Source organism: Knoellia sp. B-D-2, assembly GCF_057714695.1.
Genome location: NZ_CM173189.1, coordinates 3,110,825 through 3,223,547, shown reverse-complemented (window position 1 = coordinate 3,223,547; position 112,723 = coordinate 3,110,825). Strand labels below are relative to the sequence as shown.

General features: G+C 72.2%; 111 protein-coding genes, 3 rRNA genes and 1 riboswitch (1 of these 115 only partly in view). Of the genes, 16 read left to right on the top strand and 98 right to left on the bottom strand.

The genetic code is table 11. The annotated features are described in order from the left end of the window. Positions 1–21: 21 nt before the first annotated feature. From AC3EU2_RS15290 to hisI, 3 genes are read right to left on the bottom strand one after another with little or no spacing between them, the layout of a single operon-like run. Positions 22–594 (bottom strand): Trp biosynthesis-associated membrane protein, encoded by a 573-nt coding sequence (locus AC3EU2_RS15290; RefSeq protein WP_488177141.1) that lies wholly within the window; start codon positions 592–594, stop codon positions 22–24. Next, positions 591–2,165 (bottom strand): anthranilate synthase component I, encoded by a 1,575-nt coding sequence (locus tag AC3EU2_RS15285; RefSeq protein ID WP_488177140.1) that lies wholly within the window; start codon positions 2,163–2,165, stop codon positions 591–593. Before AC3EU2_RS15285 ends, AC3EU2_RS15290 begins: the two co-directional genes overlap by 4 nt. Next, a complete protein-coding gene (gene hisI / locus AC3EU2_RS15280) occupies positions 2,162–2,533 on the bottom strand; it encodes a phosphoribosyl-AMP cyclohydrolase (protein ID WP_488177139.1) in 372 nt (123 codons plus the stop codon). Before hisI ends, AC3EU2_RS15285 begins: the two co-directional genes overlap by 4 nt. Before the next feature lie 36 nt (positions 2,534–2,569). Between hisI and AC3EU2_RS15275 the strand changes: the two genes are divergently transcribed. Beyond that, on the top strand, positions 2,570–3,220 hold the full coding sequence (locus AC3EU2_RS15275; RefSeq protein WP_488177138.1) for a TIGR03085 family metal-binding protein: 651 nt from the start codon (positions 2,570–2,572) through the stop codon (positions 3,218–3,220). A gap of 76 nt (positions 3,221–3,296) precedes the next feature. Beyond that, positions 3,297–3,842 (top strand): hypothetical protein, encoded by a 546-nt coding sequence (locus AC3EU2_RS15270; RefSeq protein ID WP_488177137.1) that lies wholly within the window; start codon positions 3,297–3,299, stop codon positions 3,840–3,842. A 1-nt stretch (position 3,843) separates the two neighbouring features. Here the strand turns inward: AC3EU2_RS15270 and hisF are convergent, their stop codons facing one another. Beyond that, on the bottom strand, positions 3,844–4,617 hold the full coding sequence (gene hisF / locus AC3EU2_RS15265) for an imidazole glycerol phosphate synthase subunit HisF (protein ID WP_488177136.1): 774 nt from the start codon (positions 4,615–4,617) through the stop codon (positions 3,844–3,846). A 35-nt stretch (positions 4,618–4,652) separates the two neighbouring features. Between hisF and AC3EU2_RS15260 the strand changes: the two genes are divergently transcribed. Both AC3EU2_RS15260 and AC3EU2_RS15255 read left to right on the top strand, forming a co-directional pair. Next, complete coding sequence (locus AC3EU2_RS15260; RefSeq protein ID WP_488177135.1) at positions 4,653–5,762, top strand: FUSC family protein; 1,110 nt, start codon at positions 4,653–4,655, stop codon at positions 5,760–5,762. A 10-nt stretch (positions 5,763–5,772) separates the two neighbouring features. Next, the gene (locus AC3EU2_RS15255) at positions 5,773–7,671 is read left to right on the top strand and encodes an MFS transporter (protein ID WP_488177134.1); all 1,899 of its coding nucleotides are present in this window, start codon (positions 5,773–5,775) and stop codon (positions 7,669–7,671) included. Between the two features lie 160 nt (positions 7,672–7,831). On the opposite strand, the gene AC3EU2_RS15250 is transcribed toward AC3EU2_RS15255, so the two are convergent. From AC3EU2_RS15250 to pyrR, 27 genes are all read right to left on the bottom strand, one after another. After that, positions 7,832–8,284 carry a PH domain-containing protein gene (locus AC3EU2_RS15250; protein WP_488177133.1) on the bottom strand — a complete coding sequence of 151 codons (453 nt, stop codon included), beginning with the start codon at positions 8,282–8,284 and terminating at the stop codon, positions 7,832–7,834. Next, positions 8,272–9,117 (bottom strand): ATP phosphoribosyltransferase, encoded by an 846-nt coding sequence (hisG, locus tag AC3EU2_RS15245; RefSeq protein ID WP_488177132.1) that lies wholly within the window; start codon positions 9,115–9,117, stop codon positions 8,272–8,274. Before hisG ends, AC3EU2_RS15250 begins: the two co-directional genes overlap by 13 nt. Positions 9,118–9,131: 14 nt before the next feature. Then, positions 9,132–9,395 (bottom strand): phosphoribosyl-ATP diphosphatase, encoded by a 264-nt coding sequence (locus AC3EU2_RS15240; protein WP_488177131.1) that lies wholly within the window; start codon positions 9,393–9,395, stop codon positions 9,132–9,134. Continuing rightward, positions 9,392–9,874: a 6,7-dimethyl-8-ribityllumazine synthase gene (gene ribH / locus AC3EU2_RS15235; protein ID WP_488177130.1), complete on the bottom strand. Its 483-nt coding sequence runs from the start codon at positions 9,872–9,874 to the stop codon at positions 9,392–9,394. Before ribH ends, AC3EU2_RS15240 begins: the two co-directional genes overlap by 4 nt. Continuing rightward, positions 9,871–11,100, bottom strand: a complete 1,230-nt coding sequence (gene ribB / locus AC3EU2_RS15230) for a 3,4-dihydroxy-2-butanone-4-phosphate synthase (protein ID WP_488177129.1) — start codon at positions 11,098–11,100, stop codon at positions 9,871–9,873. The genes ribH and ribB overlap by 4 nt, the downstream gene beginning before the upstream one ends. After that, complete coding sequence (gene pnuC, locus AC3EU2_RS15225) at positions 11,097–11,798, bottom strand: nicotinamide riboside transporter PnuC (RefSeq protein ID WP_488177128.1); 702 nt, start codon at positions 11,796–11,798, stop codon at positions 11,097–11,099. Before pnuC ends, ribB begins: the two co-directional genes overlap by 4 nt. After that, on the bottom strand, positions 11,795–12,412 hold the full coding sequence (locus AC3EU2_RS15220) for a riboflavin synthase (protein WP_488177127.1): 618 nt from the start codon (positions 12,410–12,412) through the stop codon (positions 11,795–11,797). Before AC3EU2_RS15220 ends, pnuC begins: the two co-directional genes overlap by 4 nt. After that, entirely contained in the window at positions 12,412–13,437 is a 1,026-nt protein-coding gene (gene ribD / locus AC3EU2_RS15215; protein WP_488177126.1) for a bifunctional diaminohydroxyphosphoribosylaminopyrimidine deaminase/5-amino-6-(5-phosphoribosylamino)uracil reductase RibD, read from the bottom strand. The genes AC3EU2_RS15220 and ribD overlap by 1 nt, the downstream gene beginning before the upstream one ends. 119 nt (positions 13,438–13,556) lie before the next feature. Continuing rightward, a riboswitch (FMN riboswitch) is annotated at positions 13,557–13,685 on the bottom strand. A 129-nt stretch (positions 13,686–13,814) separates the two neighbouring features. Continuing rightward, positions 13,815–14,378, bottom strand: a complete 564-nt coding sequence (locus AC3EU2_RS15210) for a pentapeptide repeat-containing protein (RefSeq protein WP_488177125.1) — start codon at positions 14,376–14,378, stop codon at positions 13,815–13,817. A 2-nt stretch (positions 14,379–14,380) separates the two neighbouring features. Beyond that, a complete protein-coding gene (rpe, locus tag AC3EU2_RS15205) occupies positions 14,381–15,037 on the bottom strand; it encodes a ribulose-phosphate 3-epimerase (protein ID WP_488177124.1) in 657 nt (218 codons plus the stop codon). A 112-nt stretch (positions 15,038–15,149) separates the two neighbouring features. Next, entirely contained in the window at positions 15,150–16,649 is a 1,500-nt protein-coding gene (locus AC3EU2_RS15200) for an RsmB/NOP family class I SAM-dependent RNA methyltransferase (protein ID WP_488177123.1), read from the bottom strand. Beyond that, entirely contained in the window at positions 16,649–17,617 is a 969-nt protein-coding gene (fmt, locus tag AC3EU2_RS15195; protein ID WP_488177122.1) for a methionyl-tRNA formyltransferase, read from the bottom strand. The genes AC3EU2_RS15200 and fmt overlap by 1 nt, the downstream gene beginning before the upstream one ends. A 163-nt stretch (positions 17,618–17,780) precedes the next feature. Then, positions 17,781–19,829 (bottom strand): primosomal protein N' family DNA-binding protein, encoded by a 2,049-nt coding sequence (locus AC3EU2_RS15190; RefSeq protein ID WP_488177121.1) that lies wholly within the window; start codon positions 19,827–19,829, stop codon positions 17,781–17,783. A 10-nt stretch (positions 19,830–19,839) separates the two neighbouring features. Further along, a complete protein-coding gene (locus AC3EU2_RS15185) occupies positions 19,840–20,616 on the bottom strand; it encodes an alpha/beta fold hydrolase (RefSeq protein WP_488177120.1) in 777 nt (258 codons plus the stop codon). Positions 20,617–20,624: 8 nt separating this feature from the next. Next, positions 20,625–21,845 carry a methionine adenosyltransferase gene (gene metK / locus AC3EU2_RS15180; protein WP_488177119.1) on the bottom strand — a complete coding sequence of 407 codons (1,221 nt, stop codon included), beginning with the start codon at positions 21,843–21,845 and terminating at the stop codon, positions 20,625–20,627. Positions 21,846–21,960: 115 nt separating this feature from the next. Next, positions 21,961–23,250: a bifunctional phosphopantothenoylcysteine decarboxylase/phosphopantothenate synthase gene (locus tag AC3EU2_RS15175; protein WP_488177118.1), complete on the bottom strand. Its 1,290-nt coding sequence runs from the start codon at positions 23,248–23,250 to the stop codon at positions 21,961–21,963. Positions 23,251–23,257: 7 nt separating this feature from the next. After that, a complete protein-coding gene (gene rpoZ, locus AC3EU2_RS15170) occupies positions 23,258–23,521 on the bottom strand; it encodes a DNA-directed RNA polymerase subunit omega (RefSeq protein WP_035932822.1) in 264 nt (87 codons plus the stop codon). Between the two features lie 4 nt (positions 23,522–23,525). After that, positions 23,526–24,119 (bottom strand): guanylate kinase, encoded by a 594-nt coding sequence (gmk, locus tag AC3EU2_RS15165; protein WP_488177117.1) that lies wholly within the window; start codon positions 24,117–24,119, stop codon positions 23,526–23,528. After that, positions 24,116–24,433, bottom strand: a complete 318-nt coding sequence (gene mihF / locus AC3EU2_RS15160; RefSeq protein WP_035932817.1) for an integration host factor, actinobacterial type — start codon at positions 24,431–24,433, stop codon at positions 24,116–24,118. The genes gmk and mihF overlap by 4 nt, the downstream gene beginning before the upstream one ends. Before the next feature lie 120 nt (positions 24,434–24,553). Next, entirely contained in the window at positions 24,554–25,447 is an 894-nt protein-coding gene (gene pyrF, locus AC3EU2_RS15155) for an orotidine-5'-phosphate decarboxylase (protein WP_488177116.1), read from the bottom strand. Beyond that, entirely contained in the window at positions 25,444–26,406 is a 963-nt protein-coding gene (locus AC3EU2_RS15150) for a dihydroorotate dehydrogenase (protein WP_488177115.1), read from the bottom strand. The genes pyrF and AC3EU2_RS15150 overlap by 4 nt, the downstream gene beginning before the upstream one ends. After that, a complete protein-coding gene (locus tag AC3EU2_RS15145) occupies positions 26,406–27,287 on the bottom strand; it encodes a dihydroorotate dehydrogenase electron transfer subunit (RefSeq protein WP_488177114.1) in 882 nt (293 codons plus the stop codon). Before AC3EU2_RS15145 ends, AC3EU2_RS15150 begins: the two co-directional genes overlap by 1 nt. After that, on the bottom strand, positions 27,284–30,601 hold the full coding sequence (carB, locus tag AC3EU2_RS15140) for a carbamoyl-phosphate synthase large subunit (RefSeq protein WP_488177113.1): 3,318 nt from the start codon (positions 30,599–30,601) through the stop codon (positions 27,284–27,286). The genes AC3EU2_RS15145 and carB overlap by 4 nt, the downstream gene beginning before the upstream one ends. Continuing rightward, positions 30,601–31,791, bottom strand: a complete 1,191-nt coding sequence (carA, locus tag AC3EU2_RS15135) for a glutamine-hydrolyzing carbamoyl-phosphate synthase small subunit (RefSeq protein WP_488177112.1) — start codon at positions 31,789–31,791, stop codon at positions 30,601–30,603. The genes carB and carA overlap by 1 nt, the downstream gene beginning before the upstream one ends. Then, positions 31,788–33,080 (bottom strand): dihydroorotase, encoded by a 1,293-nt coding sequence (locus AC3EU2_RS15130; protein WP_488177111.1) that lies wholly within the window; start codon positions 33,078–33,080, stop codon positions 31,788–31,790. The genes carA and AC3EU2_RS15130 overlap by 4 nt, the downstream gene beginning before the upstream one ends. Then, positions 33,077–34,072 (bottom strand): aspartate carbamoyltransferase catalytic subunit, encoded by a 996-nt coding sequence (locus tag AC3EU2_RS15125; protein ID WP_488179498.1) that lies wholly within the window; start codon positions 34,070–34,072, stop codon positions 33,077–33,079. The genes AC3EU2_RS15130 and AC3EU2_RS15125 overlap by 4 nt, the downstream gene beginning before the upstream one ends. Before the next feature lie 11 nt (positions 34,073–34,083). Continuing rightward, the gene (gene pyrR, locus AC3EU2_RS15120) at positions 34,084–34,698 is read right to left on the bottom strand and encodes a bifunctional pyr operon transcriptional regulator/uracil phosphoribosyltransferase PyrR (protein WP_488177110.1); all 615 of its coding nucleotides are present in this window, start codon (positions 34,696–34,698) and stop codon (positions 34,084–34,086) included. 200 nt (positions 34,699–34,898) lie between these two features. Here pyrR and AC3EU2_RS15115 point away from each other — a divergent pair, with 200 nt between their 5' ends. Further along, positions 34,899–35,087 carry a hypothetical protein gene (locus AC3EU2_RS15115; RefSeq protein WP_488177109.1) on the top strand — a complete coding sequence of 63 codons (189 nt, stop codon included), beginning with the start codon at positions 34,899–34,901 and terminating at the stop codon, positions 35,085–35,087. A gap of 25 nt (positions 35,088–35,112) precedes the next feature. Here AC3EU2_RS15115 and AC3EU2_RS15110 read toward each other — a convergent pair whose 3' ends face one another. Both AC3EU2_RS15110 and AC3EU2_RS15105 read right to left on the bottom strand, forming a co-directional pair. After that, the gene (locus tag AC3EU2_RS15110) at positions 35,113–35,583 is read right to left on the bottom strand and encodes a universal stress protein (protein ID WP_488177108.1); all 471 of its coding nucleotides are present in this window, start codon (positions 35,581–35,583) and stop codon (positions 35,113–35,115) included. Between the two features lie 4 nt (positions 35,584–35,587). Beyond that, positions 35,588–37,030 (bottom strand): APC family permease, encoded by a 1,443-nt coding sequence (locus AC3EU2_RS15105; protein WP_488177107.1) that lies wholly within the window; start codon positions 37,028–37,030, stop codon positions 35,588–35,590. A 261-nt stretch (positions 37,031–37,291) separates the two neighbouring features. Here AC3EU2_RS15105 and AC3EU2_RS15100 point away from each other — a divergent pair, with 261 nt between their 5' ends. Continuing rightward, positions 37,292–37,426 (top strand): hypothetical protein, encoded by a 135-nt coding sequence (locus AC3EU2_RS15100; RefSeq protein ID WP_488177106.1) that lies wholly within the window; start codon positions 37,292–37,294, stop codon positions 37,424–37,426. Positions 37,427–37,438: 12 nt separating this feature from the next. Here the strand turns inward: AC3EU2_RS15100 and AC3EU2_RS15095 are convergent, their stop codons facing one another. The 5 genes from AC3EU2_RS15095 to AC3EU2_RS15075 all read right to left on the bottom strand — a co-directional run bounded on the left by AC3EU2_RS15095 (position 37,439) and on the right by AC3EU2_RS15075 (position 40,554). Next, the gene (locus AC3EU2_RS15095; protein WP_488177105.1) at positions 37,439–37,948 is read right to left on the bottom strand and encodes a GNAT family N-acetyltransferase; all 510 of its coding nucleotides are present in this window, start codon (positions 37,946–37,948) and stop codon (positions 37,439–37,441) included. Next, on the bottom strand, positions 37,948–38,358 hold the full coding sequence (gene nusB, locus AC3EU2_RS15090; protein ID WP_488177104.1) for a transcription antitermination factor NusB: 411 nt from the start codon (positions 38,356–38,358) through the stop codon (positions 37,948–37,950). The genes AC3EU2_RS15095 and nusB overlap by 1 nt, the downstream gene beginning before the upstream one ends. Before the next feature lie 3 nt (positions 38,359–38,361). Further along, positions 38,362–38,922: an elongation factor P gene (gene efp / locus AC3EU2_RS15085; protein ID WP_488177103.1), complete on the bottom strand. Its 561-nt coding sequence runs from the start codon at positions 38,920–38,922 to the stop codon at positions 38,362–38,364. A gap of 151 nt (positions 38,923–39,073) precedes the next feature. Then, positions 39,074–39,682, bottom strand: a complete 609-nt coding sequence (locus AC3EU2_RS15080) for an NYN domain-containing protein (RefSeq protein ID WP_488177102.1) — start codon at positions 39,680–39,682, stop codon at positions 39,074–39,076. Between the two features lie 26 nt (positions 39,683–39,708). After that, positions 39,709–40,554, bottom strand: a complete 846-nt coding sequence (locus AC3EU2_RS15075; protein ID WP_488177101.1) for an intradiol ring-cleavage dioxygenase — start codon at positions 40,552–40,554, stop codon at positions 39,709–39,711. Between the two features lie 109 nt (positions 40,555–40,663). Between AC3EU2_RS15075 and AC3EU2_RS15070 the strand changes: the two genes are divergently transcribed. Then, positions 40,664–42,244, top strand: a complete 1,581-nt coding sequence (locus AC3EU2_RS15070) for an FMN-binding glutamate synthase family protein (protein ID WP_488177100.1) — start codon at positions 40,664–40,666, stop codon at positions 42,242–42,244. A 546-nt stretch (positions 42,245–42,790) separates the two neighbouring features. Here the strand turns inward: AC3EU2_RS15070 and AC3EU2_RS15065 are convergent. After that, positions 42,791–43,324 carry a GNAT family N-acetyltransferase gene (locus AC3EU2_RS15065; protein ID WP_488177099.1) on the bottom strand — a complete coding sequence of 178 codons (534 nt, stop codon included), beginning with the start codon at positions 43,322–43,324 and terminating at the stop codon, positions 42,791–42,793. 58 nt (positions 43,325–43,382) lie between these two features. On the opposite strand from AC3EU2_RS15065, the gene AC3EU2_RS15060 reads away from it, so the two are divergent. Both AC3EU2_RS15060 and AC3EU2_RS15055 read left to right on the top strand, forming a co-directional pair. Then, entirely contained in the window at positions 43,383–43,961 is a 579-nt protein-coding gene (locus tag AC3EU2_RS15060; protein ID WP_488177098.1) for a hypothetical protein, read from the top strand. A 59-nt stretch (positions 43,962–44,020) separates the two neighbouring features. Next, complete coding sequence (locus tag AC3EU2_RS15055; RefSeq protein WP_488177097.1) at positions 44,021–44,776, top strand: YqjF family protein; 756 nt, start codon at positions 44,021–44,023, stop codon at positions 44,774–44,776. Positions 44,777–44,831: 55 nt separating this feature from the next. On the opposite strand, the gene AC3EU2_RS15050 is transcribed toward AC3EU2_RS15055, so the two are convergent. Continuing rightward, positions 44,832–45,392 (bottom strand): sugar O-acetyltransferase, encoded by a 561-nt coding sequence (locus AC3EU2_RS15050; RefSeq protein WP_488177095.1) that lies wholly within the window; start codon positions 45,390–45,392, stop codon positions 44,832–44,834. 90 nt (positions 45,393–45,482) lie between these two features. Here AC3EU2_RS15050 and AC3EU2_RS15045 point away from each other — a divergent pair, with 90 nt between their 5' ends. Beyond that, a complete protein-coding gene (locus AC3EU2_RS15045; RefSeq protein ID WP_488177094.1) occupies positions 45,483–45,929 on the top strand; it encodes an ATP-binding protein in 447 nt (148 codons plus the stop codon). Next, entirely contained in the window at positions 45,926–46,381 is a 456-nt protein-coding gene (locus tag AC3EU2_RS15040) for an SRPBCC family protein (protein WP_488177093.1), read from the top strand. The genes AC3EU2_RS15045 and AC3EU2_RS15040 overlap by 4 nt, the downstream gene beginning before the upstream one ends. A gap of 13 nt (positions 46,382–46,394) precedes the next feature. Here AC3EU2_RS15040 and AC3EU2_RS15035 read toward each other — a convergent pair whose 3' ends face one another. Genes AC3EU2_RS15035 through aroC form a run of 4 tightly spaced genes read right to left on the bottom strand, consistent with a single transcriptional unit; the run spans position 46,395 to position 49,657 of the window. Further along, positions 46,395–46,814 carry a nuclear transport factor 2 family protein gene (locus AC3EU2_RS15035; protein ID WP_488177092.1) on the bottom strand — a complete coding sequence of 140 codons (420 nt, stop codon included), beginning with the start codon at positions 46,812–46,814 and terminating at the stop codon, positions 46,395–46,397. Positions 46,815–46,857: 43 nt separating this feature from the next. Continuing rightward, positions 46,858–47,922: a 3-dehydroquinate synthase gene (aroB, locus tag AC3EU2_RS15030; protein WP_488177091.1), complete on the bottom strand. Its 1,065-nt coding sequence runs from the start codon at positions 47,920–47,922 to the stop codon at positions 46,858–46,860. Continuing rightward, complete coding sequence (locus AC3EU2_RS15025) at positions 47,919–48,440, bottom strand: shikimate kinase (RefSeq protein WP_488177090.1); 522 nt, start codon at positions 48,438–48,440, stop codon at positions 47,919–47,921. The genes aroB and AC3EU2_RS15025 overlap by 4 nt, the downstream gene beginning before the upstream one ends. After that, on the bottom strand, positions 48,434–49,657 hold the full coding sequence (gene aroC, locus AC3EU2_RS15020; protein WP_488177089.1) for a chorismate synthase: 1,224 nt from the start codon (positions 49,655–49,657) through the stop codon (positions 48,434–48,436). The genes AC3EU2_RS15025 and aroC overlap by 7 nt, the downstream gene beginning before the upstream one ends. A 119-nt stretch (positions 49,658–49,776) precedes the next feature. Between aroC and AC3EU2_RS15015 the strand changes: the two genes are divergently transcribed. Beyond that, the gene (locus tag AC3EU2_RS15015; protein ID WP_488177088.1) at positions 49,777–50,538 is read left to right on the top strand and encodes an ArsR/SmtB family transcription factor; all 762 of its coding nucleotides are present in this window, start codon (positions 49,777–49,779) and stop codon (positions 50,536–50,538) included. Between the two features lie 38 nt (positions 50,539–50,576). Continuing rightward, entirely contained in the window at positions 50,577–50,891 is a 315-nt protein-coding gene (locus AC3EU2_RS15010; RefSeq protein WP_488177087.1) for a DUF1905 domain-containing protein, read from the top strand. A 53-nt stretch (positions 50,892–50,944) separates the two neighbouring features. Here the strand turns inward: AC3EU2_RS15010 and AC3EU2_RS15005 are convergent, their stop codons facing one another. The 7 genes from AC3EU2_RS15005 to AC3EU2_RS14975 all read right to left on the bottom strand — a co-directional run bounded on the left by AC3EU2_RS15005 (position 50,945) and on the right by AC3EU2_RS14975 (position 59,857). Continuing rightward, complete coding sequence (locus tag AC3EU2_RS15005; protein WP_488177086.1) at positions 50,945–52,417, bottom strand: cryptochrome/photolyase family protein; 1,473 nt, start codon at positions 52,415–52,417, stop codon at positions 50,945–50,947. Positions 52,418–52,433: 16 nt separating this feature from the next. Further along, complete coding sequence (locus tag AC3EU2_RS15000; RefSeq protein ID WP_488177085.1) at positions 52,434–53,132, bottom strand: prepilin peptidase; 699 nt, start codon at positions 53,130–53,132, stop codon at positions 52,434–52,436. Continuing rightward, on the bottom strand, positions 53,132–53,977 hold the full coding sequence (locus AC3EU2_RS14995) for a shikimate dehydrogenase (RefSeq protein ID WP_488177084.1): 846 nt from the start codon (positions 53,975–53,977) through the stop codon (positions 53,132–53,134). Before AC3EU2_RS14995 ends, AC3EU2_RS15000 begins: the two co-directional genes overlap by 1 nt. Further along, the gene (gene mltG, locus AC3EU2_RS14990; RefSeq protein ID WP_488177083.1) at positions 53,971–55,134 is read right to left on the bottom strand and encodes an endolytic transglycosylase MltG; all 1,164 of its coding nucleotides are present in this window, start codon (positions 55,132–55,134) and stop codon (positions 53,971–53,973) included. The genes AC3EU2_RS14995 and mltG overlap by 7 nt, the downstream gene beginning before the upstream one ends. Continuing rightward, a complete protein-coding gene (ruvX, locus tag AC3EU2_RS14985) occupies positions 55,131–55,589 on the bottom strand; it encodes a Holliday junction resolvase RuvX (RefSeq protein ID WP_488177082.1) in 459 nt (152 codons plus the stop codon). Before ruvX ends, mltG begins: the two co-directional genes overlap by 4 nt. Before the next feature lie 53 nt (positions 55,590–55,642). Continuing rightward, a complete protein-coding gene (gene alaS, locus AC3EU2_RS14980) occupies positions 55,643–58,336 on the bottom strand; it encodes an alanine--tRNA ligase (protein WP_488177081.1) in 2,694 nt (897 codons plus the stop codon). Positions 58,337–58,486: 150 nt separating this feature from the next. Beyond that, the gene (locus AC3EU2_RS14975; RefSeq protein WP_488177080.1) at positions 58,487–59,857 is read right to left on the bottom strand and encodes a replication-associated recombination protein A; all 1,371 of its coding nucleotides are present in this window, start codon (positions 59,855–59,857) and stop codon (positions 58,487–58,489) included. Between the two features lie 101 nt (positions 59,858–59,958). Between AC3EU2_RS14975 and AC3EU2_RS14970 the strand changes: the two genes are divergently transcribed. Further along, entirely contained in the window at positions 59,959–60,774 is an 816-nt protein-coding gene (locus tag AC3EU2_RS14970; RefSeq protein ID WP_488177079.1) for an alpha/beta fold hydrolase, read from the top strand. A 31-nt stretch (positions 60,775–60,805) separates the two neighbouring features. On the opposite strand, the gene AC3EU2_RS14965 is transcribed toward AC3EU2_RS14970, so the two are convergent. The 23 genes from AC3EU2_RS14965 to tyrS all read right to left on the bottom strand — a co-directional run bounded on the left by AC3EU2_RS14965 (position 60,806) and on the right by tyrS (position 87,811). Further along, entirely contained in the window at positions 60,806–61,828 is a 1,023-nt protein-coding gene (locus tag AC3EU2_RS14965; protein WP_488177078.1) for a GTP pyrophosphokinase, read from the bottom strand. Next, a complete protein-coding gene (locus AC3EU2_RS14960; RefSeq protein WP_488177077.1) occupies positions 61,825–62,469 on the bottom strand; it encodes an HAD family hydrolase in 645 nt (214 codons plus the stop codon). The genes AC3EU2_RS14965 and AC3EU2_RS14960 overlap by 4 nt, the downstream gene beginning before the upstream one ends. A gap of 1 nt (position 62,470) precedes the next feature. Continuing rightward, on the bottom strand, positions 62,471–64,312 hold the full coding sequence (gene aspS, locus AC3EU2_RS14955) for an aspartate--tRNA ligase (protein ID WP_488177076.1): 1,842 nt from the start codon (positions 64,310–64,312) through the stop codon (positions 62,471–62,473). A gap of 387 nt (positions 64,313–64,699) precedes the next feature. Continuing rightward, positions 64,700–65,245: a LysM peptidoglycan-binding domain-containing protein gene (locus AC3EU2_RS14950; protein WP_488177075.1), complete on the bottom strand. Its 546-nt coding sequence runs from the start codon at positions 65,243–65,245 to the stop codon at positions 64,700–64,702. A 133-nt stretch (positions 65,246–65,378) separates the two neighbouring features. Then, complete coding sequence (locus tag AC3EU2_RS14945) at positions 65,379–65,792, bottom strand: YchJ family protein (RefSeq protein ID WP_488177074.1); 414 nt, start codon at positions 65,790–65,792, stop codon at positions 65,379–65,381. After that, positions 65,789–66,433: an NUDIX domain-containing protein gene (locus AC3EU2_RS14940; RefSeq protein ID WP_488177073.1), complete on the bottom strand. Its 645-nt coding sequence runs from the start codon at positions 66,431–66,433 to the stop codon at positions 65,789–65,791. Before AC3EU2_RS14940 ends, AC3EU2_RS14945 begins: the two co-directional genes overlap by 4 nt. Then, on the bottom strand, positions 66,430–68,139 hold the full coding sequence (gene pyrG, locus AC3EU2_RS14935; RefSeq protein WP_488177072.1) for a CTP synthase: 1,710 nt from the start codon (positions 68,137–68,139) through the stop codon (positions 66,430–66,432). Before pyrG ends, AC3EU2_RS14940 begins: the two co-directional genes overlap by 4 nt. 82 nt (positions 68,140–68,221) lie before the next feature. Next, entirely contained in the window at positions 68,222–69,304 is a 1,083-nt protein-coding gene (locus AC3EU2_RS14930) for a glycosyltransferase family 4 protein (protein ID WP_488177071.1), read from the bottom strand. Then, entirely contained in the window at positions 69,301–70,950 is a 1,650-nt protein-coding gene (gene murJ / locus AC3EU2_RS14925; protein WP_488177070.1) for a murein biosynthesis integral membrane protein MurJ, read from the bottom strand. The genes AC3EU2_RS14930 and murJ overlap by 4 nt, the downstream gene beginning before the upstream one ends. Beyond that, entirely contained in the window at positions 70,947–71,759 is an 813-nt protein-coding gene (locus AC3EU2_RS14920; RefSeq protein WP_488177069.1) for a hypothetical protein, read from the bottom strand. Before AC3EU2_RS14920 ends, murJ begins: the two co-directional genes overlap by 4 nt. Further along, positions 71,756–72,709 (bottom strand): copper transporter, encoded by a 954-nt coding sequence (locus tag AC3EU2_RS14915; protein WP_488177068.1) that lies wholly within the window; start codon positions 72,707–72,709, stop codon positions 71,756–71,758. Before AC3EU2_RS14915 ends, AC3EU2_RS14920 begins: the two co-directional genes overlap by 4 nt. Further along, positions 72,706–73,887, bottom strand: a complete 1,182-nt coding sequence (gene steA / locus AC3EU2_RS14910) for a putative cytokinetic ring protein SteA (protein WP_488177067.1) — start codon at positions 73,885–73,887, stop codon at positions 72,706–72,708. Before steA ends, AC3EU2_RS14915 begins: the two co-directional genes overlap by 4 nt. 51 nt (positions 73,888–73,938) lie before the next feature. Beyond that, entirely contained in the window at positions 73,939–75,642 is a 1,704-nt protein-coding gene (recN, locus tag AC3EU2_RS14905) for a DNA repair protein RecN (protein WP_488177066.1), read from the bottom strand. A 9-nt stretch (positions 75,643–75,651) separates the two neighbouring features. Further along, entirely contained in the window at positions 75,652–76,584 is a 933-nt protein-coding gene (locus tag AC3EU2_RS14900) for an NAD kinase (protein WP_488177065.1), read from the bottom strand. Further along, the gene (locus AC3EU2_RS14895) at positions 76,581–77,441 is read right to left on the bottom strand and encodes a TlyA family RNA methyltransferase (RefSeq protein WP_488177064.1); all 861 of its coding nucleotides are present in this window, start codon (positions 77,439–77,441) and stop codon (positions 76,581–76,583) included. The genes AC3EU2_RS14900 and AC3EU2_RS14895 overlap by 4 nt, the downstream gene beginning before the upstream one ends. Continuing rightward, positions 77,386–77,634: a hypothetical protein gene (locus AC3EU2_RS14890; RefSeq protein WP_488177063.1), complete on the bottom strand. Its 249-nt coding sequence runs from the start codon at positions 77,632–77,634 to the stop codon at positions 77,386–77,388. The genes AC3EU2_RS14895 and AC3EU2_RS14890 overlap by 56 nt, the downstream gene beginning before the upstream one ends. Continuing rightward, the gene (locus AC3EU2_RS14885) at positions 77,631–78,512 is read right to left on the bottom strand and encodes a hypothetical protein (protein ID WP_488177062.1); all 882 of its coding nucleotides are present in this window, start codon (positions 78,510–78,512) and stop codon (positions 77,631–77,633) included. Before AC3EU2_RS14885 ends, AC3EU2_RS14890 begins: the two co-directional genes overlap by 4 nt. 65 nt (positions 78,513–78,577) lie before the next feature. After that, positions 78,578–79,486, bottom strand: a complete 909-nt coding sequence (locus tag AC3EU2_RS14880) for an HAD-IIA family hydrolase (protein WP_488177061.1) — start codon at positions 79,484–79,486, stop codon at positions 78,578–78,580. Further along, a complete protein-coding gene (locus AC3EU2_RS14875) occupies positions 79,483–80,463 on the bottom strand; it encodes a tetratricopeptide repeat protein (protein ID WP_488177060.1) in 981 nt (326 codons plus the stop codon). The genes AC3EU2_RS14880 and AC3EU2_RS14875 overlap by 4 nt, the downstream gene beginning before the upstream one ends. A gap of 163 nt (positions 80,464–80,626) precedes the next feature. Further along, a 5S ribosomal RNA gene (rrf, locus tag AC3EU2_RS14870) occupies positions 80,627–80,743 on the bottom strand. Between the two features lie 98 nt (positions 80,744–80,841). Further along, positions 80,842–83,955: ribosomal RNA gene (locus tag AC3EU2_RS14865) — 23S ribosomal RNA — on the bottom strand. A 331-nt stretch (positions 83,956–84,286) separates the two neighbouring features. After that, a 16S ribosomal RNA gene (locus AC3EU2_RS14860) occupies positions 84,287–85,810 on the bottom strand. The 16S, 23S and 5S rRNA genes sit together here, the layout of an rRNA operon. A gap of 741 nt (positions 85,811–86,551) precedes the next feature. Next, complete coding sequence (tyrS, locus tag AC3EU2_RS14855) at positions 86,552–87,811, bottom strand: tyrosine--tRNA ligase (protein ID WP_488177059.1); 1,260 nt, start codon at positions 87,809–87,811, stop codon at positions 86,552–86,554. Positions 87,812–87,875: 64 nt separating this feature from the next. Here tyrS and AC3EU2_RS14850 point away from each other — a divergent pair, with 64 nt between their 5' ends. After that, positions 87,876–88,775 (top strand): phosphotransferase, encoded by a 900-nt coding sequence (locus tag AC3EU2_RS14850; RefSeq protein WP_488177058.1) that lies wholly within the window; start codon positions 87,876–87,878, stop codon positions 88,773–88,775. Between the two features lie 13 nt (positions 88,776–88,788). Next, positions 88,789–89,850: an adenosine deaminase gene (locus AC3EU2_RS14845; protein ID WP_488177057.1), complete on the top strand. Its 1,062-nt coding sequence runs from the start codon at positions 88,789–88,791 to the stop codon at positions 89,848–89,850. Here AC3EU2_RS14845 and AC3EU2_RS14840 read toward each other — a convergent pair. From AC3EU2_RS14840 to AC3EU2_RS14725, 24 genes are all read right to left on the bottom strand, one after another. Continuing rightward, the gene (locus AC3EU2_RS14840) at positions 89,807–90,424 is read right to left on the bottom strand and encodes a DNA-3-methyladenine glycosylase (RefSeq protein WP_488177056.1); all 618 of its coding nucleotides are present in this window, start codon (positions 90,422–90,424) and stop codon (positions 89,807–89,809) included. The two genes, AC3EU2_RS14845 and AC3EU2_RS14840, sit on opposite strands and share 44 nt — an antisense overlap. After that, entirely contained in the window at positions 90,421–91,872 is a 1,452-nt protein-coding gene (argH, locus tag AC3EU2_RS14835) for an argininosuccinate lyase (RefSeq protein ID WP_488177055.1), read from the bottom strand. Before argH ends, AC3EU2_RS14840 begins: the two co-directional genes overlap by 4 nt. Continuing rightward, positions 91,869–92,372, bottom strand: a complete 504-nt coding sequence (locus tag AC3EU2_RS14830; protein ID WP_488177054.1) for an arginine repressor — start codon at positions 92,370–92,372, stop codon at positions 91,869–91,871. The genes argH and AC3EU2_RS14830 overlap by 4 nt, the downstream gene beginning before the upstream one ends. Then, positions 92,369–93,325, bottom strand: coding sequence for an ornithine carbamoyltransferase (gene argF / locus AC3EU2_RS14825; RefSeq protein WP_488177053.1), 957 nt, complete (start codon positions 93,323–93,325; stop codon positions 92,369–92,371). Before argF ends, AC3EU2_RS14830 begins: the two co-directional genes overlap by 4 nt. Next, positions 93,322–94,536, bottom strand: coding sequence for an acetylornithine transaminase (locus AC3EU2_RS14820; RefSeq protein WP_488177052.1), 1,215 nt, complete (start codon positions 94,534–94,536; stop codon positions 93,322–93,324). Before AC3EU2_RS14820 ends, argF begins: the two co-directional genes overlap by 4 nt. Next, entirely contained in the window at positions 94,533–95,417 is an 885-nt protein-coding gene (gene argB, locus AC3EU2_RS14815; RefSeq protein ID WP_488177051.1) for an acetylglutamate kinase, read from the bottom strand. Before argB ends, AC3EU2_RS14820 begins: the two co-directional genes overlap by 4 nt. Positions 95,418–95,427: 10 nt before the next feature. Next, a complete protein-coding gene (gene argJ, locus AC3EU2_RS14810) occupies positions 95,428–96,579 on the bottom strand; it encodes a bifunctional glutamate N-acetyltransferase/amino-acid acetyltransferase ArgJ (RefSeq protein WP_488177050.1) in 1,152 nt (383 codons plus the stop codon). Continuing rightward, on the bottom strand, positions 96,576–96,983 hold the full coding sequence (locus tag AC3EU2_RS14805) for an ACT domain-containing protein (protein WP_488179497.1): 408 nt from the start codon (positions 96,981–96,983) through the stop codon (positions 96,576–96,578). Before AC3EU2_RS14805 ends, argJ begins: the two co-directional genes overlap by 4 nt. A gap of 5 nt (positions 96,984–96,988) precedes the next feature. Then, complete coding sequence (argC, locus tag AC3EU2_RS14800) at positions 96,989–98,032, bottom strand: N-acetyl-gamma-glutamyl-phosphate reductase (RefSeq protein ID WP_488177049.1); 1,044 nt, start codon at positions 98,030–98,032, stop codon at positions 96,989–96,991. Between the two features lie 467 nt (positions 98,033–98,499). Next, the gene (locus AC3EU2_RS14795; RefSeq protein ID WP_488177048.1) at positions 98,500–99,228 is read right to left on the bottom strand and encodes an SDR family NAD(P)-dependent oxidoreductase; all 729 of its coding nucleotides are present in this window, start codon (positions 99,226–99,228) and stop codon (positions 98,500–98,502) included. Then, positions 99,225–101,774, bottom strand: a complete 2,550-nt coding sequence (pheT, locus tag AC3EU2_RS14790; protein ID WP_488177047.1) for a phenylalanine--tRNA ligase subunit beta — start codon at positions 101,772–101,774, stop codon at positions 99,225–99,227. The genes AC3EU2_RS14795 and pheT overlap by 4 nt, the downstream gene beginning before the upstream one ends. Further along, positions 101,774–102,868, bottom strand: coding sequence for a phenylalanine--tRNA ligase subunit alpha (gene pheS, locus AC3EU2_RS14785; protein ID WP_488177046.1), 1,095 nt, complete (start codon positions 102,866–102,868; stop codon positions 101,774–101,776). The genes pheT and pheS overlap by 1 nt, the downstream gene beginning before the upstream one ends. Before the next feature lie 213 nt (positions 102,869–103,081). Next, on the bottom strand, positions 103,082–104,272 hold the full coding sequence (locus tag AC3EU2_RS14780; protein WP_488177045.1) for an MFS transporter: 1,191 nt from the start codon (positions 104,270–104,272) through the stop codon (positions 103,082–103,084). Between the two features lie 119 nt (positions 104,273–104,391). Further along, a complete protein-coding gene (locus tag AC3EU2_RS14775) occupies positions 104,392–105,480 on the bottom strand; it encodes a PAS domain-containing sensor histidine kinase (RefSeq protein ID WP_488177044.1) in 1,089 nt (362 codons plus the stop codon). 17 nt (positions 105,481–105,497) lie between these two features. Then, on the bottom strand, positions 105,498–106,292 hold the full coding sequence (locus AC3EU2_RS14770) for a TrmH family RNA methyltransferase (protein WP_488177043.1): 795 nt from the start codon (positions 106,290–106,292) through the stop codon (positions 105,498–105,500). Positions 106,293–106,341: 49 nt separating this feature from the next. After that, the gene (rplT, locus tag AC3EU2_RS14765; RefSeq protein ID WP_488177042.1) at positions 106,342–106,728 is read right to left on the bottom strand and encodes a 50S ribosomal protein L20; all 387 of its coding nucleotides are present in this window, start codon (positions 106,726–106,728) and stop codon (positions 106,342–106,344) included. A gap of 41 nt (positions 106,729–106,769) precedes the next feature. After that, entirely contained in the window at positions 106,770–106,964 is a 195-nt protein-coding gene (gene rpmI, locus AC3EU2_RS14760; RefSeq protein ID WP_009775194.1) for a 50S ribosomal protein L35, read from the bottom strand. 74 nt (positions 106,965–107,038) lie between these two features. After that, positions 107,039–107,728, bottom strand: a complete 690-nt coding sequence (gene infC / locus AC3EU2_RS14755; RefSeq protein ID WP_488179496.1) for a translation initiation factor IF-3 — start codon at positions 107,726–107,728, stop codon at positions 107,039–107,041. 846 nt (positions 107,729–108,574) lie between these two features. Next, the gene (locus AC3EU2_RS14750; protein WP_488177041.1) at positions 108,575–109,261 is read right to left on the bottom strand and encodes an SseB family protein; all 687 of its coding nucleotides are present in this window, start codon (positions 109,259–109,261) and stop codon (positions 108,575–108,577) included. Continuing rightward, on the bottom strand, positions 109,258–109,992 hold the full coding sequence (gene priA, locus AC3EU2_RS14745) for a bifunctional 1-(5-phosphoribosyl)-5-((5-phosphoribosylamino)methylideneamino)imidazole-4-carboxamide isomerase/phosphoribosylanthranilate isomerase PriA (protein WP_488177040.1): 735 nt from the start codon (positions 109,990–109,992) through the stop codon (positions 109,258–109,260). The genes AC3EU2_RS14750 and priA overlap by 4 nt, the downstream gene beginning before the upstream one ends. Before the next feature lie 49 nt (positions 109,993–110,041). Next, entirely contained in the window at positions 110,042–110,686 is a 645-nt protein-coding gene (gene hisH / locus AC3EU2_RS14740) for an imidazole glycerol phosphate synthase subunit HisH (protein WP_488177039.1), read from the bottom strand. Beyond that, positions 110,683–111,309: a hypothetical protein gene (locus tag AC3EU2_RS14735; RefSeq protein WP_488177038.1), complete on the bottom strand. Its 627-nt coding sequence runs from the start codon at positions 111,307–111,309 to the stop codon at positions 110,683–110,685. The genes hisH and AC3EU2_RS14735 overlap by 4 nt, the downstream gene beginning before the upstream one ends. A gap of 3 nt (positions 111,310–111,312) precedes the next feature. Further along, positions 111,313–111,918 carry an imidazoleglycerol-phosphate dehydratase HisB gene (hisB, locus tag AC3EU2_RS14730; RefSeq protein ID WP_488177037.1) on the bottom strand — a complete coding sequence of 202 codons (606 nt, stop codon included), beginning with the start codon at positions 111,916–111,918 and terminating at the stop codon, positions 111,313–111,315. Beyond that, positions 111,915–112,723, bottom strand: the 3' portion of a protein-coding gene (locus AC3EU2_RS14725) for a histidinol-phosphate transaminase (RefSeq protein WP_488177036.1). Its footprint extends 322 nt past the window's final position; the window shows 809 of its 1,131 coding nt (coding positions 323–1,131); its start codon lies beyond the right edge, outside the window; its stop codon occupies positions 111,915–111,917. Before AC3EU2_RS14725 ends, hisB begins: the two co-directional genes overlap by 4 nt.

Sequence of the window (112,723 nt, the reverse complement as noted above, 5' to 3'; positions counted from 1 at the left end):
TGTGGTTGCGGCGCCATTGTGTCAGGTCTGCGCGGCCGGACCCACATCGGTGGGGTCCTCCCCGGCGCTCAGCTGGTCCCAGTCGCTCTGCGGTGGGCGCCCGGGCGCGTCGTAGCGGGGCGAGAGGCCACGAGCGGCCCGCCGGGCCGTCGCGAGGCCGACCAGCGCCAGCGCGGCGAGGGCGAACCCGAGGATCGCGACCCACGGCCACCCGCTCACGTGCGAGCTCGTCTCGAGCGACCCGGTGCGCCCGGCGGCCTGCGCTGCGATGGGCCCGAGGACGGAGTCCGGGTCGAGCAGCACCCTGGCCACGCTGGCGATCCCGGCGACGGCCGCGAGGGTGGTGAGGACGAGGGCCGCCACCCGCGCGCGTGGGCCGGCCGCCGCCGACGCGACGGCACCGGCGACCACGACGAGGGCGAGGGCGACCACTCCCGCGGCGGCCTCGGCCCCCGTGGCCGACACCGACGACTGGCCGAGGACGGCGTCGTCGACGGACCCGGTGAGCCAGGTGCGGGAGGCGGTCACGACGACGACGAGGGCGCCGAGCACGACGAGCAGGACGAGGACGCCGCGGCGACGGAGCACGCTCACGTCGCCGCCCTCAGGGCGGAGGCGGTCGCCACGGCCCGCAGCACCGCGGTCGCCTTGGCGACGCACTCGTCGTGCTCGTTGCGCGGCACGGAGTCGGCGACGATCCCGGCGCCCGCCTGCACGTGGGCGGTGCCGCCGTCGATGAGGGCGGTGCGGATGGCGATCGCCATGTCGAGGTCGCCGTGGAAGTCGAGGTAGCCGACGACGCCGCCGTAGACGCCGCGGCGCGACGGCTCGTAGCCCTCGATGAGCGAGAGGGCCCGCGGCTTGGGCGCCCCGGACAGCGTGCCGGCGGGGAACGTGGACACGAGGACGTCGTAGGCGCGGACACCGTCGCGGATCTCCCCGACGACCGTCGACTCGAGGTGCATGACGTGGCTGTAGCGGCGGACGTCCATGAACTCGACGACGTCGACGGTCCCGGGCCGGCACACCCGGCCGAGGTCGTTGCGACCGAGGTCGACGAGCATGACGTGCTCGGAGCGCTCCTTCGGGTCGGCGAGGAGGTCCTCGGCCAGCCGGACGTCGTCCTCGGGGGACTTCCCGCGCGGCCGCGACCCGGCGATGGGGTGGGTGATGGCCTGGCTGCCCGTCACCTTGACGAGCGCCTCCGGGGAGCTGCCGACGACGTCGTATGCCGTCCCGTCCGGTCGCGTGAACCTGAAGAGGTACATGTACGGGCTGGGGTTGCCCGCCCGCAGCGCCCGGTAGACGTCGAGCGCGTCGGCCGGGCACGGCATCGAGAAGCGCTGCGACAGCACGACCTGGAACACCTCGCCGGCGCGGATGTCCTCCTTGGCGCTCTCGACCATGGCCTCGTAGTCGTCGCGGCTGAGGTTGGCGGTGACGGTGCGGAGCGCGTCGTCCACGACGTCGGCGTCGACGACCGCAACGGTGCTCTCGGCGGGGGCGGCCAGGTCGCGGGTCATGGTGTCGAGGCGGGCGACGGCGTCGGACCAGGCCTGCTCGACCCGGTCGTCGGTGGCGTCGTAGTTGAGCGCGTTGGCGATGAGCAGCACGGAGCCGTCGGAGTGGTCGAGGACGGCGAGGTCGGTGGCGAGCATCATCGCGACCTCGGGGAGGTGGAGGACGTCGGGGGTGGTCGAGGGGACCTTCTCCCAGCGGCGCACGGCGTCGTACGAGATCATCCCGACCATGCCGCCGGTGAGGGGCGGCAGACCCGGGATCGGGTCGGTCGCGAGCGCGGCGACGGTGTCGCGCAGCGCCTCGGTGGCCAGCCCGCCGGTGGGCACGCCGACGGGGGGCTGGCCGATCCAGTGCACCTCGCCGTCCTCCTCGGTGAGGGTGGCGCGGCTCGCGGCGCCGATGATCGAGTAGCGCGACCAGACCCCTCCGTGCTCGGCCGACTCGAGGAGGAAGGTCCCGGGCCGGTTGCGGGCGAGCTTGCGGTAGAGCCCGACCGGGGTCTCGGCGTCGGCCATGAGCCGTCGGACGACGGGGACGACCCGGCGGTCCTCGGCGAGCACCGAGAAGAGGTCCAGCGAGGGCCACGTGGCACCGAAGGCGAGGTCGGGCGAGGGCTGGGGCTGGGGCTCCGGCTGGGCGCTCACGCGGGCACGTCCCCCACGACGACGTCGAGGACACCGGCGTCGAAACAGGTGCGGTCGCCCGTGTGGCAGGCCGCACCGACCTGGTGGACCTGCACGAGCAACGCGTCACCGTCGCAGTCGACGGCCACCGACCGCACGTACTGCGCGTGGCCGGAGGTGTCGCCCTTGCGCCAGTACTCCTGGCGGCTGCGGGACCAGAAGGTCACCCGGCCCTCGGTCAGCGTCCGACGGACCGCCTCGGCGTCCATCCAGCCGAGCATGAGGACCTCGTGGCTGTCGTGCTGCTGGACGACAGCGGCGACGAGGCCGGCGTCGTCGAAACGGAGTCGGCGGGAGACGGTGGGGTCGAGGTCGGGCACGGACGCCATTGTGCCGCGCGGCAGGGCAGAGGCGAGGATGGGCCCATGTCGGACACCTCCCCAGCCCTCGCCCGCCAGGAGCGCCTCGCGCTCTGCGACACCTTCGAGGCGGTGGGTCCGGACGCACCGACGCTGTGCACGCCGTGGACGACCCGCGACCTCGCGGCGCACCTCGTCGTCCGCGAGGGTCGTCCCGACCTCTCGTCGGGCATCTGGCTCCCCTTCCTCAGGGAGCGGACCGAGCGCGAGCAGGCGCGGATCGCCGCCCAGCCGTGGCCGGACCTCGTCGAGGCCGTGCGCTCGGGGCCGCCCGCGTGGCACCCGGCCCGCCTGCCCGCGATCGACAACGCGGCGAACCTCGCCGAGATGGTCGTCCACCACGAGGACGTGCTCCGCGGTGACGGCGTCCCGGGCCCGCGCCGGGTGCCCTCGGCCCACCTCGAGGCCGCATCCTGGTCGCTGCTCACCCGGATGGGCCGGCTCCTCTTCCGGCGGGTGCCCGACGGGGTGCTGCTCAGCGCCCCCGGTCGAGACGCGCTGACCGTGAGCAGCGGGGAGTCCATCGTGACGGTGACGGGAGCCCCGCTCGAACTCCTGCTCACGGCATACGGACGTCGTGGGGTCGCGGACGTCGAGGTGACCGGCCCCGAGGAGGCGGTCGCACGCTTCGGGGCCGCCCGCTTCGGCCTCTCGTGACGGCGTCCCCCTCGGGCCCCACGTCCTCACGGCGATCCGCGACGAGTTCTCGCCGTGGCTCCTCGTCCTCACCGCCGTGCTCGCCGTCGCGAGCGCCGTCACCACCTGGCAGTCGATGGGCGACGCCGGGGGGAACGGCCCGGGACTGCTCGTCCCGATCGCGGCCCCGTCGGTCGTGGCCGCGTGGGCCTGCCTCGAGCTCTTCTGGCGGGACACGGTGATGCCGCTGCCCACCCGGCTGTTCCTCGCCTGCGTCAGCGCCCCGCTGCCGGCGGCGCTGGCGAGCGCTCTCGTCGTCGGCGGCCTGAGCGCCCTGCCCGCCGCCGGGCGGACGGTCCGCGCCGCGAGCGACGCCAACGGCGGCTTCCACTACTGGTGGGACGACGGCGTGGGGGCGATCACCGGGGTGTGGACGTTCTTCGGCAGCTGGGGCATCGGCGGCGCGGCCGGGCTCGGCGTGCTGCTCGTCGTCGTGCTGCCGATCCTGTCCTGGATCCGCACCGACGAGGTGCTCGACGGGACGAGGGTCGAGCGGCACCGGCAGGGACGGGTCATCATCACCGGCGTCTACGTCGCCCTCGCGGCGGTCGTCGTCGGGCTGTTTGTGACCCACCTGCTCTGAGCTAGCGGACGGGGAGGCCCTCGGCCCGCAGCGCGTCCTTGACCTGGCCGATCGTCAGGTCGCCGAAGTGGAAGACACTGGCCGCGAGCACGGCGTCGGCACCGGCCCGCACGGCGGGTGCGAAGTGCTCCACCGCGCCGGCACCGCCGCTGGCGATGACGGGGACCGTGACCTCGCGGCGCACCCGGGCGATGAGGTCGAGGTCGAAGCCGGCCCTGGTGCCGTCGGCGTCCATCGAGTTGAGCAGGATCTCGCCGGCGCCGAGCCCGGCCGCGCGGACGCACCACTCCACCGCGTCGAGCCCCGTGCCGGTCCGCCCGCCGTGGGTGGTCACCTCGACGTCGTCGGTGGGCCTGCCGTCGTCGCCCGGACGCCGCCGCACGTCGGCCGACAGGACGAGCACCTGCGACCCGAAGCGGTCCGCGGTCTCCGTGATGAGCTCGGGCCGCGCGATGGCGGCCGTGTTGACACCGACCTTGTCGGCGCCGCTGCGCAGCAGGCGGTCGACGTCGTCGACGGTGCGCACTCCCCCGCCGACGGTGAGCGGGATGAAGACCTGCTCGGCCGTGCGGCGCACGACGTCGTAGGTCGTCGCCCGGTCCCCGCTGCTCGCCGTGACGTCGAGGAAGGTGAGCTCGTCGGCGCCCTGCTCGCCGTAGCTGCGGGCGAGCTCGACGGGATCCCCGGCGTCGCGGAGGTTCTCGAAGTTCACGCCCTTGACCACCCGCCCGGCGTCGACGTCGAGGCAGGGGATGACACGGATGGCGACACTCACGCGGGCAGGCTATCCGGCAGGGGATGATGCCGGGTATGCCGTCCGCCAGCGACCTGCCCGCCCGCGTCGCCGCGCGGTCGCGCTCCGAGGCGCGGGACCGCACCACGAGGGTCGCGGCCCGGATGGCCTTCATCGTCCAGTGCGGCGTCGGGGCGGCGCTGGCGTGGTGGCTCGCGAACGACGTCTTCGACCACACGCTGCCCTTCTTCGCGCCGGTGACCGCGATCATCACGCTGGGCATGTCCTACGGCCAGCGGGTCCGGCGCGCCGCCGACGTCATGGTCGGTGTCGCCATCGGGGTCCTCATCGGCGACCTGTTCGCCCACGTCTTCGGGACCGGGATCCTCCAGCTGCTCGTCGTCGTCGTGCTCGCGATGACGATCGCGTCGCTGTTCGGCGCCGGCCTGCTCATCACCATCCAGGCGGGCGTGCAGTCCGCCATCATCACGACCCTCGTGGCCGCACCCGGGCAGGCCTTCACCCGGTGGCTCGACGCCGTCATCGGGGGCGGGGTCGCCCTCGTCATCAGCGTCCTCGTCCCGGCGACCGGGCTGCAGCGGCCGCGGCAGCGCGCCGCGCTCGTGGTGCAGGAGATCGGGGGCATCCTCGCCGACACCGTGACGGCCCTGAGGACCGAGGACGAGGAGCTCGCCCGGCGCACCCTGGCCCGGGCCCGGGCCTCGGAGTCGATGCTCGCCGACCTCCGCTCGCTCTCGGCCGAGGGCGTCGCCGTCGTCCGGCTCTCACCGTTCCGCCGCCGTCACCTGCCCGGGGTCCAGGCGGTCGCCGACCTGCTCGAGCCGCTCGACCGCGCGATCCGCAACCTGCGGGTGCTCGTGCGCCGGGCCGCCACCGGGGTGCGGCGCGACGAGGTCGTGCCGCCGGCCTACGTCGACCTCGTCGAGGACCTCTCGCGCTCGTGCGACGACATCGCCCGGCAGCTGCACGAGCGGCAGCAGCCGCTCACCGCGCGGGCCGGGCTCGAGCGGCTGGGACAGCGCAGCGTCCTGCCCGACCCCCACGCCGGCCTCTCGGGCGAGGTCATCCGCGGGCAGGTCCGCTCCATGGTCGTCGACCTGCTCGTGCTCACCGGCCTGACCGTCGAGGAGGCGACCACCCACGTCCCGGTGTCGCCCTCACCCTAGGGTTGCCGTCGTGGAGACGGTGCTGCCCCAGGACCTGGTGGACCGGGTGAGGAGCCTCGTCGACGAGCGCGGCCCCCGGTGCGGTCCCGTGGCGGTCGTCGCCGTCGACGGACCCAGCGGCTCCGGCAAGACGACCCTCGCCGCCGGGCTCGCCCGCGACCTGGGAGCCGGGCTCCTCCACGTCGACGACATGCACCAGGGGTGGACCGGACTGGCGAGCACCGTCGCCCTGACGCAGGGCTCTCTCATCGAGGCGTGGCGGGGCGGGTCGGCGCCGAGCCACCCGACGTGGGACTGGGACCGCGACACCCGCGGCCCGGACGTGCCCGTCGACGCACCGGTGCTCGTCGTCCTCGAGGGGGTCGGGGCGTTCGCGATCGCCGGCGACCGGGCGAGCGCCACCGTCTGGGTGGACGCACCGGCGGAGGAACGCCGCAGCCGGGCGATCGCCCGCGACGGCGCGGTGTTCGCCGCGCACTGGGACGAGTGGGCCGATCAGGAGCGCCGGCTGTGGGCCACTTCCCCCGACGCCCCCGCCTCCCCCGACGTCCTCGCTTCCCGCGCGGCGCACTCGGCCCGCGACGCCGACGTCTGGATCGACACGGGTTCGTCGGCGGACGCCGCCATGTCGGTGCCGGTGCCGGTGCCGGTGCTTGTGCCGGTGTCGGCATCGTCATTGTCGGCCGGGCCGGTGCGCGTGCCACCGGCGGCGGTGTCGGCGGCGCCGGCCGGTGGTCCGTCGCTGGGGCTCGTCGTCCTCGGTGTCGTCGCCGTCTCGTTGAGCCTGCGGACGCTCATGACCGCGCTCCCGCCGCTCCTCCCCCGCATCCGCGAGGACCTCGGGCTGAGCTCGGTCTGGCTGGGCGTGCTCACGACCCTCCCGGTGCTCTGCATGGGGCTGCTCGCCCCCGCCGCGGCCCGCGTCGGGCTGCGCATCGGCGCCGCGCGCAGCATCTCCATCGCGATGGTCGCCGTCGCCGCCGGCAACCTCACCCGGGCCTTCTCGGACGAGGTCGCCGCGCTCTACCTCGGGACCCTGTGCGCCGGCGCGGGGATCGCGCTCGCCGGGACGCTGCTGCCGGGGCTCGTCAAGGGCTTCTTCCCGGCCGGGCGCGCCGGCCTCGCCACCGGCCTGCAGATGCTCGCGATGATGGGCGGCGCCGCCGTCGCCGCGGCCGTGTCCGTCCCCCTCGCCGATGCTGCCGGCGGGTGGCCGCTCGCGCTCGGGTTCTGGGGGCTCGTCGCCGTGGGCGGGGTGCTCCTGTGGCTGCCCGTCGACCGGGCCGTGCACCGCGGCGGGGACCACGACCAGCATCCGGCCGACCTCGCCCACGGGCTGCCGTGGCGCAGCAGGACCGCGTGGCTCGTCGCCGCGTTCCTCGCGGTGCAGTCGTGGCAGTTCTACTCGACCCTCGCCTGGTTCTCCCCGACCTACGTCGACCACGGCTGGGACGCGCGCGACGCCGGCTTGCTGCTCTCGGTCTTCACCGGCGCCCAGTTCGTGTCCGGGCTCGTCGGACCCTCGATCACCGACCGGGTCGGCGACTGGCGCATCCCGCTCGTCGGGGCCGGGGTGTGCGGCCTCGCCGGCCAGACCGGCGTGTGGGCCGCGCCCGACGCGGCACCGTGGCTGTGGGCGGTCCTGCTCGGGACCGCCCAGGGCGCCTCGTTCGCGATCGGGATGGTCCTGCTCGTCCGGTACGCCGTGTCACCGGCCGCCGCCGCCCAGTTCACCGCGATGGCGTTCCTCTTCTCCTACACCGTCGCCTCGCTGGGGCCGACGACGATGGGTGCGGTCCGCGACCTGTCCGGCGGGTACTCGGCGATCTGGCTCGTGCTCGCGGTGCTCATGCTCGTGCAGATCGGTGCGGCCCTCCTGCTCCACCCGGCCCGCGCCCCCGTCCGCTGACCCGTCCCCAACTCGCCAATTCCCCCGTTCGGGACACCGCGGGAGCCGCTGACGGGCTCGGGAGCCGGGTGTGGCGTCGCGAGCCGCATCGATCCGGCTCGCGACGCGACGGACGGCTCGGGAGCCGGGTCTCGGCGCGGTCAGGAGCGGTCAGGTGCGGTCAGGCGCGGCGGGAGGCGGCGATGAGCTCGGCGAGTCGCTGTGCCTCGCCGCGTGACGAGGCGCCGTCGGCCCGCTGGATGGCCATGACGGCCACGGTCTCGGTGTCACGCAGGTGGAGGGTGGCCCACGGGTCACCCTCGTCGAAGGTCACGTCCCGGATCTCGTCCCAGGCGACGTGGCGGCGCCCGACGAGGTTGCGCACGGTGAGGCCCGACTCGTCCGGGACGGCGCTGATGCTCGCCCACTGCCACAGGGCACCCGCGAGCGCGACCCCGATGACGACCATCATGACCCGGTCGGCCACGACCCAGCCGCCCTCGGCGACCCCGGAGACGAGGAGCGCGAGGACGACGAAGAGCACGAGCGAGACGACCGCCATGACGATCGCCATCAGCCGGCCGCGCCGGGACCGGAACGGCTCGGACGACACCGGCTGGGTCACAACCGGCACGCGGCGATGTCGGTGACGAGGATGGCGCGGGCGCCCATCTCGTAGAGGCGGTCCATCACCTGGTTGGTGCCCGAGCGCGGGACCATGGCGCGCACGGCCTTCCACTCGGGGTTCTGCAGGCTCGAGACCGTGGGCGACTCCAGTCCGGGCGTGATGGCGCACGCCTCGTCGACGAGCGCGGCCGGGACGTCGTAGTCGAGCATGACGTAGTGGCGGGCGGTGACGACACCGAGCAGCCGACGACGGAGCACCTCGATGGCGGCGACCTGGTCGCTGCCCTCGCGGCGGATGAGGACCGCCTCGCTGCGCAGGATCGGGTCACCGAAGACCTCGAGCCCCTGGCTGCGCAGGGTCCCGCCGGTCTCGACGACGTCGGCGATGACGTCGGCCACGCCGAGGGTGATCGCCGTCTCCACGGCACCGTCGAGGCGGACGACCTCGGCCTGGACCCCGTGCTCGGCGAGGTGCTTCTCGACGAGTCCCTGGTAGCTCGTGGCGACGCGGCGACCGGCGATGTCGGCGAGGGCGGCGACGGAACCGGGGCGGCCGGCATACCGGAAGGTCGACTGGCCGAAGCCGAGCGCCATGACCTCGGACGCGGCGCTGCCGGAGTCGAGCAGGAGGTCACGACCGGTGATGCCGCAGTCGACGGTGCCGGAGCCGACGTAGACGGCGATGTCGCGCGGGCGCAGGTAGAACAGCTCGACGCCGTTGGCCTCGTCGGTGACGACGAGCTCCTTGGCGTCGCGGCGGATCCGGTAGCCCGACTCGCGCAGCATCTCGGCGGCGGCGTCGGAGAGGGAGCCCTTGTTGGGCACGGCAATTCGCAGCATGGTGTGTCTCGGTCTCAGAGGTGGGTGTAGACGTCGTCGAGGGTCAGGCCCTTGGCGACCATGAGGACCTGCAGGTGGTAGAGCAGCTGCGAGATCTCCTCGGCGGCGCGCTCGTCGCTCTCGTGCTCGGCGGCCATCCAGACCTCCGCGGCCTCCTCGACGATCTTCTTGCCGATGGCGTGCACGCCGGCGTCGAGCTGCGCGACGGTGCCGGAGCCCTCGGGACGCGTCGCGGCCTTGTCGGTCAGCTCGGCGAACAGGGTGTCGAAGGTCTTCACGCGTCAATCGTACGAGGGGCGAGCTCGCGCAACGTCACGGCCGTGGCGACGGCGGCCATCGCCGCCTCGGCGCCCTTGTCCTCGCTCGACCCCGGCAGGCCGGCCCGGGCCAGCGCCTGCTCGGCCGTGTCGCAGGTCAGGACGCCGAAGCCGATGGGGACGCCGGTGCGGGTGCTGACGTCGGTGAGCCCGTGCGTCACGCCCGAGCAGACGTAGTCGAAGTGCGGCGTGCCACCGCGGATGACGACGCCGAGCGCGACGAGCGCGTCGTGGGTGGGCGCCAGCCGCGCGCACGCGACCGAGAGCTCGACGGTGCCGGGCACCCGGACGACCGGGACGTCGGTGAGGCCCACCTCGGCGAGCGCCGCGACGGCGCCGTCGACGAGACCGTCCATCACCGCCTTGTGCCAGCTCGCCGCGACGATGGCGACCCGGAGGCCGGCGCCGTCGGTCTCCACCAGGGGTGCTCCTGCCTTCATGCGGTCGCCTCCGTGGCGTCGTGGGTGTCGAGGACGAGGTCGTGACCGAGGCGGTCGCGCTTGGTGCGCAGGTAGGCCGCGTTCGTCGCCACCGGGGCGACCTGGAGCCGCTCGACCGTGGCGACCTCGATGCCGGCGCCGCGGACGGCGTCCACCTTGTCCGGGTTGTTGGTGAGGAGCCGGACCGTGCCGACCCCGAGGTCGTGCAGGATCGCGGTCGCCGCGGCGTAGTCGCGGGCGTCGACGGGCAGCCCCAGCTCGACCTGGGCCGCGACCGTGTCGGCCCCACCGTCCTGGACGGCATACGCGGCGATCTTGTCGGCGAGACCGACGCCACGGCCCTCGTGACCCCGCACGTAGACGACGACGCCACCCTCGCGGGCCACGCGGGCCCGGGCGCGACGCAGCTGGGGGCCGCAGTCGCACCGGGCCGAGCCGAACACGTCGCCGGTGAGGCACTCGCTGTGCAGGCGCGTGAGCACCGGCCCGGTCCCCAGGCCGCGCGGGCTGACGAGGGCGAGGTGCTCGTCCCCGGTGAGGGCGTCACGGTAGGCGTGGGCGGTGAACGTCCCGTCCTCGGTCGGCAGGGTGGTCGTCGCGTGGCGGGTCACGCGGTCGTGCCGCTGGCGGTGGCTCACGAGCTGCTCGATGGTGATGACCGGCAGGTCGTGCTCCGCGCCGAGGTCGAGGACCGCCGGGAGCCGCATCATCGTGCCGTCGTCGTGGGTCAGCTCGGCGATGGCGCCGACCGGGGCCAGGCCGGCCAGCCGGCAGAGGTCGACGGCGGCCTCGGTGTGACCGGGCCGCACGAGCACGCCGCCCTCGCGGGCCCGCAGCGGCACGACGTGGCCGGGGCGCACGAAGTCGCCGGTGCCGGCCGCCGGGTCGGCGAGGAGGCGCACGGTGAGGGCACGGTCGGCCGCGCTGATGCCCGTCGTCACGCCCTGCGCCGCGTCGACGGTGACGGTGTATGCCGTCCGCAACCGGTCCGCGTTGTCCCGCACCATGAGCGGGAGGTCGAGCCGGTCGGCCCGCGCGTCCGTCATCGGCGCGCAGACGTAGCCCGACGAGTGCCGGATGGTCCACGCCATCCACGCGTCGGTGAGCGTCTCCGCGGCGAGCACGACGTCGCCCTCGTTCTCACGGTCCTCGTCGTCGGTGACGAGGACCGGCCGCCCGGCGCGCAGTGCGACGAGGGCCTCTTCGATGCTCGAGAGGGCGCTCATGACATCGCCTCGGTCAGCTCGCGGTCGGGGTCGCGCTCCTCGCGGGAGGCCTTGAGCCACACGGTGAAGCCGTAGAGCACCAGGGCGCCGTACACGGCATACAGGACGGCGGACGGGTAGAACTTCGAGTGCCACAGCAGCGGGACGCCGACGAGGTCGACGGCGATCCACATGAGCCAGAAGTCGTTCCAGCCGCGGGCCATGGCGTACGTCGCGAGCATCGACCCGACGAAGATCCACGCGTCGCACCAGAAGTACCAGCGCGGCGCGGGCCAGGCCGCGCCGATCGTCGCGAACACCCACTGGCCGATGAGGACACCGCCGACCCAGACCCCGACGTAGCCCGCGCGCTCGCGCACGCTCGCCCAGCGGGGCGTGATGGCGGGGGCGTCGGCGCCGCGCGCCTTGCGGTGCTCCTGCCACCGCCACCAGCCGTAGACGCTGGTGAGGATGAAGAAGACCTGGCGCCCGGCCTGCCCGTAGAGGGTCTGCTGCTGGGGGTTGGCGAAGGCGACCCCGAAGAAGACGGTGAAGAGCAGGAGGTTGCCGATGATGCCGACCGGCCACGCCCAGATGCGGCGACGCATCCCACCGATCGCCGAGGCGAACCCGAAGACGTTGCCGACGACCTCGCGCCACAGGATGTGCGACGAGCCGATGGTCAGCTGGGCCTCGAAGAGACGCTCGAGCCAGTTCATGCGATGACCTCCGTGGGGGGGCGGGTGGTGAGGAGCCGCTCGACGTACTTCGCGAGCACGTCGACCTCGAGGTTGACGGCGTCACCGACCGCCCGCGACCCGAGTGTCGTGAGATCGAGGGTGGTGGGGATGAGGGAGACGCTGAACGTCGTGTCGGTCACGGCCGAGACGGTGAGGCTGACGCCGTCGACGGTGATCGAGCCCTTCTCGACGACGTAGCGGGCGAGGGTGGCGGGCAGCGTGAAGGTCACGACCTCCCAGCGGTCGCCGGGGAGGCGTTCGAGCACCGTCGCGGTGCCGTCGACGTGCCCCTGGACGATGTGGCCGCCGAAGCGGCTGGAGGCGGCCATCGCGCGCTCGAGGTTGACCGGGTCGCCGGGGCTCAGTGCACCGAGGCTGCTCCGGGACAGCGTCTCGGCCATGACGTCGACGGTGAACCACCCCGCGTCGGTGTCGTGCTCGACGACGGTGAGGCAGACGCCGTTGACGGAGATCGAGGCCCCGTGGACGGCGTCGCTCGTCACGAGCGGACCGGTGAGGGTCAGGCGGGCCGACGCCTCGCCCGGTGTCACGTCGCGGACTAGCCCGAGCTCTTCGACGATGCCGGTGAACATCAGAGGGTCTCCTGGAGGGTGGCGGTGATGCGGATGTCGTGGCCGACGACGCGGGTGTCGGTGGGTTCGAGCCGGAGGGCGTCGGCCATGGTCGTGATGCCGAGGTCGCTGACCGACGGCCGTCCGCGCCCGAGGAGGACGGGCGCGACGTAGGCGACGATCTCGTCGACGAGGCCGTCGGCCATGAACGCGGCGGCGACGGTCGGGCCGCCCTCGAGCCAGACGTGGTGGATCTCGCGGCCGGCGAGCGCGGTGAGCACCTCCCGCGGGTTGCGGGTGCGCAGGTGCAGCGTCTCGGCGGAATCGTCGAACAGCCGTGCGTCGGTCGGGAGGTCACGCTGGCCCATGACGACGCGCAGCGGCTGGCGCTCGTGCAGCGAGCCGTCGGGGAGGCGGACGGTCAGCCGGGGGTTGTCGTTGAGCGCGGTGCCGGTGCCGATGAGGATCGCCCCGCACCCGGCCCGTTGCTCGTGCACGTCGGCGCGGGCCTCCGGGCCGGTGATCCACTGGCTGGTGCCGTCGGCGGCGGCGCTGCGGCCGTCGAGGGTCGTCGCGAGCTTCCACGTGACCCACGGGCGGCCGGTCCTCTTGAGGTGCAGCCAGGTGCGGTTGAGCGCCTCCGCCTCCTGCTGGAGGACACCGACCTCGGTGGCGACGCCCTGCTCCGCCAGCCACCGCGCACCCCCGGCGGCCGACGCGTTCGGGTCGGGGACGGCATACACGACGCGGGTGATGCCGGCGGCAGCGAGCGCGCGCGAGCACGGCTCGGTGCGGCCGGTGTGGTGGCACGGCTCGAGGGTGACGTGGGCGGTGCAGCCGTCGACCCGCTCGCCGGCCGCGGCCAGTGCGGCGGCCTCCGCGTGCGGGGTGCCGGCGCCGCGGTGCCATCCCTCGGCGACGAGCGTGCCGTCCGGGGAGACGATGACGCACCCGACGCGCGGGTTGGGGTCGGCCTCGGGGCCGTTCGCGGCGAGCTCGAGGGCGCGCAGCATCCACTGTGCGTCGGTCGTGCTCGGCTGCTGCATCGTCCTGCCCTCGTGCTCGAGACCTGTGGGTCGAGCTCCGGGGGACGTGCGTGCGGGCGGGCACCGCCGCCGCCACGGAAGGTGACGTCGGACGGCGCGACCCCGAAGGGTCCCGCTGTCGCGTGCTGCCTACCATCCGGACTCTCACCGTCGGTCTGGGAGTTCCACCCAGTCAACCGGCCGCTGGCTGCGGTCGGGTCGCGGACTGTCACCGCCGGTTCGGAATTGCACCGACCCCGGAGCACGTCGTCTCTCAGTATGCCGCAGCCGCACCCGCGCGCGAATCGGTGTCCATCGTGACGTCCCCCACGCCCCCGCCGCCTCGTGTGCCTCAGCGCGGGTCCTGGCTCGCGCTCAGGCACACGAGGCCGGGGGTATCAGGTGATGGTGACGCCGAACGGGGCCAGCAGGCCGGGGGTCGCGTCGAGGTCGAGGCGCGCGCCCTTGAGGCGGTTCTCGCGCGGGTCGAGCGCGAGGCCGCGGGTGCCGCGCAGGTCCGCGTCGCGCAGGTCGCTCGCCGCGAACCTCGCGCCGGACAGCTCCGACCCGGTGAGGACGGCCCGACGCAGGTCGGCCTCGCTGAAGTCGACGTCGGTGAGGACGCAGTCCGCAAAGGTGAAGCCGGTGAGGTCGAGCCCGGCGAAGGTTGACCCGTCGAGGCGGCACCGCTCGAAGCGCAGCGGCTGGGCCAGCATCGACCCGGCCCCCGTCACGGTCCAGTTGACGGCGAGCATCTTGCAGCCGACGAAGGCGCAGTCGACGAAGCGGGTGTCGGTGAGACGCGTCATCGACAGGTTGCAGCCCGTGAAGGTGCAGTCCTCGAAGACCGAGTCGACGACCGCGGCGCTCTCCCAGCTCAGCCCGGCCAGCTCCTGCCCGAGCACGTCTCGGCCGCGCAGGACCTCGCCGGCCGCGAGGGAGGTGACGTCGTCGGTGGCCACGCTCAGTGGCGGTGCTTGGCGGCGAGCGCGCGTAGCTCGTCGACGGCGGCTGCGGCGGACTCGGCCCCGTAGACCGCCGACCCGGCGACGAAGACGTCGGCGCCCGCCTCGGCGCACTGCTCGATCGTCGAGGCCGACACCCCACCGTCGACCTGGATCCAGACCTGGCCGCCGTGCTTGTCGACGGCGGCGCGCACCTCGGCGACCTTGGGCATCTGGTCGGCCATGAACGACTGCCCACCGAACCCGGGCTCGACCGTCATGACGAGCACCATGTCGAGCTCCGGCAGCAGCTCGGCCCAGGGCGCCCACGGGGTGCCCGGCTTGATCGCCATGCCGGCCCGCGCCCCGGCGGCACGCAGCGTGCGTGCGAGGGTCCGGGGGTCACGGGCGGCCTCGGCGTGGAACGTCACCGACTGGGCGCCGGCCTCCGCGTACGCCGGGGCCCACCGGTCGGGGTCCTCGATCATGAGGTGGCAGTCGATCGGGATCGGCGAGACCTTGAGCAGCGCCTCGACGACGGGGAGCCCCAGCGTGAGGTTGGGGACGAAGTGGTTGTCCATGACGTCGACGTGGGCCCAGTCGGCGTTCGAGATCGCGTCGAGCTCGGAGCGGAGGTCGGCGAAGTCGGCGGAGAGGATCGACGGTGAGATCTGCACGGCGCTCACCCTAGCGACGCGACCGCCCCGCCCCCCACCCCCGGGTGCAGCGTCTGCGTCGATGGTCGAGAACCTCACCATCCGCGCAGACGCAAGCGGGGGTGGTGCGGGGTCAGGACGTCTTGCGCAGCAGGGTGAAGTACATCGCGTCGGTGCCGTGGACGTGCGGCCACAGCTGGACGGCGGGCCCGTCGCCGAGGTCGTGCAGCACCTCGCCCGAGGCGTCCCGGAAGAGGTCCCGCGCATCGACGACCTCGACGTCGTCGCGCTTCTTGAGCACGTCGCGGACGACGAAGGTCGTCTCCGCCGGGTGCGGGCTGCACGTCGCGTAGCCGACGAGCCCGCCGGGCGCGACGGCGTCGAGGGCGCTGCGCAGCAGGTCGCGCTGGAGCGGTCCGAGCTGGGCGAGGTCACCGGGCTGGCGGCGCCAGCGCGCCTCGGGGCGGCGGCGGAGCGCACCGAGTCCGGTGCACGGGGCGTCGACGAGGACCTTGCCGTATGCCGCGGGCTCGGCCTCCCCGACCGCGCGGCCGTCCGTGGTGCGCACCTCCACCCGCCGGCCCGCGTGGGCGGCGCGGGCGATGAGCGGCTCGAGGGTGCCGCGGACGAGGTCGGCCCGGTGCTCGCTGATCTCGACCGCGACGAGGTCGGCGCCGGCGTCGAGCGCGAGCGCGCCGAGCACGCCGGCCTTGCCCCCCGGTCCGGCGCAGAGGTCGAGCCAGCGGTTCGGGACGTCGGGGCCGACCGGGGCCGAGGCGAGGGCGACGGCCAGCAGCTGGGACCCCTCGTCCTGGACGGCCGCCCGTCGCTCGCGCACGGCCCGGATCGCGCCGGGGTCACCGCCCTCGAGGACTGCGCCGAACGGCGACGTGGGGCTGGCGGTGGCACCGGCCCGCACGAGCTCGTCGACCGTCGCGAGGCCGGGACGCGCGACGAGGCTCACCTTGGCCGGGGTGTTGTCGCTCTCGAGGAGCTCGCGCAGCTCCGCGTCTACCGTCGCGCCGGTCGCCCGGCCGTGCCCGACGAGGGCGCCGCGCAGGGCGCTGACCACCCACTCCGGGTGCGAGTACTCGATGGCGAGCGCCGCGGTGGACCCGTCGGTGGGCACCACCTCGACGACCCACTCCTCACGCGTCCGCTCGCTGATCCGGCGCATCACGGCGTTGACAAAGCCGCTGGCCCCCGCGCCGCTCACGGTGCGCGCGAGCCCCACGGTCTGGTCGGCCGCCGCGTGGGACGGCACCCGCATCCCGAGGAGCTGGTGGGCGCCGAGCCGCAGGACGTCGAGCACCCCGCTGTCGATCTTCGCGGTGGGGCGGTCGGCCGCGCGCTCGACGACGGCGTCGTAGAAACCCTGCATCCGCAGCGTGCCGAACGCGAGCTCGGTGGCGAACGCCGCGTCGCGCGAGTCGAGGCGGTGCCGCCGGATGATGGCGGGGAGCTCGAGGTTGGCGTAGGCGCCCTCGTCGACGGCGCGCAGGAGCGTGTATGCCGTCAGCCGCGCCGGTTCCGCGTGCTTGGACCGCTCGCTCGGCTTCTGCCGCGACCGTTGGCTGCCCCGGGGGCCGCCGTTCGGTCGGCGGTCCGGGCGGGGTCGGTCGGGTGCGGGCATCAGGTCAGCGTAGTGGCGAGGCCGAGGACCTCACCGCCGGTGATCCGGACCCCTCGGGCCCAGTCGGCGGCCGCCATCGGCTTCTTGCCGGGCGGGCGGACCCGGCCCAGCGTGACGACCCCGGACGCCGTCCCCACGTGGACGGCCTGCTTCGTCGCGTGCAGCTCCCCGGGCGCGAGGTCCGGCGACCCGTCGGGACCGGCGGGGTCCGCAGGCCCCGCGAGGGCGACCGGCTCGACCCCGAGCCGTTCGCCGCGGAACGTCGTCCACGCCCCGGGTGCGGGCGTGCACCCGCGGACGTGACGGCTGACGGCATACGCCGGGACGCCCCAGGGGATCTCGGCGTCGGCGGTCGTGAGCTTCGCGGCGTGCGAGACGCCCTCGGCCGGCTGCGGCAGCGGGGTGAGGTCACCGCTGGCGAGCCCGTCCATCGTCGCGACGAGCAGCCCGGCGCCGGCGTGGGCGAGCCGGTCGAGGAGGCTGCCGGAGGTGTCGTCGGGGCGGATCGTCTCGGTCATGAGACCGAGGACCGGACCGGTGTCGAGGCCCTGCTCGATGACGAAGGTCGTCGCCCCGGTCGTCTCGTCGCCGGCCATGATCGCGCGCTGCACGGGCGCCGCCCCCCGCCAGGCCGGGAGGACCGAGAAGTGCAGGTTGACCCAGCCGTGGGTCGGGATGTCGAGGACCTCGGGCGGCAGCAGGGCGCCGTAGGCGACCACGGGGCAGGCGTCGGGCGCGATCTCGCGCAGCCGGGCCTGGAAGTCCGGGTCGCGGGGCGACGCGGGGGTGAGGACCTCGATGCCCCGCTCCAGCGCGAGCGCCTTGACCGGGGACGGGTGCAGGGTGCGACCCCGCCCGGCGCGGGCGTCCGGTCGGGTGAGGACCGCGACGACGTCGTGCTCGGAGGCGATGAGGGCCTCGAGCGCGGGGACGGCGGTCTCGGGGGTGCCGGCAAAGACCAGCCTCATCGGGTGCACCGGTCCTGGTTCGTCACGGGCGCCAGTGTAGGAGCCCGCCCGATCCGGTTCGCGAACCGTGTGGTGCGTCGCGAACCGGATCGAACCGGTTGACGAGCGCCGGCGCGGTTCGCGAACCGTCCTGGTCGCGGGCGTCGGCGGGGGTCACCGGGCGTCAGCGCGCGGGGTCGCGCGGGTCGAGGCGGGCCGTCACCTGCTGGGTCTCCTTGCGGGCCGACCGGCGGGCGCGCATGGCGGCCACCTCGGCGGCCAGGGCCGGACCGTCGGCCAGTGGCGCGGTGAGGACCATCCGCTCGGTCTCGACGTCGAGCGGCAGCGGGCCGAGGACCCGCACCGACACCCCCAGCCGCATCTCGGACACCGCCGACTGGAGCGCCGCACGTGCCCCGGTCAACGTCGCGACGCGGGCCGCGGGAGGCAGGCCGAGCTCGACCCGCTCGACGAGCTCGCGCTCGGCGAACCAGGCCGGGTCCCAGCGGACGAGGGCCTCGAGGGCCGGCACGGTCGTGTGCGTCGGCGTCCCGGCGAGGACGGCCACTCCCCCGTCGGCGGCTCCCCGCGTGAGCCCCACCGCACCCATCCACCGGCGCAGCGACTCCTCGGCGGCGTCGAGCGACGGGCGGTCGAGCAGCGCCCAGGCGTCGAGGAGGAGGCACGCGGCGTACCCGCCCTCGGCGACCGGCTCGGCCCCGGGCGTCGAGATGACGAGCCGGGGTCGGGCGTCGATCCGGTCGACGACGGCACCGGAGCCCGAGGTGGCCAGCGGCACCCCGGGGAAGGCCCGGCCGAGCTCCTCGGCCGTGCGCCGGGCCCCGACGACGGAGGAGCGCAGCCGCGGCGAGCCGCAGTGGGAGCACTCGAAGCGGGTCTCCACGGCGCCGCACCAGCGACACGTCGGGGGCTGACCGGGGCCGCGCAGCCCGAGCGGTCCGGCGCAGACCCGGCACCGGGCCGGGCGCCGGCAGTCCTGGCACGACAGCGACGGGAGGTAGCCGCGGCGCGGGACCTGGACGAGCACGGGCCCGCGGGTCAGCGCCTCCTTGGCGACCTGCCACGCGGCCGAGGGGAGGTGGGCCCGCGCTGCCGCCGGGTCCCGGGCGAGGTCGGACCCCTCACCCGCGACGCGGACCCGGGCGACGACCTTGCGCAGCACCGGCCGCTCCACCTCGAGCGGGACGACGACGCCCTCCGCGGCCCACTGGGCGACGGCGGTGGTCCGGGTGAAGCCGGCACCGAGCAGCGCCGCGCCCTCGAGGCCGGCCCGCAACCGGGCCACCTCCCGCACCGTCGGGTAGGGCGAACGCGGCTCGTCGTGCAGGTCGTCGCCGTCGTCCCACCACGCGACGAGCCCGAGGTCGTGCACCGGCGCGAAGGCGGCTGCGCGGGTCCCCACGACGACGCGCACGTGACCGCGCAGGACCTTGAGGTATGCCGTGTAGCGCGCCTGCGGTCCCTGGTCGGCCGTGAGGCGCACGTGGTGGCCCTTGCCGAGGCGCTCGGTGAGGGCCTCCTCGACCCGGGCGACGTCGCGCCCGTCGGGGACGACGAGCACGGCGCCACGTCCGCCGGCGAGCGCCGCGGCTGCGGCGTCGGCGAGCAGGCGCGGCCAGTCCGTGGCGGGGTCGACCGACGGCGCGGCGAGCAGCGACGCGGCGGGGTCCCCACCCGAGGTGAGGCGGGCGAGGAAGGCGGGCCCGCCGGCATACCTCCCCCAGGCCGGCGACGCGTGGGCCGGGACGTCGTCGGCCTCCGCGGCCTCGGCCGGCAGCGCCTTCTCGGCGGCCGCGTGCCGGGGCGGCACGGCGAGCCGGAGCACGTCACCGACGGCTCCGCCGTAGCGCTCGGCGACGGCCCGCGCGAGGGCGAGGACCGCGGGCGTGAGGACGGGCTCGGGCGACACGACGCGGCGGATCGTCGCGAGGTGCCCGTCGTGGTCGGCGAAGGCGGCCCGCGCGACGACGAACCCGTCGAGGTCCTGCCCGGCGAAGCGCACCTTGACGCGCGCACCCGCGACGACCTCCGCGGTGGCGTCGGCGGGCACGAGGTACTCGAACGGGCGGTCGAGGTGGGCCAGGCCGGTGTCGACGAGGACCGAGGCCACCGGGTCGGTCTCGGCGACGGCCACGCCCTCGCGCCGCGTGGGTCGGGTGCGGGCCGCCGGCTGGATCAGCGCCAGCTGCGTCCCCTCACCGACCTCGCCCATGCGGCCGAAACTAGTCGACGGTGGAGACAGGCACTCGACCCAGGCGGTCGAGGAGGAGGTCCGCCATCGCGTCCGGGCGCTCGAGCGCCGGCAGGTGCCCGGCCCACGCCAGCTCGACCAGCTCGGCGCCCGGGATCTCGCGGGCGAGCAGGGTCGCGACGTCGCGGTGGTGAGCCACGTCGTGTGCGCCGGAGACGACGAGGGTCGGCACACCGAGCGTGGTCGGGTCCACCTCGACGCGTTCGGGCCGGGGGCCCGGATCGAGCAGGTCCGCCGCGAGCTGCACCTCGAAGGCCCGCCGCTGCATCCGGGCGAGGTCGGCCCGGACGTCGGACGACGCCTCGGGGCCCAGCCAGAACTCGACGTTGAGCTCGACGGCCGCCTCGACGTCACCGGCCTCGAGCAGCTCGTCCTCGCGGGCACCGAAGGCGAGGACGTGAGGGTCGGTGACCTCGAGCCCGCGGTACGCCGGACACACGAGGACGAGCGAGTGGACCCGCTCGGGGTGACGTGCCGCCAGCTCCAGCGCGACGCGGCCGCCGAACGAGGCCCCGACGACGGTCGCCGACGCGATGCCGAGGGCGTCGAGGAGGTGCACGACGTCGTCGGCGTCCGCGTAGGCCTCGCCCGGGAGGGGCGTGTCCCCGAACCCGCGCAGGTCCGGGCGCACCACCCGGTGCGTCGCCTCCAGCCCGGCGCCGACGGCGGCCCACATCCCGCGGTCGGCGACGCCGGCGTGGAGGAGCACGACGGCGGGACCGAACCCAACGTCGTCGTGGGCGAGCACGAGGAGGCTCAGCCCTTCACCGCGCGCTGGAGCTCCTCGACGCGGTCGGTGCGCTCCCACGTGAACGCGTTCATGACGCCGTGCGCGGCGGTGCGCCCGAAGTGGCCGTAGGCCGCGGTGGGCTTGTAGATCGGGCGGAGCAGGTCGAGTGCCTCGAGGATCGCCGCGGGGCGCAGGTCGAACACCGAGAGGATCGCGTCCTGGATCTTGTCGGCCGGCGCGGTCTCGGTGCCGAAGGTCTCGACGTAGATGCCGACGGGCTGCGCCTTGCCGATGGCGTAGGCGACCTGGACCTCGCAGCGGCGGGCGAGCCCGGCGGCGACGACGTTCTTGGCGACCCAGCGGGTGGCGTAGGCGGCGGACCGGTCGACCTTGCTCGGGTCCTTGCCGGAGAAGGCGCCACCACCGTGGCGGGCCATGCCGCCGTAGGTGTCGACGATGATCTTGCGGCCGGTGAGCCCGGCATCGCCCATGGGCCCGCCGATGACGAACGTGCCGGTCGGGTTGATGAGCGAGCGGTAGCTCGACGTGTCGAGGTCGGTCCCCTCCTCGGCGAGCTCGGCGAGGACCGGGCCGATGACGCTCTTCTCGATGTCGGGGCTGAGCAGCCCGTCGAGCGAGATGCCCTCGGCGTGCTGGGTCGAGAGGACGACGGTGTCGAGCCGGACGGCCTTGTCGCCGTCGTAGCTGATCGTCACCTGGGTCTTGCCGTCCGGGCGGAGGTAGGCGAGCTCCTCGCTCTTGCGGACCGCGGTGAGCCGCTCCGCGAGCCGGTGCGCGAGGTGGATCGGCAGCGGCATGAGCTCGGCGGTGTCGTCGCACGCGTAGCCGAACATCAGGCCCTGGTCGCCGGCCCCCTGCTTGTCCAGCGGGTCGACGCCCCCGGTGCGGTTCTCGTATGCCGTGTCGACACCCTGCGCGATGTCCGGGCTCTGCTGGCCGATCGAGACCTCGACGCCGCACGAGGTCCCGTCGAAGCCCTTGGTCGAGGAGTCGTAGCCGATGCCGAGGACCGTGTCGCGCACGATCTTGGGGATCTCGACGTAGGCCTCGGTGGTCACCTCACCGGCGACGTGCACGAGGCCGGTGGTGACCATCGTCTCCACGGCGACCCGCGCCCGCGGGTCCTGTTCGAGCATCGCGTCGAGGATCGAGTCGGAGATCTGGTCGCAGATCTTGTCCGGGTGCCCCTCGGTGACGGACTCGGACGTGAACAGGCGTGCAGCCACCAAGGCTCTCCTTCAACAGCTGGGACTTCGCGCCACCGTGGCGCGGATCGGCCAAATCCTACGGGTCGAAACGGCCATCGGGGCCGGTGCCCACGCACTGGCGGCGTGGGAGTGCTCAGAGGAGGCCGGCGACGACGTCCCAGACCGCGTCGGACACGGCGGCCTTGCTCGCCGGGCCGACCTCGACGCCCTCGTCGCTGCCGCGCCGCAGGATCGTCACGGTGTTGTCGTCGGCCCCGAAGGTCTTGTCCTCCCCGACCTCGTTGACGACGAGGACGTCGCAGCCCTTGCGCGCGAGCTTGGCGCGGCCGTGGTCGAGGACGGTGCCGTCCCCGTCGCCGGTCTCGGCGGCGAACCCGACGATGACCGGGCTGTCGGCTCCCCTGCGACGCTCGACGAGCTCGGCGAGGATGTCGGGGTTGCGCACGAGCTCGATGACGGGCGCCGAGTCGTCGGGCGCACCGTCGGCGTGGGCGTCGTGGGTCTTCTTGATCTTGGCCGGCGCGTAGCTGGCCGGGCGGAAGTCGGCGACGGCGGCGGCCATGACGACGACGTCGCAGTCGGCCGCGGCGGCGTGGACGGCCTCGCGGAGCTCGAGGGCGGTCTCGATGGGGACGACGTCGATGCCGGGGAGGTCGGCCGGTGCCGACGTCACGAGGGTGACCCGGGCGCCGCGCTCGGCGGCCGCGACGGCGAGGGCGTGGCCCTGCTTGCCCGAGCTGCGGTTGCCGAGGAACCGCACCGGGTCGAGGGGCTCGCGGGTGCCGCCGGCGCTGACGACGACGCGCCGGCCGACGAGGTCCCCCCTGCCTGCGTCCGCAACCTTGGTCGGGTTCCCGACCACCTTTGCGGACGCTGCGGTCGCGGCGGCGCGGGCGGAGCGGGCGAGCTCGCGCTCGCACACGGCATACAGCTCCTCCGGCTCGGGGAGCCGGCCGGGACCGGTGTCCTTGCCGGTGAGGCGGCCGCTGGCCGGGGGAACGACGTGCACGCCCCGCTCGGAGAGCGTGGCGACGTTGGCCTGGGTGGCGGGGTGGTCCCACATCTCGGTGTGCATCGCCGGCGCCATGACGACGGGGCAGCGGGCGGTGAGGAGGACGTTGGTGAGCAGGTCGTCGGCCTGGCCGGTGGCGGCCCGCGCGAGCAGGTCGGCGGTGGCGGGGGCGACGACGACGAGGTCGGTCTCCTGCCCCAGGCGCACGTGCGGGACGTCGTGGACGTCGGACCACACGTCGGTGCTCACGGGCCTGCCGGAGAGCGCCGCCCACGTCGGGGCGCCGACGAACCTCAGGGCCGAGGCGGTCGGGACGACGGTGACGTCGTGGCCGGCCTCGGCGAGCAGGCGCAGGAGAGAGCAGGCCTTGTATGCCGCGATGCCGCCCGCCACACCGAGGACGACGCGCACGGGTGGCTCAGTCCTCGATCTTCTCTGCGGTGAGCTTGTTCTCGTTGATCTCGCGCAGGGCGATCGACAGCGGCTTGTCGTAGACCTCGGAGTCGACGAGCGGGCCGACGTGCTCGAGGAGGCCTTCCTGGAGCTGCGCGTAGTAGGCGTTGATCTGGCGCGCGCGCTTGGCCGAGTAGAGCACGAGGGAGTACTTGGAGTCGGCGTGCGTGAGGAGCTCGTCGATCGGCGGGTTGGTGATGCCGATGGGGTTGGCCTTGGTGCCTGACACGGAATCAGTCTCTTTTCGGGTTGGGGGTGCGCATCAATGATACGAGTTCGTCGGCGGCCCGCCGAACGTCGTCGTTGACGATGGCCACGTCGAACTCCTCCGCGGCCGCCAGCTCGGCGCGGGCGGTGGTCAGCCGGACCTCGCGCTCCTCCTCGGACTCGGTGCCCCGGCCGACGAGCCGGCGGACCAGCTCGTCCCAGCTGGGCGGCGCCAGGAAGACGAACAGCGCGTCCGGCATCGTCTCGCGGACCTGCCGCGCACCCTGGAGGTCGATCTCCAGCAGCGCGGGCCGTCCCTCGGCGAGCGCGGCCTCGACCGGCAGGCGGGGCGTGCCGTACTGGGCCCGACCGTGGACGGTGGCCCACTCGAGGAACTCGCCGCGGTCGACCATCCGACCGAAGTCGTCGTTGGTCATGAAGTGGTAGTGGAAGCCGTCGACCTCGTCGGGCCGGGGGCGACGGGTCGTCGCCGAGACCGACAGCCAGACGTCGGGGTGGTGCTCGCGCACGAAGGCCGCGACGGTGCCCTTGCCGACAGCGGTCGGGCCGGCGAGGACGGTGAGCCGGGAGGGGCCGGTGAGCCGGGAGGGGCCGGTCACGCCTTGTCGAAGCGGGCGAGGAGCGCCGAGATCTGGTTCTGCCCGAGGCCGCGCACGCGGCGGCTCTCGCTGATGCCGATCTCCTCCATGAGGGCCTTGGCCTTGACCCGGCCGACGCCGGGCATCGACTCGAGGAGCGCGGACACGCGCATCTTGCCGATCACGTCGTTGGTCTTCCCTTCGATGATGACCTCCTTGAGGTCACCCTGGGCGTACTTGAGGCGGTTCTTGACAGTAGCCCGCTCGCGTCGTGCCGCTGCCGCCTTCTCCAGTGCGGCAGAGCGTTGCTCCGATGTCAGTGGCGGCAGTGCCATGGCGGACTTCCTCCGTGTGGATCCGGGCCGGGCGCTGCTTCTCAACGCCTTCCGATCGATTTAACCACGGAGGCGACCTGCCCACAGGACCCCCCGCTGCAGCGGGGCGGGACGGGCGCGTCAGGAGAGGAGGGTGGCCAGGTGGTCACTGGTGGCCCGGGCCCGGTCGCGCAGCCCCGTCACGTCCGGACCGGCCGAAAGGACGTCGCGGCTGCTCGCCGGCAGGACGTTCGGGAGGGCGTCGCCGAAGACCCGCTTGAGGTCCTCGGCGGTACCCCCCTGGGCGCCCACGCCCGGCGCGAGCAACGGACCGCCGACAGCGGCGAGATCGAGCCCGAGCTCCTGGACCGCGGTGCCGACGGTGGCGCCGACGACCAGGCCCGTGCTGCCGAGCTCACCGGCAGCGCGCGCCTCGTCGTTCTCCGCGGCGGCGCCGAGGACCATGGTCTCGGCGACGCTCAGCCCGCCCAGCCGGGCGTGCTGGACGTCCTTGCCCTCGGGGTTCGAGGTGAGGGCCAGGACGAAGACGCCGCGGCCGTGCGCGGCGGCGGTGTCGAGCGCGGGCCGGAGCGACTCGAACCCGAGGTAGGGGCTCACCGTGAGCGCGTCGGCGGGTTCGGGCGCGGAGCCGCCGAGGTAGGCCTCGGCGTAGGCCGCCATCGTCGAGCCGATGTCGCCGCGCTTGGCGTCGAGCAGCACGAGGGTGCCGGCGGCGCGCAGGTCGCCGATCGCCCCTTCGAGCACCGCGACACCCCGGGAGCCGAAGGCCTCGAAGAACGCCGACTGGGGCTTGACCACCCCGACGTGCCCGGCGAAGGCCTCGACGCAGGCGGCCGTGAAGGCGCGCAGGCCGTCGAGGTCGTAGGTCAGCCCCCACGACTCGACGAGCGCCCGGTGCGGGTCGATGCCGGCGCACAGCGGGCCGTGCTCCTGCGTCGCGGCCCGCAGCCGCTGGCCGAAGGTGGGCCGGGGCCGGGATTCGGGCTGGGGCTGGGGTTCGGGTTGACCGGTCACGGGACCACCATCCTGTCGTGGGCGACACCGACGAGCTCGGTGATGCGGTCGACACCGTGGGACGCCGCGAGCGCGGTGAGCTCGGTGAGCACCCGCTGCGGGGCGGTCGGGTCGTTGAACGTCGCGGTCCCCACCTGGACGCACGTCGCGCCGGCGGCGATGAGCTCGAGTGCGTCCCTGCCGGTGCGTACCCCGCCGACCCCGATGAGCGGGACCCGCTGGACCCGGCCCTCCCGCATCGCGGCGGTGACCTGCCACAGCGCCCGGACGGCGACCGGGCGGATCGACGGCCCGGACAGCCCGCCGGTGATCCCGCCGAGCTGCGGACGCAGCCGGTCGGTGTCGATGACCATCCCGAGGAGGGTGTTGATCATCGTCAGCCCCGTGGCGCCGGACTTCACCGCCGCGTCGGCGATGGAGACGATGTCGGTGACGTCGGGCGTCAGCTTGGCGAAGATCGGGACGTCGCGCGGCAGCTGCTCGCGCACCAGGGCCACGACCTTGCCCGACGCGAGCGGGTCGCAGGCGAAGACGAGTCCGCGGTTGGCCACGTTGGGGCACGAGATGTTGACCTCGACGCCGACCACGCAGTCGAACGCGTCGCTGTCGGCGAGGACGCGGGCGACGTCGGCGAACTCCCCCGCCGTGTTGCCGGCGATCGAGACGAGCACGCGGGCGCCCACGGACTTCAGCCACGGCAGGTCCTTGCGGACGAACGCGTGGATGCCGGGACCCTGGAGGCCGATCGAGTTGAGCATCCCCGACGCGGTCTCGGCCATGCGGGGCGTGCCCCGGCCCGAGCGGGCGTCCATCATCACCGTCTTGGTGACGAAGGCCCCGAGCGTCGAGACGTCGAAGAAACGGTGCAGCTCGCGCCCGTTCGCGGCGCAGCCCGACGCCGTCATCACGGGGTTGGGCAGGGTGCGTCCGGTGAAGGTCACCGACATGTCGACCGCCATCAGTGGCCTCCCGTCCTCGGCGCGCCGACCGTGTCCTCGGGCACCCTGCAGACACCGTCGTGGAACGCCTCCCAACGGATCCGGTCCCCACGGAAGACCGGGCCCTCGACGCACGAGCGCACCATCGAGGTCACGCCGTCCCTGCCGCGGACCGGCATGACGCAGGTCATGCAGATGCCCACGCCGCAGGCCATCGACTCCTCGACGGCCACCTGGGCGACGGCACCGTGCTCCGCGGCGACCCGCGTCACCGACTGCAGCATGCCCATCGGGCCGCAGGCGTAGGCGACCGGTGCGCCGGTGCGCCGGAAGACCTCGGGCAGCACGTCGCTGACCCACCCGCGCTGACCGGCGGAGCCGTCGTCGGTCGTCACGGTGACGCGGTCGGCGGCCCGACGCGCCTCCACGACACCGAACAGCCGGTCCTCGGACGCGGCGCCGAGCACCATCTCCACGGTGCACCCCCGCTCGCGCAGGACCTCGGCGAGCCAGAAGAGCGGAGCGGAGCCGTAGCCCCCGCCGACGAGCACGCACGGCACCGGCTCGGTCGGCAGCGGGAACGCACGGCCGAGCGGCGCCACGACGTCGACGGCGTCGTGCGCCCGCAGCTCGGTGAGCCACTGCGTGCCGGCGCCCTTTGCGGCGACGACGAGGTCGAGGGTTCCGCCGTAGGTGCCGGACGGGCTGACCTTGTGGATCGAGAACGAGCGGCGCAGCAGCGTCCCGCTCGTCGGTCCGCCGACCGCGAGCGCCGCGAACTGGCCCGGACGGGCGAGCTCGGCCACACCGGGCGCCACGATCGTGAGGTGGTGGTAGGCGCCGACCCGCCGGGTCGCGATGACCTCGCCGTCGACCTTGACGACCCCGGACCCACGGCTCACTTGTCCCCCACCTGCATGAGGTCGAGGTGCCGGGCGTGCTCCTGCAGCGACGTCACCGTGAGGTCGCCCCGGCGCAGCGCCTCGATGGCCTGGACGGCGGCGGCGAACTCCTGCACCGTCGTGATGAGCGGGACGTCGGCTGCGTTCGCCGCGGCTCGGATGGCGTAGCCGTCCGCGCGGGCGCTCTGCCCGGTGGGGGTGTTGATGACCATCGCGATCTCGCCGTCGAGGATGAGCTCGGCGATCGTGCGCGCCTCGCTCGGCACGTGGTCGGTGGCCCGCTCGGTGATCTTGCGGATGACCTTGGCGGGAATCCCGTTGCGCCGCAGCACGTCCGCCGTGCCCGACGTCGCCACGACGTCGAACCCGAGGTCGACGAGACGGCTGACCGGGAAGAGCATCGCCCGCTTGTCGCGGTTGGCGACCGACACGAAGACCGTGCCGTCGGCCGGGAGTCCCCCGTATGCCGCGAGCTGGCTCTTGCCGAACGCGCGGCCGAACGTCGTGTCGATGCCCATGACCTCGCCGGTCGAGCGCATCTCCGGTCCGAGGAGGCTGTCGACCATCCGGCCGTCGGCCTGCCGGAACCGGTGGAAGGGCAGGACGGCCTCCTTGACCGAGATCGGCGCGTGCGGCGGGAGGGTCCCCCCGTCACCGCTCGGCGGGAGCACGCCCTCCTCGCGCAGCTGGCGGATGCTGGCCCCGAGCATGATGCGGGCGGCCGCGTTGGCCAGCGCCACCCCGGTCGCCTTGGCGACGAAGGGCACGGTGCGCGACGCCCGAGGGTTGGCCTCGAGGACGTAGAGGATGTCCTGGGCCAGGGCGAACTGGACGTTCATCAGCCCGACGACCCCGATCCCCCGGGCCAGCTTGAGGGCGCTCTCGCGGACCAGCTCGATCTCGGCGTTGCCGAGGGTCGCGGGCGGGAGCGCGCAGGCGCTGTCGCCGGAGTGGATGCCGGCCTCCTCGATGTGCTCCATGACGCCACCGAGGTACATCTCGGTGCCGTCGTAGAGGACGTCGACGTCGATCTCGATCGCGTCGTCGAGGAAGCGGTCGACGAGCACGGGGTGACCGGACGACGCGGCGGTGGCGCGGTCGACGTACGTCGTCAGGGTCTCGTCGTCGTAGACGATCTCCATTCCTCGGCCACCGAGGACGTAGGACGGCCGCACGAGCACCGGGTAGCCGATGTCCCGCGCCACCGCGAGCGCCTCCTCGGCGTTGTATGCCGTCCCGTGCTTGGGCGCGGGCAGCTTCGCCTCCGCGAGCACCCGCCCGAAAGCACCCCGGTCCTCCGCGAGGTCGATCGCCTCGGGAGAGGTGCCGACGATGGGGACCCCGGCAGCCTTGAGGGCGTGGGCGAGGCCGAGCGGGGTCTGCCCGCCGAGCTGGACGATGACGCCGGCGATCGGGCCCGCCTGCTTCTCCGCGTGGTAGACCTCGAGCACGTCCTCGAGGGTCAGCGGCTCGAAGTAGAGGCGCGAGCTCGTGTCGTAGTCGGTCGAGACCGTCTCGGGGTTGCAGTTGACCATGACCGTGTCGTAGCCGGCGTCGCGCAGCGCGAAGCTCGCGTGGACGCAGGAGTAGTCGAACTCGACGCCCTGGCCGATCCGGTTGGGGCCCGAGCCGAGGATGATGACCGCCTCGCGCTCCCGAGGGGCGACCTCGCTCTCCTCGTCGTACGAGCTGTAGTGGTACGGCGTCTGAGCCGCGAACTCGGCGGCGCAGGTGTCGACCGTCTTGAAGACCGGCCGCACGCCGAGGGCGTGCCGGACGCCGCGCACGACCGCCTCCGGCATGCCCCGGATCTCGCTGAGCTGCTGGTCGGAGAAGCCGTGGCGCTTGGCCAGGCGGAGCAGGTCGGGCGTGAGCTCGGGCGCCCGGCCGACGGCGTCCGCGACCTCGTTGATGAGCTCGATCTGGTCGAGGAACCACGGGTCGATCCCGGTGGCGTCGTGCGTCTCCTCGACGCTGGCTCCACCGCGCATCGCCTGCTGGACGGTGACGATGCGGCCGTCTGTGGGGCGGGCCGCGACGGTGAGGAGCTCGACCGCCTCGTCCCGCGTCGGCGCGGCGTCGCGCCAGTGGAACGAGGAGCCCTTCTGCTCCACGGAACGCAGCGCCTTCTGCATCGCCTCGGTGAAGTTGCGGCCGATGGCCATCGCCTCTCCGACCGACTTCATCGTCGTCGTGAGGGTGTCGTCGGCGGACGGGAACTTCTCGAACGCGAACCGGGGCACCTTGACGACGACGTAGTCGAGGCTGGGCTCGAAGCTGGCCGGCGTCTCGCGGGTGATGTCGTTGGGCACCTCGTCGAGGGTGTAGCCGATCGCCATCTTGGCGGCGATCTTGGCGATCGGGAACCCGGTGGCCTTGGACGCCAGCGCCGAGGAGCGTGAGACGCGCGGGTTCATCTCGATGACGATGATCCGGCCGTCCGCCGGATTCACGGCGAACTGGATGTTGCAGCCGCCGGTGTCGACGCCGACCTCGCGGATGATCGCGATGCCGACGTCACGCAGCCGCTGGTACTCGCGGTCGGTGAGGGTGAGCGCCGGGGCGACGGTGATCGAGTCGCCGGTGTGCACGCCCATGGGGTCGAGGTTCTCGATCGAGCAGACGACCACGACGTTGTCCTCGTGGTCGCGCATCACCTCGAGCTCGTACTCCTTCCACCCCGCGATCGACTCCTCGAGAAGCACCTCGGTGGTGGGGCTGGCCTGCAGCCCGGCGCCCGCCATCCGGCGCAGCTCGGTCTCGTCATGGGCGAAGCCCGAGCCGAGCCCGCCCATGGTGAACGACGGCCGCACGACCATCGGGTAGCCGAGCTCGTCGGCTGCGGCGAGGCACTCGTCCATCGTGTGCGCGATGACCGAGCGGGCGCTCTCGGCGCCGCAGCGTTCGACGACGCCCTTGAAGAGCTGACGGTCCTCCCCGAGCTGGATCGCCTCGACGTTGGCGCCAATGAGCGGGCAGCCGTACTTCTCGAGGACACCGTTCTCGTGCAACGCGATCGCGACGTTGAGGGCCGTCTGTCCACCGAGGGTCGCGAGCACCGCGTCGGGCCGCTCCTTGTCGATGATCTTCTCGACGACCTCGGGCGTGATCGGCTCGATGTAGGTCGCGTCCGCGAACTCCGGGTCGGTCATGATCGTCGCCGGGTTGGAGTTCACGAGGATGACGCGCACCCCCTCCTCGCGGAGCACGCGGCACGCCTGGGTGCCGGAGTAGTCGAACTCGCAGGCCTGCCCGATGACGATCGGGCCGGACCCGATGACGAGGACGCTCGTGATGTCGTCGCGCTTCGGCATCAGGCATCCACCTTCTTGGTTGCGTTGAGGAGATCGACAAACCGGTCGAACAGGTATGCCGCATCGTGCGGACCCGCTGCCGCCTCCGGGTGGTACTGGACCGAGAAGGCTTTGAGATCGCCTGTGGCAGAACGCAGCTCGAGCCCCTCGACGACGTCGTCGTTGAGGCAGACGTGCGAGACGCGTGCGGTGCCGAACGCGGTGTAGGTGTCCCGGTCGCGAGGGGCGTCGACCGCGAAACCGTGGTTGTGCGCGGTGACCTCGACCTTGCCGGTCGTGCGGTCCATGACGGGCTGGTTGACGCCGCGGTGACCGTACTTGAGCTTGTAGGTGCCGAAGCCGAGCGCGCGCCCGAGGAGCTGGTTGCCGAAGCAGATCCCGAAGAAGGGGACCCCCGCACCGAGGACCTCGCGCAGCACGCCGACCTCGTGATCGGCCGTCGCCGGGTCGCCCGGGCCGTTGCTGAAGAATACGCCGTCGGGCTCGACGGCGCGGATGTCGTCCGCCGTCGCACTGGCGGGCAGGACGTGCACCTCGATGCCGCGCTCGGCCATCTGGTGCGGCGTCATCGACTTGATGCCGAGGTCGACCGCGGCGACCGTGAACCGCCTCTCCCCCACCGCTTCCACGACGTATGCCGTGTCGGTGCTCACCTCGCGGGCCAGGGCCGAGCCCTCCATGAGGGGCGCCGAGGTGACGCGCTCGAGGAGGTGGGCGCGGGTCCCCCGCTCTGCGTGGGCCGGCATACGGGCGTCGTCGCCGGAGAAGATGCCGACCCGCATCGCGCCGCGTTCCCGCAGGTGGCGGGTGAGCGCTCGGGTGTCAATGTCGCAGATCCCGACGACGCCCTGCGCGACGAGCTCGTCCTCGAGGGAGCGCTGCGAGCGCCAGTTCGAGGGGCGGAGGGAGGGGTCGCGCACGACGTAGCCGGACACCCAGATGCGCGAGGACTCGTCGTCCTCGTCGTTCCAGCCGGTGTTGCCGACGTGCGGGGCCGTCATGACGACGACCTGGCGGTGGTAGCTGGGGTCGGTGAGCGTCTCCTGGTAGCCGGTCATCGCGGTGCAGAACACGGCCTCGCCGAGGGTCTCGCCCCGGCTGCCGTACGCGCGTCCGGCGAAGGTGCGTCCGTCCTCGAGGACGAGCACGGCGGGTTCGCGGGTCTGCAGGGTGTTCTTCCTGCCGCTCATGCTGACTCCTCTGGCGAGGCCGTGACCCGGCCGCGCAGGATGGTCGTGTGGACGGCACCGGTGAAGCTCATGCCGTGCCATGGATTGTTGCGGGACAACGACTTCGACGCGGCGGCGTCCACCGTGTGACCGGCGTCGGTGTCGACGAGGACGAGGTTGGCGGGGGCGCCGACCTCGATCGCCCGCCCGTGGTCCGACAGGCCGGCGATGCGTGCCGGTGCGGCGGACATGCGGTCGGCGAGACCGGCGAGGTCGAGGGCCCCGGAGCGGACCATCGTGTCGTGGACGACGGCGAAGGCCGTCTCCAGCCCGACCATGCCGAAGGCGGCGTCGACGAACGCGTGCTCCTTGTCGTGGCGGGCGTGCGGTGCGTGGTCGGTCGCGACCGCGTCGATGGTGCCGTCGGCCAGGGCGGCCCGGAGGACCTCGACGTCCTCGTGGGGGCGCAGTGGCGGGTTGACCTTGAACGTCGGGTCGTAGGCGCTGAGCCGGTCCTGGGTGAGCAGGAGGTGGTGGGGCGTCACCTCGGCGGTGAGGTGGATGCCGGCGGACTTGGCCCAGCGGACGACCTCGACCCCCTCGGCGGTGCTGACGTGCGCGACGTGCACCCGGGACCCCGTGTGGCGGGCGAGCTGCGCGTCCCGGGCGATGATGCTCGCCTCGGCGACGGCCGGCCAGCCCGGGAGGCCGAGGCGCCCGGAGAGCTCGCCCTCGTGGCAGCACGCGGCCGGGCCCGCGAGCGTGGGGTCCTGGCTGTGCTGGCTGACGACGCCCCCGAAGGCGCGGACGTACTCGAGGGCCCGCCGCATCACCCGGGCGTCGTGGACGCAGCGTCCGTCGTCGGAGAACACGGAGACGCGGGCGCGGGAGCGGTGCATGAGGGCGAGCTCGGCCAGCTCCTCCCCCGCCAGCGCCTTGGTGACGGCGCCGACCGGCTGGACGTCGACGAGGCCGGTCGACCGCCCGAGGTCGAGGACCCGCTCGGCGGCCTCGGCGGTGTCGGTGACCGGGCTCGTGTTGGCCATGGCGAGGACGGCGGTGAACCCGCCCGCCGCGGCGGCCGCGGAGCCGGTGGCGATCGTCTCGGCGTCCTCGCGGCCGGGCTCGCGCAGGTGGGTGTGGAGGTCGACGAAGCCGGGGAGGAGGGCCAGGCCGTCGGCGGCGAGGCGCTCGACGTCCGAGGGTGCGTCGAGGCCGGAACCGATCTCGGCGACCACGCCGTCGCGGACGAGGACGTCGACGGCGTCGCCACCCAGCGGGCGGGCGCCGGTGATGAGGAGCGAGCTCATGCCGCGCTCCCCCCTGCCGCGGCAGCACCCGCGTCGGCACCGACGTCCTTGCCGGCCAGCAGGTGGTAGAGCACGCTCATCCGGACGGCGACACCGGCGCTCACCTGGTCGAGGACGAGGCTCTGGGCGGCGTCGGCGGCGTCGGCGCTGATCTCGAGGCCGCGGTTCATGGGGCCGGGGTGGCAGATGACGATCTCCGGGTTGAGGTCGGTGAGGCGGGCGAGGCGGTCGCGGGTGAGGCCGTAGCCGACGGTGTACTCGCGGGCCGTGGGGAAGTAGCCGCCGCTCATCCGCTCCTTCTGGACGCGCAGCATCATCAGCGCGTCGACGGGGCGGGCGCCCTCGCCGGCGAGGACGGCGTCGAGGTCGTGGCCGACGGCGAAGCCGTCCCGCTGGGCCCAGGACGTGATCCCGCTCGGCATGAGGGTGGGGGGTGCCACGAGCGTGACGTCGGCGCCGAGCCGGCGCAGCGAGATGAGGTTGGAGCGCAGGACGCGGGAGTGGGTGAGGTCGCCGACGATGGCGACGTGCCGGCCCTCGAGGGAGCCGAGTCGACGCTCCATCGTGTAGGCGTCGAGCAGGGCCTGGGTGGGGTGCTCGTGGGTGCCGTCCCCGGCGTTGATGACGTGGGCGTCGACCCACCCGGCGACCTGGTGGCAGGCGCCGGACGCCCCGTGCCGGATGACGAACGCGTCGACCCCCATGGCGTCGATGGTCCGCACGGTGTCGCGCAGCGACTCGCCCTTGGAGGTCGCCGAGCCCTTGCCCGTGATGTTGATGGTGTCCGCGGACATCCACTTGCCGGCGATCTCGAACGAGCTGCGGGTGCGGGTCGAGTCCTCGAAGAAGAGGTTGATGATCGTGCGGCCCCGCAGGGTGGGGATCTTCTTGACCTCGCGGTGCTGGACCTCGTGCATCTGGGTCGCGGTGTCGAGGATCGTCCGGATCGCGGCGGCGTCGAGGTCGGCCATCGAGAGGAGGTGGCGCGGCATGCGCGTGCTCGTCATCGCACGCCCCCCGTGATCGTCACGCTGTCGGCGTCGTCGAAGTCCGCGAGCCGGACCCGCACCGTCTCGCTCTGCGACGTCGGGAGGTTCTTGCCGACGTGGTCGGCCCGGATCGGGAGCTCGCGGTGGCCGCGGTCGACGAGGACGGCGAGCCGGACCGCGGCGGGTCGGCCGTGGTCGGCGAGGGCGTCGAGCGCCGCACGGACCGTGCGGCCGCTGTAGAGGACGTCGTCGACGAGGACGACGGTCCGGCCGTCGACGCCGGAGTCGGGGATCTCGGTGGGCATCGGCGCCCGGGTCGGCTGGCGGCGCAGGTCGTCGCGGTACATCGTGATGTCGAGGCTGCCGACGGGGATCGCGCTCCCCTCGACCTCGGCGATGATCGCCGCGAGCCGGCGGGCGAGCGGCACGCCACGGGAGGGGATCCCGAGCAGGACGAGGCCCTCGGCGCCCTTGTTGGCCTCGAGGATCTCGTGGGCGATGCGGCGCAGGGCCCGGGAGATGTCGCCGGCTCCGAGGACCGTCCTCCCCTCGCCGGTCGCGGGGGTGGACTCACTCGAGGAGCTCTGGGTCTGATCTGAGGGCGGTGGCACAGCGGTGTCAGGACACATGAGTGTCGTGACCTCCTTCCCTGCCTCACGGGACAGGTCGTTAAAGGATGTCGGTCGGGGTCACTGTAGCCACTGCGCGCCCGCCCGTCGCAACCGGACCCGGAGCGCGTCCACGACGTGGGACACATAACGCGGTGCTATGCCAGACCAAACGTTTTGTGATGTAATGGCGGCACGCCCACACCGACGAAGGAGGCACCGTGCATCCGCAGACGCTCACGACACCCCAGGCCGCGGCGGCGTGCCCCTCCCCCGTGACGGAGGCGGCGCTGTTCCCGCCCCGGGACGCGGACGCCGAGACCTTCCGGGCCTGGCTGGCCGGGGCGGCGTGGCCCGAGGTCGTCTTCGGCGCCCGCCTCCCCACCACCGAGACGGCTCGCCGAGCCTGACGACCGGGGGCCGCGAGGGGCGGTGTCAGCCCTTCTTGCGCGCCGGCTTGCGGGCCGGGCGGACGACGAGCACGGGGCATGGCGCGTACTGCTGGACGCGCTGGGCCGTGCTCCCGAGCAGGATCGTGTCCGTGATCCCACGCGAGCCGCTCGCCACGACGACGAGCCCGGCACCGAGCTGCCCGGCCGCCTTGATGATCTCGTTGGCCGGAGAACCGCTGCGCACGCGCGAGGTCACCTTCGGGCCCCACCCGTCGAACACCGCGGCGATCGCCTCGGTGGCGGCGACGGCCTCGGCCCGGAACGACGCGTGCTCGAGCGAGCTCATCGTGGAGGCGCCCCCTCCCAGCTCGTTGGAGAACGACACCGCGGCCAGGGGCCGGACCACCGCGATGACCGACACCGCACTGATCTTGTCGGGGTCGAGGACCGTGGTGGCGTAGCGGGCGGCGGTCAGCGACTGCTTGGAGCCGTCGGTGGCGATGATGACGTGCATGTCCTCACACTCCGGTCGTGGTGTCTGACGTGGACAGGTCGGTGTCGGTCAGGTCCGGGTCGGCGTCGCGGTGACCGAAGACCTTCTCGGCGACGAACAGGGCGGCGCCGAGAACGAGCAGTCCGGCGCACCACCAGAGGGAGCCCGGGTCGTCGACGACGACGTAGGCGAGGAGCAACACGTTCCCGACGATGCCGATCCACAGCAAGGGTGTCGGGGCGTGGTAGACGTCCTCGCGCTCCTCCTGTCCGCGCAGCTTGAGCGCCGAGATGATGACGAGGGCGTAGATGAAGAGCGTGAAGACCACCGTGACCAGCGCGAGCCGCTCGACGACGTCGACGCCGACGCCGACCCGGTTGAGCAGGGCCCCGACGAGCAGCAGCCCACAGACGACGGCGGCGGCGAAGATCAGCGCCACCCACGGGCTGCGCCGGGTCGCGTGGATCCTGCCGAACGCCCCGGGGACGACGTCCTCGCGGGACATCCCGTAGAGGATGCGCGACTGGGTGACGACCGCGACGAGGGTCGTGTTGGTGATCGCGGTCATCGCGATGACGGCGAAGAGCATGGTCATGATGCCGACGGGCACCGGGAGCACCCCGGCCTTGACGACCTCGAGCAGAGCGGCGTCCGACTCCGCGAGGGTGCCGACCGGGACGACGAGCGCTGCGGTGACGGCGACGACGACGTAGATGATGCCGGCGGCGAGCATGCCTCCCACCAGGGCCCTCGGGAAGGTCCGGGACGGCTCGACCGTCTCCTCGGCGACGTTCGCGGCGTTCTCGAACCCGGTCATGGCGAAGAAGGCCAGCGCCACACCGGCGATCACGGCGAACACCGGGCTCTGGTCGCCGGTGTCGAACTGGGTCAGCGTCCCGAAGTCCGCCTTGCCCTGCGCGACGTAGACGATGCCGATGATGACGACGATGACGAGGCCGGCGATCTCGACGAAGGTCATCACCATGTTGGCGACGACCGACTCGGTGATCCCGATGAAGTTGACGACGGCGAGGATGAGGATGAAGACGATCGTCACGAGCAGCGCCGGGGGCATGTCCCACACCTGGGCGAAGTAGCTCGAGAAGCCGGTCGCGAGCGACCCGGCCGCGGCGAAGCTCGCCGAGAGCATGCAGACGGTGATGAGGAAGGTCAGCGGGCGGTTGCCGAACGCCTTGTTGACGTACAGCGCGGCGCCGGCGGCCTTGGGGTACTTCGTGACCAGCTCGGCGTACGCGAGGCCGGTGATCGTCGCGATGGTGATGCCGACGGCGAAGGCGATCCAGAACGCTCCCCCGACGGCCGCGGCGACGAGGCCGATGAGGACGTAGATCCCCGATCCGAGCACGTCACCGAGGACGTAGAAGAAGAGCAGGCGTCCGGTGATGGACCGCTTCAGCCCGTCGTCGTCTGCCTGGGCGACAGGTCGTGCGTCTGTCTCGTCGATCACGAGGGCCCCCGTTCGTGCCCGCCCTTCCGGCGGACTGCGTTCCGTCGAACCTAGGGGAGGAAGGGGGCCTGCGCGCGGGCAAGAGGCGGCCTTTTTTGGCCCGTGGGCCCTCAGACCGGCCGGGACATGGCGACGCGACGACCGTGCCGCACCGACCACGACGTCGTATGCCGTCCCGCTCACGAGCGGTGATCGCCGCCGGTCACGTCGTGTCCGCCGATGGTGTCCACCACCGGTCGAGGCCGTGCTCCAGGAGACCGGGTGGCACACCGGGTTCTGGGGCACGCTCCCCGCCGAGGCAAGGGCGCCGTGGTCGTCGGGGCGATCGGTGGGGGTGGAGCCCTGGTCACGCTCGTCGTGCTCGGCGTGGCCGCGATCCTGGGGAAGTTCGCCTGACCATCCCGATGCTCACCGCCGTCGGGACGCCGTCCCTGCGTCGCGCTGCATCGCGATCCGGCGGCCGTGCCGCATGAGGCCGATCCTCTCCTCCTCCTCGCGCAGTGGCGCCATCCACGAGGGCTCTGGAACGAGCTCGACGAAGCCGTGGCGCGCGTAGAACGGGGCGTTCCACGGCACGTCGGCGTCGGTGCGCAGGGTGAGCTGGAGGCCGCCGCGAGAGGCGACCTCACGGCATACGGCATCGAGCAGGGCCGTGCCCCACCCGCGGCGGCCGTGGGCCGGGTCGACGACGAGCTGCTCGAGGTGCCAGCGGCCCGCGAGGTCGACGACGTGGGCGAAGCCGACCACGGGCTCCCCCACCACCAGGAGGAAGCCCGGCTCAGCGGCGCGTTCCTCGCCCGACGGAGGCGGCGGCCAGTCCACGTCACCGAAGACGGTGTCGAACAACCGGTCCCCGGACGCCTCGACGGCCGCCAACCTCGGAAGGTCGGCGGCCGTCGCGGTGCGGACGTGGGGCATCAGGCCAGGGTGGGCTTGACCTCGGCCAGGCGCGCGAGCAGCCCGTTGACGAACTTCGGCGAGTCGTCGGTCGAGAGCTCGGTCGCGAGCGCGACCGCCTCGCTGATCGCGACACCCTCCGGCACGTCGGCGAAGAGCACCTCGTACGCGCCGAGGCGCAGGATGGCGCGGTCCACGGCGGGCATCCGCTCGAGGGTCCAGCCCTGCGAGTAGGTCGTGAGCAGGTCGTTGATCTGCGTCCAGTTGTCGACGACGCCGACGACGAGGTCGGCGGTGAACTCCGTGAGCGGCGCCTCCGTCACCGGGGCGGCGAGACGCTCCTTGAGGAGGTCACGGGCGTTGACCTGACGCTGCTCGGCCTCGAAGAGGAGGTCGATCGCGCGCTTGCGCGCCTTGCTCCGTGCCGCCACAGGTCAGTTGACCCGACCGAGGTAGGACCCGTCGCGGGTGTCCACCTTGACCTTGTCACCGGTGTTGAGGAAGAGCGGGACGCCGATCTCGGCGCCCGTCTCGAGGGTGGCGGGCTTGGTGCCCCCGGTGGAGCGGTCGCCCTGCAGGCCCGGCTCGGTGTACTGGATCTCGAGGACGACCGACGCCGGCAGCTCGATGAAGAGCACGTTGCCCTCGTGCCGGGCGACGATCGCGTCCTGGTTCTCGAGCATGAACTTCGCGGCGTCCCCGACGATCGCCGGCGTCACCGTGATCTGGTCGAAGGTGTCGCCGTCCATGAAGACGTAGTCGGTTCCGTCGTTGTAGAGGTACTGCATGTTGCGCTTGTCGACGCTGGCCGTCTCGACCTTGGTGCCGGCGTTGAACGTCTTGTCGACGACCTTGCCCGAGAGCACGTGCTTGAGCTTGGTCCGCACGAAGGCCGGGCCCTTGCCGGGCTTGACGTGCTGGAACTCCACCACGGTCCACAGCTGGCCCTCGAGGTTGAGGACGAGGCCGTTCTTGAGCTCGTTGGTCGATGCCACGTGTGTGTCGCTTTCGCTGGAGGTCGAGGATCCCGTATGCCGTCGCGCCGGGCGCGCACGAGCGTCCCGGAGGACTGGGGTGCTGGAGTCGCGGGCGAGTCTAACGGTCGCGGACACGCCTCCCCGAATCGCCGACGCGGGGACCTGCGGCTCAGAGGAACTGTGCGGGGTCGAACTCCTCGATGGGGATGACCCGGATCCGCGGCAGCGGTGACGTGAACGCCTTGACGTCGAACTCGAGGTCGAAGCTCTCCAGGCCCTCGGCCTGCAGCGCCGTGAACCCGCTGTTGCGGAACTCGCGGAACGCCATCACCCCGACCCGTCGCTCGTCCTCGAGCAGCCCCTCGAGCTCCTCGAGGAAGTCACCGTCGTGGCTGACGAGCATGACGTCGGCGTCGCGGTCGCGGATGGCGCGCAGGGTGCGCTGGATCGCGACGTCGACCACCTTGACGTCGGAGTCACCGGAGAGCGGGACCGGCTGGAACCCCAGCGCCTTGAGTGCCTGGATGAAGGACATCGGCATGCCGGAGCTGGCGTTGAGGAAGAACAGCCCCCGCACCTCCTGGCCCCAGGTGTCCTTGGCGAAGGTGAGGAGGCGGTCCCAGCGGGGCCGCTCGTCGGGCTGTGGGCGCCGGCCGAGGATCGACGTGCCGAGGGTGGCGTCGATGTTCTCGCCGTCGACGAGGAGGTAGGTCAGGACGTCGCTGCCGCCGTCGTCGGTCGAGGACGCGGACGGGGGCGGGGACTGCGCGGCTGCCATGCCCGGAGTCTAGGCGGCTGCCGGCCTCAGACGCCGATGGTCAGGTTGGCGACGTAGCCCGACGACGCGTCACCGGTGACGGTCGCGAGCTGGTGGATGCCGCCGTCGTCGCCGAAGACGTTGTCGGAGGTGAGCGAGGTCCGCTGCATGTGGCGGACGCTGTCCTCGTAGCCCGCGGTGGCGTAGACGGCGGCGCAGACCGCCTCCGGCAGGGCCAGCTGCGACGTCTTGACGATCTGGCCGGCGCTCGTCGCCTCCGACGTGGAGCGGTAGACCTCGAAGTGGATGTGCGGCCAGCGACCGCTGTAGGCCGCGGGGAAGATGCTCGTGAACGTCGCCGTGCCGCTGCTGTCGGTCGGCTGCACCCCGCGCAGGTAGTTCTCGTCCTCGACTCCGTCCGAGTACATCGAGTAGCGCCCCTCGCGGTCGCAGTGCCAGAGGTACACGGCCACACCCTCCATCGCGGCATACCCGTTCGCGCTGTCGGTGACCGTGAGGTTGACGGTGAGCGGCACGCCCTCGGCCGTGGTGGTCGACGTCCCGAAGGAGCTGCTGATGTCGGAGCGGACGATGCCGGCGTCGTCGAGGACGTTGACCCCGTTGCTGCCGTCGCCCGGGTAGGGGCCGCCGGTCTCGTCCGGGACCTCGGTGGCGGTGGACGTCCCGCCACCGGTCGTGGCGCCGGTCGTGGCGCCGGTCGTGGCGCCGGACGTGGCGCCGGTCGTGGCGTCGGCGCAACCGGCGAGGGCGAGCAGTCCCGCGCCGCCGAGGACCCGGAGCGCACGGCGGCGGTCGAGGAGGGTGGCGACGTCGAACTCGAGGCCACGGTCGTGGTTCGGGTGAGGCTGCCGCGGGAGGTGTCGTTCACTCATGGGCGCCACCCTCCCGCGGGAGACCGTCAGCGAGGTGTGCCGTTCCTGTGCGCGCTCTGTGAGCGCGTTACCCGGGCACCGCACGCCCGCCGGGGGCAGACTGCGGGACATGAAAGCCACGTCGCTCATCGGTGTCGCCGTCGTCGGTCTCGCCGGGGTCGCGGTCCGTGACCTGACCCAGAAGAAGCACGCCCTCAAACGGAACTTCCCGGTGATCGCGCACGCGAGGTACGCGCTGGAGCGGGTCGGGCCCGAGCTGAGGCAGTACATCGTCACGAGCAACGACGAGGAACGCCCCTTCTCGCGCGACCAGCGCACTTGGGTCTACGCGAGCAGCAAGAAGGAGAACAACTACGTCGGGTTCGGGACCGACAACGACGTCGAGCACCTCGGCAACTACCCCATCGTCAAGCACCGGACCTTCTCGCCGTCGGCGCCCTCGACCGCTGTCGCCCACGGCCACCACGACGACGAGATGGCCCTGCCCTCCGCCAAGGTCCTCGGCGGGCCCCGTGGGCGCACGCACGCGTTCCGCCCGAGCTCGGTCGTCAACGTCTCCGCGATGAGCTTCGGCGCACTGTCCGGACCGGCCATCGAAGCGCTCAACCGTGGGGTGGCGCTCGCCGGAGCGATGCACAACACCGGTGAGGGCGGCCTGTCCGACCACCACCGCAAGGGTGGCGACCTCATCTTCCAGATCGGCACGGCCTACTTCGGGTGTCGCGACGAGCAGGGCCGGTTCGACCTCGCCAGGCTCGTCGACCTCGTCCAGTCGGCCCCGGTGCGAGCGATCGAGGTCAAGCTCAGCCAGGGGGCCAAGCCCGGCCTGGGCGGGCTGCTCCCGGCAGCGAAGATCACCGAGGAGATCAGCCGGATCCGCGGCATACCGATGGGCCAGGACTGCGCCAGCCCGTCGCGGCACGCCGAGTTCGACAGCGTCGACTCGATGCTCGACTGGGTCGAGCGGGTCGCCGACGCGACCGGGCTCCCCGTCGGGATCAAGTCGGCTGTCGGCGAGCTCGACTTCTGGCAGCAGCTCGCCCGACAGATGTCGGGCAGGACCCGCGGCGTCGACTTCGTCACGGTGGACGGCGGGGAGGGCGGCACCGGCGCGGCGCCGCTCGTCTTCACCGACTCCGTGGCCCTCCCCTACCGCGTCGGGTTCGCCCGGGTCTACGCCGAGTTCGCCAGGGCGGGCCTCACCGACGACGTCACCTTCATCGGCAGCGGCAAGCTCGGGCTGCCCGACAACGCCCTCGTCGCGTTCGCCCTGGGCGCCGACATGGTCAACGTCGCCCGCGAGGCCATGCTCGCGCTCGGCTGCATCCAGTCGCAGAAGTGCCACACCGACCACTGCCCGACCGGCGTGGCGACGCAGAACCCCTGGCTCGTGCGCGGCCTCGACCCGACGCTGAAGTCGGTTCGGCTCGCCAACTACCTCCAGACCCTGCGGCGGGACCTGCTCAAGGTCTCGGAGGCGTGCGGCGTCGCCCACCCGGGGCTCATCGACGCGGACTCGGTCGAGATCCTCGACGGCAACCGCACCGGCACCGCGCTGCGCGAGATCTACGGCTACGAGCCGGGCTGGGGTTCGCTGGGCCCGGCGCTCGCCGACGAGATCACCTCGATCATGTGGCCACGGCGAGACCACGACGTCGAGGCCCCCGAGTCCGCCACCGCCACCACCTGACCCACTGCCTCGTGCGGACGCCATGACTGCGGTCGGGGCCAGCCCGAAGATGGGGTCATCGGGTCCTGGTCCCGGCCGGCCCCCGGGTGGGGCATGAGTTCCGCGACGCGGCCCGAGACCGCCGGGGCTCGCGGTGCGCGCAGGCCGGAGGCCGACGCCGAGGTGCGGCGGCGGAGTTGAGACGACATGAGAGCCACGCGCAAGCTGGGGACCCTGGTCGGGGCGCTCGCCCTCGGACTGCCTCACCGGCCTCAGCTGCGGTGGCTTCGGCGCGTGGGAGTACCTCGAGAAGAACGGTGACGCGCAGGTGGCCGCAGCCGTCCCCATGGCTGCCGATGGTCGTCCCGCCCGGGGAGCCGCCGGCTGCGGGCTTGGCCCGGTACCGATCTGGGCCTTCCACGGCGCCACGACGACATCGTGGACCCGGACGGCGCCATCGTCCCCATGCCGGGCCTGCGGAACCAGTGCGGGGTGCGGACGAGGAGGCGAGTCGGACCCTGACTGCTCGGGCACACCTCACCCTGAGGGGGAGGCGGCGAGCCCACCTCACGCCGGCGTGGTGTCCGCTCCGTCGCCGGCGCCGAACGCGTCGGCCCTGAGCTCGTAGAGCTCGTCGTCGACCTTGCGCACCCCGGGAGCCTTCGCCAGCGCCCGCAGCGACTTGTCGTTCCCCGGATCGACGCCGGCGTAGACGCGGTCGAGCCCGACGCGCTCGAAGAGGTCACGGGCGGCAGCCAGCCCGGCCTCGAGCGCGACGCCCCGGCCCCAGTGGTCGGGATGCACGACGACGCCGAGCTCGATCGCCTCCGGGTCGACGCCGCTGCCCTCCCCGATGGGCGCGACCTCGACGTAGGCGACGGGCTCATCCTCGAGCAGCACCAGCCACGAACCGATCGCGTGCTCGCGCCAGCTCTCCACTCGCCGGCCGAGCTGCCCGGCCATGCGCTCTCGCGGCAGCGAGTCGCCCGTGTTCGTCGTCGCCACGACGCCGGGCGCGTTGCGGATCGCGAGCAGCACGTCGAGATCGTCCGCCACGACGGGACGCAGCAGGAGACGAGGGGTGCGGAGCTCCGGCGTCACACGGCAACTCTACGAGGGCCCGTCCCTTGACGGCCGGGACCGGGACGGGTCCGACGCCGTGACCCGTTGGTCGAGGCGCGCAGCGACCCTCGTCGCCCTCGTGCTTCCGGTGTTCCTCGGACCTCTCCCGGCGGCGCGCGCCCGCGCCGGGGGGATCCAGCTCACGCCGATCGGCAGCCCGTCGTGGGGGCCGGTCGACTGTCACCTCTCCTCGGCTCCCGTCGGCACCGCAGCGTCGGGCTACGCCGAAGCCTCCGAGACGCTCGGCCGGCTGTTGCCGCCTCCCGACCATGTGCCACGGCCCCGGTTGCTGGCCATCGGGCCCGGGGCCGCGCACACGCCCCCCTACGACACCGAGATGAGGGACGGCATCCGGGCCCTGGACTTCCGTCGGGGTCACCAGTTCACCACCTCGGAGTGCTCCGAGGGCACGGGCGTCTTCCTCGTGTGCTTGGTCGTTCCCGACCCCGGCGTCGTCGGGTCGTCACCGGACTTCGCCTCGGGCCCGATCATCCCCAACTCGACGTTCCCGATCCACGTCGAGGGTGTGGCCACCCGCCCCCGATCGTCGTCGCCACGAACGCGGACTTCGGCCCCCCGCACAGCGACCTTCAAGGTCGGTACGTCTACCGCTTGACGATGGCCGACGCGTCGGGCGCGGACTGGACGGTTCGGGCGCTCGGCCTAGGGTGAAGCGTGAGCTTCACAGGCGTCGAGCCCGTCTCCCCGACCGCACCACACCTGTCGGGTCCGGTGATGATGAACCAGAGCTGGCGGGACCTGACGTTCCTGCACTGGGCGGTCGACCCTGCCTCCGTCGCTCACCGGATGCCGCCCGGCGTTCGCCCGGACACCCTCGGTGGTGTCACGTACGTCGGGCTGATCCCATTCCGGATGGTCGGCGCAGGGATCGGCCGAGGCCGCGGGGTCCCGTGGCTCGGGTCGTTCCTCGAGACGAACGTGCGGCTCTACTCGGTCGACGACACCGGCCGCCGCGGCATCGTGTTCCTCAGCCTCGACGCCGACCGCGCGGCGGTGGTGGCCGGCGCCAGGGCGGCTTTCGGGTTGCCCTACCGCTGGGCACGGATGCGCCACGGAGTGAGCGGTGACGTGCACACGTACGCCGCACGACTGCACCGTCCCGGCAGGTCACCCGAGAGCCACGTGGTCGTCCGCGCGGGTGCACGGCGTGAGAGCACCGAGCTGGACGACTTCCTCAGCGCTCGCTGGGGGCTGCACGTGCGCGCGTGGGGCCGAACCTTGTACGTCCCCAACCACCACGAGCCCTGGCCGGTGCACGGCGCGGAGGTGCTCTCCCTGCACGACGAGCTGATGGCATCCGTGGGGCTGGCGAACCTCGCCGGACGTCCTCCCGACCACGTGGCGTTCAGCCCCGGGGTGCGGACCGACTTCGGCTTCCCCGGGGACGCGAGCCGTCCCCGGCGCGCCTGACCGCTCCTGCCTCCGCGGAGCAGCCCCGGCTTCGCCGGGGCTGGCCGAGCCGTCGTCAGAGTGCGCGGACGACCCTTGCAGGCGAGCCGACGGCCACCACTCCGGCCGGGAGGTCCCGGGTCACGACGGACCCCGCTCCGACGACCGTGTCGGCCCCGATGGTCACGCCGGGGCAGACGATGACGCCTCCGCCGAGCCAGACGTTGTCGCCGATGACGATGGGCTCCGCGGCCTCCCACTTGTCCCGACGGGGTTGTGGGTCGAGGGGGTGGGTGGCCGTGAGCAGCTGCACGTTCGGGCCGATCTGCACGTCGTCGCCGATGGTCACCGTGGCGACGTCAAGAAGGATCGCACCCCAGTTGACGAAGGAGCGGGCCCCGATCGTCGTCTGGTAGCCGTAGTCGCACTGCAACGGCGGACGGATCTCACTGCCCTCACCGAATGCTCCGAACAGCTCCACCAGCAGTCGCCGGCGCGCGTGAGCGTCATTCGGGTCCATTGTGTTGAGCTGGTGGGTCAACCGCTGAGCGCGCTGCGACTCCTCCGCCAGCTCAGGGTCGTCGGCGATGTACGGCTCGCCGTCCAGCATCCGTTCACGCATGCTCTTCTCGGTCATCCGGTCAACGTACCCAGCCCCCAGCCCCGGTCACGGGCACCGGCCGGCGTGCGGGCGCGTGAAGTGCCCGGCACTGGGTATGGAGTCCACGTGGTGACGACCCCGGCCGACGCGAGCGTGGCGACCGCTCAGCTGTGGTTCCTCCCCTCCGAGCCAGAATCTGCTGGGCTGGTTCGCCAGCGCCTCTGCACCTTCCTCGAGACCTCACGGCCGGACTGGGCGGATGACGCCGTACTCGTGGCGAGCGAAGTCGTGGCCAACGCCGTGCTCCATGGTGAAGGACCAGTGATGGTGCGGGCGCGGCGGAGTCCGGGCGTGCTGCGCGTCGAGATCACCGACGTCGGCGCGGCGCTTCCGCACCCGCACCTGGCCGCCGAGGACGCGGAGGGAGGCAGGGGGCTGCTCATCGTCGAGGCGCTGGCAGCGCGATGGGGCGTGGATGCGGCGTATCCGGAACCCGGGAAGACGGTGTGGTTCGAGATGGGCAACACGCCCGGCGGCTCCGTCAGGCCGTCCGAAAGCGTGCCACGGGGATGAGGTTCGACCTGGTCACGCGGGCGTCACCCGAGCAGGTGCTCGAGGCCATGACGGACTTCACGGATCGCCGGCTCACGACCTGGAGCACGCTCGACCCCAAGATCTACGAGGCCACGGAGGTGGGTGACACCTGGGCGGTGGCCCGGGAGGGATCGACGCACTCGCCGTACTGGGTCGTCGTCCGCTACGACTGGTCCGACCCCCGAGTGGTCCGGTGGACGGAGCTGGAGACCAACCACGGAGACCCCGGAGAGGGATTCATGCAGATTGAACCGCGTGGAGAGGGCGGAAGCCGGCTGCACGTCGAGTGGAGCACGCATCCCGTGCGCCTCCGGGACAGACTGGTCATCACCCTGCTGCACCACACGATGAACCGGGTCATCGCCCGGATGTGGCGCAAGGACCTGGATCGGTTCGCCCTCGCGTCAACCGGCGGGACGCAGGCGCCTTGACGCAGCAGGGAAGTCAGCGGGTCGGGCCCGGTTCGGGGGCTCCACCGGTCATCCGCTGGACTGCCTCGTCGATGGTCTCCTCCGGAGCCTCCACGGGCTCGACGTAGAGACGGCCCCAGGTGATCCGGCCATCCCGGACACCGACGACGATGACGCCGGCCATGTCGAAGTTGGCCCCGTCCCGACGCGTGCCGGTCCACCGCCACTCCGACCATTCCTCGCCCTCGTCCTGGCAGTGACGCACGAGGTCGGCCGCGAAGTCGGGCACGCCGGCAAAGATGGCCGACCAGTTCGTCCGGACCTGGTCACGACCACCGAAGCCGCGACCCGGATGCACGGGTTGTTCACTTCGGTAGTCCTCGTGGAAGCACTCCACGAAGGCCTCGACGTCGTGACGGTTCATCGCATCCCGAAGCCGCGTCAGCACTGCCATCGTCGGTCCTCCTCCTCGGACCCATGGTGGCCCCTGACGCGGATCAGTGCGACAGGGCGGCGTATGCCGCGTGCAGCTGTTCCGTGGTCGGACCCTCCAGCCGGGTCGGCCGGGCCACGTCCTCGAGGACGACGAAACGGAGCAGCGCTCCCCGCGTCTTCTTGTCGCGGCGCATCGCCGCCTCGAGCTCGTCCCAGCGGCCCGGACCGTAGGACGTCGGCAACCCCACCGAGGTGAGCACCTCACGGTGGCGGTCGACGACGGCTCGAGCCAACACCCCTGCGGCACAAGCCAGCTCGGCGGCGAAGACCATGCCGATCGCGACGGCCTCGCCGTGGCGCCGGCGGTAGTGCTCGACGTGCTCGATGGCGTGGCCGAAGGTGTGCCCGTAGTTGAGGATCTCGCGCAGCGAGGACTCCTTGAGGTCGACGCTCACGACGTCGGCCTTGACCCGGATGGCGCGCTCGATGAGCTCGAGCGTGTGCGGGCCGTCGGGCCGGGTCGCCGCCTCGGGGTCGGCGGCCACGAGGTCGAGGATCACCGGGTCGACGATGAAGCCCGCCTTGACGACCTCGGCCAGGCCGGCGACGTGGTCCACCCTCGGCAGCGTCGCGAGGACGTCGGGGTCGCAGAGGACGGCCCGGGGCGGGTGGAAGGACCCCACGAGGTTCTTGCCCTCGGCCGTGTTGATCCCCGTCTTGCCACCGACGGCGGCGTCGACCATGCCGAGCAGCGTCGTCGGCACGTGCACCACCGGGACACCGCGCAGCCACGTGGCGGCGACGAAGCCGGCGAGGTCGGTGACGGTCCCTCCCCCGACGCCGACGACGACGTCGGTCCGGGTGAAGCCGTGCTGGCCGAGCACCGCCCACAGTTCGGCGGCGACCGCAGCGGTCTTGGCGTCCTCGGCGTCCGGCACGGGTGCGGCATACGCCTCCACGCCGTTCGCGCGCAGCGCGGTGGTGACCTGCTCGCCCAGGGCGCGCATCGAGTGTGGGTGGACGACGAGGGCGCGCCGCACGTCCTCGCCGATGACGTCGGCGACCCGCCGCGAGCAGCCCCCCTCGATGACGACGTCGTAGGCGTCGCCGACGGGGATCACGCTCACCGGGCCGCTCCGAGGTGCTCGACGATCTCGGCGACGACGTCGGCGACGACCCGTCCGGCAGTGTCGACCCGCACGGTCGCCACGCCCTCGTACGTCGGCCGCCGCTCGTTCATCATCTTGGTCCACGTCGCGCGCGGGTTGATGGCGAGCAGCGGTCGGCTGCCGTCGAAGCCCACCCGCTTGGCAGCGTCGGCGATCCCGACGTCGAGGAAGACGACGACGTGGCCGGCGAGGACCTCACGGGTGTCGGCGTCCATCGGGGCGCCGCCACCGAGCGCGACGACGCCCGACTCGGACGCGACGGCGCGGGCGACCTCGGCCCGCTCCAGCGCGCGGAAGGCCGGCTCACCGTCGAGGACGAAGATGTCGGAGATCGAGCAGCCCTGCTCGGTCTCGATGGCGGTGTCGGTGTCGTGGAAGGCCACCCCGAGGGCGTCCGCGAGCGCCTGCCCGATCGTGGACTTCCCCGCGCCGGGCGGGCCGACGAGGACGACGACCGGACGGCTCGCGCTCACCACGAGCGCATCGTCTCGGGGATGGCGGCGAGGTATGCCGCGTGGTTGCGTCGCGTCTCGCCGACCGAGTCGCCGCCGAACTTCTCGAGGCAGGCCTCCGCGAGGACGAGGGCGACCATGGCCTCGGCGACGACGCCGGCGGCGGGGACGGCCGACACGTCGGAGCGCTGGTGGATCGCCTTCGCCTCGCCCTCCCCCGTCGTGTCGATGGTGTCGAGGGCGCGGGGCACCGTCGAGATCGGCTTCATCGCGGCCCGGACGCGGAGCACGTCACCGGTGGACATCCCGCCCTCGGTGCCGCCGGCGCGACCCGTGCGCCGACGGATCGTGCCGGACTCGTCGCGCTCCATCTCGTCGTGGGCGGCCGAGCCCCGGCGGGCTGCGGTGCGGAACCCGTCGCCGACCTCCACCCCCTTGATCGCCTGGATCCCCATGAGGGCGCCGGCGAGCCGGGAGTCGAGCCGCCGGTCCCAGTGCACGTGCGACCCCAGCCCCGGGGGCAGCCCGTAGGCGAGGACCTCGACGACCCCGCCCAGGGTGTCGCCGGCCTTCTTGGCCGCGTCGACCTCGGCGACCATCGCCTCCGACCCGGGGCCGTCGAGCGTGCGGACCGGGTTGGCGTCGATCTCGTCGACCTGGTCGGGCGTGGGCAGCGCGGCGTCGTCGGCCACCCCGGCCGGCCCCATGGAGACGGTGTGCGAGACGAGGCGGATGCCGTAGGCCTGCTCAAGGAAGCGGGCGGCGACCTCGCCGAGGGCGACCCGGGCCGCGGTCTCCCGCGCCGAGGCCCGTTCGAGCACCGGGCGGGCGTCGTCGAAGGCGTACTTCTGCATGCCGACGAGGTCGGCGTGCCCGGGGCGCGGGCGGGTGAGCGCCCGGTTGCGGGCCACCTCCTTCTCGGCGTTGACGTCGTTCGACGCGGCGTACGCGTCGTCGGAGACGGGGTCGGCCGACATGACGGTCTGCCACTTGGGCCACTCGGTGTTGCCGATGCGGATCGCCACCGGCGAGCCCATCGTCACCCCGTGCCGGACGCCCCCGAGGAACTCGACCTCGTCCTGCTCGAAGGCCATCCGCGCCCCCCGCCCGTAGCCGAGCCGGCGTCTGGCGAGCGCCCCGGCGAGGTCGTCACGGGTCACCTCGACCCCGGCCGGGAGTCCGTCGATCGTCGCGAGGAGCGCGGGGCCGTGTGACTCGCCTGCGGTCAGCCATCGAAGCATGCCGTGATCCTCCCACGGGGCCCGCGCGCAGAGTCGGCCGCGGTCGGAGCCTGATCGTCGCCCACGCCGTCCCGGCCCGCCCCTTGACAGGAAACCGCATGGTTTCCTATCGTGGTCCTGTGGACCTCATCTTCCGGGCGCTGGCCGACCCGACCCGACGGGCGCTGCTCGACGCGCTCTTCGTCGCCGACGGCCAGTCGCTGGTCGCCCTCGCGGGCGGCTTCGACATGACCCGCATCGGCGTCGCCAAGCACCTCGGCCTCCTCGAGGAGGCCGGTCTGGTCGTGTCCCGTCGCAGCGGTCGGGAGAAGCTGCACTTCCTCAACCCGGTCGGCATCCGGCAGGTCCACGACCGTTGGGTCAGCAAGTACACCGAGCCCTGGGCCGCCGGCCTCGTCGGGCTGCGCACCGAGCTGGAGGACGAGCACATGACGACGACGAAGGTCTTCGAGATCTACATCCGGACCACGCCCGAGCGGCTGTGGCACGCCATCACCGACCCGGAGGTCCGCCGTCGGTTCCACTTCGGCAGCTCGCTCACGTCGGACTGGACCCCGGGCTCGCCCTACGCCCTCACCCACGCCGGGGTCGAGGGCGCGCTCGTCGACGGCGAGAACCTCGTCGTGGACCCGCCGCACCGGCTCGTCCAGAGCTTCCACGCCCACTGGGACGACGACGCGGAGTCCGCGGGCACGTCACGGGTGACGTGGGAGATCGAGCCGGTGGGCGACTCGTGCCGCCTCACCCTCGTGCACGACCAGCTGCCCGAAGGCGTCAGCGAGGCCCTCCACGGCGGCTGGCCGATGGTGCTCTCCGGCCTCAAGACGTGGCTCGAGACCGGCACCGAGCTCACCACCCCCGGCTCCCTGATGTACGGCTGAGCCGGGACCGACGACCTCCACCACGGAAGGCGCGGATGATGACCGCACTCGACAGGACCTTCAGCGGCACGCTCGTCACGAGCGAGGCCGACGGCGGCTGGACCTACCTCGTCACGGACTGGAGCGCCGACTTCTTCGGCACCCGCGGCCTCGTCAAGGTCGCGGGGACCGTGGACGGCCACCGCTTCCGCGGTGCCTTCATGGCCCTCGGGGACGGGAGGCACAAGCTCGCCGTGACGAGAGCGACCCGCGCCCTGATCCACAAGGGGACCGGTGACGAGGTGACGGTCCACCTCACCGAACGCCTCGACGGGCGGGTGACGTCCGCACCGTCGGCCGCCGCTCCCGCCTGAACCGACGCGCACGGGCCCACGCGCCCCACGGGCCGCGTCGCACGCGACCCCGTTCAGGGCGCGCGGTTGCCCCGCTCCCGCTCCTGCTCGACGAGGGGACCGAGGTCCGTGAGCCGGTCGAGCCCTTGCACGGCGCGCGCCATCCGCGGGTTGCCCGCCAGCGCCTCCCGGTTGCGGTCGAGGAACCACCAGTAGCCCGCGGTGAACGGACAGGCGTTCTCACCGACCCGCACCCGCGGGTTGAACCGGCACGAGCCGCAGTGGTCACTCATCGTGTTGATGTAGGCCCCGCCCGAGGTGTAGGGCTTCGTCGCCATCACTCCGCCGTCCGCGTGCTGTGACATGCCGACGACGTTGGGGACCATGACCCAGTCGTAGCCGTCGACGAACGCGCGGTGGAACCAGTCGGTCACCTGCGTGGGCGCCCACCCCCGTTGCAGGGCGTACGAGCCGAGCACCATGAGCCGGGGGATGTGGTGCACCCACCCGTGGGTCGCGACCTGGTCGAGGGTGTGCGACAGGCACCGGGCGTCGGTGACAGCGGAGTCCAGCTCGGCGAACCACTGCGGCATCCGCTCGGTCGCCCGCAGCGCGTTGCGGCGCCGGTAGCCCTCGCCCTGGTGCCAGTACAGGTGCCAGACGTAGTCCCGCCAGCCGATGACCTGGCGGACGAAGCCCTCGACGGCGGCCACGGGCGCGTCCCCGGCGAGGTGGGCCGCCTCGGCCCGCGCGACGACCTCGAGCGGGTCGAGCAGCCCGAGGTTGAGGGGCACGCTGAGGAGGCTGTGCGCCATCCACGGGTCCCCCTCGAGGATCGCGTCCTCGTGTGCACCGAAGTCCGCCAGCCGGTGCTCGACGAAGTGCTCCAACGCCTCCAGCGCCTCGGCCCGGGTGGCGGCGAACCGTCGCGGACCGTCCCGGCCGATGAAGCCCACGTCACCGTCCTGCTCCCAGCGGTCGAGGTCCTCGCGGACCTGCGCGTCGACGTCGTCCTCGCTCGGCCACCACGGTTCGGCGACGCCGAGCGAGCTCGCACCCTTCGGTGGGGGCTCCCGGTTGTCGTGGTCGAAGTTCCACCTCCCGCCCGCCGGCTCGGTCCCGTCCATGAGCACGCCGTGCCGGCGGCGCGCGTCGCGGTAGAAGTCCTCCATGAGCAGCCGCCGCCCACCCCGACCCTGCGCCCACCGGGTGAAGTCCACACGACTGGTCGCGAACCCGCGCGGGTCGAGCACGTCGACGCCGAGGCGGCGCACCAGGCCGAGCGCGGCATACGAAGTGGGGTGCACGACCTCGACGTCCTCGAGCGTCCCGATGACCTCCGCGTACGTGTCCGCGCGGTGGTAGGTCGCGCGACCCTCCAGCTCGGCGGCGCGGTGCCGCATCGCGGACAGCACGAGGTGCGCCTTGGCGCGGTGGAAACGGGTCCGGGTGAAAACCGCCCGTGACTCGACCATGACGACCGGCCCGTCGTGGTCGTCGAGGAAGTGCGGCCCGAGCTGGTCACCGAACAGCCAGCGCGTCGTCATGAGGGCACGCTAGCCGTCAGCGGCCGAGGAACCCGTCGTAGAACGGCTCGGTGAACGCGAGCGCGACGAACAGGCCGGCGCACATGAACGGGCCGAAGGCCATCGCGGTCTTGCGTCCGGCTCGCCCGGTGACGAGCAGCACCGCGGCCCCGACGCCCCCGAGGAAGAACGCGGCCATGGTCCCCACGACGACGTGCCCGACGGAGAACCAGCCGAGCAGCAGCCCGATGGTCGGCGCGAGCTGGATGTCGCCGCCACCGAACCCCCCGCCGGGCAGGAACGCGACGACGAGGTAGCCGGCCATGAGCACCGCGCCGCAGACGACGGCGGTCAGCAGCCGGCCCCAGTCCCCCGTCGCGATCGTCGGGGGCAGCAGGAGCAGCGCGAACGCCGGCAGCGCCGGCCGGGTGAGCCCGACCGGGAGCCGGTGCACGTCGATGTCGATCCAGACCAGGCACACCGTGAGCCAACCGAAGAGCAGGTATGCCGGCAGCGCGGCATACGCCGCCGTGTCACCGACCGAGAACGCGGCGACGAGGACGAGGGCGGCGAGCAGGGGGGCGACCCACCACGACGGCGGCGTCGCGTGGGACGCCTCGTCCTCGGGGATGCGGTAGCCGCCGGTGGACAGCTCACGGGCCGTGAGTCGGCCGACGACGACGGCGCCGACCACGAGGGCGACGAGCAGCAACGACGTCACGAGCCGTGAGTCCATCAGGCACCCGCCTCGCGGCGCGCGGCCTCGACCATCGCCTCGAGCGGGGCCGGGCGGCCGGTGAAGAGCTCGACCTGGAGCGCCGCCTGGCGCACGAGCATCTCCATCCCGGAGACGACGTCGGCGCCGTGGGCCCGCGCGGCCCGCGCCAACGGCGTCGGCCACCCGGCGTAGACGACGTCGAGCAGGGTCACGCCGCCGAGGTCGGTGCCGTTGCGGTCGGTGCCGTCGCGGTCGAGCAGCGCACCGGCGGCGGTGCTGGCCGACGGCGGGAGGGTCGAGACGACGAGGTGTCCCGGCTCGCGCACCCAGTGCTCCAGCGGGACGTGACCGGCCGGGACACCGTGCGACTCGAGCAGGGCGACGACGGCGGCCGCGGCCTCGGTGTTGCGTGCCGCGACGCGGACCTCGCGCACCCCCAGGTCGACGAGCGCCAGGGCGGCAGATCGGCTCGTGGCGCCCGAGCCCAGCAGGGTGGCACGGTCGCCGTGACCGGCTCCGTCGGACGCTCGGGCGAGCGCTCCGGCGAGGCCGGCGACGTCGGTGTTGTGCCCGTCCCACCCGCCGTCCTCCCGGCGCACGAGGGTGTTGACCGCGCCCGCGTCGCGGGCGACGTCGGACACGGTCGCGGCGACGTCGAGCGCGGCCTCCTTGAGCGGCATCGTCAGGCTGAGTCCCCGCCACGACTCGTCGAGCCCGGCCACGACCCCGGCCAGCTCGCCCGCACCGACCTCACGACGCGTGTAGGTCCAGTCGGTGAGTCCGAGCGCGGCATACGCCGTCGTGTGCAGGAGAGGTGAGAGCGAGTGCGCGACCGGCGACCCGAGGACGGCCGCCCTCAGCACTTGTCCTTGTTCTGCGAGCACCAGGTGTTGAACTCCTGGACGTTGCGGTCGTGCTCGGCCTGGGTCGCGGCGAACTTCGTCTCACCCGTGTCGGGGTTGACGGCGACGAAGAAGAACCACGGCCCGTCGGCGGGCTTGGCCGCGGCCTCGATGGAGGCGGCGCCCGGGTTGTTGATGGGCCCGGGAGGGAGCCCCTTGACCCGGTAGGTGTTGTACGGGCTCTTCGACGCACGCGCGGCGTCGGAGGTCCCGGCGCGGCCGCGCTTCTGCTCGATGTAGTGGACGGTCGAGTCCATCTGGAGCAGCCCCACGGTCGGGCCGTTGGGGTCGGCGAGCCGGTTCTCGATGACCCGGGCGACCTTGGCGCGGTCGGCGTCACCGTTGACCTCGCCCTCGATGATCGAGGCGACGGTGAGGATCCGGGTGTAGTCCTTGGGCTGGACGCCGGCCTTCTTGAGCTCGGCGAGGGTCAGCGCCACCATCTGCTTGAGCTGGGCCGCTGCCGGGGTGTTCTTGTCGAACTCGTAGCTCGACGGGAAGAGGTAGCCCTCTGCGCGGCCGCCGGCCTCCGCGGGCAGGCCGAGGGCTGCGGGGTCCTTGAGCGCGGCCTGGTAGTCCGCGGCGGGCACTCCGGTCGCCTCGCTGAGGCGCGCGATGATCTCGCTGGCCCACAGGCCCTCGGGGATGGTCTGGCGCGCGACGCTGCGGTTGGCGGGGTCGGTCAGCGCGGTGAACGCGTCGATCGCCTTCATGCCCTTCCTCAGCGTGTACGTGCCGGGCTGGATCTGTGCGCTGCCCTGCGGGTCCGCTGCGGAGGCGTCGAGGTAGGCCGTCCGCGTCTTGACGACGCCGGCGGTCTTGAGGGCGGTGGCGATCGACTCACCCGTGTCGCCTTGTTTCACGGTGACGGGCACCTCGCCCTCGCCGGGGCCCGGGAAGTCCTCGGCCTCGGTGTCGCCGCTGCCGAAGACCGAGGAGACGACTGGCTTGAGAAGGACGAACGCCGTGGCGGCAGCGCCCCCGACGAGCACGACCGCGACGAGGAGCACCAACAGGTTCCGGCCCTTGGTGCGCTTGTGGCGCTGCCGACGGCCACGGCGCGGCTCGTGCGGCGCCGGCTCCCCGAAGAGAGTCGTGTCGAGGTGTTCGTGGCTCACCGTGGCCCGTCCTTCGTCTTCGGCCTGCGCCGTTTGTGGATCACCGGCTCGCCCGGTGGGCGACCCGCACTGCGTTCCTCGTCCAACGCCGCCTGGAGGATCAGCACCGCTGCCGCCTGGTCGACCACGGCCCGCTGCCGGCGTCCGGACACTCCACTCTCGCGCAGTGTCCTGTGAGCGTCCACACTCGTGAGGCGTTCGTCGACCAGACGCACGCCCACGGGTGCTATCCGGCGAGCCAGTTCCGCAGCATACGTGCGTGCGGCCCGTGCGGCGGGACCCTCGCTGCCGTCGAGTGAACGCGGCAGGCCGAGGACGACCTCGACGGCGTCCCGCTCACCGATGAGGGCGACGATCTCGCTGATGTCGTCGGTGGCCGGTTCGTCGTCCGGCCAGCGACGGGCGAGCGTCGCGTGCGGCGTCGCGAGCATGCCCGAGGGGTCACTGACGGCCACGCCGACACGCACCGTGCCGACATCGACCCCCACCCGAACCCCGGGGCGGACGCTCAACCGGCCAGCTCTCCCACGCGCCACTCGACGGCGTTGATCGCCTCGGCGGTCCGGGCGAGGTCCTGGCCGCCGCCCTGGGCGATGTCGTCCTTGCCGCCGCCGCCACCACCGAGGGTCTGGGCGGCGATGCGGACGAGCTCCCCGGCCCTGATCCCCTTGTCGCGCGCCGCCTGGTTGGTCGCGATGACGACCACGGGCCGGCCCTTGGCGCCACCCGTGACGGCGACGACGGAGGGAGTGGCCTCGCCGAGGCGGTGGCGGGCGTCGAGCACCATGGCGCGCACGTCGTCCGCGCCGGCGTCGCCGCCGGCGTCGTGGCCGACGAAGCGCACCCCGCCGACGTCCTTGGCCGAGTCGGTGAGCGAGCCGGCCGCGGCGAGCACGGCCTGCTTGCGGGTCTTCTCGAGCTCGCGCTCGGCGTCCTTGAGCCGGGTGACCATGGCCGCGACGCGGTCGGTGAGCTCACCGGGCTGGGCACCGACGATGCCGGACAGCTCGGCGACGATCGCCCGCTCCCGCGCGAGGTGGCGCAGGGCGTCCATGCCGACGAACGCCTCGAGGCGGCGGACGCCGGAGCCGACGGAGAACTCGCCGGTCATCGTGATCGCGCCGACCTGGCTGGAGTGCCCGACGTGGGTGCCACCGCAGAGCTCGCGCGACCAGGGGCCGCCGATCTCGACGACGCGCACGTCCTCGCCGTAGGTCTCACCGAAGAGCGCGAGCGCCCCTGCCTCGCGGGCCTGCTCGAGCGACATCCACTGTGCCGACACCGGGAGGTCCCGGCGCACGGCGAGGTTGGCGACCTCCTCGATCTCGCTGCGGGTCTCGGGCGACAGCGCCTGTCCCCACGCGAAGTCGAGACGGAGGTAGCCGGGCTTGTTGTAGGAGCCGGACTGCAGCGCCGACGGGCCGAGCACCTGCCGGAGCGCCGCGTGCACGACGTGCGTGCCGGAGTGCGCCTGGCACGCCGACAGCCGCCACTCGGGGTCGACCTCGGCGAGGACCGGCGCGCCGGAGCGCAGGGGACCGTGGACGACCTCGACGGTGTGCGCGATGAGGCCCTTGACCGGACGCTGGACGTCGACGACCTTGAGGTGCACGCCGTCGGCGGTGATGATGCCCTCGTCGGCGATCTGGCCACCGGACTCGGCGTAGAACGGGGTGCGGTCGAGGACGACCTGGCCGCGCTGGCCCGGCTCGATCTCCTCGACGCGCTGGCCGTCGATGACGAGGCCGATGACCTTCGCCTCGCTCGTCAGCTCCTGCCACGCGCGGAAGTCGGTCTCGCCGGCGGCGCGCATCGCCTTCCACACCTCGGTGTTGGCGTGACCGGACTTCTTCGACTTGGCGTCGGCCTTGGCCCGGTTGCGCTGCTCCTGCATGAGCCGGGTGAAGCCCTCGCGGTCGACGGAGAGGCCCTGCTCCTCCGCCATCTCGAGGGTGAGGTCGATCGGGAAGCCGTAGGTGTCGTGGAGCTGGAACGCCTGGTCGCCAGCCAGGGTCGTGCCACCGGACTCCTTGGTCCTCGACACGGCGGTGTCGAGGATGGTCGTGCCAGAGGCGAGCGTGCGTCGGAAGGCCTCCTCCTCGGCATACGCGATCGTGCTGATCCGGTCGAAGCCGGTCTCGAGCTCGGGGTAGGACTGCTTCATCCGCTCCATCGAGATCGGCAGCAGGTGCGGCAGCGCCGGGTCGTCGTAGCCGAGGAGCCGCATCGAGCGCACCGCGCGGCGCAGCATGCGACGCAGGACGTAGCCGCGACCCTCGTTGCCGGGCGTGACCCCGTCACCGATGAGCATGAGCGAGGACCGGACGTGGTCGGCGACGACGCGGAGCCGGACGTCGTCCGGGTGGGACTCCTCGGCGGAGTGGCCGGAGTGCGCGCCGTAGGACTTGCCGGTCATCTCGGCCGCCCGGGCGAGGACGGGGTAGACCTCGTCGATCTCGTAGAGGTTGTCGACGCCCTGGAGGACCGAGGCGATGCGCTCCAGACCCATGCCGGTGTCGATGCTCTTCGCCGGCAACGGGCCGGAGATGACGAAGTCGTCCTTGGCGCGCACCTCCGACAGCTCCTCCTGCATGAAGACGAGGTTCCAGATCTCCATATAGCGGTCCTCGTCGACGGCCGGGCCGCCCTCGCGGCCGTACTCGGCGCCGCGGTCGTAGAAGATCTCGCTGCAGGGGCCGCCGGGACCGGGAACGCCCATGTGCCAGTAGTTGTCGAGCTTGCCGCGGCGCACGATGCGCTCGAGCGGGATGCTCGTGTACTCGGCCCAGAGGCGCTCGGCCTCGTCGTCGTCCTCGTAGACGGTCGCCCAGAGGCGGTCGGGGTCGAGGCCGTAGCCGCCGTCGTCCTGCGAGCGGGTGAGCAGCGCCCAGGCGAACTTGATGGCGTCCTTCTTGAAGTAGTCGCCGAAGGAGAAGTTGCCGTTCATCTGGAAGAACGTGCCGTGGCGCGAGGTCTTGCCGACCTCCTCGATGTCACCGGTGCGGACACACTTCTGCACGCTCGTGGCGCGCTCCCACTGCGGGGTCTCCTGGCCGGAGAAGTACGGCTTGAACGGCACCATGCCCGCGTTGACGAACAGCAGGTTGGGGTCGTCGTGGATGAGGGGCGCGGAGGGCACCACCGTGTGGCCGTTCTCCTCGAAGAAGGCGAGCCAGCGGCGCCGGATCTCAGCGGTTTCCATGTCGTCAGTCCTGAGGTTGAAAAGGCATCGGGTCGAGTGCGTCGGGCCCGGGTGGGGGCACCGGTGAATCCTACGTGGCGCACGTCCACCGGCGCCGCCGCGTTCCTCGGGGCCTGCCGGCCGAGGGAACCGTGGGGAGCGAAGACTGGGTCAGCCGCGCCCGAGGCGGTCCTTCAGCCAGGTCCACCGCTCCTGCAGCCGGGCCTCGAAGCCGCGATCGGTCGGCTGGTAGTAGTCGGTGCTGCCGTGCAGGTCGTCCGGCAGGTACTGCTGCCGGGCCACGCCGTCCGCCTCGTCGTGGGCGTAGACGTAGCCCTTGCCGTGCCCGAGACGGGTGGCACCGGCATACCCGCTGCCGCGCAGGTGGGGTGGCACCGCTCCCCCACGCCCGGCACGGATGTCGGCGATCGCGGCGTTGATCCCGGTATACGCCGCGTTGCTCTTGGGTGCGAGCGCGTTGTGGACGACGGCCTGCGCGAGGATGATCCGAGCCTCCGGCATGCCGATCTGCGCGACGGCGTGCAGCGCCGCGACCGCCGTCTGCAGCGCCGTGGGGTCACCCATGCCGACGTCCTCGCTCGCGGCGATGACGATCCGGCGGGCGATGAACCGCGGGTCCTCGCCGGCCTCGAGCTGGCGGGCGAGGTAGTGCAGCGCGGCGTCGACGTCGGAGCCGCGCATCGACTTGATGAACGCGGACGCCACGTCGTAGTGCTGGTCCCCGGTCTTGTCGTAGCGGACCATCGCCTGCGCCACCGCCTGCTCGGCGTGGGCGAGGGTGATGCTGAGCGGCACGCCGTCGTCGCGTCCCGCGGGGGCGTCGTCGAGCGCCACCCCGGCGGCGGCCTCGAGCGAGGTGAGCGCACGGCGGGCGTCACCGCCGGCGATGCGGACGAGGTGCTCGCGTGCCTCGTCGGACAGCGCGTATGCCGCGTCGAGACCGCGCGGGTCGCTCACCGCGGAGTCGAGGACGTCGGCGACCTGGGCGTCGTCGAGGGAGGTGAGCGTGATGAGCATCGAGCGGGAGAGCAGCGGGGCGATGACGGCGAACGACGGGTTCTCGGTCGTCGCGGCGACGAGGATGACCTGGCGGGTCTCGACCCCCGGCAGCAGCGCGTCCTGCTGGGCCTTGGTGAAGCGGTGGATCTCGTCGAGGAAGAGGACCGTCTGGCGGTCGTAGAGGTCGCGGTTGCGCGCTGCCCCCTCCATGACCGCCCGGACGTCCTTGACACCCGCGGTGACGGCGGAGAGCTCGACGAACTCGCGGTGGGCCGCGGTGGCGACCAGGTGGGCGAGGGTGGTCTTGCCGGTGCCCGGTGGGCCCCAGAGGATCGCGCTCAGCGGGCCGGCCGTGCCACCCGAGCCCTCGATGAGGCGCCGCAGCGGGCTGCCGGGCCGGAGGATGTCGCCCTGGCCGCGCACCTCGTCGATCGAGGCCGGGCGCATGCGGACGGCCAGCGGCGGGAGCAGGGAGCCCCCGCCCCCGTCCGTGGACGCGAAGAGGTCGTCACCGGCTGGCACCGAAGCAGCCTAACCGTCGCCGCCGGTCAGCCTTCCCGCCCGTCGCGCGGCGCCGCTGCGTAGGGTGAAGGACGACCACAGGATCGTCGAAGGGTGAACCCATGTCCGACATCTCGACCGTCGCCGTGCACCGCGAGGACACCGGCGGCGACGGGCGCCCCGTCGTCCTCGTCCACGGCTGGCCGCTGAGCGGCGCTTCGTGGGCCGACACCGTGCCCGCGCTCACTGCCGCCGGCCTGCGCGTCATCACCTACGACCGTCGCGGCTTCGGCGACTCGGCCCCGGCTCCCGACGGGCGCTACGACTACGACGCCCTCACCGCCGACCTGGCGGCGCTCATCGAGGAGCTCGACCTGCGGGACGTCTCGCTCGTCGGCTTCTCGATGGGTGGCGGCGAGGTCGCGCGCTACCTCGGCACCCAGGGGCAGGACCGGGTGAGCAGTGCCGTCTTCGCCTCCGCCATCCCCCCGTGGCTCCTCCAGAGCGACGACAACCCCGACGGAGGCCTGCCGCGCTCCGACGCCGAAGGGATGCAGCAGGGCCTGCGGGCGGACCGCGAGGCGTTCCTCGACGAGTTCATGACGAACTTCTTCAGCGCCGCCGGCGAGCTCAAGGTGACGCAGGAGCAGCGGCAGTCCGCACTGCGCCTCGCCGCGCAGGCCGACCTCGATGCCGCCGTGGCGTGCATCGGGTCCTGGCTCGAGGACTTCACCGAGGACGTCGCGTCGATCACCGTGCCGACCCTGGTCATCCACGGGGACAGCGACGCCATCGTGCCCGTGGAGGTGTCGGGCCAGCGCACCCACGACGCCATCCCGGGGTGCGAGCTCGTCGTCGTGGAGTCGGGACCGCACGGCATCAACGTCAGCCACGCACAGGAGTTCAACGACGCCCTCGTGGCCTTCCTCACCCGCTGAGGAGCGCAGGCCAGCCCGGGAAGCCCCGGTTTCAGGCCTGGGAGGGGCGCACCTTCTCGAGGCGCGCCGTGAGCGACTCGATGCGGTGGCTGTTGCCGTGCAGCCCGATGTAGCGGGGGCCGAACACCGCGAGCAGCACGTCGTCGAGACGTCGCACGGCGCCCGCGGGATAGCGGTAGCCCATGCGTTCGTCGATCCCCTCGACGTCGATGGACCCGAGCAGGCCGGCCAGCTCGTCGAGCGAGGTGATGCCGAGCTCGAGCAGCAGGCCGGAGATCCACGAGTAGTGGTCGGTGCGCGACCAGCCGGCGTCCTGGAAGTGGGCGGAGAGGAAGGCGGCGAGGTCCGGACCGCTGATCCGCGGGTCGTCGCCGACGGTCTCGAGGTCCTGCTCCGAGACGCCGGCCTGGAGCCGGTCGCGGATGGCCGTGAACTCGCGGTCGGCGAGCTCGAGCAGGCCGGCCGCGAGGGTGAACCGGCGGTCGAGGTCGGAGACGTCGGCTGCCGGAACCGAGCCCTTGTAGCGCACGTCGTGCTCGAACTCGGCCCAGGCGTGCTGGAGGATCGTGCGCACCTGCACCGAGGCCGACCGTCCTCGGAGGTGGGCGTAGGCCGCGTCGACGTCCTCGTCGGCCAGGGTGACGAGGAGGTGCCGGCTCGCGTAGCCGAAGCGACCCTCGAGGGCCGTCTCCTGCCCGAGGTCGCGGTCGTCGAGCACGCTGAGCTCCCCCGCCAGCAGCTCGGCCACGGCGGCGACGTCGCCCTGGAGGTAGGTGACGACGCGCACGCCGATCTGGTCGGTGATCTCGTCGAGCGGGTCGGTGTAGATCGGCACGCCGTCGACGGCCCGGGCGGCCTTGCCCGCGAACGAGGCCACGCTCTTGGCGCGCCCCGTGACGCTGACGTAGTTGATGCCGGCGTCGTCGAGCATCCCGGTGACCATGGCCACGAACTCGTCGGCCACCTGGCGGATCTCGGGATGCAGCTCGGCGTAGCGCTGCACGGCATGGTGCACCGCGTCCGAGGTCGGGTTCGGGGTGAGGTCGTCGCTCATGCCGGCCACCCCAGCGCCGAGCGGAGCCCGGAAACTCCCGACTCCGGGTCGTGGTGGACCGCGCGGATGCCGAGCTCCCGGGCCGTGACGACGTTGTCCAACCGGTCGTCGACGAACCCGACGTCGGCCGCGTCGACGTCCAGCGCATCGAGCACCCGCGCGAAGTAGGCCGTCTCGGGCTTCATCGCACCGAGGTCGCACGAGTAGAAGGACCGCTCGAAGACGTCGTCGTAGCCGAAGCGTCGACGCAGGTAGGCCTTGCGGTGGTCCTGCTGGTTGGTCGCGAGGACGCAGCGGACTCCGGAGGCGGCGACCTCGGCCACGAGGCCGACGGCCTCGGGGTCGGGGTCGACCTGCTCCCACAGGGTGAGGAGGTCGTCGACCCCCGCGGTGACGTCGGGCCACGCGGTGAGCAGGTCGGCCAGGGCCTCGCGGAACGGCACCTCACCCCGCAGGGCCGGCACCTCCGCGGCGAACAGGGCCGCGGCGAAGCCGTCCCCGCCCCACGCGGCCAACCTCGGCGCCCACTCGTGGCGCGGGTGCTGGAGCACGCCGTCGGCGTCCCACAACAGCACCCGGACCGGCCGTGCCGCGAGCAGAGGCCGGTCGTCGGCGGTGTCGAGGAGGGCCGCGCGGGTCATCTCAGGCCCGCTGTGCGGCGGGCGGCTCGGGCTGCCCCGACTGCCCCGGCTGCTCCGCCTGCCCGGGCTGCTCCGGGGTGGCGTCGACGCCGGCTTCCTTGCGCTGCTCCGGCGTGATCGGCGCCGGCGCCGCGGTGAGCGGGTCGTAGCCGCCACCGGACTTGGGGAAGGCGATGACGTCGCGGATCGACTCGGTCCCGGCGAGGAGCGAGACGATGCGGTCCCAGCCGAAGGCGACGCCGCCGTGAGGGGGCGCGCCGAACTGGAAGGCGTCGAGGAGGAAGCCGAACTTCTCCTGCGCCTCCTCCTCGGACAGGCCCATGACGGCGAAGACGCGCTCCTGCACGTCGCGCCGGTGGATACGGATCGAGCCGCCGCCGATCTCGTTGCCGTTGCAGACCATGTCGTAGGCGTAGGCCAGCGCCGGACCCGGGTCGGTGTCGAAGCTGTCCATGAACTCGGCCTTGGGCGATGTGAACGCGTGGTGCACTGCCGTCCACGCTCCCGCACCGACGGCGACGTCACCGGCGGCGACCGCCTCCGACGTGGGCTCGAACAGCGGCGCGTCGAGGACCCAGAGGAAGGACCAGGCGTCCTCGTCGATGAGCTCGCAGCGCTTGCCGATCTCGAGACGCGCCGCACCGAGCAGCGCCCGCGACGACTTGGTGGGGCCGGCGGCGAAGAAGACGCAGTCGCCGGGCTGTGCACCGACGTGAGCGGCGAGTCCGGCCTTCTCCTCGTCGGAGAGGTTCTTGGCGACGGGGCCGCCGAGCTCCCCGTCGTCGCCGACGAGGACGTAGGCCAGGCCCTTGGCGCCCCGGCTCCTGGCCCAGTCCTGCCACGCGTCGAGCTGCTTGCGCGGCTGGCTCGCGCCGCCGGGCATGACGACGGCACCGACGTAGTCGGCCTGGAACACCCGGAACGGCGTGTTCGCGAAGTACGCGGTGCACTCGACGAGCTCGTTGCCGAAGCGCAGGTCGGGCTTGTCGGAGCCGAAGCGCTTCATCGCGTCGGCGTAGGTCATCTGCTCGAACGGCGTCGTGAGGTCGACCCCGATGAGCTTCCAGACCTCGGCGACGATCGCCTCGCCGAGCTCGAGCACGTCCGCCTGCTCGACGAACGACATCTCGACGTCGAGCTGCGTGAACTCGGGCTGGCGGTCCGCGCGGAAGTCCTCGTCGCGGTAGCAGCGGGCGATCTGGTAGTAGCGCTCCATGCCGGCCACCATGAGCAGCTGCTTGAACAGCTGCGGGCTCTGCGGGAGCGCGTACCAGGAGCCGGGCGCCAGACGGGCCGGCACGAGGAAGTCGCGTGCGCCCTCAGGGGTGGACCGGGTGAGCGTCGGGGTCTCGATCTCGACGAAGTCGCGGTCGCCGAGGACCCGACGGGCCGCCGCGTTGACCTTGGAGCGCAGCCGCAACGCGGCGCCCGCCGAGGACGCGCCGGGACGGCGCAGGTCGAGGTAGCGGTGCTTGAGACGCGCCTCCTCGCCGACCGTGACGCGCTCGTCGATCTGGAACGGCAGCGGTGCGCTCGGCGCGAGGACGTCGATGGCCGTCGCGACGACCTCGACCTCGCCGGTCGGCAGGTCGGCGTTGACGTTGGACGCGGTCCGGGCGACGACGGCGCCGGTCACCTTGATGCAGAACTCGGCACGCAGGTCGTGCGCGGCACCGGTGAGGACCTCGTCGCGGGCGACGACCTGGACGACGCCGCTGGCGTCCCGCAGGTCGATGAAGGCCACTCCCCCGTGATCGCGACGCCTGGCCACCCAGCCGGTGAGCGTGACGGTGTCTTCGGTGTGGTCGGCGCGCAGGGTGCCGGCCTCATGGGTGCGGAGCACAGGTGGTCCTTCGGGACGGGGGTTGGATGAACCCCGTCATCCTACGGAGTCGCCTCCCCGCGGCACGAACCGCAGTTGCCGCCCTGCGTCCGCAAAGGTGGTCGAGTTCCCGACCAGGGTTGCGGACGCTGCCATGACCCGCGACCCCTGCGTCCGCAAAGGTGGTCGAGTTCCCGACCAGGGTTGCGGACGCTGCGGTGACCCGCGACGCCTGCGTCCGCAAAGGTGGTCGAGTTCCCGACCAAGGTTGCGGACGCTGCCGCGAGCCGCGACGCCTGCGCCCGCAAAGGTGGTCGAGTTCCCGACCAGGGTTGCGGACGCAGGGAAGCGGGGCCGCACCACGTCGTCCTGGTGCGGCCCCGCGGGCTGGCTGTCCGAGCCGGTCGGTCAGTCGGGGATGACGAACTTCTGGCCGGGGAAGATGAGGTCGGGGTTGTCGATGTCGTTGGCCTTCGCGATCTTCTTCCAGCTCACGCCGTACTTCTCGCCGATCTCGGAGAGCGTGTCGCCCCTCTTCACGGTGTACGTGCGCTGCGCCGCCTTCGGTGCCGGGGCGGGCGCCTTCGGTGCCGGGGCGGGGGCCTTCGGTGCCGGGGCGGGGGCCTTGGGTGCCGGGGCGGGGGCCTTCTGTGCCGGGGCGGGGGCCTTCGGTGCCGGGGCAGGTGCCGTGGGGACGGGAGCCGGGGTGCCGGCACGCTCGGCCGCCTCCTTCGCGGCACGGTCGGCCTCGGCCCGCTTCCTCGTGGCCTCGGCCGCGGCCTCGTCGGCCTCCCTGCGGGCCTCCTCGGCCTTCTCGCCGCTCTCCGTGCGGGCCTTCTCGGCAGCGTCGTCGGCCTTCTTCTTGGCCTCGTCCGCCTGCTTCGTGGCCTCGGTGACGGCGTCGTTGTCGTCGTCGAAGCCGAGGCCCTTCTTGAGGTCGTCCAGGAAACCCATGGGGCTGGTCCTTCCGGTGGCGTGGCCCCGGGCCGCGTGACCGCGGGGCACTCCCGACCGAGGTCGGGAGCCACTTGACGCTACCTGCGCGATCCCCGCGGACACGGGGGGTCGGCAGGGCAATCGGCGCCGCTCAGGCCAAGGGGTCCCGACCGTCGCGGTACATCCAGCGTCCGGCCCGTCGGGTGAACGTGCTGCGTTCGCGGACCGCACCGCGCTGCCGGAGGCGGCCCTCTCCGGAGGTCCAGTGCGCCGCGAACTCCACGGTGCCCTCCACCTCGTCACCGTCGGCCGAGAGGACGTCGAGGCCGGTCCAGACGAGCGACCCCTCCACCTCGACGTCCCGGGGTCGGGTGGCGGGGTGCCACGTGCGGAAGAGGTGGTCGCGGTCCCCCAGGGCGTATGCCGTGTAGCGCGACCGCATCACCGCCTCCGGTGTCGGGGGCCAGGCCTCACCGGCGAGGAACGGGCCGCAGCAGGCCGCGAGCGCCGCCCCGTCCGGCATGCCGCCGCACGGGCAGGGGGCGGCGTCGGGCGCGCCGGTCACGCCCGCTGCGCGCCGTCGGGGCCCTGGGGCCACGGAGCGTCGTGCGGCCGCAGGGTGCTCCAGCCCCGCTCCTGCGCGACGTGGGCGGCGAGGACGGACGCGGCGACGATGCCGTTCTGGACGCGGCCCTCGAGCACCGCGGCCACCGCCTCGTCGAGCGCGACCCAGACACACGGCATACCGTGCTCCTCCGCCTCGCGGACGTGCCGGTGCTCGTCGGCGACCGAGGTGAGGTCGCGGGCGAGGTAGACGCGGATCGCCTCGTCGAGGCCTCCGGGCGAGGGTCGGAGGTCGAGCAGGACGTCGTACCGCCCCGCGACGAGGTCGGCCTCCTCGTGCAGCTCGCGCGCCGCCGCCTCCCAGGGCGGCTCGCCGGGCACGTCGAGGAGCCCGGCCGGCGCCTCCCAGTCGCGGGTGCGGATGGGGTGGCGGTACTGCTGGATGAGGCAGATGCGGCGGTCGTCGTCGATGGCGAGGACGGCGACGGCGCCGGGGTGGCGCACGTACTCGCGCACGTGGCTCCCGGCGTCACCGAGGTCCACCTCGTCGCGCACGACGTCCCACACGCGGCCCTGATGGACGACCTCGGTGCTTCGCACGGGCTGCGGGTCGAACTCGTCGGCCAGCCGCCCGGCGGTCACGGGGCGTCGACCTCGACGGCCACCTTGGGACGCTCCACCTCGACGAGCCGGGCCGCGCGCTGCTCCTCGATCGCCGCACCGACGAGGCCGGCGAAGAGGGGGTGCGCCCGCGTCGGGCGCGACTTGAACTCCGGGTGCGCCTGCGTCGCCACGTAGTACGGGTGGTCCTCGGGCGCGAGCTCGACGAACTCGACGAGGCCCAGCTCGGGATGCGTGCCCGAGATCCGCAGACCGGCGTCGACGAGCTGCTGGCGGTACGCGTCGTTGACCTCGTAGCGGTGGCGGTGGCGCTCGTCGGCACTCGTCGCGCCGTAGACGGTCGCCACGACCGAGCCGGCGACGAGGTCGGCGCGCTGCGAGCCCAGGCGCATCGTGCCGCCGAGGTCGCCCGCACCGTCGACGAACGCCTTCTGCTCCTCCATCGTCGCGACGACGGGAGCCGGTGTCTCCGGGTCGAACTCGGTCGAGCTCGCGCCCTCGATGCCGGCGACGTTGCGCGCGTACTCGATGACCATGCACTGCAGACCGAGGCAGATGCCCAGGGTCGGCACGCGGTGCTCACGCGCCCACGTGAGGGCCCCGAGCTTGCCCTCGATGCCGCGGACCCCGAAGCCGCCGGGCACGAGCACGGCGTCGACCCCGCCCAGGGCCTTCTGGGCCCCGGAAGGGGTCTGGCACTCGTCGCTGGCGACCCAGCGGATCGCCACCTTGGCGTCGTGGTGGAAGCCGCCGGCGCGCAGCGCCTCCGTCACGGACAGGTAGGCGTCGGGCAGGTCGACGTACTTGCCGACGAGCGCGACCTCGACCCGGTGCTCGGGGTTGTGGACCCGGTCGAGCAGCCGGTCCCAGTCGCTCCAGTCGACGTCGCGGAACGTCAGGCCGAGCCGCCGGATGACGTACGCGTCGAGACCTTCCCGGTGCAGGACCTTGGGGATGTCGTAGATGCTCGGCGCGTCGACGCAGGCGGCCACGCCCTCGGTGTCGACGTCGCACATGAGCGAGATCTTGCGCTTGATCCCGTCGGGGATCTCGCGGTCCGCCCGCAGCACGAGGGCGTCGGGCTGGATGCCGACCTGGCGCAGGGCCGCGACGGAGTGCTGGGTCGGCTTGGTCTTCAGCTCGCCGCTCGGCGCGAGGTACGGCACGAGCGAGACGTGGAGGAAGAAGACGTTGTCGCGGCCGAGGTCGTGACGCACCTGGCGAGCGGCCTCGAGGAAGGGCAGGCTCTCGATGTCGCCGACGGTCCCCCCGATCTCGGTGATGATGACGTCGGGCGCCTCGCGGTCGTCGACGTCGGGGGCGCCGGCCGCCTGGGCCCGCATCCGATCCTTGATCTCGTTGGTGATGTGCGGGATGACCTGGACGGTGTCGCCGAGGTACTCACCGCGCCGCTCCTTGGCGATGACCTTGTTGTAGACCTGACCGGTCGTGACGTTGGCCTTGCCGATGAGGTTCCGGTCGAGGAAGCGCTCGTAGTGCCCCACGTCGAGGTCGGTCTCGGACCCGTCGTCGGTGACGAACACCTCCCCGTGCTGGAACGGGTTCATCGTCCCGGGGTCCACGTTGAGGTAGGGGTCGAGCTTCTGCATCGTCACTCGCAGGCCGCGCGAGCGGAGCAGGAATCCGAGGCTGGATGCCGTGAGGCCCTTGCCGAGCGAAGAGGCAACGCCTCCGGTCACGAAGATCTGTTTCGTCTGGGCCACCACGGGCTTCAACGATACGTCATCGACGGGGCCGCCCCTGCGGCGACCCACCGGAATCCGCCCGGTCGCGGAGTGTCCCGGCGGGTCACAGGACGGACGCGTATGCCGTGAGCGCGGCGGCGAGCGCGTCCGCACTCGTCGGGAGCTCACCTCCGCGCGAGATGGCGCGAGAGCGCAGGTCGTCGCGCACCGCGCCGTGGAGCAGCACGTCGGCGAGCGCGCGGGCCATCGACGCGACGTCACCGACCGGGACGAGGATCGCGGCGTCACCGACGACGGCACCGGTGCCGCCCGCGTCGGTGGCGACGATGGCGGCCCCTGCGTGCAGGGCCTCTTGGAGCCCGACCGGCTGGCCCTCCCACCGCGCGGTCGACACCACCGCGTCGGCCGCGGCGATGAGGTCGGCCACGTCGGTGCGGTGGCCGAGGAGGCGCACCGGCACCGCGGCCGCGTCGATGCGCTGCTGCAGCCGGTCCCGGTCGGGCCCGTCTCCGGCGACGGCGGCGAGGACGTCGATATCGTGTCGGCCGAGCATCTCCGCGACGGCGTCGACGAGGAGGTCGAGGTCCTTCTGGGGGGCGAGTCGGGCGACGGAGACGAGCAGCATGGTGCGACCGCCGATCCCGAGGGACTGGCGCACGGCGAAGCGGTCGCGGGTCGCCGGTGCGGGCGGCGAGGCAGCGATCACCGCGAGCTCCGCGCGGTTCGCACCCAGCCCGCGTTGCACGTCGACGATGTCGGCGGACACGCCGAGCACGAGGTCGGAACCCCGGGCGACGACGCGCTCGAGGACCGCGTGGATGCGGCCGGCGAGACCTCGGCCGGGTGACGCGTTGTGGAGGGTGACGACGAGCGGCGTGCTGTTGCCGAGGACGGCCGCCGCGGAGAGCGCACCGACGCGCGCGCCGTGCGCGTGCACGACGTCCGCGCCGCGGAGCACGTCGCGCAGGGTCGCGAGGGCTCGGGCGTCCCGGGTCGGGTGAGGACGGTCGGAGACGGTGAGCTCGACCGTGCCGGCGCCGGTCGCGCCGAAGGCGAACTGGTCGAGCTCGCCGGCGGGTGCGAGCACGACGACGTCGTGGCCCGAGCCGACGAGGCCGGAGGCGAGGTCGTGGACGTGACGCCCGGTGCCCCCGGCGCTCGTCCCCATGACGAGGGCGACTCTCACGACGTGGGCTCCTTCCGGCGGCGGCGACCGCGTTCGCGCAGCTCCTGCACCAGCGAGCGGTCGGCGAGGGACATGACGAGGACGTGGACGACCATGGTGAGACCGCCGACGACGACGCCGGTGAACAGCGCCCCGAGCACGCCCGACGTGTCGATGACCCGGGCGACCGAGTCACCCACGGCGATCGCCACGGCGGCGGCGACGACGGCGGCACCGATCGTGCGGCCGCTGCCCGCGAGGGCCCCGGAGCCCCACTCCCGGCGCACGAGGACGCCCAGCACCACCGCCGACGTCGTCATGCCGAAGGTCGACGAGATGCCGAGGACACCCAGGGTCGTCCCGGCGTCGGACCCGTCGGGGATCCACGCCAGGGGAAGGAGGCCGGCCAGCAGCCAGCCGAGGGCGACGGCGACCGCCCCGTGCAGGGGTCGGCCGCGGACGTAGAGCGCCCGGGTCAGGAGCGCGGCGACGCTGAACCCGACGAGTCCCGGCGCGTAGGCCGCCAGGCCACCCGGGAGCGCGCCGAGCGCCTCGCGGCCGGCGCCGGCGCTCCCCCGGTCCCAGGCGAGGAAGAAGTCCCCGACCGGCCGGGCCACGGTGATGAGCGCCGCGGCCGCGCCGGACGTGAGCAGGATGATCGCGCGCAGGCTGCGCGCCAGCGTCGCGGGCGCGCCGGACTCCGCCGGGGCGTCCTCGCTCGCACCCTCCGCGTGGGCGAGCGCCGGGAAGGCCGCGGTCGCCACGGGCACCGCGAGGACGGCATACGGGAGCAGGTAGACGGCCTGGATGTAGGCGTAGGTGTTGACGACGCCGATGTCGATCGTGCGGGGCGCGTGGGTGAGCCACAACGTCAGGGCGACGGTGACCTGCTGCGCCGCGAGGGCGAGGACACCGGCGCCGGCGAGCTGGGCGGCGCGGCTGCCCAGCCCTCCCGGGAACGTCAGCGTGGGGCGCAGCCGGATCCCCGTGCGCAGCGCCGGCACGAGCAGCGGCAGGCTGAGGACGACGACGCCGAGCGTGGTGCCGCCGGCGAGGACCCAGACGGCTGCGTCGCCGACGTCGTCGGCACCGACCGAACCGTCGACCAGCCGCCCGTAGGCGACGTAGGCGCCCATGACGACGAGGCTCGAGAGCAGGGGTGCCAGGGCCGCGGCGAGGAAGCGCCGGTGCGCCTGCAGGACACCGGCGAGCACGACACCGATGCCGTAGAGGGCCACCTGGGGCGCGAAGATCCGCAGCATCCTCGTGCCGAGGTCGACGCTGCCGGGGCGGACCGTGTCGTCGAGCAGGAGCTCGCTGAGCCACGGCGCCGCGACGAAGACGACGCCGGCAAGGGGGACGAGGATGACCACGGCCCACGTGAGCAGCGCGGAGGCGCTGCGGGCGGAGTCCTCTCGGTGACCCGCACCGAGCCGGCCCGCGACCAGCGGCACCGCGATCGCGGCCAGGGCACCGCCGGCGGCGACCTCGTAGACGACGTTGGGCAGCGTGTTGACGGTCTGGTAGGCGTCACCGACCGGGCTGGTGCCCACGCTGTTCGAGAAGACGAGGGTCCGCAGGAACCCCGCGAGGCGGGCGAGGAGGGTGGCGACCGCGACGACGACGGCGGCGCGCGCCACGGACTGCCCGACGGCGCGGCCGGTCACGGGCGACCCCAGCGGTCGAGACGGCGCAGCGGCGGGGTGTCCTCGATGACCGCGCTGAACGACACCCGCTCCGAGAAGACGGTGAGGACGGCGCTGACGCCGAGCACGACGAGCCGTCCTCGCACGCCGAGGCGTTCGACGAGGGCGAGCCCGACGAGGGCTCCGGCGGTGTTGGCCCCGGTGTCGCCGAGCATCGAGTCCCCACGCAGGTCTCCCCGGGCGGTGCCCGCGGCGGCCCCGAGGGCTGCCGCCGCGGTCGCGGCTCCACTCGCAGACGGGGGCACGAGCAGGGGCACGGCGGCGAGGGTGACGGCCTTGAGGGTGCGCCCGGGGCGCAGGTCGAGGAGGTTGGCGACGTTGGCCGCGCCCGCGATCGCGGCGCCGGCGACGAGGGTGGCGACCGGGTCCCGGCCGGTCACGCGGTCGGCCAGCGCGGCCCCGACGAGGCCGGTCGCGCCGAGACCGATGATCTTGACGGCCCCGGTGGTGACCTCGCCGCGCGACAGTGCGCCGAGGTGTCCCTTGAGACCCTTGCTCGTCGAGTCGCCGGCCAGGTCGTCGAGGGCACCGAAGGCACCGACCCCCAGGCTCACGGTGAGCACGGGGAGGACCGGTCGGCCGCCGGCGACCCCGCCGAGGGCGGACGCGAGGGCGTACACGGGCCCTTCGAGCAGCGTCACGGTCGAGCCGGCGTGGTTGGTGCGGTCCCACCGGGCGAGCGTCGCGGCCGGGAGCCGGTGCCGCAGCTTCATCCCGCCGGCGGCGACAGCTCCGGCGACGAGAGCGGCCGCGAGCGGGCGCCGGCTCACGGCGCCGGGATCGGCGGGTAGCCGGCGGACACGCCGTCACCGAGGCCGTACTGTCCGACGCCTCCGCCGAGCTGCTGGACGAGGGCGTACACGACGCTGACCTGTCCCAGCGGCAGGCTCACGTCGTCGACGGTGGAGAGCGCACGCGACGTGCCCGCGTCGCCGCGAGCGGCCCGCACGACCGAGGACGTCCCCTGGAACCCGGAGACACCGACGTCGGACGCGAGGACCGCTCCGCGGCCGCTGGCGTCGAGGGCCAGGGCGAGGGAGGCGAGCCGGGTGGCGGCAAGGTCGCGGTCGGCGACGACGTCGCCCCGGACCGTCCCGCCGATGACGACGGCCGTGGTGGCCCGCGCGAGGTCGGCCGTCTCGACGTCGATGAGCTTCTCGCTCGCGAGCGAGTCGAGCGCGGCCTTGGCCGCGTCGCTGACCTCGGCGGCCTCCCTGTCGACGAGGGCGCCGGCGAGCACCTCGTCCAACGGGGTGGAGTCGGACTCCGCCGCCGGGGGCAGGCCGAGCGAGCGGCGCAGGTCGGTCGCGAGCGTGCTCTGCTTCGTCGTCGCGTCCGAGCCCTGCGGCACCCACGACTCCTCGACGGTCGTGCGCGACACGACCTGGGCTCCCGCCGTCGCGAGGAGCTCCTCGACCTCGCTGACGTGGTCGGCGTCCGCGCGCGGCAGGACGACGACGGCGACCTTGGTGCCGGTGAGCGTGCCCCCGACGAGCCGGGTCGCGGCGTCGCGGGTGAGGTCGTCGCGGGCCGTCGAGCCCTTGCGGGCTGCGTCGAGCTCGGTGCGCAGGGCGGCCCGGTCCTCGCGCAGCTGGGTGACCTCGGTCGCGAGGGTGTCCCCGATCGTGCCCTTGAGCGGGCCGGCGCCGAGGACGATCCCCACGGCCAGGGCCATGAAGATCGAGACGATCGAGACGAGGTGGTAGCGGAAGTCGATCACGTGAAGATTCCTCCGAGGGCGGACCAGAGATCGTCGAGGCGGGCGCCGATCACCTGGAGGAGGACCTTGCCCCCGGGAGTGGCCCAGAGGGCAGCGGCCAGGGCGAGGAGGCCGACGAGGACCATGAGAGCCAGCCACGAGCCGGAGATCCGCGAGCGGTAGAGCCGGCTCACGCCCTTGGCGTCGACGAGCTTGCCGCCGACCCGGAGCCGGGTGAGGAAGGTGCTCGCCATGCCGGAACGTCCCTTGTCGAGGAACTCCACGAGGGTGGCGTGGGTGCCGACCGCGACGATGAGGGTGGCCCCCTTGTCGTCGGCGAGCAGCATCGCGACGTCCTCGCTCGTCCCCGTCGCGGGGAAGACGACCGGCTCGACGCCGAGCGCGCGCACCCGTTCGAGCCCGGGCGCGCGACCGTCGCGGTAGGCGTGGACGACCACCTCGGCTCCGCAGCGCAGGGTCGCGTCGGACACGGAGTCCATGTCCCCGACGATGAGGTCCGGCTTGTGCCGGGCGTCGACGATGGCGTCTGCTCCCCCGTCGACCCCGATGAGGATCGGCTTGAACTCGCGGATGTAGGACCGCAGCATCTGCAGATCCTCCTTGTAGTGGTAGCCACGCACGACGATGAGGACGTGTCGCCCGTCGAGGTCGGTCCTGATGTCGGGGACGCCGACCCCGTCGAGGAGCAGCGCGCGCTCCTGCTTGAGGTACTCCATCGTGTTCGCCGCGAACGCCTCGAGCTGGTCGTTGAGCCCGGCCCGGGCCTCACTCATCGAGTCCGTCACCGACGAGGCGTCCAGGGCGGCGCCGCTGGCCACGACCGTGTCGCCGGCGAGGAGGTCGTCGCCCTCGAGCCGAACCACGGTGCCCTCGGCCACGGACATGACGCCCTCGCCCACGGAGTCGAGGAGGGGGATGCCGGCGGCGAGGATGATCTCGGGGCCAAGGTTGGGGTAGCGCCCGGAGATGGAGGCGGCCGCGTTGACGACCGCGGAGGGGCGGCAGGCCACGAGGGCCTCGGCGCTGACCTTGTCGATGTCGATGTGGTTGATCACCGCGATGTCGCCCGGTTTGAGACGCTTGGTGAGGTCCTTGGTGCGCGGGTCGACGCGTGCGGGTCCGTGGACACCGGCAGGGCCGGGGTCACGTTCGCGGCGCATGCGGGTCGTGAAGGGCATCCCGCACATCGTGCCACGCTCCCCTGCTGGGCTCGCGCACGGCGCGGCCGCTCAGGCGTCGATGCTGCGACCGAGGTCCGACAGCAGGTCCCGCGCGTGCTCGAGGGCGGCCTCGCTCACCGACCCGGCCATCATCCGGGCGAGCTCCGTGACGCGGTCCTCGCCGGTCACCCGGCGCACGCCGCTGCGGGTCACGTGGCCGTCGTCGGACTTCGAGACGACGAGGTGGTGGTCGGCGTGCGCGGCCACCTGGGCGAGGTGGGTGACGACGATGACCTGCGCGGACGACGCCAAGGCCGCCAGCCGCGCCCCGACGTCGAGCGCGGCCCGGCCGCCGACCCCGGAGTCGACCTCGTCGAAGACGAAGGTCGGCACCGACCCGGTGGCCTGAGCGGTGGCGACCTCGATGGCGAGCATCACCCGCGACAGCTCACCGCCGGAGGCGACCTTGCTCACGCTGCGCGGCGCGCTGCCGACGTTGGCGGCCAGCCCGATCTCCACGTCGTCGCCCCCGTGCGGACCGAGCCGCGCGGCCGCCGTCACGGCGACGACGACGCGCGCCGAGCCCATTGCGAGGTGCGCGAGCTCGTCGCCGATGCGCTCCCCCAGCCTGGCGGCGGCGGCTCGCCTGGCGTCGCCGAGGTCCCCCGCCAGCCGGGTGCGCTCCTCGTCGAGCCTGGCAACGTCCCGCTCGAGGTCGGCGATGCGGCCGTCGTCGCCCTCGAGCTCGAGGACGCGTCGGGACGCGGTGAGTCCCCACGCGATGACGTCGTCGACGGTGTCGCCGTAGCTGCGGGTCAGCTCGCTCAGCTCCGCGCGGCGCTGCTGGACCCAGGTGAGCCGGCCGGGGTCGAGGTCGACGTCGGCGACATAGCCCGAGAGGTCCGAGGCGAGGTCGTTGACGAGGTGGGCCACCTCGGTGAGGCGTCGCTCGAGGTCGGCCAGGGCGGGGTCGTTCGCGCTCACCTGGCCGAGCGCCGCCCGAGCCCGCGCCAAGGCGCCGATGACACCGTCGTCGACGTCGCCGTAGGTGTCGTCACCGCCGGCGAGCAGCACCTGCGCCTCGGACGAGCCCTGGCGCAGCTCCTCGGCGTGGGCGAGTCGCTCGTCCTCCACGCGCAGCGCGGCGTCCTCGCCGGACTGCGGCTCGGCGGCCTCGATGCGCTCGAGGCCGCGGTGGAGCAGGTCGAGCTCCTGGGCCCGCTCGCGGGCCGCGGCACGCAGGGTCTCGAGCGTCGTCACGGCGGTCGCGTGGGCGGCATACGCATTGGCGTATGCCGTCCGCGCCGCCGACACGGGCTCGGCACCGAAGGCGTCCAGCAGCTCCCGGTGCTCGTCGGGGCGGCGCAGCCGCCACTGGTCGGCCTGCCCGTGGACCGCGACGAGGTGCTCCCCGAGCTCGCCGAGGACACCCACCGGGGCGCTGCGGCCGCCGACGTGCGCCCGGGAGCGACCCTCGCCGCTGACGGTACGGACGAGCACGAGGGCACCGTCGACGTCACCCCCGGCCTCGGTGGCCCGCACGGTCGCCGGGTGGTCGACGGGGACGTCGAAGACGCCCTCGACGACGGCCCGGTCGGCGCCCTCGCGGACGAGCCCGGAGTCGGACCGCGCCCCGAGCAGCAGGCCGAGACTCGTCACGACCATGGTCTTGCCGGCACCGGTCTCGCCGGTGAGCACGGTCAGGCCCGGGCCAAACTCGATGAGCGACTCGTCGATGATCCCGAGGTCCTGGATCCTGATCTCCTGGAGCACGGCGGGCTGTCAGCCCCGGTCCGCGTCGGCCTCGGCAGCACGGCGAGCCGTGCCGCGCCAGCCGTGGACCGACAGGTCGAACTTCTCGACCAGTCGGTCGGTGAAGGGTGAGCCGGCGAAGCGCGCGAGCCGCACGGGGTCCTCGCTGCGGTGCACCTGGATCCGCGCGCCGGGCGGGAGGTCGACCGCACGGCGCCCGTCGCACCAGACGACGCCGGAGCCCTGGGTCCGGGGCACCACCTCGACGGCGAGCTGGCTGTCGGGGCCGACGACGAGGGGGCGGGCGAACAGGGCGTGCGCACTGATGGGGACGAGCAGCAGGGCGTCGACGTCGGGCCACACCACCGGTCCCCCGGCCGAGAACGCGTAGGCGGTGGAGCCGGTCGGGGTCGCCATGACGACCCCGTCGCAGCCCCACGTGGACAGGGGACGCCCGTCGATCTCGACGGTGAGCTCGATCATCCGCTCTCGCGAGGCCTTCTCGACGGTGACCTCGTTGAGAGCCCAGCTCTCGAACACCGTCTCGCCGTCGTGGAAGGCCGTGACCTCGAGGGTCATGCGTTCCTCGATGGTGTAGTCGCGGGAGACGATGCGCTCCACGGTGACGTCGAGGTCGTCGCGTTCCACCTCGGCGAGGAAGCCGACGTGGCCGAAGTTCACGCCGAGGAGCGGCACCCCCGACCCGCGGGACAGCTCGGCGGCGCGCAGGATCGACCCGTCCCCGCCGAGGATGCAGACGAGCTCACACCCGTGGGTGGGGTCGTCGGGGTGCGCGGCGAGGAGGTCGGGTTGTCCCTCGAGCGGGGTGCCCCGCATCTCGTGGCCGATGACGGCGACGTGGACGCCGGCGGAGTTGAGCCGGCGGACGACGCCGAGCGCGTGGTCGTGGACCTCCGGGCGCGCGGGGTGGACGACGAGCAGGATGCGTCGCGGCTCACTCATGCGCGTCCTTCCTTGGCGAGGTCCCGGACGGCGGCGTGCACCGCGTCCGGGTCCATCGTGCCCGAGAGCCCGGACCTCCCCCACAACAGGTACTCGGTGTTGCCCTCACCACCGGTGATGGGGCTGCGGATGAGTCCGTGGAGGCCCAGACCCGCCTCGCCAGCCGCCGTGACGACGTCGGTGAGGGCGCGGCGGCGGTGCCTGGGGTCGGTGACGAGGCCGTTCTTGCTGAGCCGGCCCCGCCCGACCTCGAACTGGGGCTTGACGAGGACGACGACGTCGCCGCCGTCGCGGGTCAGCCCGGCGATCGCCGCGAGGACGAGCGTCAGTGAGATGAAGGACAGGTCGGCGACCACGAGGTCGAAGGTGCCGAGATCGTCGGCGCTCGTGTCGCGGATCGAGGTGCCGCTGCGCTCGGTCACCCGTGGGTCCTCCCGCAGCCCCGCGTCGAGCTGGTCGCGCCCGACGTCCAGCGCGACGACGTGCTCCGCGCCGCGGTGCAGCAGGACCTGGGTGAACCCGCCCGTCGAGGCTCCGACGTCGAGGCAGCGCCGTCCGGTCGCGGTCAGACCGTCGGGCTCCCACTGCGCGAAGGCGTGGTCGAGCTTGTGCGCGGCCCGGCCGACCCACCGGGGACCGTCGTCCGCGACGACGAGGTCCGTGTCGGGCTCGACCGGTGCCGCCGCCTTGCGCACCACCCGTCCCTGCACCGTGACCTGGCCGGCCTCGACCAGCTCCCGCGCCTCACCGCGCGAGCGAGCCAGGCCGCGCCGGACGAGCTCGGCGTCGAGCCGAGCGATGTCAGCCGCCCAGGTCGCCGAGACGGCCCTGCAGGGTGCGCTGGACCTGCTCGCCACGCTCGATCTGTGCGTCGAGGTCGTCCTCGGGCGTTGCCGCGAGGTCACGCAGGGCGGCGTCGATGACGAGGTCGCCCGTCTCGGGAGCGTCCGAACCGGCTCCCGAGGGGCCGGCGGAGTCCCCGGGTGCGGGGGTCGGCGTCGGCTCCGCGCCGGCGTCGCCCTCCGGCCCGGCGTGGGGGTGCTCGCTCACGCGCTGCCCGCCGAGGCCGAGCTCGTCGACGGCGTCCCCGTCGAGGTCTTCTTCGCGGTCGACGTCTTCTTCGCGGTCGACGTCTTCTTCGCGGTCGGGGCCTTCCTGGCGGGGGACGTGCTGGAGGTCGACGTGGTGGCCGGCGACGTCTTCTTCGCGGTGGACGTCTTCGCGTTCGAGGCCGTCTTCTTCGCCGAGGAGGGGGCGCCGGTGGAGCTCTTCGCCGCCGACGTCGTGCCCGTCGCCTTCTTCGCCGTGGACTTCTTCGCCGTGGACTTCTTGGCCGTGGACTTCTTCGCGGTGGCCTTCTTCGCGGTGGCCGTCGACGTCGTGGACGCAGCCTTCCGAGGCGAGGACGTCGCCGTCTTCGCGGCCGTCGATGCCGTCTTCTTCAGGGACGACCGGGCCGGGCGGCGGGTGGGCGTCGCGGAGACCGGTGTAGTGGTCGCGGCAGCGGCGTCGGACACCGCGTCACCGGCGGCGTCGGCCACCGTGGCCACTCCGGTGGCGGCGGTGCCGGCGGTCGCGACCGAGCGACCCGAGAGCGTGCTGGCCAGGTCCTCGACCTGTCCGCGAAGGGAGTGCACGGTCGCGGACACCTGGGACAGCTCCTGCTGCAGGGTGGCGACGTCGAGGCGGCCGACGGCCTTGTCGACCTCTGCGCGCACGAGGGCGACGAGGTTGCGGCGGTTGGTGTTGGCGGCGGCGACGAGCTCGTCGGCGAGCTTGCCCGCCTGCTTGGTGACCTTCTTCGGCGAGAGGTCGTTGTTGGTCAGGGCGACGAGCTCGGCTGCTGCGTCCCGGGCAGCGCTCTTGGTCATCTCGCCCAGCCCGGAGGCGAGCTCGACATATCCCTGGATCATCGACCGCTTGGCCATGGTTCCTCCTGTGGTTCGGGGTGGTTGTCGCACACGCTACTCGGCCACCCCCGTCCTCGGCCGGCTCAGCCGGAGAGGGACGCCAGCGCAGGTGGCATCGCGCGACTGATGTCGGCGCCCGCCGGGGCCTCGTCACGGACGGCCCACTCCTCGCGCAGCGCCTTCGCGGCCGGTTCGAGATCCCGCTCGTCGGCCGAGAGTGCGCGCAGGTCGGCGGCGATCCACGTCGGTCGCGCCGCGCGCCGTGCCGTCAGGGCGTCGCGCACGCCGTGCACGCCGGTGAGGACGAGCAACGAGTCCATCCCCGCCGCGGTGGCCCCCTCGATGTCGGTCTCGAGGCGGTCGCCGATGGCGAGGATGCGGCTGGGGTCCACCCCGAGCCGCTCGGCGCACAGGAGGTACAACGGCTCGTCCGGCTTGCCGGCGACGAGCTCCGGTCCGCGCCCGACGGCGGCACCGACCGCGAGGACGAGCGCCCCGTTGCCCGGCGCGAAGCCGGCTGCGGTGGGAAGCGTGTGGTCGGTGTTGGTGGCCAGCCACAGGGCACCGGCCTGCACGGCGTAAGCCGCCTGCGCCAGGTCGTCCGCGGTCACCGCGGGGCCGTAGCCCTGCACGACCGCCACCGGGTGGTCCGCCGCCGAGGTCACCGGCACGAAGCCCTGCTCCCGCAAGGCGTCCGAGACCCCGGGTCCTCCGATCGCGAGGACCCGGGCGCCGACGGCCACGTGCCGGGTGAGGACCCACGCCGCCGCCTGGCTGCTCGTGGCCACGGACGTGTCGTCGATGGCCAGCCCGAGACGGCGGAGGTGGTCACCCACCGCCGCCGGCGGTCGGGAGGCGTTGTTCGTCGCGAACTGGACGGGGAGGCCGGCCGTCGACAGCTCCTCGACCGCATACGGGACGGCTGGGTCCCCGCGGTAGACGACCCCGTCGAGGTCGACGATGAGCGCGTCGTACCGGTCGACGAGCCTCACTCGTCGACCTCGTCCTCCTCGGCACCCCCGAGCAGGTCGGTCGGGCTCACGCCGTCGAGCTCCTCGAGCCGCTCCACGGCATCCGTCTCGTACTCCACGTCGGCGTCGGCCGCCCGCTGGAACCACTCGCGCGCCTCGTCGGTCCGGCCGAGCCCGAGCAACGTGTCGGCGTACGCATACGCCAGCCGCGGCTGGTTGTGCTTCTTCAGCTCCGGGATCTGCAGGGCGACCAGGGCCGCGTCTGTCTGGCCGAGGTCTCGCCGGATGCCGCTGATGACGATGGTGAGTTCGACCCGCTCCTCCTTGGGCAACCGCCTCGCCTCCGGCGACTGCGCGAGATCGAGAGCCCGCTCGTGGCGGCCCAGTCCCCGCTCGCAGTCGACCATGAGCGGGAGGAGGTGGTCCGATCCGCTGATCCGGCGCACGGTGCGGAACTCTCCGAGGGCCCGGGCGAAGTCACCGGAGCGGTAGGCCACCATGCCCAGGGCCTCCCGCGCTGCCGGCACGCGGCCGGCGCGACGGACCGCGGTCTCCGCGTGGGCCATGGCGTTCTCGAGCTCGTCGGCCTCGAGCAGGGCGGCGACCATGACGAGGTGCTTGGCCACCCCGTCGGCGTTCTCCTTGCTCAGGGTCCTCAGCTGCTGGTGGACCGACCGGTCCAGCTCCTTGCCGGTGACCCCGTCCGGGATGCTCGGCTCGGGTCGGCGCCCCGTCTTGGGTACCAGTCGGGGGCCGCCCCTGTCGTCGCGCTCGGCTCCCCCACGCGGGGGACGGCCAGCGTCGCGCCCGCGATCGTCGCGGGCGTCGCCGCGCCGGTCGTCTCGGCCGCCGGCCCGACCTCGGTCGGGGGCAGCGGAGCTACGCGGGGGGCGCCCACTGGCGTCGCGACCGCGGGAGCCGCCCTCACGACCGGGGCCACCGCGACGGGAGTCGTCCCGTGCGCCCTCACGTCGTGGTCCGCGATTCTCATCAGTCATCGGAAGCCTCCAGGGGCGGTCGGGCGGCGCCGCAGCACCGCAGGAGCAGACACAGTCTAGGACGAGCGCGATCGTGCGCGTCCGTCGTGCGAATTCCGACCAAAGAAAGGGCCGAGAAATGAGAAATGGCCCGCCGAATCGGCGGGCCATTTCTGGAAAGTATGTCCGGCTGCGTCCTACTCTCCCACACCGTCACCAGTGCAGTACCATCGGCGCTGAAGGGCTTAGCTTCCGGGTTCGGAATGGAGCCGGGCGTTTCCCCTTCGCTATGACAGCCGAAACTCTATGGAGATGTCAATCGGGTTCACCACCTGGAGGTGGGAACAGCCGACCGTATCTCGGGAACTGCACAGTGGACGCGAGCAAAACTTTTTAGTGTGTATCAAGTTATCGGCTTATTAGTACCAGTCAGCTACATGCATTGCTGCACTTCCACGTCTGGCCTATCAACCCAGTAGTCTAGCTGGGAGCCTCTCGGGGTAAACCCCATGGAAATCTCATCTTGAAGCGTGCTTCCCGCTTAGATGCTTTCAGCGGTTATCACTTCCGAACGTAGCTAATCAGCGGTGCTCTTGGCAGAACAACTGACACACCAGAGGTTCGTCCATCCCGGTCCTCTCGTACTAGGGACAGCCCTTCTCAAATTTCCTACGCGCACAGCGGATAGGGACCGAACTGTCTCACGACGTTCTAAACCCAGCTCGCGTACCGCTTTAATGGGCGAACAGCCCAACCCTTGGGAGAGACTCCACCCCCAGGATGCGACGAGCCGACATCGAGGTGCCAAACCATGCCGTCGATATGGACTCTTGGGCAAGATCAGCCTGTTATCCCCGGGGTACCTTTTATCCGTTGAGCGACGCCGCTTCCACAAGCCAGCGCCGGGTCACTAGTTCCGACTTTCGTCCCTGCTCGACATGCCTGTCTCGCAGTCAAGCTCCCTTGTGCACTTACACTCAAAACCTGATTACCAACCAGGCTGAGGGAACCTTTGAGCGCCTCCGTTACCTTTTAGGAGGCAACCGCCCCAGTTAAACTACCCACCAGGCAATGTCCCTGATCCGGATCACGGACCTAGGTTAGATATCCAGAACGACCAGAGTGGTATTTCAACGTTGACTCCACACACACTGGCGTGCATGCTTCACAGTCTCCCACCTATCCTACACAAGCCGTACCGAACACCAATACCAAGCTATAGTAAAGGTCCCGGGGTCTTTCCGTCCTGCTGCGCGTAACGAGCATCTTTACTCGTAGTGCAATTTCGCCGAGTTCATGGTTGAGACAGTGGAGAAGTCGTTACGCCATTCGTGCAGGTCGGAACTTACCCGACAAGGAATTTCGCTACCTTAGGATGGTTATAGTTACCACCGCCGTTTACTGGGGCTTAAATTCTGAGCTTCGACCCTAAGATCTAACCCGTCCTCTTAACCTTCCAGCACCGGGCAGGCGTCAGTCCGTATACATCGTCTTGCGACTTAGCACGGACCTGTGTTTTTAGTAAACAGTCGCTTCTCCCTGGTCTCTGCGGCCGTTCTCCCTAGTGAGCTAGTCACTTCAGGATCCGGGCCCCCCTTCTCCCGAAGTTACGGGGGTATTTTGCCGAGTTCCTTAACCATGATTCACTCGATCGCCTTGGTATTCTCTACCTAACCACCTGAGTCGGTTTGGGGTACGGGCGGCTCGAACCTCGCTAGAAGATTTTCTTGGCAGCATAGGATCACCCTGCTTCCCGCATTCGCGGTCACTATCAGGTCTCAGGATATGTGTGAGACGGATTTGCCTATCTCACTCCCTACACCCTTGGACGTGGACTACCATCGCCACGCGGAGGCTACCTTCCTGCGTCTCTCCATCGCTTGACTACTACCAAATCGGGTCGTGCGCTCCGCTCGAATCTGTCCGAAGACGTCATCAAGTTTCAGGCACTTAGCATCAAAAGGTTCGTCATGGGCGGTTCTTCGCCGGTTCCGGAATATCAACCGGATGTCCATCGACTACGCCTGTCGGCCTCGCCTTAGGTCCCGACTTACCCAGGGCAGATTAGCTTGACCCTGGAACCCTTGGTTATTCGGCGGACGGGTTTCTCGCCCGTCATTCGCTACTCATGCCTGCATTCTCACTCGTGTGGCCTCCACGGCTGGATCACTCCGCCGCTTCCCTGGCCACACGACGCTCCCCTACCCATCAACACGCTTGGATCGTGAACCCTCAGGTATCACAACCGGGCAATGTGTCAATGCCACAGCTTCGGTGGTGTGCTTGAGCCCCGCTACATTGTCGGCGCGGAATCACTTGACCAGTGAGCTATTACGCACTCTTTAAAGGGTGGCTGCTTCTAAGCCAACCTCCTGGTTGTCAATGCAACTCCACATCCTTTTCCACTTAGCACACGCTTTGGGACCTTAGATGGTGGTCTGGGCTGTTTCCCTCTCGACTACGGAGCTTATCCCCCGCAGTCTCACTGCCACGCTCTCACTTACCGGCATTCGGAGTTTGGCTAACGTCAGTAACCTGGTGAGGCCCATTAGCTATCCAGTAGCTCTACCTCCGGTAAGAAACACGTGACGCTGCACCTAAATGCATTTCGGGGAGAACCAGCTATCACGGAGTTTGATTGGCCTTTCACCCCTACCCACAGCTCATCCCCTCAGTTTTCAACCTAAGTGGGTTCGGTCCTCCACGACGTCTTACCGTCGCTTCAACCTGGCCATGGGTAGATCACTCCGCTTCGGGTCTAGACCCAGCGACTCATTCGCCCTATTCGGACTCGCTTTCGCTACGGCTTCCCCACACGGGTTAACCTCGCCACTGAGCACTAACTCGCAGGCTCATTCTTCAAAAGGCACGCTGTCACCCCACAAGGAGGCTCCAACGGATTGTAGGCACACGGTTTCAGGATCTATTTCACTCCCCTCCCGGGGTACTTTTCACCTTTCCCTCACGGTACTTGTCCGCTATCGGTCACCAGGGAATATTTAGGCTTAGCGGGTGGTCCCGCCAGATTCATACGGGATTTCTCGGGCCCCGTATTACTTGGGATAACTCTCTGGAGTTCGCGTCATTTCGTCTACGGGGGTCGCACCCTCTGTGCCGGGCCTTTCAATGCCCTTCGACTATAACGCGAATTTTTGACTCCATGCCAGGATGTCAGTCCTGACTGAGAGGTCCCACGACCCCGACCATGCAACGCCTGACAGCTATCACACATGATCGGTTTAGCCTCATCCGCTTTCTCTCGCCAATACTCACGGAATCGCGGTTGCTTTCTCTTCCTGTGGGTACTGAGATGTTTCACTTCCCCACGTTCCCTCTACCTGCCCTATATATTCAGGCAGGAGTGACTGGACTTGCCTCCAGCCGGGTTTCCCCATTCGGAAATCCACGGATCATAGTCTGGTTATCGACTCCCCGTGGCTTATCGCAGATTCCTACGTCCTTCTTCGGTTCCTGGTGCCAAGGCATCCACCGTGCGCCCTTAAAAACTTGAGCCACAAAGATGCTCGCGTCCACTGTGTAGTTCTCAACATACGGGCGGCCCTTCACCAGTCTTGGCGCCTCCCGAGATGACTCGGTGGTTCGCCATGGTGAAGGTCCTGACCGGATACCGGCCTTCAGGTCGAGCTTTCGCCCGAGCCCTCAGGACCCAACAACGTGTCAGGCGCCGGCTCCCTCACGAACGCTTTCCGTCCTCCGAAGAGGTGTACTTGCGTGTTGCGAGAGTTCGCGGCGCCAAATAATCGATGTTCCACCCTTGAGCACCTGCTGTCGAACGTACGCCGACAGACCAGGCTCTGGACGCTTGCGCGCCAGTGCTCCTTAGAAAGGAGGTGATCCAGCCGCACCTTCCGGTACGGCTACCTTGTTACGACTTAGTCCCAATCGCCAGTCCCACCTTCGACGGCTCCCTCCACAAGGGTTGGGCCACCGGCTTCGGGTGTTACCGACTTTCGTGACTTGACGGGCGGTGTGTACAAGGCCCGGGAACGTATTCACCGCAGCGTTGCTGATCTGCGATTACTAGCGACTCCAACTTCATGGGGTCGAGTTGCAGACCCCAATCCGAACTGAGACCGGTTTTTTGGGATTCGCTCCACCTTGCGGTTTCGCAGCCCTTTGTACCGGCCATTGTAGCATGTGTGAAGCCCAAGACATAAGGGGCATGATGATTTGACCTCATCCCCACCTTCCTCCGAGTTGACCCCGGCAGTCTCCTATGAGTCCCCGCCATTACGCGCTGGCAACATAGAACGAGGGTTGCGCTCGTTGCGGGACTTAACCCAACATCTCACGACACGAGCTGACGACAACCATGCACCACCTGTATACCGACCTTGCGGGGCACCTGTCTCCAGATGTTTCCGGTATATGTCAAGCCTTGGTAAGGTTCTTCGCGTTGCATCGAATTAATCCACATGCTCCGCCGCTTGTGCGGGCCCCCGTCAATTCCTTTGAGTTTTAGCCTTGCGGCCGTACTCCCCAGGCGGGGAACTTAATGCGTTAGCTGCGGCACGGATCTCGTGGAATGAGACCCACACCTAGTTCCCAACGTTTACGGCATGGACTACCAGGGTATCTAATCCTGTTCGCTCCCCATGCTTTCGCTTCTCAGCGTCAGTAATGGCCCAGAGACCTGCCTTCGCCATCGGTGTTCCTCCTGATATCTGCGCATTTCACCGCTACACCAGGAATTCCAGTCTCCCCTACCACACTCTAGTCTGCCCGTACCCACTGCAAGTCCGGGGTTGAGCCCCGGATTTTCACAGCAGACGCGACAAACCGCCTACAAGCTCTTTACGCCCAATAATTCCGGACAACGCTCGCACCCTACGTATTACCGCGGCTGCTGGCACGTAGTTAGCCGGTGCTTCTTCTGCAGGTACCGTCACTTTCGCTTCTTCCCTGCTGAAAGAGGTTTACAACCCGAAGGCCGTCATCCCTCACGCGGCGTCGCTGCATCAGGCTTTCGCCCATTGTGCAATATTCCCCACTGCTGCCTCCCGTAGGAGTCTGGGCCGTGTCTCAGTCCCAGTGTGGCCGATCGCCCTCTCAGGCCGGCTACCCGTCATTGCCTTGGTGAGCCGTTACCTCACCAACAAGCTGATAGGCCGCGAGTCCATCCCAGACCGAAAAACTTTCCAAACGGTAGTCATGCGACTCCGTCTCATATCCGGTATTAGACGCCGTTTCCAGCGCTTATTCCAGAGTCTGGGGCAGGTTACTCACGTGTTACTCACCCGTTCGCCACTGCTCACTCGAGAGCAAGCTCTCGAGATCACCGTTCGACTTGCATGTGTTAAGCACGCCGCCAGCGTTCGTCCTGAGCCAGGATCAAACTCTCCGTTGATGTTCAGCGCCCGACCCCGAAGGACCGGACAAAACTAAACCCGATGAAGGGTTGTCACACTGGCTGAGCAAGAACAACTAGCTATTGCTAGATGATCATTGTCAACCAAAGGATTTTCGTTCGAGAGTGATTGCTCCCCGACCTGAGGCCGGCTCGCCATCACCTCGAGACGAGGTTATTGGCATCGATTTTTGACACGCTGTTGAGTTCTCAAGGTTCGGACGCGCACCATCACCCGACTCGGTGAGTCGTGATCCGGGGCAACTGTTCAAACTTACCCGCGTCCATGCTTGGGCGTCAAATCCGTGATCCGCTCGCTGAGCGGGCCGGTCATGATCGCGCTTGGATCTTGGCGGGCTCCCACCGTAGCAGCCTCTCGGCGGCCGTTCCACACCCGCGTCTCGCGCTGATGCGGCCTGGTGGGCGGTGCCACTGTAACTGCCTTTCGGCGCTACTCCAACTTCGCGTTTCCGCAGCTGTCGGTGTGGACTTTCCCAACCGTAACACCCTCTGGGCGTTGCTCCGTCCGCGGCGTTTCCGCCGTGTCTGGCTGTTGGGGTCTGCCCCGGGACCGGCCTACTTCGTGCGAGGCGCTGGGCCTCACGCGGTGGTGTCCGTTCCTCCCTGTCGGGCTGACGTCGAGAACATTAGAGGACGTTCTCCGCAGAACACAAATCGGCACTGCCCTCGGGTGGCTCCGTACGGCCTCGGCGTTCGCGATTCCGTTGTGGCACAACGGATCTAGACTTTGAAACCCGCTGCCATGGACTTGCGTCCACGCCTGAGGATGGCCACGGAGCCGTGCAGGAAGTGCTCGTCACCGAGCGTGAGCTCGGGATCGGTGACCTTCTCGCCGTTCACCGAGGCCCCACCGTCACCGATCGCGCGGCGTGCGGCGTTGCGGGAGTCCACGAGTCCCACGGCCACGAGCGCATCGGTCACCGTCATCCCCGCGGACACCTCGCCCCCGGGCAGCTCGGCGGTCGCGTCACGCAGCGTCGCCGCGTCGAGGGCGGCGAGGTCGCCCTTGCCGAACAGGGCCTCGGAGGCCGCCTGGACCGACGCGGTCGCCGCGGCTCCGTGCACCAGGGTCGTGACGTCGGCGGCGAGGGCGCGCTGGGCCGCCCTGCGGAAGGGCTCCTCCGTCACCTGTCGCTCGAGCTCGGCGACCTGCTCCCGCGTCCGGTCGGTGAAGATCTTCAGGAGCTTGACCACGGAGGCGTCCTCGACGTTGACCCAGTACTGGTAGAAGGCGTACGGGCTCGTCATGTCGGCGGAGAGCCAGACGGCGTTGCCCTCGCTCTTGCCGAACTTGTTGCCCGCGGCGTCGGTGACCAGGGGGGTCGTGAGCAGGTGCACCGACTCGCCCTCGACCTTGTGGATGAGGTCCGAGCCGGCGGTGAGGTTCCCCCACTGGTCCTGCCCGCCGGTCTGGAGCGTGCAGCCGTGCGAGCGGTAGAGCTCGAGGAAGTCCAGGCCCTGGAGGATCTGGTAGCTGAACTCCGTGTACGAGATCCCCTCGTCCGACGCGAGCCGGGCCGCCACCGCCTCCTTCCTCACCATCTGGTTGACCCGGAAGTGCTTGCCGATGTCGCGCAGGAAGTCCAGCGCCGACATCGGCGCGGTCCAGTCGAGGTTGTTGACCATCACCGCCGCGTTGTCCCCCTCGAACTCGAGGAAGGGCTGCACCTGCTCCTGGATGCGCCCCACCCACTCGGCCGTCTGCTCCTTGGTCTTGAGCACCCGCTCCGAGCTCGGCCGCGGGTCGCCGATGAGACCGGTGGACCCCCCGACCAGGCAGATGACCCGGTGGCCGGCGCGCTGCAGGTGCCGCAGGACCACGAGCTGGACGAGGTTGCCGAAGTGCAGCGACGGTGCCGTCGGGTCGAAGCCGCAGTAGGCGGTGACCTGCCCCCCGGTCAGGGCGTCCCGCAGGGCGCTCTCGTCCGTGGTCTGCGCCACGAGGCCGCGCCACTGCAGTTCCGCGAGGATGTCGTTCACGGGCGCCAGCCTGCCACGGGCGTCCCGGTGGACGACCACGCGCGTCGCGGTGTGGGATGGGACGGTGCCGACGCTCTTCGAGGGACAGACACCCGTGGACCTCGACGTCGCGCGGTCGCTCGTGGCCGAGCAGTGTCCCCAGTGGTGCGACCTCCCCCTGCGGGCCATGGCCACGTCGGGGACGGAGCACACGACCTACCGGCTCGGCGCAGAGCTCCTCGTGCGGCTGCCCCGCGACGCGTCGGCGGAGCAGGGTCTGCACCGGGAGGTCGAGTGGCTCCCCCGCCTCCGGGGGCTCCTCCCGCTCGAGCTGCCGGTCGTCGAGCACGTCGGAGCCCCCACCGAGCACTTCCCCCACGCCTGGGCCGTCAACCGCTGGGTCGCCGGGGAGGACGCGTCCGCCCGGGTCCTCGCGGGAGACGTGCCCTCCTCGTGGGCCGGGGACCTCGCCGGGACGGTCACGCGGCTGCGCGCCGTGGACCTCACGGCGGTCCCCGACGACCTCCTGCCGCGGGGTTCTCGCGGTGGGCACCTCCGTGACCGCGTGGCCGGGCTGGGGCGCCAGGTCGACCCGGTCGCCGGACCCTTCGACCCCGGCCCGGTGCGGGACGTCGTCGCGCGGGCTCTCGCCGCGGGCGAGCCCCCGGCGGAACCGGTGCTCCTGCACGCCGACCTCATCCCGGGGAACCTCGTCGTCCGGGACGGGCGGCTCGTGGGGCTGATCGACTTCGGCACGCTCACGACGGGCTGCGCCGCGTGGGACCTCACACCCGCCTGGTGGGTCCTCGACCCGCCGGGGCGCGACCGCTTCCGGGACCTGCTCGACGTCGACGACGTCTCGTGGGCGTGGGGGCGGGCCCTCGCCGCCGTGCAGGGCGCCCTCGCCGAGTGGGTGTACGCACCGCGTCGGCACCCGCTTGCGCCGCTGGGTGCGCGGGCGCTCACCGAGGCGCTCTCCGGCTGAAAGACTGGCGACCATGACCGAACAGGCAGCAGGCACGCAAGGCGGGCACACGGCATACGCGGGGTTCATCGCCGGGTTGCCCAAGGCAGAGCTGCACGTGCACCACGTGGGGTCGGCGCGGCCCGAGACGGTGGCGCGGCTGGCCGAGCGCCACCCGGACTCCGGTGTGCCGCAGGGGATCGAGGCGCTCCGCAACTTCTACACGTTCTCCGACTTCGCCCACTTCATCGACGTCTACCTCGCCGTCGTCTCGCTCCTCCGCACCCCGGAGGACCTCCACCTGCTCACCTACGAGGTGGCGGAAGGCCTTGCGGCGCAACAGGTCCGCTATGCCGAGCTGACCATGACACCGTTCACCAGCGTGCGGGCCGGCATCCCGATCGAGGCCTACACCGAGGCGATCGAGGACGCCCGGCGCCTGGCCGAGAGGGACCACGGCATCGTGCTCCGCTGGATCTACGACATCCCCGGTGAGGCAGGTCTCGAGTCGGCCGACGCGACGCTCGGCTACGCGCTCGAGCACGGACCGAGCGCGCTCGTCGGCTTCGGCCTCGGGGGTCCCGAGGTGCCGCGCCGGCAGTTCGCCCCGTACTTCGACCGCGCCCGGGCGGCCGGCCTGCGCTCGCTGCCGCACGCGGGCGAGTCGACCGACGCCCAGTCGGTGTGGGACGCCCTCGACGCCCTGGGCGCCGAGCGCATCGGGCACGGGATCCGGGCCGTGGACGACCCCGCCCTCGTCGAACGACTCGTCGCCGAGCGCATCCCGCTCGAGGTGTGCCCGACGTCGAACATCGCCACCCGCTGCGTCGCGGAGCTGGCCGAGCACCCGATCCGGGCGCTGCGTGACGCCGGTGTCGTCGTCACGGTCAACAGCGACGACCCCCCGATGTTCGGCACCACCCTGGGGCGGGAGTACGCCATCGCCGCCGACCTGCTCGACCTGGACGAGCACGGGCTGGCCGACCTCGCCCGCACCGCGGTCGACGTGAGCTGTGCGCCGGACGACGTGAAGCGGCGCGTGCGCGACGAGATCAGGACGTACGTCGACGGGCGACCGCCGGCCGGTAGGCGCTGACCGTCGGCTCCGCGTCGAGCCAGAACCGGAAGGGGTATGCCGTCCCGTCACCACCGGGGCCGCTCACGCCGACCCGCGGACCGGTGCGGACTGCCCCCGGAGGGACCGGCTCCACGGGAGCAGCGAAGGTCACCGCGGCCCCCGGAGCGCAGACGTCCGCCCCGTCGTGGGACCGGTCGACCCCGAGCGTGCTGGTGAGGCGCGCGGGACCACGGGCCCAGTCGCGTTCGCGAACCCCGGCCCGCCGCGTGGCGGCCACGTCGCGGCCGCCGACGACCTCACCGGCCCGGAGCAGCACGGCCTGCGCCTCGCCCTCGTCGCCGCAGACGACGTTGGCGCACCAGTGCATGCCGTAGCTGAAGTAGACGTAGAGGTGCCCGGCCTCACCGAACATCACCTCGGTCCGCGGGGTCCGGCCACGGAAGGCGTGCGACCCCGGGTCGGTCCCCTCGCCGGTGTAGGCCTCCACCTCGGTCAGCCGGACGGTCACGCCGGCATGGGTGAGCAGGCACCCGAGCAGCTCCGGCGCCACGACCGGCGCCGGCCGCGCGAAGAACGACCGCGGCAGGGTCACCGGGTGACGGGAGGCGCCGCGGTCCAGGACCGGGCGTCCGACGCGGCATCGGCAGCCCGCTGCCGCTGCTCCGCGACCCGCACCGGCGCGGTGCCGCCCTTGGCGTCCCGGGACGCGAGGGACCCCTCGACCGTGAGCACCTCACGCACCGCGGGGGTCAGGTGCTCCGAGACGGCCGCGAGGTCGTCGTCGGAGAGGTCCCACAGCTCGATGCCGCGGGACTCGCACACCCGCACGCACTCCCCCGCCACCTCGTGCGCGACCCGGAACGGCACCCCCTCGCGGACGAGCCACTCGGCGATGTCGGTGGCGAGCGAGAAGCCCTGGGGCGCGAGCGCCGAGAGGCGGTCGGTGTCGAACACCAGCGTCTCCACCATGCCGCTGAACGCCGGCAGCAGGACCTCGAGCGTGTCGATCGAGTCGAACACCGGCTCCTTGTCCTCCTGGAGGTCGCGGTTGTAGGCGAGCGGGAGGCCCTTGAGGGTCGTGAGGAGCCCGGTGAGGTTGCCGACGAGCCGGCCGGCCTTGCCACGCGCGAGCTCGGCGACGTCGGGGTTCTTCTTCTGCGGCATGATGCTCGACCCGGTCGAGTACGAGTCGTCGAGCGTGACGAAGCCGAACTCCTTGGTCGCCCAGAGGATGACCTCCTCGGCGAGGCGCGACAGGTCGACCGCGACCATGGCGGTGACGAACGCGAACTCGGCGACGACGTCGCGGGCCGCGGTGCCGTCGATGGAGTTCTCGACCGAGCCCGCGAAGCCGAGGTCCGCGGCCACGGCCTCGGGGTCGAGGCCGAGCGAGCTGCCGGCCAGGGCGCCGGACCCGTAGGGACTGAGGGCGGCGCGCCGGTCCCAGTCGCGGAGCCGGTCGACGTCGCGCAGGAGCGGCCACGCGTGGGCGAGCAGGTGGTGGGCGAGCAGGACGGGCTGGGCGTGCTGGAGGTGCGTGCGTCCGGGCATCGCCACCGCCGGGTGCCGCTGCGCCTGCGACATGAGGGCGTCGACGACGTCGAGCACCAGCCCGCCGACGGTGCGTGCGTGCTCGCGGAGGTACATCCGGACGAGGGTGGCGACCTGGTCGTTGCGGGACCGCCCGGCGCGGAGCCGGCCGCCGACGTCGGACCCGGCCCGCTCGATGAGGCCGCGCTCGAGCGCGGTGTGCACGTCCTCGTCGTCCGGTGCCGGGACGAACGCGCCGGACTCCACGTCGCCCGCCAGCGCCTGCAGGCCGGCGAGCATCGCGGCCAGGTCGTCGTCACCGAGCAGTCCGGCCGCGTGGAGGACCCGCGCGTGGGCACGGGAACCGGCGACGTCGTGCAGGGCCAGCCGCCAGTCGAAGTGCGTCGACCGGGACAGCTCGGCCAACGCGTCGGCGGGGCCCCCGGAGAAGCGCCCGCCCCACAGGCTGAGGCGCCCCTGGTCCGGGGTGGTCGAACCCGAGTCGCTCACACGTTCTCCTTGCGGGTGTAGGCCATGAGGCGCCCGGCCACCGTGCGGGAGGTGGAGGCACTCGTCGTGATCACCATGATCGTGTCATCCCCGGCGATCGTGCCGACGACGCCTCGCACGCTCGTGTGGTCGATGGCCGAGGCGAGGAAGTTCGCGGCCCCCGGCGGTGTCCGGAGGACGACGAGGTTGGCGGACACGTCGGCCGACACGAGGAGCTCGTGGCACCGCTGGGCGAGCCGGCTCGTCGTCTCCTGCCCGTCGGGCGCGACGCGCACGGTGCGGTCACCGCCCTCGCCCGGCACGGCATACACGAGGCTCTTGCCGACCCGCACCTTCTCCGCGCCGACGTCGACGAGGTCACGGGACAGGGTCGCCTGGGTGACGTCGATGCCGTCGGCCGCGAGGATCCCGAGGAGCTCGGTCTGCGACCGGACGGCGCGGCTGGACAGGATCGAGACGATGCGCTGCTGCCGCGCGGTGCGGCTGGAGGAGATCGTCATCGGCGGTCACCGCCGGACTTCTCGACGAGCCACGACAGCACGGCCTTCTGGGCGTGCAGGCGGTTCTCGGACTCGTCCCAGACGACCGACTGGGGCCCGTCGATGACCGAGGCGTCGACCTCGAAGCCGCGGTACGCCGGCAGGCAGTGCAGGAAGATCGCGTCCGGCGCGGCCCGGGCCATCAGTTCGGCGCTCACCGCGTAGCGGGCGAAGGGGCTGGTCGACCCCTGCCGCGAGTCCTTCTCCTTCTCGAACCCCATGGAGACCCAGGTGTCGGTCGCGACCACGTCCACGCCCGCCACGGCCTCGGCCGGGTCCTCGACGATCGTCACCGATCCCCCGGTCTCGGAGGCGATGGCCCGGGCCCGGGCGAGCACCGACGGGTGCGGCTGGTAGGTCGCCGGCGTCCCGATGCGCACGTGCAGGCCCGACATGGCCATGCCGAGCAGGTAGCTGTGGCTCATGTTGTTGGCCCCGTCACCGACGTAGGCGAAGGTCAGCCCGGCGAGCCGCCCCTTGTGCTCCTTGATGGTGAGCAGGTCGGCGAGGATCTGGCACGGGTGGAACTCGTCGGTGAGGGCGTTGACGACCGGGACGCTGGAGTGCGCGGCCATCTCCTCGATGCGCTCCTGGCCGTAGGTGCGCCACACGATCGCCGTGGCCTCGCGGGTCAGCACGCGCGCGACGTCGGCGATCGACTCGCGCACCCCGACCTGGGCGAGCTTGCCGTCGATGACGAGGGGGAAGCCGCCGAGGTGGGCGATGGCCGCGGCGAACGAGACCTGCGTGCGCAGGGTCTGCTTGTCGAAGAGGACGGCGACGACCTGCGGACCCTCCAGGGTCCGGTCGCTGAACGGCCGCGACTTGATGGCGGTGGCGCGTTCGAGGATCTCGGCCTGCTCCTGCGGCGAGACGTCGTCGTCCCGGAGGAAGTGACGGACGGTCGTGGTCATGGTGCCGACTCCTTGGCGATGGCGATGAGCGAGGGCAGGGCGGTGACGAAGAGGTCGAGCTCGTCACGCGTGATGGTGAGCGGGGGGACGAGCCGCAGGGCGTCGGGGGCCACGGGGTTGACGAGGAAGCCGGCGTCGCGTGCCGCGGCGGTGATGCCGGCGGAGAGGTCGGAGCGCAGCACGATGGCGCGCAGCAGGCCGCGTCCGCGGACGCCGACCACGTCGGGGTGCTCGAGGGCGGTCACCGCGTCGGCGAGGTGCTCGCCGGTGCGCGCCACGTGGTCCAGCAGGCCGTCGGCCTCGATGGTGTCCAGCACGCTCAGCGCCGCCGCGGACACGAGCGGGTTGCCGCCGAAGGTCGAGCCGTGCTGCCCGGCGGTGAGGAGCCCGGTGACGTCCGGGCCGAAGGTCACGAGCGCCCCGATGGGGAGCCCGCCGCCTAGGCCCTTGGCGAGGGTGATCGCGTCGGGGACGATGCCGCTCGCCGTGTGCCCGAACCAGTCGCCGGTGCGGCCGATGCCGGACTGGACCTCGTCGATGACGAGCAACGCGCCCGCGGCCGTGGTGATCTCGCGGGCGGCACGGAGGTATGCCGGGTCCGCGACGACCGCTCCCGCCTCACCCTGGACCGGCTCGAGGACGACGGCGGCGGTCGAGCGCGTCACGGCGGAGCGCAGGGCGTCGACGTCGTTGAAGGGGACGTGGCTCACCTGCTCGATGAGCGGGGCGAAGGGCGTGCGGTAGGCGGGCTTGTGCGTGAGGGCCAGGGCCCCCGTGGTGCGCCCGTGGAAGGCGCCCTCGGCGGCGACGATGCCGGTGCGACCGGTCCGCCGCGACAGCTTGATCGCAGCCTCGATGGCCTCGGCTCCCGAGTTCGCGAAGAACACCCCGGAGCCGGCCGGCGCCCCGGCGATCGCGAGGACTCGCTCGGCGAGCTCGACCTGCACCCGGGAGGTGAAGAAGTTGGAGATGTGCGCCATCTCGCCGACCTGCTTCGACACCGCGGCGACGAGCGCCGGGTGGTTGTGGCCGAGGGCGTTGACGGCGATGCCGCCGACGAGGTCGAGGTAGCGCTTGCCGTCGACGTCCCAGACCCAGGCGCCGTCGCCGCGCTCGAGCACGAGCTGCGGGGTCCCGAAGACCGTGATGAGGGAGTGCTCGTACCGGTCGAGCAGGTCCTGCGACCGGGACGTGGGGGCCGTGGTGCTCATGCGTCCTCCTCGATCATCGTGCCGATGCCCTCGGAGGTGAAGACCTCGAGGAGCAGGGCGTGGGGTTCGCGGCCGTCGATGACGTGCGCCTGCGGCACGCCGTTCTCGACGGCCCGGATGCAGGCCTCGAGCTTGGGGATCATGCCGCTGTCCACCGTGCGGAGCAGCTCGCGCGCGCGGCTGAGCGGCAGGGTCGAGAGGAGCGATGTCCGGTCCGGCCAGTCGGCGTACACGCCCTCGACGTCGGTGAGGACGACGAGCTTGCGGGCCCCGAGCGCCGCCGCGAGGGCGGCCGCCGCCGTGTCGGCGTTGACGTTGAGGACCTGGCCCTCGTGGTCGAGGTCGGGGGCCACCGTGGACACGACGGGGATCCGGCCGGCGTCGAGGAGGTCGACAACCGACTGCGTGTTGACGGTGACGACGTCGCCCACCAGTCCGAGGTCCTCCTCCACGCCCTCGACGACGACGCCGCGACGACGGGCGCCGAACAGCGCGCCGTCCTCGCCCGACAGGCCCACGGCGATCGGGCCGTGCTGGTTGAGCAGGCCGACGAGCTCGCGACCGACCTGCCCCGTGAGCACCATCCGCACGACGTCCATGACCTCGGGCGTCGTGACGCGCAGGCCGCCCTTGAACTCGCTGGCGAGACCGAGCCGGTCGAGCATCGCCTGGATCTGCGGACCGCCGCCGTGCACGACGACGGGTCGCAGGCCGGCATACCGGAGGAAGGCGATGTCCTGCGCGAAGGCGAGCTTGAGGTCGTCGTCGACCATGGCGTTCCCGCCGTACTTGACGACGACGAGCGCGCCGCGGAACCGCTCCAGCCACGGCAGGGCCTCGACGAGGGTCCTCGCCCTGGCCCGGTGGCCGTCGTGGGTCATCGCTGCTCCTTCACGAGCTGTACGCGGAGTTCTCGTGGACGTAGTCGTGGGTGAGGTCGTTGGTCCACACCGTCGCCGTGGCGAGCCCGGCGTGGAGGTCGACGACGACGCGGACCTCGCGCGGGGTGAGGTCGACGAGCGAGCGGTCGTCGCCGACCGTCGCTGCGCGACAGACCTGGACGCCGTTGATCTCGACGTCGAGCCGGGCCGGGTCGAACGCCGCGCCCGTGGTGCCGACCGCGGCGAGCACGCGACCCCAGTTGGGGTCGGCACCGAAGATGGCCGCCTTGAACAGGTTGCTGCGGGTGACCGACCGGGCCACCTCGACGGCGTCCGCCTCGGTCGCGGCCGACCGCACCTCGACGGCAATCTCGTGGCTCGCGCCCTCGGCGTCGGCCACGAGCTGCCGCGAGAGGTCACCGCACACCCGGGTGAGCGCTGCCGTGAGGGCGCCGGGACCCACCCGCACTCCCGACGCCCCGGAGGCCAGCAGGACCACGGTGTCGTTCGTCGACATGCAGCCGTCCGAGTCGACGCGGTCGAAGGTCGTCGCCGTGGCCGCACGCAGCGCGGCGTCGAGGTCGGCGGCGTCGGCGACCGCGTCGGTCGTGAGGACGCAGAGCATCGTCGCCAGCCCGGGAGCGAGCATGCCCGCGCCCTTGGCCATGCCGCCCACGGTCCACCCGTCGCCCGTGACGACGGCCTCCTTGGGCACGGAGTCGGTCGTCATGATGGCGCGGGCGGCGGTCGGGCCGCCGTCAGCCGACAGCCCCCCGGCCGTGAGCAGGACGCCCGTCTCGATGCGGTCCATCGGCAAGAACTCCCCGATGAGCCCGGTGGAGCACACGACCACGTCCGAGGCGCTCACGCCCAGGGCGTCGGCCACGAGCTCGGCGGTGCGGTGGGTGTCCTGGAACCCGCGCGCGCCGGTGCACGCGTTGGCGCCGCCGGAGTTGAGGAAGACGGCGTCGGCCCGCCCGTCCGAGACGACCTGGCGCGACCAGGTGACCGGGGCCGCCTCGACCCGGTTGGTCGTGAACACGGCGGCGACGTGGTGGTCGGGTCCGTCGTTGGCCACCAGGGCGACGTCGCTCGCGCCCGACGCCTTGAGGCCTGCCGTAGCGCCGGCTGCCCGAAAGCCCTGCGCTGCAGTGACGCTCACGACCCGCTCCGCCCGGTGAGGACGGTCGGGGTGACGATGAGGCCCGCCTTGCGCCACACGGCCTCCGCGACGGTGATCCCGCCCTGCGGCACGAGGATCCAGTCGGTGTCGTAGGTCGAGAGCGCGAGGACGCTGATGCCGGCAGGGACGAGCGGGGCGAGGATCTCGGACATGACACCGACGGCGTCGAAGGCGAGGGGACCGGCGACCTCGACGGCGCGGAACGGGCCCTCGGTGAGGACACCCGCGGGCACGACGTCCTCGAGGCACACGACGGAGGTCTCCCGGGGTGACCTGCTCAGGGAGGCGAAGGGGCCCGGCGTCCAGTCCCAGTCGGGCTCGGCGCCGGCGTCGAGACGCGCGACGACGAGCGCCTCCGGGTGGGTCATGAGGTGCAGTGGCATGGCGCTCACGGCGCCACCCCCGATCCGAGGAGGCCCGTCGACTCGGGGAGTCCGACGGCGAGGTTGAGGCACTGCACGGCCGCGCCCGCGGTGCCCTTGGCGAGGTTGTCGACAGCGGCGACGGCGACGACGCGGCCGGCGCGCTCGTCGAGGGCGACCTGGACGACGACGTGGTTGCTGCCGACGACATGTGCGGTGGCCGGCCACGTGCCGGGCTCGAGCAGGTGGACGAACGTCTCGTCGGCGTATGCCGTCCGCCACGCCTCGCGCACGTCCGCGGCCGACGTGCCCGGCACGACCCTGGCGGTGCACGTCGCGAGGATGCCGCGGGGCATCGGAGCCAGCGTCGGCGTGAACGAGACCCGGACCGGAGCGCCGGCCGCCGCCTCGAGGTTCTGCTCGATCTCGGGGGTGTGCCGGTGCGTCCCACCGACGCCGTAGGGCGACATCGAGCCCATGACCTCGGAGGCGAGCAGGTGCGGCTTGAGCGCCTTGCCCGCGCCGGAGGTGCCGGAGGCGGCGACGACGACGACGTCGTCACCCTCGACGACGCCGGCGGCGAGGCCCGGTGCGAGGGCCAGGCTCACCGCCGTCGGGTAGCAGCCGGGGACCGCGATGCGCTGCGTGCCGGCGAGGTCGTCCCGCCCGCGACCCCCGCCGGACAGGGGCAGCTCGGGCAGTCCGTAGGCCCACGAGCCGGCATACGCGGTGTCGTAGAAGGTCGTCCACGCGGACTCGCTGCTCAACCGGAAGTCCGCGCCGCAGTCGATGACGACCGTGTCGGCGGCGAGCGCGGACGACACCGAAGCCGAGTGGCCGTGCGGCAGGGCGAGGATGACGACGTCGTGCCCGGACAGCGTGTCGGGGGTGGTCTCCAGCAGCACCCGGTCCGCGAGAGACCGCAGGTGGGGGTGGATCGCGCCGAGCGTCGTCCCCGCGTTGCCACCGGCCGTCACCGCGCCGATCTCCACCGCGGGGTGCTCGAGCAGCCAACGGAGGGCCTCGCCCCCGGCGTAGCCGCTGGCACCGGCGACTGCGACCTTCAGCATGTGCATAGTCTTGCACGCAGCGACAACTCTATGCAATTCCGTCCACGGGGTATCAGGTGTTCGGCTGGATCGAGATCCGCTTCCGGCGGAGCTCTGACGTGGGACCGCAAGAGCTCGCCGCCCTCGTCGCGCGCAAGGCCGAGGTCGTCATGCGCCCCAGCGGTGTCGCGCGCGGCCTGCCGTGGGAGCCGGCCGAGGCCCCCGTGTCCGACCTCCGGGACCTCGTCGGGAGGCTGTCCGTCTCGGCGCTGCGCGGCGTCGGTCCGCGATGGGCCGCCCGGCTGGCGCAGCGGGGGATGCTTACTTTCGGCGACCTCGCCTCGCTGTCTCCGACGACCGTGGCCTCGTGGGCGGGCGCGGAGGACGGCGGGTATGCCGTCCAGCTCGTCGCGAGGGCACGCACCTGCCGTCGACGACGATGTGCTGGCGCAGGTCCGCGTCAACGCCGGCTGAGCCCTCCGAGAGGGTCAGGTCAGCGGGTCGTCGTCCCCCCACGGGACGAGCCCGAGGGTGCGGTCGAGCTCGCCGAGGCCCGCGCTCGCCCGGGCGGACAGGGAGGCAGGCGTGTCGAGCCCGGCGCGCACGAGCCGGCCGCTCCAGGCATCGAGGTCACCCGCGGCGATCGCGAGCAGCAGCTCGGTCACCTCCCCGGGCGAGGTCCACTCCGTGCGGCCCCGGTGCATGACCATCGGCTCGGTCATGTCGGTGCGGACGACGCCCGGCGCGAGGTCGAAGACGAGGGCCGCGCGGTCCTCCCCCAGCCCGAGCTGCGACGTGAGCCGGGCCAGGGCGCCCTTGCTGACGTTGTATGCCGTCGCGACGCCGGCGTTGCGGTAGGCGGCCCCCGAGTTGATGTTGACGATCCGACCCGTGCCGGGCGTGAGGTGGGGCAGCACCGCCCGCGTCATGAGGTAGGGGCCGCGCACGTTGACCTCGACGGTCTCCCACCACTGGTCGGGGTCGCTGTCGGCCAGGGGCACCTCGGCGTCGATGACGCCCGCGTTGTTGACGAGCAGGTCCACGTGACCGTGGCGCCCGACCACCTCGGCCACCCAGGCGTCGACGGCGGAGCGGTCGGTCACCGGGGCCGTGGAGCGCGACCCGCACTCGACGGCATACCCGGCGTGCTCCAGCGCGTCGGCGACGTGCGCGCCGATGCCCCGGGACGCCCCGGTGACGATGGCGACCGGGCTCATCGCTGCACCGCACCGGTGCGTCGAGCCGCCGAGGCCACCGCGGAGTCGCGCAGTCCCGACACCTCCTCGGTGGTGAGGGTGCGGTCGGCGGCTCGGAAGGTCAGCCGGTAGGCGAGCGACTTCCGGCCCGGCTCCAGCTGGTCGCCGCGGTAGACGTCGAAGAGGGAGACCGTCTCGAGCGTCTCGCCCGCGCCCTCGCGCAGGGCGGCCTCGACCTCGGCCACGGTGACCGCGTCGTCGACCACGAGCGCGACGTCGCTCTGCGCCATCGGGAAGGTCACGAGCGTGGACGCCTGCACGGTCGGCTCGGCCGCGGTGACGAGGACGTCGAGGTCGAGCTCACCGGCCACCGACCGGGCGGGGAGGCCCAGCGCGGCGACGACCTTCGGGTGGAGCTCGCCCACGTGGCCGACGAGCGTGCCGTCGGCGAGCTCGACGCGGGCGCACCGGCCCGGGTGGTAGGGCGCGACGCCGTCGGCGACGGTGGCGACGGGCACACCGAGGGCGACGCCGAGCACCCGGACGAGGTCGACGACGTCGGTGACGTCCGCGGCCCGACCGGGCCCCCACCAGCCGCCACGGTCGCGCTCGCCCGCGAGGACGAAGGCGAGGTGTCGCGGCTGGGCGGGGACGGCTGCCCGGATGGCGGCCAGCGTCTCCGCGGAGGGGCGCACACCGACGTCCTCGGTCGGGGCCGAGCGCTGCTCGCCCTCGAGGTCGACGACCAGCCCGATCTCGAAGAGACCGACGTCGCGCGACCCGCGGGCGACGTTGCGGCGCAAGGCATCCACCATCGTCGCGAGCAGGCGGGTCCGCATGAGGGGCTGCTCGTCGGACAGCGGGTTGGCCAGGCGCACCGACCGGGCGAGCTCGGCGTCGACGTCGAGCCCCAGGGCCGCGTAGCGGTCCGCGCTGACGAAGGGGGCGCCCCACACCTCGAAGAGGCCCTGTCCCGCGAGCACGTCGGCGACGATGCGGCGCACCCGCTGGGCATGGGTGAGCCCGGCCCCGCCGGGCGGCGTCGGCAGCACCGACGGGATGCGGTCGTAGCCGTGGATCCGGGCGACCTCCTCGACGAGGTCCGCGGCCGTGGTGAGGTCCGGGCGCCACGTGGGCGGGACGACCGTGACGTCGTCCGCGTCTCGTGTCACGGTGCAGCCGATGGCCTCGAGGATCGACGTGACCTCCTCGGCGGCGTACTCGACGCCCACGATGCGTGAGGGGAAGTCGACCGGCATGGTCACCGCCGCAGGAGCGGCCGGCGTCCCGACGTCGGTGACGCCGGCGTCGGCGACCCCGCCGCCGTGCTCGACGAGCAGGTCCACCGCGAGCTGCGCCGCCGCGGCCGCGAGGGCCGGGTCGACACCCCGCTCGAAACGCCGGGACGCCTCCGACGGGAGCCGGTGGCGCCGGGCCGACCGGGCGATCGACACCGGCTCGAAGTGGGCGGCCTCGACGAGGACGTCGTGGGTGCCCTTGCCGACCTCGGTCTGCGCGCCACCCATGACACCGGCGATCGCGACGGGGCGCTCACCGCGGCGGTCGGTGATGAGCAGGTCCCCGGTGTCGAGGGCGCGGTCGACACCGTCGAGGGTCGTGAGGCGCTCCCCCGCCCGGGCGCGCCGGACGACGACCGGCTCCTCGAGCGTGGACAGGTCGAACGCGTGGAGGGGCTGGCCGAGCCCGAGCATCACGTAGTTGGTGACGTCCACAGGCAGCGAGATCGGGCGCATGCCGGCCTCGGTGAGACGAGCGGCCAGCCAGGCCGGGGTCGGCGCGGCCACGTCGATGCCTCGCACGACGCGGGCGACGTAGCGGTCGCACCCCGGCCTGCCCCGCACCGGGTCCTCGTCGGCGAGCCGGACGGCGAAGCCCGCCTCGTTCGCGGGGGGCGCCGCCGCGGCGAGCGCCAGCGCGGGGTCGGTGAACTTCGCGCCGGTGGCGTGGGCGTACTCGCGGGCGACGCCGCGCACGGAGAAGCAGTACCCGCGGTCGGGCGTGACGTTGACCTCGACGGTCTCGCGGTCGAGGCCGAGGAGCGGGATCGCGTCGCTGCCGGGCGTCAGTCCCGCGAGCAGGTCGTCCTGTCCCGCGAAGCGGCGGCCGAGGACCATGATCCCGTCGTGGTCGTCGCCGATCCTGAGCTCGCGCTCCGAGCAGATCATCCCGGCGGAGACGTGCCCATAGGTCTTGCGGGCGCCGACCTCGAGCCGTCCCTGCGGGGTCGTGAGCACGCCTCCGGGCAGGATGACGGCGACGAGGTCCCCGGGGGCGAAGTTGTGGGCGCCGCACACGATGCCCTGCGGCTCACCGGTCCCGTTGGCGTCACCGACGTCCACGGTGCACCAGTTGATCGTCTTGCCGTTCTTCTGCGGCTCGGGCTCCATGGTGAGGACCCGGCCCACGACGAGTGGTCCGGTGACGCCACCGGTGTGCAGCCCCTCCTCCTCCAGCCCGATGCGGACGAGGTCGGCGGCGATCCGCTCTCCCGTGGCGTCGTGCGGCACCGCGACGTACTCGCGCAGCCAGTCGATGGGAACCCGCATCAGATCTCCATCCCGAACTGTGCGGCGAAGCGCACGTCTCCCTCGATCATGTCCCGCATGTCGCTGACGCCCGTCCGGAACATCAGCGCCCGGTCGATGCCCATCCCGAACGCGAACCCCGTGTACCGCTCGGGGTCCACGCCGCACGCGGTGAGCACGTTGCGGTTGACCATCCCGCAGCCACCCCACTCGATCCACCCGGTGCCCTTGCAGGTCCGGCAGTCCGGGTCGGATCCGCCGCAGACGAAGCAGCGCAGGTCGACCTCGGCGCTGGGCTCGGTGAAGGGGAAGAACGAGGGCCGCAGGCGGGTGGTGATGCCCTCGCCGAAGAGCTCGGCCGCGAGCCGGTCGAGGGTGCCCTTGAGGTGGGCCATGGTGATGCCCTCGTCGACGGCGAGCCCCTCGACCTGGTGGAACGCGGGCATGTGGGTCGCGTCGAGCTCGTCGGTGCGGAAGACCCGGCCGATCGCCGCGACGTAGACCGGCACTCCGCGCTCGAGCAGGGTCCGGGCCTGCACGGGCGAGGTGTGCGTGCGCAGGACCAGCCCGTCCTCGGGCGGGTCGACGTAGAACGTGTCCTGCATCTGCCGCGCCGGGTGGTCGGCGTCGAAGTTGAGGGCGTCGAAGTTGAACCACTCGGCTTCGATCTCCGGCCCCTCGGCGATCTCCCAGCCCATGCCGACGAACAGGTCGGCGATCCGCTGCGACATCAACTCGATCGGGTGCCGGCGACCGAGCGGCCGGCGGGCGGTGGGGAGGGTGACGTCGACGGCCTCCTCGGTGAGGATGCGCTCGTCGCGCTCGGCCTCGAGCTCGCCATGGCGTGCGGTGAACGCCTGGGTGACCCGGGCGCGCGCCTGTCCGACGCGCTTGCCGGCCTCGGCCTTGGCGCTGGGCGGCAGCGCCCCGATCTCGCGGTTGGCCAGCGCCAGCGGCGACCTGTCTCCGGCGTGCGTCGAGCGCAGCGCCTTGAGGTCGTCGAGCGTGGTCGCCGAGGCGATCGCCGTCAGGGCGTCAGCCACCGCGGTGTCGATGGTCTCCGGGTCGAGCGCGGCGACCTCGACGGGGTCGAAGTTCGTGTTGGGTCCTGACATGGGTCTGCACTCTCGTCGCGGGCGCGATCACGTCGCGCGTGCGGGCTGGGGCCTCGGATGGGTCGAGGTGACGGGCCCCCGGGCGAAGCGTGGACGTCGGGCGTCCGATCCGGCGTGGATCAGGCCTGCCGCGTCACCGCACCTGGGGGCACCGTAAATCGGCGCACGGCACGCGGGGTGCGGAGGTCGGGGACGGGCGACATGCCCGCCAGCCTAGCGGGCGGGGGCGCGACGCCGCCGTCGGGTTTGCACCGCGCCGGCGCCGAGGACCGCGATGACGAGCCCCACCACGGCGGGTGCGACGAACCCGCCTCCCGGGCCGGTCTCGTCGATGGCGAGACCGGCGAACGGTGCGCCGAGCGCTCCCCCGAGGGTGAGCGCCGACCCGTGCCACCCCATCGCCTCCCCGCGGGCGGAGGCGGGGACGATCCGGCTGGCCTGGTCCACGCTCGCCGTGATGGTCGGCGCACACTGCAGGCCCGCGACGAACCCGAGGGCCGCCAGCGAGACGGTGCCGCCCGCGAGGGCCATGGGGAGCGTGACGAGGGCGAGCGCCCCGAGCAGCCAGAACGTCGAGATCGAGCGGCTCAGCCCGCCGTAGACGAGGGCCCCGATGAGCGAGCCGAGCCCCCAGAGGGCCAGGACGAGGCCGATGGCGGTGGGCTCACCGAGCTCGCGCATCCGCGCCACGATCCCGAGGTCGGTGCCGGACAGGACGAACGTCGCGCTCGCCGCGGCGAGGCAGACCGCGACGAACGGCAGCCCGAACCAGTCGGACAGGGCCGGTCGGCGACCGTCGGCCGCGTCCTCACCCTCGGACCGGAGGACCGGGTTGGCCAACCAGAGCGCGGCGCCACCGATGACGCCGAGCATCTGGATCCCGAAGAGGACCCAGCGCGTGTCCCAGCGCGACGCCGCCCAGATGGCCGAGGCCGGCCCGACGATGAAGGACAGCTCCACCGCCACCGCGTCGAGCGAGATGGCGGTGCGCCGTTCCGACGACGGCACCGCCGCGATGACGGCCTGCCGGATGATCGAGAACGTCGGCACGACGAAGAGACCGGCGACGCCGGCGAGGACGAGGAGGGGAAGGTAGCCGACGAACGGCGCCACCGACCAGCAGGCCAGCGCGACGAGGGTCGAGGGCAGGACGACGCGACGCAGCCCGATCCGGTCGAGGAGGCGCCCCCGCCATGGGCCGCTGACGGCGATGGCCACGGTGGCGACTGCGGCGAGGAGTCCCGCGGCGGCATACGTGCCCCCGAGCGTCGTGACGACGTGAACGGTGAGCAGGACCCCGGCCGAGAACACCGGGATGCGCACGAGCGTGCCGAGCAGCAGCGCGGCCTTCAGGCCCGGGCTGGCCAGGACGACGCGGTACGGCGCGATGGACAGCGCGGGCACGCAGGAACCCCTCTCTCACGGACCCGGGGTGCCGGGGCCCTGCGCAGGCTACGTCCGGCCGGGCGGTCGACCCAACTCGGCCCCGCCCGGCCCGCCCGGCCCGGTCGGCTCAGACCGTCTCAGACCGGCTCGGCCGGGAAGAACACCCGCACGACCGCGCCGCCCTGCGTGGCGTCGTCGATCTCGGCCCACCCACCGTGGGCCTCGACGATCCCCTTGACGATGTAGAGGCCGAGCCCGGTGCCGGTGCCACTCGGGCCGTGCCAGAACCGGCTGAAGACGGCTCGCCGCTGCTCGGGCGGGATGCCGGCGCCGTCGTCGGTGACGCTGATGAGGACGCCCGGCCCGGACGGTCCCTCGTAGCGGGTCGCCGCGAGGTCCACCTTGCCGGTGCCGTGCCGCACGGCGTTGTCCATGAGGTTGGCCAGCACCTGGTCGAGCCGGTCGGCGTCGGCGTAGATCTCGTCGGCGTCGTCGTCCACCGAGACGGTGAAGTCGCCCTCGTCCCGGTCCGAGGCGACGGCGCGCTCGACGTGGCGCCGCAGGGTGGCCCGCACCGACAGCGGGACCTCGTGGATGCGCAGCCGGCCCGCGTCGATGCGTGAGACGTCGAGGAGGTCGGTGATGAGCCGGGTCAGCCGGTCGGCGTCGGCGTCGACGGCGGCGAGCATGGTCAGCCGCTGCTCCTCCGTGAAGAGGTCCCACCGGCGCAGCAGCGTCGACGAGAAGCCCTTGATCCCGGTGAGCGGTGAGCGCAGCTCGTGCGCGATCGTCGAGATGAGGGCGGCGTGGTCCTGCTCGGTGCGGCGGCGGCCCTCCGCGTCACGAAGCCCGAGGACGACGGCGGTGAGGGCCCCGGCCTTCACGGCCCGCAGGTAGCTCGCCGTCACGAGCAGCTCACGACCGTCGGGAAGCTGGAGGAGCTTCTCGCGGTGACCGGTCCGGATGCGCAGCCCGCGCCACGGGTCCGCCAGGGTCCACCACGACTCCCCGTTGCGGGTCTCGAGCGGCAGCGCGACGCGGATGTCCTGGCCGACCATCTCCTTCGCGGCCGACCCGAGGATCTGCTCGGCACGACGGTTCACCGACGCGACGACCCCGTCCGGCCCGGCCGTGATGAGGCCGTCCGGCAGGAGATGCGCCGCCGTGAAGGCTGCCGACACCGGGAAGGTGTGGGCGTCGGCGTCGAATGTCTGGGTGTCAGCCATGCGACCATCCCACCACGTCAGGGGCGTCGCGTCGCGCCCGCCGAGGTCGCCAGGCAGATCGTGGCCGCCATCGCGAGGTTGAGGGACTCGACCCGCGCGTGGATGGGGACGCGCACGACGTCGTCGCAGCGGTCCCGGATCGGCTCGGGCAGCCCCCAGGCCTCATTGCCCAGGACCCAGGCGTGCGGGACGCTGACGTCGACGTCCGGCAGGAGGGTGTCGCCGACCCCGTCGGCGGCGAACGTGCGGATGCCGTGTCCCGCGAGGGCATCCAGGGTCGCGTCGACGTCGAGCCCCGTGACGACCGGCAGGTGGAAGATCGACCCCGCCGTGGAGCGCACCACCTTGGGGGAGAACACGTCGACCGACCCCTCGGTGAGCAGGACCGCGTCCGCGCCGAAGGCGTCGGCGCCACGGATGACCGTGCCGGCGTTGCCGGGGTCGCGGACGGCGCTGAGCAGCACGACGAGCCGAGGGTCGGCGGCGAGCACCTCGTCGAGCGTGGTGGACTCCGTCGCGACGACCGCGAGCAGCCCCTGCGGCGACTCGGTGTCGGACATCGCCTCGAGCACGGCGTCGTCGGTCTCGTGCACGCGGATGCCGGCCTCGAGGGCGGCCTGCACGATCGCGTCGTGCCGCTCGAGGGCCGCGGAGGTGACGTACAGGTCGTCGACGCGTTGGGCGGCATACCGGATCGCCTCGCGCACGCCCTGCGGACCGTCGACGACGAACCGGCCGGCCCGCTCACGAGCAGAGCGCCGGGAGAGCGATCGCACCGACTTCACCCGATCGGATCGGACGTTCGTCAGCACGGCTCTCCCGGCGCTTCACGAAGGACGCAGGGGTGCGCCCTGGGATGGCTCAGGCGGAGACCTTGTCGGTCACCGGCTGGGCCGGGACGTTCGCGCGAGCGATCTCGACGAGGGCGGCGAAGGCGGCCTCGTCGTTGACGGCGAGCTCGGCGAGCATGCGGCGGTCGACCTCGATCTCGGCGATCTTGAGACCCTGGATGAGGCGGTTGTAGGTCATGCCGTTGGCGCGGGCCGCAGCGTTGATGCGCTGGATCCACAGGCGACGGAAGTCACCCTTGCGGGCGCGACGGTCGCGGTAGGCGTAGCCGAGGGAGTGAGTGACCTGCTCCTTGGCCTTCCGGTAGAGACGGGACCGCTGACCGCGGTAACCACTGGCGCGCTCGAGGACGACCCGGCGCTTCTTATGGGCATTGACTGCCCGCTTCACGCGTGCCACGTGAGACTCCTTGCTGTTCTTGGACGTTCGGGGGGCTCGGCTCAGATGCCGAGAAGCTTCTTGACCTTCTTGACGTCGGCCTTGGAAACGAGGACGTCCTTGCTGAGGGCGCGGGCCTTCTGCGGGGTCTTCTCGTGGAACTTGTGGACGTGACCGGCCTGCTCGCGCATGACCTTGCCGGAACCGGTGACGCGGAAGCGCTTCTTGGTGCCGCTGTGGGTCTTGTTCTTCGGCATGGCTGCCGATCTCCTTCGCTGTCGGTGCTGCTGTGGTGCTGTCTCGTCGTGCGGGAAACCTTGGGGGCGGTCGACTACTCCACGGGGGTGGGCGCGCCGGGCTGGGGTGCCTGCTCGGCCTGCTGGGCCTGCGCGACCTGGGCGTCGAGCTCGGCGGCGACGTCGACCTCGCCGGCGGTGTCGCCCTCACCCGAGGTGTCGTTCTCGCCCGCGGCGTCGTCCTTCTTGCGGCGCTGCTCGGCGCGCGCCTCGGACTTCTTGCGGGTCGGACCGAGCACCATGATCATGTTGCGGCCGTCCTGCTTGGGCGCGGACTCGACGGTGCCCAGCTCGAGGACGTCCTCGGCGAGGCGCTGGAGGAGGCGGAAGCCCAGCTCGGGACGCGACTGCTCGCGCCCGCGGAACATGATCGTCACCTTGACCTTGTCGCCGCCCTTGAGGAACCGCTCGACGTGGCCCTTCTTGGTGGCGTAGTCGTGCGGGTCGATCTTGGGTCGGAGCTTGATCTCCTTGATGACCGTGTTGACCTGGTTCTTGCGCGCTTCTCGGGCCTTCATGGCGGCTTCGTACTTGTACTTGCCGAAGTCCATGAGCTTGGCGACCGGCGGCTTGGCCATGGGGGCCACCTCGACCAGGTCGAGGTCCGCCTCCGCGGCGAGGCGCAGGGCATCCTCGACGCGGACGATGCCGACCTGCTCGCCGTTGGGGCCGACCAACCGCACTTCCGGAACCCGGATGCGGTCGTTGATGCGAGGCTCGCTGATGTCGTACTCCTTGAGGTCTGGGACAGGCGTCGTGCCGTACCGGACATGAGGAGAGGCCCCTCGCGCAGCGCCCGAGAAGCCTCACATCCGTCCACGGGAGCCCACGGCATACACGTATGTCGCGGACCGGTGGAGAAACCCGGCGACCCTGAGGTCGACGCGGGTGGAAGCGAGCTTCACTTGCGCACCGTGCCCGCCACCTCGAGAGGTGTCACGCACAGCCGGTCAGCGCCCGACACTACCAGCCGTGCGGACCGCACCCAAATCCCGTGCGCCATCCCGTCTGGCGGCGCCCGGGTGCCCTGCGTCCGCAACCCTGGTCACCTTCCCGACCATCCTTGCGGACGCTGCCGTATGCCGTCCCGTCGCGTCCGCAGCCCTGGTCATCTTCCCGACCACCCTTGCGGACGCTGCCGTATGCCGCCCCGTCCCGCCCCGCTTGCGTCCGCAACCCTGGTCGCCTTCCCGACCATCCTTGCGGACGCTGCCGTATGCCGTCCCGTTGCGTCCGCAACCCTGGTCGCCTTCCCGACCATCCTTGCGGACGCTGCCCTGCCGCCCCGCCCCGCCCCGCTGCGTCCGCAACCCTGGTCGCCTTCCCGACCATCCTTGCGGACGCTGCCCTGCCGCCACGCCCCGCCCCGCTCGCGTCCGCAACCCTGGTCGCGTTCCCGACCACCCTTGCGGACGCTGCCGTATGCCGCCCCGTCCCGCCCCGCTCGCGTCCGCAACCCTTGTCGCGTTCCCGACCACCCCTGCGGACGCCGCCGTATGCCGTCCCGTTGCGTCCGCAACCCTGGTCGCGTTCCCGACCATCCTTGCGGACACTGCGGGGGCGGGTCACGGTCAGCCGATGCGGAAGGCGAGGCCGTCGATGCGGGCGCGCAGCTCACCGTCGGTGGCAAGGCGCTCCCCCACCCGGGTCGCGACCTCCTGCACGGCCGGAGCGTCCAGGCCCTCGGTGAGCTCGAGCCAGATGCCGAGGATGCCCTGCCCGGCCGGGGCGCCCTCCTCGACGTGGTGCGCGCGCACGTCGGCCTCCTCGGCCACGGCTCGTGCCACGCCCGCGGCGACGAACGGGTCGCGGTGCGGGGCGACCCACTCGCGCTCCTGGGCGAGCGCCCAGACCATCGACGGGCGGAGCACACGGGTCCGGGGACCGGCGACGTCGATGACGACGACGTCGCAGCGCTCGCTGACCGCGGCCTGCGCCGCCCGGGCGGCCGTGACCGGCACCGGCCGGGCGCCGGGGTCCCAGGCGGCCAGCGCCTCGAGGCTGCTGAAGACGGGGAGCGCCCGCTCACCGTCGGGCGCCACGAGGGTCACCGCCGCCATGTCCGTCTGCGTGTCGACGGTGAGCCCGCCCTCGGTCGCCGTCTCGACCGGCTCCGCCACGATCGGCACGAGCAGGCGCGAGACCGGCAGCGCCGCCATCAGCGCGGTGGGGTCCTCCCCGCCGAGGGCCGTCGTGAGCGTCTCCTCCGCGGAGCCGTCGTCGCCCTCGAAGCCGGTGAAGACGAGGTCGCGCGTCACGGGCGGCCGGCGGCGTCGAGCGCCTCGGGCAGCGTGAACGCGCCGCGGTAGAGCGCGGAGCCGATGATCGCTCCCTCGACCCCGTCGCCGACCATGCCGCGCAGCGTCTCGAGGTCGGCCAGGGTGGACACGCCGCCGGACGCGATGACCGGCCGGTCGGTGCGGGCACAGACGTCGCGCAGGAGCTCGACGTTGGGGCCCTTGAGCATGCCGTCCTTGTTGACGTCGGTGACGACGTAGCGGGCGCACCCCTCGCCGTCGAGGCGCTCCAGCGTCTCCCAGAGGTCGCCGCCCTCCTGGGTCCAGCCGCGCGCGGCCAGGGTCGTGCCGCGCACGTCGAGGCCGACGGCGACCCGGTCACCGTGGTCGGCGATCGCCGACGCGGTCCACTCGGGGTTCTCCAGCGCGGCCGTGCCGAGGTTGACCCGGCGGCACCCGGTGGCAAGCGCCCGGTCGAGGGTCTCGGCGTCACGGATGCCGCCGCTCATCTCGACGTCGATGTCGAGGGCGCCGACGATGCGGGCGAGGAGCTCGGCGTTGTCGCCGCGGCCGAACGCGGCGTCGAGGTCGACGAGGTGTAGCCACTCGGCGCCCTGCTCCTGCCAGCGCATCGCCGCCTCGAGCGGCTCACCGAACTCACCGCCGGTGCCGGCGACCCCCTGGACGAGCTGGACGGCGCGGCCGCCGGCGACGTCGACGGCGGGCAGGAGCTGGAGACGGGGGGTGGTCATGACACCTTCAGGGTTCGGACGAGCGGCGGTCGGGCGATGGTCGGGCGGGTCAGAGCGAGCGGACCCAGTTCTCGAGCAGGTGCAGCCCGGCCTCGCCGGACTTCTCCGGGTGGAACTGGGTCGCGGACAGGGGGCCGTTCTCGACGGCGGCGACGAAGCGCTCGCCGTGCGTGGCGTGGGTGACCCGGGGCGCCACGACGGCGAAGGCGCCCTGGGGTTCGGGCAGGGTCCACTCGTGGACGGCATACGAGTGCACGAAGTAGAAGCGCTCGGTCTCGACACCGGCGAACAGCGCCGACCCCGTCGGCACGTCGACCTCGGACCAGCCCATGTGCGGGACGACGGGGGCGATGAGCCGCTCGACGGTGCCCGGCCACTCGGCCAGGCCCTCCTCGGGCGTCTCGGTCGGCTCGGTGCTGGACTCGAAGAGCGCCTGCATGCCGACGCACACCCCGATCACCGGCCGGCCACCGGCGAGCCGGACGTCGATGATCCGGGGCGCCTCGGCGGCCCGCATGCCGCGCACGCACGCGTGGAAGTTGCCCACCCCGGGGAGGAAGAGGCCGTGCGCGTCGAGGGCCCGCTGCCGGTCGGCGGTGAGCTCGACGGCCGCACCGACCCGCTCGAGAGCCCGGACGGCGCTGTGCACGTTGCCGCTGCCGTGGTCGAGGACGACGACCCGTCGGGCGGTCATCGCTCCAGCTCCCACCGGTGCGCGTCCTCCTCGGCGACGAGGGCGTCGAAGGCGGCGATCGAGCGGGGGCTGGGGTCGACCCGCTCGTGCGACTCGTCGGCGCCGTCGCGCAGGAGCTCCTCGCCGGGGAGCCCGAGCAGGCGCATCAGCCCGATGAGGACGTCGACCGGCTCGCCCCGGGTGTCGGCGAAGTGCTCGGTGACCTCGGCGGACGAGGTCCGCGACCGGGCGCCCGCGACGTCGACGACGAGGCCGGCCGGGAGCGCGGGGAGGTCGGGCGTGCGCCGCACCCCGGTGCCGGGCTCCCAGACGAGCCACCGCTGGTCGAGCCGCCACCCGCGCGGCTGCACGGTGACGATGGCACACCCGTCGATGACGAAGAGCCCGAGGGCGGGGCGGCGGCGGGTGGGCACCCGGCGCGCCGCGAGGATCTCGAGCCCGATGTCGTAGGGCGGGGCCGAGAGGGCCCGGGACTCGGCGAGGCAGACACCCGTCCAGCCGGCGAGGGGCACGATGCGGACGGCCGCCAGCCCTCGTCGGACCCAGCGCGCCGACGCGGCCGCGCTGCCGCGGACGAGGACGAGCCCGTGTCCGAGGTGGGGAGTCTGGTCAGTGCTGGCCACGGCTCAGAGCGCACCCTTGGCGCTGGGCACCCCGACCACCCGCGGGTCGCGGGCCACCGCGGCGCGCAGCGCGCGGGCGACGGCCTTGAACTGGGCCTCGACGATGTGGTGCGGGTCGCGACCGGAGAGGACGCGCACGTGCAGGGCGATCCCCGCGTGGAACGCGAACGACTCGAGGACGTGGCGGGTCAGCGACCCGGCGTAGTTGCCGCCGATGACGACGTACTCCTGGCCCGCCGGCTCGCCGGTGTGGACGACGTAGGGACGACCGGCGACGTCGACGACGGCCTGCACCAGCGCCTCGTCGAGCGGGACCGTGGCGTCGCCGAAGCGGGCGATGCCGCTCTTGTCGCCGAGCGCCTCGCGCAGCGCGTCGCCGAGGACGATGGCGACGTCCTCCACGGTGTGGTGCGCGTCGACGTCGACGTCTCCGACGGCCTTGACCCGCAGGTCGATGAGGGAGTGCTTGGCCATCGACAGCAGCATGTGGTCGTAGAACCGGACGCCCGTGCTCACCTCGCCCACCCCCGTGCCGTCGAGGTCGAGAGTCAGCTCGACGCTGCTCTCCGAGGTGGTGCGCGTCACCGTGGCGGTGCGGTTGCTGGTCACGACTGTCCTTCCAGGTGGTCAGGACCCAGGGCGGCGACGGCGTTGAGAAACGCCGTCACCTCCTCCGGTGTCCCGGCGGTCACTCGAAGATAGTGGGCGATCCCCACGTCCCTGACGAGAACCCCCTCGTCGAGCAGCGCCTGCCACGTGGTGTGGCTGTCGCGCAGCCCTCCGAAGAGGACGAAGTTGGCGTCGCTCGGCACCGGGTCGAGCCCGAGCCCGGCGAGCGTGTCGACGATGCGGTCGCGCTGGGCCTTCACGACGTCGACGGTCCCGAGCATCGCGTCGGCGTGCCCGAGGGCGGCGCGGGCGATCGCCTGGGTCGGTGTCGACAGGTGGTAGGGCATCCGGACGAGCCGGAGCGCGTCGACGAGCTCGGGGTCGGCCGCGAGGTAACCGAGGCGCCCGCCGGCGAACGCGAAGGCCTTGCTCATCGTGCGCGTGACCACGAGCCGCGGCCGGCCGTCGAGGAGGGTGAGGGCGCTCGGCGTGCCGGGCCGCCGGAACTCCGCGTAGGCCTCGTCGACGACGACGACGGCCCGTGGCGCCGCCTCGAGGACCGCACCGACGATCTCGAGCGGGAGCGCGGTGCCGGTCGGGTTGTTGGGCGAGCACAGGAAGACGAGGTGTGGGTCCGCCTGCTCGAGCTGGGCCACCGTGGACTCGACCGAGAGGTCGAACGCCCCGCCCCCGGTGACCCCGCGCATCCCGTCCACCCAGTTCGTGCCGGTCGTCGCCGCGATGATCGGGTGCATCGAGTAGGCCGGGGTGAACCCCAGCGCGGTCCGGCCCTGACCGCCGAACG

Coding starts and splice junctions, on each gene's coding strand:
- carA (WP_488177112.1), bottom strand. CDS start 31,791: ATGAGCGGCAGGAAGAACACCCTGCAGACCCGCGAACCCGCCGTGCTC.
- argF (WP_488177053.1), bottom strand. CDS start 93,325: ATGACCACGACCGTCCGTCACTTCCTCCGGGACGACGACGTCTCGCCG.
- aroC (WP_488177089.1), bottom strand. CDS start 49,657: ATGCTTCGATGGCTGACCGCAGGCGAGTCACACGGCCCCGCGCTCCTC.
- AC3EU2_RS14875 (WP_488177060.1), bottom strand. CDS start 80,463: ATGACTGATGAGAATCGCGGACCACGACGTGAGGGCGCACGGGACGAC.
- AC3EU2_RS15035 (WP_488177092.1), bottom strand. CDS start 46,814: ATGGCAGTGCTGACGCGGCTTCGGGATGCGATGAACCGTCACGACGTC.
- AC3EU2_RS15050 (WP_488177095.1), bottom strand. CDS start 45,392: ATGACCGAGAAGAGCATGCGTGAACGGATGCTGGACGGCGAGCCGTAC.
- AC3EU2_RS14960 (WP_488177077.1), bottom strand. CDS start 62,469: ATGACCCGCGCGGCCCTCCTCGACACCGCCGACGACCGGCCTCTGCTC.
- AC3EU2_RS15005 (WP_488177086.1), bottom strand. CDS start 52,417: ATGACGACGCGCTGGCTGTTCGGTGACCAGCTCGGGCCGCACTTCCTC.
- AC3EU2_RS14845 (WP_488177057.1), top strand. CDS start 88,789: ATGACCGAACAGGCAGCAGGCACGCAAGGCGGGCACACGGCATACGCG.
- AC3EU2_RS15040 (WP_488177093.1), top strand. CDS start 45,926: ATGAGGTTCGACCTGGTCACGCGGGCGTCACCCGAGCAGGTGCTCGAG.
- ribB (WP_488177129.1), bottom strand. CDS start 11,100: ATGAGCGCCCTCTCGAGCATCGAAGAGGCCCTCGTCGCACTGCGCGCC.
- AC3EU2_RS15130 (WP_488177111.1), bottom strand. CDS start 33,080: ATGAGCTCGCTCCTCATCACCGGCGCCCGCCCGCTGGGTGGCGACGCC.
- alaS (WP_488177081.1), bottom strand. CDS start 58,336: ATGGAAACCGCTGAGATCCGGCGCCGCTGGCTCGCCTTCTTCGAGGAG.
- pheS (WP_488177046.1), bottom strand. CDS start 102,868: ATGTCAGGACCCAACACGAACTTCGACCCCGTCGAGGTCGCCGCGCTC.
- steA (WP_488177067.1), bottom strand. CDS start 73,887: ATGCCCTTCACGACCCGCATGCGCCGCGAACGTGACCCCGGCCCTGCC.
- hisG (WP_488177132.1), bottom strand. CDS start 9,117: ATGCTGCGAATTGCCGTGCCCAACAAGGGCTCCCTCTCCGACGCCGCC.
- AC3EU2_RS14885 (WP_488177062.1), bottom strand. CDS start 78,512: ATGGCCAAGCGGTCGATGATCCAGGGATATGTCGAGCTCGCCTCCGGG.
- AC3EU2_RS14805 (WP_488179497.1), bottom strand. CDS start 96,983: ATGCCACTGCACCTCATGACCCACCCGGAGGCGCTCGTCGTCGCGCGT.
- AC3EU2_RS14775 (WP_488177044.1), bottom strand. CDS start 105,480: ATGGCTGACACCCAGACATTCGACGCCGACGCCCACACCTTCCCGGTG.
- AC3EU2_RS15125 (WP_488179498.1), bottom strand. CDS start 34,072: ATGCCGCGCCACCTCCTCTCGATGGCCGACCTCGACGCCGCCGCGATC.
- AC3EU2_RS15275 (WP_488177138.1), top strand. CDS start 2,570: ATGTCGGACACCTCCCCAGCCCTCGCCCGCCAGGAGCGCCTCGCGCTC.
- hisH (WP_488177039.1), bottom strand. CDS start 110,686: ATGACCGCCCGACGGGTCGTCGTCCTCGACCACGGCAGCGGCAACGTG.
- AC3EU2_RS15190 (WP_488177121.1), bottom strand. CDS start 19,829: ATGGGCGAGGTCGGTGAGGGGACGCAGCTGGCGCTGATCCAGCCGGCG.
- AC3EU2_RS15070 (WP_488177100.1), top strand. CDS start 40,664: ATGAAAGCCACGTCGCTCATCGGTGTCGCCGTCGTCGGTCTCGCCGGG.
- AC3EU2_RS14965 (WP_488177078.1), bottom strand. CDS start 61,828: ATGAGCGACGACCTCACCCCGAACCCGACCTCGGACGCGGTGCACCAT.
- AC3EU2_RS15200 (WP_488177123.1), bottom strand. CDS start 16,649: ATGCCCGCACCCGACCGACCCCGCCCGGACCGCCGACCGAACGGCGGC.
- AC3EU2_RS14950 (WP_488177075.1), bottom strand. CDS start 65,245: ATGGGTTTCCTGGACGACCTCAAGAAGGGCCTCGGCTTCGACGACGAC.
- pnuC (WP_488177128.1), bottom strand. CDS start 11,798: ATGAACTGGCTCGAGCGTCTCTTCGAGGCCCAGCTGACCATCGGCTCG.
- AC3EU2_RS15075 (WP_488177101.1), bottom strand. CDS start 40,554: ATGAGTGAACGACACCTCCCGCGGCAGCCTCACCCGAACCACGACCGT.
- AC3EU2_RS14900 (WP_488177065.1), bottom strand. CDS start 76,584: ATGAGTGAGCCGCGACGCATCCTGCTCGTCGTCCACCCCGCGCGCCCG.
- AC3EU2_RS15000 (WP_488177085.1), bottom strand. CDS start 53,132: ATGGACTCACGGCTCGTGACGTCGTTGCTGCTCGTCGCCCTCGTGGTC.
- AC3EU2_RS14970 (WP_488177079.1), top strand. CDS start 59,959: ATGTCCGACATCTCGACCGTCGCCGTGCACCGCGAGGACACCGGCGGC.
- AC3EU2_RS15010 (WP_488177087.1), top strand. CDS start 50,577: ATGACCGCACTCGACAGGACCTTCAGCGGCACGCTCGTCACGAGCGAG.
- AC3EU2_RS14795 (WP_488177048.1), bottom strand. CDS start 99,228: ATGAGCCCGGTCGCCATCGTCACCGGGGCGTCCCGGGGCATCGGCGCG.
- ribD (WP_488177126.1), bottom strand. CDS start 13,437: ATGCAGCAGCCGAGCACGACCGACGCACAGTGGATGCTGCGCGCCCTC.
- AC3EU2_RS14820 (WP_488177052.1), bottom strand. CDS start 94,536: ATGAGCACCACGGCCCCCACGTCCCGGTCGCAGGACCTGCTCGACCGG.
- mihF (WP_035932817.1), bottom strand. CDS start 24,433: ATGGCACTGCCGCCACTGACATCGGAGCAACGCTCTGCCGCACTGGAG.
- AC3EU2_RS15260 (WP_488177135.1), top strand. CDS start 4,653: ATGCCGTCCGCCAGCGACCTGCCCGCCCGCGTCGCCGCGCGGTCGCGC.
- pheT (WP_488177047.1), bottom strand. CDS start 101,774: ATGCGGGTTCCCATCGACTGGCTGCGCGAGTACGTCGCGGTGCCGCAC.
- pyrR (WP_488177110.1), bottom strand. CDS start 34,698: ATGTGTCCTGACACCGCTGTGCCACCGCCCTCAGATCAGACCCAGAGC.
- AC3EU2_RS15080 (WP_488177102.1), bottom strand. CDS start 39,682: ATGGCAGCCGCGCAGTCCCCGCCCCCGTCCGCGTCCTCGACCGACGAC.
- carB (WP_488177113.1), bottom strand. CDS start 30,601: ATGCCGAAGCGCGACGACATCACGAGCGTCCTCGTCATCGGGTCCGGC.
- AC3EU2_RS15220 (WP_488177127.1), bottom strand. CDS start 12,412: ATGTTCACCGGCATCGTCGAAGAGCTCGGGCTAGTCCGCGACGTGACA.
- argB (WP_488177051.1), bottom strand. CDS start 95,417: ATGACCCACGACGGCCACCGGGCCAGGGCGAGGACCCTCGTCGAGGCC.
- priA (WP_488177040.1), bottom strand. CDS start 109,992: ATGACCACCCCCCGTCTCCAGCTCCTGCCCGCCGTCGACGTCGCCGGC.
- AC3EU2_RS15150 (WP_488177115.1), bottom strand. CDS start 26,406: ATGGCGGTCGACATGTCGGTGACCTTCACCGGACGCACCCTGCCCAAC.
- AC3EU2_RS15095 (WP_488177105.1), bottom strand. CDS start 37,948: ATGCCCCACGTCCGCACCGCGACGGCCGCCGACCTTCCGAGGTTGGCG.
- argC (WP_488177049.1), bottom strand. CDS start 98,032: ATGCTGAAGGTCGCAGTCGCCGGTGCCAGCGGCTACGCCGGGGGCGAG.
- AC3EU2_RS14830 (WP_488177054.1), bottom strand. CDS start 92,372: ATGACGATCTCCTCCAGCCGCACCGCGCGGCAGCAGCGCATCGTCTCG.
- ribH (WP_488177130.1), bottom strand. CDS start 9,874: ATGAAGGCAGGAGCACCCCTGGTGGAGACCGACGGCGCCGGCCTCCGG.
- AC3EU2_RS15110 (WP_488177108.1), bottom strand. CDS start 35,583: ATGCACGTCATCATCGCCACCGACGGCTCCAAGCAGTCGCTGACCGCC.
- hisI (WP_488177139.1), bottom strand. CDS start 2,533: ATGGCGTCCGTGCCCGACCTCGACCCCACCGTCTCCCGCCGACTCCGT.
- fmt (WP_488177122.1), bottom strand. CDS start 17,617: ATGAGGCTGGTCTTTGCCGGCACCCCCGAGACCGCCGTCCCCGCGCTC.
- rpmI (WP_009775194.1), bottom strand. CDS start 106,964: ATGCCGAAGAACAAGACCCACAGCGGCACCAAGAAGCGCTTCCGCGTC.